General features: G+C 68.7%; 106 protein-coding genes (2 of these 106 only partly in view). 56 read left to right on the forward strand and 50 right to left on the reverse strand.

The window, feature by feature from the left end:
• Positions 1 to 543, reverse strand: partial view of an AEC family transporter gene (locus PFX98_RS09465; protein WP_285234949.1) — the 5' portion only. 414 nt of this gene lie to the left of the window's left edge; the window shows 543 of its 957 coding nt (coding positions 1-543); it begins with the start codon at positions 541 to 543; its stop codon lies off the left edge, out of view.
• Between the two features lie 88 nt (positions 544 to 631).
• Between PFX98_RS09465 and PFX98_RS09470 the strand changes: the two genes are divergently transcribed.
• Complete coding sequence (locus PFX98_RS09470; protein WP_285234950.1) at positions 632 to 1,795, forward strand: serine/threonine-protein kinase; 1,164 nt, start codon at positions 632 to 634, stop codon at positions 1,793 to 1,795.
• A gap of 4 nt (positions 1,796 to 1,799) precedes the next feature.
• Here PFX98_RS09470 and PFX98_RS09475 read toward each other — a convergent pair whose 3' ends face one another.
• Positions 1,800 to 3,323 (reverse strand): alkaline phosphatase D family protein, encoded by a 1,524-nt coding sequence (locus tag PFX98_RS09475; RefSeq protein WP_285234951.1) that lies wholly within the window; start codon positions 3,321 to 3,323, stop codon positions 1,800 to 1,802.
• A 118-nt stretch (positions 3,324 to 3,441) separates the two neighbouring features.
• On the opposite strand from PFX98_RS09475, the gene PFX98_RS09480 reads away from it, so the two are divergent.
• The 4 genes from PFX98_RS09480 (at position 3,442) to PFX98_RS09495 (ending at position 9,998) form a co-directional block, all read left to right on the forward strand.
• Complete coding sequence (locus PFX98_RS09480; protein WP_285234952.1) at positions 3,442 to 5,502, forward strand: ATP-dependent helicase; 2,061 nt, start codon at positions 3,442 to 3,444, stop codon at positions 5,500 to 5,502.
• Between the two features lie 84 nt (positions 5,503 to 5,586).
• Entirely contained in the window at positions 5,587 to 7,548 is a 1,962-nt protein-coding gene (locus PFX98_RS09485) for a TonB-dependent receptor plug domain-containing protein (protein WP_285234953.1), read from the forward strand.
• Positions 7,549 to 7,551: 3 nt separating this feature from the next.
• On the forward strand, positions 7,552 to 8,097 hold the full coding sequence (locus PFX98_RS09490; protein WP_285234954.1) for a YfiR family protein: 546 nt from the start codon (positions 7,552 to 7,554) through the stop codon (positions 8,095 to 8,097).
• Positions 8,098 to 8,105: 8 nt separating this feature from the next.
• Positions 8,106 to 9,998, forward strand: a complete 1,893-nt coding sequence (locus PFX98_RS09495; protein WP_285234955.1) for a putative bifunctional diguanylate cyclase/phosphodiesterase — start codon at positions 8,106 to 8,108, stop codon at positions 9,996 to 9,998.
• Positions 9,999 to 10,003: 5 nt separating this feature from the next.
• Here PFX98_RS09495 and PFX98_RS09500 read toward each other — a convergent pair whose 3' ends face one another.
• The 6 genes from PFX98_RS09500 to PFX98_RS09525 all read right to left on the reverse strand — a co-directional run bounded on the left by PFX98_RS09500 (position 10,004) and on the right by PFX98_RS09525 (position 19,642).
• Positions 10,004 to 10,216: a type II toxin-antitoxin system antitoxin gene (locus PFX98_RS09500; protein WP_285234956.1), complete on the reverse strand. Its 213-nt coding sequence runs from the start codon at positions 10,214 to 10,216 to the stop codon at positions 10,004 to 10,006.
• Between the two features lie 24 nt (positions 10,217 to 10,240).
• Positions 10,241 to 11,137: an SPFH domain-containing protein gene (locus PFX98_RS09505; RefSeq protein ID WP_285234957.1), complete on the reverse strand. Its 897-nt coding sequence runs from the start codon at positions 11,135 to 11,137 to the stop codon at positions 10,241 to 10,243.
• Positions 11,138 to 11,195: 58 nt separating this feature from the next.
• Complete coding sequence (locus PFX98_RS09510) at positions 11,196 to 14,783, reverse strand: ABC transporter permease/M1 family aminopeptidase (protein ID WP_285234958.1); 3,588 nt, start codon at positions 14,781 to 14,783, stop codon at positions 11,196 to 11,198.
• 10 nt (positions 14,784 to 14,793) lie between these two features.
• Positions 14,794 to 15,684 (reverse strand): ABC transporter ATP-binding protein, encoded by an 891-nt coding sequence (locus PFX98_RS09515; protein WP_285234959.1) that lies wholly within the window; start codon positions 15,682 to 15,684, stop codon positions 14,794 to 14,796.
• A 135-nt stretch (positions 15,685 to 15,819) separates the two neighbouring features.
• Positions 15,820 to 18,126: an alkaline phosphatase D family protein gene (locus PFX98_RS09520; RefSeq protein ID WP_285234960.1), complete on the reverse strand. Its 2,307-nt coding sequence runs from the start codon at positions 18,124 to 18,126 to the stop codon at positions 15,820 to 15,822.
• A gap of 46 nt (positions 18,127 to 18,172) precedes the next feature.
• Positions 18,173 to 19,642 (reverse strand): OmpP1/FadL family transporter, encoded by a 1,470-nt coding sequence (locus tag PFX98_RS09525; RefSeq protein WP_285234961.1) that lies wholly within the window; start codon positions 19,640 to 19,642, stop codon positions 18,173 to 18,175.
• A 213-nt stretch (positions 19,643 to 19,855) separates the two neighbouring features.
• On the opposite strand from PFX98_RS09525, the gene PFX98_RS09530 reads away from it, so the two are divergent.
• The 4 genes from PFX98_RS09530 to PFX98_RS09545 all read left to right on the forward strand — a co-directional run bounded on the left by PFX98_RS09530 (position 19,856) and on the right by PFX98_RS09545 (position 22,896).
• Positions 19,856 to 20,524, forward strand: a complete 669-nt coding sequence (locus PFX98_RS09530) for a lysoplasmalogenase (protein WP_285234962.1) — start codon at positions 19,856 to 19,858, stop codon at positions 20,522 to 20,524.
• 546 nt (positions 20,525 to 21,070) lie between these two features.
• On the forward strand, positions 21,071 to 21,850 hold the full coding sequence (locus PFX98_RS09535) for a TIGR04255 family protein (protein WP_285234963.1): 780 nt from the start codon (positions 21,071 to 21,073) through the stop codon (positions 21,848 to 21,850).
• A 17-nt stretch (positions 21,851 to 21,867) separates the two neighbouring features.
• Positions 21,868 to 22,410: a hypothetical protein gene (locus tag PFX98_RS09540; protein WP_285234964.1), complete on the forward strand. Its 543-nt coding sequence runs from the start codon at positions 21,868 to 21,870 to the stop codon at positions 22,408 to 22,410.
• Entirely contained in the window at positions 22,411 to 22,896 is a 486-nt protein-coding gene (locus tag PFX98_RS09545) for a hypothetical protein (RefSeq protein ID WP_285234965.1), read from the forward strand.
• Between the two features lie 125 nt (positions 22,897 to 23,021).
• On the opposite strand, the gene PFX98_RS09550 is transcribed toward PFX98_RS09545, so the two are convergent.
• Together PFX98_RS09550 and PFX98_RS09555 are read right to left on the reverse strand one after the other, a co-directional pair.
• Positions 23,022 to 23,765 carry an endonuclease/exonuclease/phosphatase family protein gene (locus PFX98_RS09550; protein WP_285234966.1) on the reverse strand — a complete coding sequence of 248 codons (744 nt, stop codon included), beginning with the start codon at positions 23,763 to 23,765 and terminating at the stop codon, positions 23,022 to 23,024.
• An 81-nt stretch (positions 23,766 to 23,846) separates the two neighbouring features.
• Positions 23,847 to 24,956, reverse strand: a complete 1,110-nt coding sequence (locus PFX98_RS09555; protein WP_285234967.1) for a DUF697 domain-containing protein — start codon at positions 24,954 to 24,956, stop codon at positions 23,847 to 23,849.
• Between PFX98_RS09555 and PFX98_RS09560 the strand changes: the two genes are divergently transcribed.
• The gene (locus PFX98_RS09560) at positions 24,955 to 25,194 is read left to right on the forward strand and encodes a hypothetical protein (protein ID WP_285234968.1); all 240 of its coding nucleotides are present in this window, start codon (positions 24,955 to 24,957) and stop codon (positions 25,192 to 25,194) included. The two genes, PFX98_RS09555 and PFX98_RS09560, sit on opposite strands and share 2 nt — an antisense overlap.
• Before the next feature lie 42 nt (positions 25,195 to 25,236).
• On the opposite strand, the gene PFX98_RS09565 is transcribed toward PFX98_RS09560, so the two are convergent.
• From PFX98_RS09565 to PFX98_RS09590, 6 genes are all read right to left on the reverse strand, one after another.
• Positions 25,237 to 26,088, reverse strand: a complete 852-nt coding sequence (locus PFX98_RS09565) for a LytR/AlgR family response regulator transcription factor (RefSeq protein ID WP_285234969.1) — start codon at positions 26,086 to 26,088, stop codon at positions 25,237 to 25,239.
• Positions 26,089 to 26,102: 14 nt separating this feature from the next.
• Positions 26,103 to 26,495 carry a hypothetical protein gene (locus tag PFX98_RS09570; RefSeq protein WP_285234970.1) on the reverse strand — a complete coding sequence of 131 codons (393 nt, stop codon included), beginning with the start codon at positions 26,493 to 26,495 and terminating at the stop codon, positions 26,103 to 26,105.
• Between the two features lie 2 nt (positions 26,496 to 26,497).
• Positions 26,498 to 27,826: a sensor histidine kinase gene (locus PFX98_RS09575; RefSeq protein WP_285234971.1), complete on the reverse strand. Its 1,329-nt coding sequence runs from the start codon at positions 27,824 to 27,826 to the stop codon at positions 26,498 to 26,500.
• 367 nt (positions 27,827 to 28,193) lie between these two features.
• Positions 28,194 to 28,763, reverse strand: coding sequence for a YceI family protein (locus PFX98_RS09580; RefSeq protein ID WP_285234972.1), 570 nt, complete (start codon positions 28,761 to 28,763; stop codon positions 28,194 to 28,196).
• 41 nt (positions 28,764 to 28,804) lie between these two features.
• Positions 28,805 to 29,413 carry a YceI family protein gene (locus PFX98_RS09585; protein ID WP_285234973.1) on the reverse strand — a complete coding sequence of 203 codons (609 nt, stop codon included), beginning with the start codon at positions 29,411 to 29,413 and terminating at the stop codon, positions 28,805 to 28,807.
• A gap of 21 nt (positions 29,414 to 29,434) precedes the next feature.
• A complete protein-coding gene (locus PFX98_RS09590; protein WP_285234974.1) occupies positions 29,435 to 29,986 on the reverse strand; it encodes a cytochrome b in 552 nt (183 codons plus the stop codon).
• Between the two features lie 168 nt (positions 29,987 to 30,154).
• Between PFX98_RS09590 and PFX98_RS09595 the strand changes: the two genes are divergently transcribed.
• From PFX98_RS09595 to PFX98_RS09690, 20 genes are all read left to right on the forward strand, one after another.
• The gene (locus PFX98_RS09595; RefSeq protein WP_285234975.1) at positions 30,155 to 30,730 is read left to right on the forward strand and encodes an HD domain-containing protein; all 576 of its coding nucleotides are present in this window, start codon (positions 30,155 to 30,157) and stop codon (positions 30,728 to 30,730) included.
• A 255-nt stretch (positions 30,731 to 30,985) separates the two neighbouring features.
• The gene (locus PFX98_RS09600) at positions 30,986 to 32,803 is read left to right on the forward strand and encodes a PAS domain-containing protein (RefSeq protein ID WP_285234976.1); all 1,818 of its coding nucleotides are present in this window, start codon (positions 30,986 to 30,988) and stop codon (positions 32,801 to 32,803) included.
• A complete protein-coding gene (locus tag PFX98_RS09605) occupies positions 32,800 to 35,172 on the forward strand; it encodes a two-component system response regulator (protein ID WP_285234977.1) in 2,373 nt (790 codons plus the stop codon). Before PFX98_RS09600 ends, PFX98_RS09605 begins: the two co-directional genes overlap by 4 nt.
• A 64-nt stretch (positions 35,173 to 35,236) precedes the next feature.
• On the forward strand, positions 35,237 to 37,000 hold the full coding sequence (locus PFX98_RS09610) for an ATP-binding response regulator (RefSeq protein WP_285234978.1): 1,764 nt from the start codon (positions 35,237 to 35,239) through the stop codon (positions 36,998 to 37,000).
• Positions 36,981 to 41,066, forward strand: a complete 4,086-nt coding sequence (locus tag PFX98_RS09615) for an alpha/beta fold hydrolase (protein ID WP_285234979.1) — start codon at positions 36,981 to 36,983, stop codon at positions 41,064 to 41,066. Before PFX98_RS09610 ends, PFX98_RS09615 begins: the two co-directional genes overlap by 20 nt.
• Complete coding sequence (locus PFX98_RS09620; RefSeq protein WP_285234980.1) at positions 41,059 to 42,723, forward strand: alkaline phosphatase D family protein; 1,665 nt, start codon at positions 41,059 to 41,061, stop codon at positions 42,721 to 42,723. Before PFX98_RS09615 ends, PFX98_RS09620 begins: the two co-directional genes overlap by 8 nt.
• Before the next feature lie 328 nt (positions 42,724 to 43,051).
• Complete coding sequence (locus PFX98_RS09625) at positions 43,052 to 43,552, forward strand: hypothetical protein (RefSeq protein ID WP_285234981.1); 501 nt, start codon at positions 43,052 to 43,054, stop codon at positions 43,550 to 43,552.
• 30 nt (positions 43,553 to 43,582) lie between these two features.
• Positions 43,583 to 44,143: a DNA topoisomerase subunit B gene (locus tag PFX98_RS09630; RefSeq protein ID WP_285234982.1), complete on the forward strand. Its 561-nt coding sequence runs from the start codon at positions 43,583 to 43,585 to the stop codon at positions 44,141 to 44,143.
• Between the two features lie 75 nt (positions 44,144 to 44,218).
• Positions 44,219 to 44,575 (forward strand): efflux RND transporter permease subunit, encoded by a 357-nt coding sequence (locus PFX98_RS09635; RefSeq protein WP_285234983.1) that lies wholly within the window; start codon positions 44,219 to 44,221, stop codon positions 44,573 to 44,575.
• Positions 44,576 to 44,609: 34 nt separating this feature from the next.
• Positions 44,610 to 44,987, forward strand: a complete 378-nt coding sequence (locus PFX98_RS09640; protein WP_285234984.1) for a hypothetical protein — start codon at positions 44,610 to 44,612, stop codon at positions 44,985 to 44,987.
• A 79-nt stretch (positions 44,988 to 45,066) separates the two neighbouring features.
• Positions 45,067 to 45,495, forward strand: a complete 429-nt coding sequence (locus PFX98_RS09645) for an excalibur calcium-binding domain-containing protein (RefSeq protein ID WP_285234985.1) — start codon at positions 45,067 to 45,069, stop codon at positions 45,493 to 45,495.
• Positions 45,496 to 45,598: 103 nt separating this feature from the next.
• The gene (locus PFX98_RS09650) at positions 45,599 to 46,135 is read left to right on the forward strand and encodes a hypothetical protein (RefSeq protein ID WP_285234986.1); all 537 of its coding nucleotides are present in this window, start codon (positions 45,599 to 45,601) and stop codon (positions 46,133 to 46,135) included.
• A gap of 40 nt (positions 46,136 to 46,175) precedes the next feature.
• A complete protein-coding gene (locus PFX98_RS09655) occupies positions 46,176 to 46,826 on the forward strand; it encodes a class I SAM-dependent methyltransferase (protein ID WP_285234987.1) in 651 nt (216 codons plus the stop codon).
• A gap of 75 nt (positions 46,827 to 46,901) precedes the next feature.
• Positions 46,902 to 47,063 carry a hypothetical protein gene (locus tag PFX98_RS09660; protein WP_285234988.1) on the forward strand — a complete coding sequence of 54 codons (162 nt, stop codon included), beginning with the start codon at positions 46,902 to 46,904 and terminating at the stop codon, positions 47,061 to 47,063.
• Positions 47,064 to 47,077: 14 nt separating this feature from the next.
• Positions 47,078 to 47,383: a hypothetical protein gene (locus tag PFX98_RS09665; RefSeq protein WP_285234989.1), complete on the forward strand. Its 306-nt coding sequence runs from the start codon at positions 47,078 to 47,080 to the stop codon at positions 47,381 to 47,383.
• Between the two features lie 54 nt (positions 47,384 to 47,437).
• Complete coding sequence (locus PFX98_RS09670; RefSeq protein ID WP_285234990.1) at positions 47,438 to 47,710, forward strand: hypothetical protein; 273 nt, start codon at positions 47,438 to 47,440, stop codon at positions 47,708 to 47,710.
• Positions 47,707 to 48,102 carry a DUF1801 domain-containing protein gene (locus PFX98_RS09675; RefSeq protein WP_285234991.1) on the forward strand — a complete coding sequence of 132 codons (396 nt, stop codon included), beginning with the start codon at positions 47,707 to 47,709 and terminating at the stop codon, positions 48,100 to 48,102. The genes PFX98_RS09670 and PFX98_RS09675 overlap by 4 nt, the downstream gene beginning before the upstream one ends.
• 22 nt (positions 48,103 to 48,124) lie before the next feature.
• Positions 48,125 to 48,523: a PPC domain-containing DNA-binding protein gene (locus PFX98_RS09680; protein ID WP_285234992.1), complete on the forward strand. Its 399-nt coding sequence runs from the start codon at positions 48,125 to 48,127 to the stop codon at positions 48,521 to 48,523.
• A gap of 40 nt (positions 48,524 to 48,563) precedes the next feature.
• Entirely contained in the window at positions 48,564 to 48,983 is a 420-nt protein-coding gene (locus PFX98_RS09685) for a DUF1801 domain-containing protein (RefSeq protein ID WP_285234993.1), read from the forward strand.
• Positions 48,984 to 49,002: 19 nt separating this feature from the next.
• A complete protein-coding gene (locus PFX98_RS09690) occupies positions 49,003 to 49,377 on the forward strand; it encodes a VOC family protein (RefSeq protein WP_285234994.1) in 375 nt (124 codons plus the stop codon).
• A 40-nt stretch (positions 49,378 to 49,417) separates the two neighbouring features.
• On the opposite strand, the gene PFX98_RS09695 is transcribed toward PFX98_RS09690, so the two are convergent.
• The 4 genes from PFX98_RS09695 to PFX98_RS09710 all read right to left on the reverse strand — a co-directional run bounded on the left by PFX98_RS09695 (position 49,418) and on the right by PFX98_RS09710 (position 52,469).
• Complete coding sequence (locus PFX98_RS09695) at positions 49,418 to 49,642, reverse strand: hypothetical protein (protein ID WP_285234995.1); 225 nt, start codon at positions 49,640 to 49,642, stop codon at positions 49,418 to 49,420.
• A 245-nt stretch (positions 49,643 to 49,887) separates the two neighbouring features.
• Positions 49,888 to 51,072, reverse strand: coding sequence for an alkane 1-monooxygenase (locus PFX98_RS09700; RefSeq protein ID WP_285234996.1), 1,185 nt, complete (start codon positions 51,070 to 51,072; stop codon positions 49,888 to 49,890).
• A gap of 46 nt (positions 51,073 to 51,118) precedes the next feature.
• Positions 51,119 to 51,544, reverse strand: a complete 426-nt coding sequence (locus tag PFX98_RS09705) for a DUF3224 domain-containing protein (RefSeq protein WP_285234997.1) — start codon at positions 51,542 to 51,544, stop codon at positions 51,119 to 51,121.
• A 28-nt stretch (positions 51,545 to 51,572) separates the two neighbouring features.
• The gene (locus PFX98_RS09710) at positions 51,573 to 52,469 is read right to left on the reverse strand and encodes an MBL fold metallo-hydrolase (RefSeq protein WP_285234999.1); all 897 of its coding nucleotides are present in this window, start codon (positions 52,467 to 52,469) and stop codon (positions 51,573 to 51,575) included.
• A 114-nt stretch (positions 52,470 to 52,583) separates the two neighbouring features.
• Between PFX98_RS09710 and PFX98_RS09715 the strand changes: the two genes are divergently transcribed.
• On the forward strand, positions 52,584 to 53,495 hold the full coding sequence (locus PFX98_RS09715) for a LysR family transcriptional regulator (protein WP_285235000.1): 912 nt from the start codon (positions 52,584 to 52,586) through the stop codon (positions 53,493 to 53,495).
• Here the strand turns inward: PFX98_RS09715 and PFX98_RS09720 are convergent.
• A complete protein-coding gene (locus PFX98_RS09720) occupies positions 53,492 to 54,271 on the reverse strand; it encodes a substrate-binding periplasmic protein (protein ID WP_285235001.1) in 780 nt (259 codons plus the stop codon). The two genes, PFX98_RS09715 and PFX98_RS09720, sit on opposite strands and share 4 nt — an antisense overlap.
• A gap of 147 nt (positions 54,272 to 54,418) precedes the next feature.
• Here PFX98_RS09720 and PFX98_RS09725 point away from each other — a divergent pair, with 147 nt between their 5' ends.
• Positions 54,419 to 56,110, forward strand: a complete 1,692-nt coding sequence (locus tag PFX98_RS09725; RefSeq protein WP_285235002.1) for an AMP-binding protein — start codon at positions 54,419 to 54,421, stop codon at positions 56,108 to 56,110.
• Between the two features lie 67 nt (positions 56,111 to 56,177).
• Here the strand turns inward: PFX98_RS09725 and PFX98_RS09730 are convergent, their stop codons facing one another.
• From PFX98_RS09730 to PFX98_RS09755, 6 genes are all read right to left on the reverse strand, one after another.
• Entirely contained in the window at positions 56,178 to 56,750 is a 573-nt protein-coding gene (locus tag PFX98_RS09730; protein ID WP_285235003.1) for an OmpA family protein, read from the reverse strand.
• Positions 56,751 to 57,169: 419 nt separating this feature from the next.
• Positions 57,170 to 58,003 (reverse strand): PEP-CTERM sorting domain-containing protein, encoded by an 834-nt coding sequence (locus tag PFX98_RS09735; RefSeq protein ID WP_285235004.1) that lies wholly within the window; start codon positions 58,001 to 58,003, stop codon positions 57,170 to 57,172.
• 343 nt (positions 58,004 to 58,346) lie between these two features.
• Entirely contained in the window at positions 58,347 to 61,055 is a 2,709-nt protein-coding gene (locus PFX98_RS09740; RefSeq protein ID WP_285235005.1) for a M16 family metallopeptidase, read from the reverse strand.
• Positions 61,056 to 61,144: 89 nt separating this feature from the next.
• Complete coding sequence (locus PFX98_RS09745) at positions 61,145 to 61,867, reverse strand: site-2 protease family protein (protein ID WP_285235006.1); 723 nt, start codon at positions 61,865 to 61,867, stop codon at positions 61,145 to 61,147.
• A gap of 179 nt (positions 61,868 to 62,046) precedes the next feature.
• Positions 62,047 to 62,943 carry a DUF2167 domain-containing protein gene (locus tag PFX98_RS09750; protein WP_285235007.1) on the reverse strand — a complete coding sequence of 299 codons (897 nt, stop codon included), beginning with the start codon at positions 62,941 to 62,943 and terminating at the stop codon, positions 62,047 to 62,049.
• A gap of 170 nt (positions 62,944 to 63,113) precedes the next feature.
• Positions 63,114 to 66,671, reverse strand: coding sequence for an indolepyruvate ferredoxin oxidoreductase family protein (locus tag PFX98_RS09755; protein ID WP_285235008.1), 3,558 nt, complete (start codon positions 66,669 to 66,671; stop codon positions 63,114 to 63,116).
• 219 nt (positions 66,672 to 66,890) lie between these two features.
• On the opposite strand from PFX98_RS09755, the gene PFX98_RS09760 reads away from it, so the two are divergent.
• From PFX98_RS09760 to PFX98_RS09790, 7 genes are all read left to right on the forward strand, one after another.
• Positions 66,891 to 67,415: an Lrp/AsnC family transcriptional regulator gene (locus PFX98_RS09760; protein WP_285235009.1), complete on the forward strand. Its 525-nt coding sequence runs from the start codon at positions 66,891 to 66,893 to the stop codon at positions 67,413 to 67,415.
• Between the two features lie 20 nt (positions 67,416 to 67,435).
• Positions 67,436 to 67,888 (forward strand): SRPBCC family protein, encoded by a 453-nt coding sequence (locus PFX98_RS09765; protein WP_285235010.1) that lies wholly within the window; start codon positions 67,436 to 67,438, stop codon positions 67,886 to 67,888.
• Between the two features lie 42 nt (positions 67,889 to 67,930).
• Positions 67,931 to 69,667: a helix-turn-helix domain-containing protein gene (locus tag PFX98_RS09770; protein WP_285235011.1), complete on the forward strand. Its 1,737-nt coding sequence runs from the start codon at positions 67,931 to 67,933 to the stop codon at positions 69,665 to 69,667.
• A 172-nt stretch (positions 69,668 to 69,839) separates the two neighbouring features.
• Positions 69,840 to 70,511, forward strand: coding sequence for a hypothetical protein (locus tag PFX98_RS09775; protein WP_285235012.1), 672 nt, complete (start codon positions 69,840 to 69,842; stop codon positions 70,509 to 70,511).
• Positions 70,511 to 73,036 (forward strand): hypothetical protein, encoded by a 2,526-nt coding sequence (locus PFX98_RS09780; RefSeq protein WP_285235013.1) that lies wholly within the window; start codon positions 70,511 to 70,513, stop codon positions 73,034 to 73,036. The genes PFX98_RS09775 and PFX98_RS09780 overlap by 1 nt, the downstream gene beginning before the upstream one ends.
• A gap of 67 nt (positions 73,037 to 73,103) precedes the next feature.
• Positions 73,104 to 73,985, forward strand: a complete 882-nt coding sequence (locus tag PFX98_RS09785) for an EamA family transporter (protein ID WP_285235564.1) — start codon at positions 73,104 to 73,106, stop codon at positions 73,983 to 73,985.
• A gap of 18 nt (positions 73,986 to 74,003) precedes the next feature.
• Positions 74,004 to 74,702 carry a hypothetical protein gene (locus PFX98_RS09790; RefSeq protein WP_285235014.1) on the forward strand — a complete coding sequence of 233 codons (699 nt, stop codon included), beginning with the start codon at positions 74,004 to 74,006 and terminating at the stop codon, positions 74,700 to 74,702.
• 5 nt (positions 74,703 to 74,707) lie between these two features.
• Here PFX98_RS09790 and PFX98_RS09795 read toward each other — a convergent pair whose 3' ends face one another.
• Both PFX98_RS09795 and PFX98_RS09800 read right to left on the reverse strand, forming a co-directional pair.
• Complete coding sequence (locus tag PFX98_RS09795; RefSeq protein WP_425334695.1) at positions 74,708 to 75,616, reverse strand: c-type cytochrome; 909 nt, start codon at positions 75,614 to 75,616, stop codon at positions 74,708 to 74,710.
• Between the two features lie 92 nt (positions 75,617 to 75,708).
• Positions 75,709 to 76,050, reverse strand: a complete 342-nt coding sequence (locus PFX98_RS09800) for a cupin domain-containing protein (RefSeq protein ID WP_285235016.1) — start codon at positions 76,048 to 76,050, stop codon at positions 75,709 to 75,711.
• A gap of 118 nt (positions 76,051 to 76,168) precedes the next feature.
• Here PFX98_RS09800 and PFX98_RS09805 point away from each other — a divergent pair, with 118 nt between their 5' ends.
• Positions 76,169 to 78,886, forward strand: coding sequence for a winged helix-turn-helix domain-containing protein (locus PFX98_RS09805; protein ID WP_285235017.1), 2,718 nt, complete (start codon positions 76,169 to 76,171; stop codon positions 78,884 to 78,886).
• Between the two features lie 4 nt (positions 78,887 to 78,890).
• On the forward strand, positions 78,891 to 79,586 hold the full coding sequence (locus PFX98_RS09810) for a hypothetical protein (RefSeq protein WP_285235018.1): 696 nt from the start codon (positions 78,891 to 78,893) through the stop codon (positions 79,584 to 79,586).
• A 12-nt stretch (positions 79,587 to 79,598) separates the two neighbouring features.
• Here PFX98_RS09810 and PFX98_RS09815 read toward each other — a convergent pair whose 3' ends face one another.
• Positions 79,599 to 80,522: a LysR family transcriptional regulator gene (locus tag PFX98_RS09815; protein ID WP_285235019.1), complete on the reverse strand. Its 924-nt coding sequence runs from the start codon at positions 80,520 to 80,522 to the stop codon at positions 79,599 to 79,601.
• A 135-nt stretch (positions 80,523 to 80,657) separates the two neighbouring features.
• Here PFX98_RS09815 and PFX98_RS09820 point away from each other — a divergent pair, with 135 nt between their 5' ends.
• From PFX98_RS09820 to PFX98_RS09835, 4 genes are all read left to right on the forward strand, one after another.
• Positions 80,658 to 81,569 carry a 3-hydroxyacyl-CoA dehydrogenase family protein gene (locus PFX98_RS09820; protein WP_285235565.1) on the forward strand — a complete coding sequence of 304 codons (912 nt, stop codon included), beginning with the start codon at positions 80,658 to 80,660 and terminating at the stop codon, positions 81,567 to 81,569.
• Complete coding sequence (locus PFX98_RS09825; protein WP_285235020.1) at positions 81,566 to 82,381, forward strand: beta-keto acid cleavage family enzyme; 816 nt, start codon at positions 81,566 to 81,568, stop codon at positions 82,379 to 82,381. Before PFX98_RS09820 ends, PFX98_RS09825 begins: the two co-directional genes overlap by 4 nt.
• 29 nt (positions 82,382 to 82,410) lie before the next feature.
• Positions 82,411 to 83,388, forward strand: a complete 978-nt coding sequence (locus PFX98_RS09830) for a Bug family tripartite tricarboxylate transporter substrate binding protein (RefSeq protein WP_285235021.1) — start codon at positions 82,411 to 82,413, stop codon at positions 83,386 to 83,388.
• Between the two features lie 63 nt (positions 83,389 to 83,451).
• A complete protein-coding gene (locus tag PFX98_RS09835; RefSeq protein WP_285235022.1) occupies positions 83,452 to 84,702 on the forward strand; it encodes a glycoside hydrolase family 18 protein in 1,251 nt (416 codons plus the stop codon).
• 22 nt (positions 84,703 to 84,724) lie between these two features.
• On the opposite strand, the gene PFX98_RS09840 is transcribed toward PFX98_RS09835, so the two are convergent.
• Positions 84,725 to 85,459 carry a substrate-binding periplasmic protein gene (locus PFX98_RS09840; RefSeq protein ID WP_285235023.1) on the reverse strand — a complete coding sequence of 245 codons (735 nt, stop codon included), beginning with the start codon at positions 85,457 to 85,459 and terminating at the stop codon, positions 84,725 to 84,727.
• A 145-nt stretch (positions 85,460 to 85,604) separates the two neighbouring features.
• Here PFX98_RS09840 and PFX98_RS09845 point away from each other — a divergent pair, with 145 nt between their 5' ends.
• Together PFX98_RS09845 and PFX98_RS09850 are read left to right on the forward strand one after the other, a co-directional pair.
• Positions 85,605 to 86,570 (forward strand): dipeptidase, encoded by a 966-nt coding sequence (locus PFX98_RS09845; RefSeq protein ID WP_285235024.1) that lies wholly within the window; start codon positions 85,605 to 85,607, stop codon positions 86,568 to 86,570.
• A 95-nt stretch (positions 86,571 to 86,665) separates the two neighbouring features.
• Positions 86,666 to 86,803, forward strand: coding sequence for a hypothetical protein (locus tag PFX98_RS09850; RefSeq protein ID WP_285235025.1), 138 nt, complete (start codon positions 86,666 to 86,668; stop codon positions 86,801 to 86,803).
• 16 nt (positions 86,804 to 86,819) lie between these two features.
• On the opposite strand, the gene PFX98_RS09855 is transcribed toward PFX98_RS09850, so the two are convergent.
• Both PFX98_RS09855 and PFX98_RS09860 read right to left on the reverse strand, forming a co-directional pair.
• Entirely contained in the window at positions 86,820 to 87,413 is a 594-nt protein-coding gene (locus PFX98_RS09855) for a hypothetical protein (protein WP_285235026.1), read from the reverse strand.
• Positions 87,414 to 87,449: 36 nt separating this feature from the next.
• Positions 87,450 to 87,896: an energy transducer TonB gene (locus PFX98_RS09860; RefSeq protein ID WP_285235027.1), complete on the reverse strand. Its 447-nt coding sequence runs from the start codon at positions 87,894 to 87,896 to the stop codon at positions 87,450 to 87,452.
• Positions 87,897 to 87,990: 94 nt separating this feature from the next.
• Between PFX98_RS09860 and PFX98_RS09865 the strand changes: the two genes are divergently transcribed.
• Positions 87,991 to 88,377 (forward strand): methylglyoxal synthase, encoded by a 387-nt coding sequence (locus PFX98_RS09865; RefSeq protein ID WP_285235028.1) that lies wholly within the window; start codon positions 87,991 to 87,993, stop codon positions 88,375 to 88,377.
• Here the strand turns inward: PFX98_RS09865 and PFX98_RS09870 are convergent.
• The 9 genes from PFX98_RS09870 to PFX98_RS09910 form a co-directional block, all read right to left on the reverse strand.
• Positions 88,367 to 89,803: a M28 family metallopeptidase gene (locus tag PFX98_RS09870; RefSeq protein WP_285235029.1), complete on the reverse strand. Its 1,437-nt coding sequence runs from the start codon at positions 89,801 to 89,803 to the stop codon at positions 88,367 to 88,369. The two genes, PFX98_RS09865 and PFX98_RS09870, sit on opposite strands and share 11 nt — an antisense overlap.
• A gap of 70 nt (positions 89,804 to 89,873) precedes the next feature.
• Positions 89,874 to 90,254, reverse strand: coding sequence for a DUF6916 family protein (locus tag PFX98_RS09875; protein WP_285235030.1), 381 nt, complete (start codon positions 90,252 to 90,254; stop codon positions 89,874 to 89,876).
• Positions 90,248 to 90,757: a GNAT family N-acetyltransferase gene (locus PFX98_RS09880; protein WP_285235031.1), complete on the reverse strand. Its 510-nt coding sequence runs from the start codon at positions 90,755 to 90,757 to the stop codon at positions 90,248 to 90,250. Before PFX98_RS09880 ends, PFX98_RS09875 begins: the two co-directional genes overlap by 7 nt.
• Positions 90,758 to 90,763: 6 nt before the next feature.
• Positions 90,764 to 91,282, reverse strand: a complete 519-nt coding sequence (locus PFX98_RS09885; RefSeq protein WP_285235032.1) for a phage tail protein — start codon at positions 91,280 to 91,282, stop codon at positions 90,764 to 90,766.
• Positions 91,283 to 91,291: 9 nt separating this feature from the next.
• A complete protein-coding gene (locus PFX98_RS09890) occupies positions 91,292 to 91,810 on the reverse strand; it encodes a phage tail protein (RefSeq protein WP_285235033.1) in 519 nt (172 codons plus the stop codon).
• A gap of 9 nt (positions 91,811 to 91,819) precedes the next feature.
• The gene (locus PFX98_RS09895) at positions 91,820 to 92,332 is read right to left on the reverse strand and encodes a phage tail protein (RefSeq protein ID WP_285235034.1); all 513 of its coding nucleotides are present in this window, start codon (positions 92,330 to 92,332) and stop codon (positions 91,820 to 91,822) included.
• 11 nt (positions 92,333 to 92,343) lie between these two features.
• Positions 92,344 to 92,646: a DUF6916 family protein gene (locus PFX98_RS09900; protein ID WP_285235035.1), complete on the reverse strand. Its 303-nt coding sequence runs from the start codon at positions 92,644 to 92,646 to the stop codon at positions 92,344 to 92,346.
• Positions 92,647 to 92,666: 20 nt separating this feature from the next.
• Positions 92,667 to 93,359, reverse strand: a complete 693-nt coding sequence (locus PFX98_RS09905; RefSeq protein ID WP_285235036.1) for a PEP-CTERM sorting domain-containing protein — start codon at positions 93,357 to 93,359, stop codon at positions 92,667 to 92,669.
• Positions 93,360 to 93,468: 109 nt separating this feature from the next.
• Positions 93,469 to 94,137, reverse strand: coding sequence for a dienelactone hydrolase family protein (locus PFX98_RS09910; RefSeq protein WP_285235037.1), 669 nt, complete (start codon positions 94,135 to 94,137; stop codon positions 93,469 to 93,471).
• 99 nt (positions 94,138 to 94,236) lie between these two features.
• Here PFX98_RS09910 and PFX98_RS09915 point away from each other — a divergent pair, with 99 nt between their 5' ends.
• Positions 94,237 to 94,722 (forward strand): hypothetical protein, encoded by a 486-nt coding sequence (locus PFX98_RS09915; protein WP_285235038.1) that lies wholly within the window; start codon positions 94,237 to 94,239, stop codon positions 94,720 to 94,722.
• Positions 94,723 to 94,729: 7 nt separating this feature from the next.
• Positions 94,730 to 96,070 (forward strand): GAF domain-containing protein, encoded by a 1,341-nt coding sequence (locus tag PFX98_RS09920; protein WP_285235039.1) that lies wholly within the window; start codon positions 94,730 to 94,732, stop codon positions 96,068 to 96,070.
• 73 nt (positions 96,071 to 96,143) lie between these two features.
• Here PFX98_RS09920 and PFX98_RS09925 read toward each other — a convergent pair whose 3' ends face one another.
• Positions 96,144 to 96,389: a hypothetical protein gene (locus tag PFX98_RS09925; RefSeq protein ID WP_285235040.1), complete on the reverse strand. Its 246-nt coding sequence runs from the start codon at positions 96,387 to 96,389 to the stop codon at positions 96,144 to 96,146.
• A 25-nt stretch (positions 96,390 to 96,414) separates the two neighbouring features.
• Between PFX98_RS09925 and PFX98_RS09930 the strand changes: the two genes are divergently transcribed.
• Positions 96,415 to 96,696: a DUF427 domain-containing protein gene (locus PFX98_RS09930; RefSeq protein WP_285235041.1), complete on the forward strand. Its 282-nt coding sequence runs from the start codon at positions 96,415 to 96,417 to the stop codon at positions 96,694 to 96,696.
• A gap of 17 nt (positions 96,697 to 96,713) precedes the next feature.
• Here PFX98_RS09930 and mltA read toward each other — a convergent pair whose 3' ends face one another.
• Positions 96,714 to 97,898, reverse strand: a complete 1,185-nt coding sequence (gene mltA, locus PFX98_RS09935; protein ID WP_425334680.1) for a murein transglycosylase A — start codon at positions 97,896 to 97,898, stop codon at positions 96,714 to 96,716.
• On the opposite strand from mltA, the gene PFX98_RS09940 reads away from it, so the two are divergent.
• Positions 97,897 to 98,034, forward strand: coding sequence for a hypothetical protein (locus PFX98_RS09940; RefSeq protein WP_285235043.1), 138 nt, complete (start codon positions 97,897 to 97,899; stop codon positions 98,032 to 98,034). The genes mltA and PFX98_RS09940 overlap by 2 nt on opposite strands.
• Before the next feature lie 7 nt (positions 98,035 to 98,041).
• On the opposite strand, the gene PFX98_RS09945 is transcribed toward PFX98_RS09940, so the two are convergent.
• Both PFX98_RS09945 and apaG read right to left on the reverse strand, forming a co-directional pair.
• On the reverse strand, positions 98,042 to 100,042 hold the full coding sequence (locus PFX98_RS09945; protein ID WP_285235044.1) for a site-specific recombinase: 2,001 nt from the start codon (positions 100,040 to 100,042) through the stop codon (positions 98,042 to 98,044).
• Complete coding sequence (gene apaG / locus PFX98_RS09950) at positions 100,042 to 100,416, reverse strand: Co2+/Mg2+ efflux protein ApaG (protein WP_285235045.1); 375 nt, start codon at positions 100,414 to 100,416, stop codon at positions 100,042 to 100,044. The genes PFX98_RS09945 and apaG overlap by 1 nt, the downstream gene beginning before the upstream one ends.
• 38 nt (positions 100,417 to 100,454) lie before the next feature.
• Here apaG and PFX98_RS09955 point away from each other — a divergent pair, with 38 nt between their 5' ends.
• Genes PFX98_RS09955 through PFX98_RS09970 form a run of 4 tightly spaced genes read left to right on the forward strand, consistent with a single transcriptional unit; the run spans position 100,455 to position 103,701 of the window.
• A complete protein-coding gene (locus PFX98_RS09955; protein WP_285235046.1) occupies positions 100,455 to 101,069 on the forward strand; it encodes a DNA-3-methyladenine glycosylase I in 615 nt (204 codons plus the stop codon).
• Between the two features lie 35 nt (positions 101,070 to 101,104).
• The gene (gene rpe, locus PFX98_RS09960) at positions 101,105 to 101,788 is read left to right on the forward strand and encodes a ribulose-phosphate 3-epimerase (RefSeq protein WP_285235047.1); all 684 of its coding nucleotides are present in this window, start codon (positions 101,105 to 101,107) and stop codon (positions 101,786 to 101,788) included.
• A gap of 18 nt (positions 101,789 to 101,806) precedes the next feature.
• A complete protein-coding gene (locus tag PFX98_RS09965) occupies positions 101,807 to 102,250 on the forward strand; it encodes a low molecular weight protein-tyrosine-phosphatase (RefSeq protein WP_285235048.1) in 444 nt (147 codons plus the stop codon).
• Between the two features lie 5 nt (positions 102,251 to 102,255).
• Positions 102,256 to 103,701, forward strand: a complete 1,446-nt coding sequence (locus tag PFX98_RS09970) for a GGDEF domain-containing protein (protein ID WP_285235049.1) — start codon at positions 102,256 to 102,258, stop codon at positions 103,699 to 103,701.
• A 9-nt stretch (positions 103,702 to 103,710) separates the two neighbouring features.
• On the opposite strand, the gene PFX98_RS09975 is transcribed toward PFX98_RS09970, so the two are convergent.
• The 4 genes from PFX98_RS09975 to PFX98_RS09990 form a co-directional block, all read right to left on the reverse strand.
• Positions 103,711 to 106,824, reverse strand: a complete 3,114-nt coding sequence (locus PFX98_RS09975; protein WP_285235050.1) for an efflux RND transporter permease subunit — start codon at positions 106,822 to 106,824, stop codon at positions 103,711 to 103,713.
• Positions 106,821 to 108,071, reverse strand: coding sequence for an efflux RND transporter periplasmic adaptor subunit (locus PFX98_RS09980; protein WP_285235051.1), 1,251 nt, complete (start codon positions 108,069 to 108,071; stop codon positions 106,821 to 106,823). Before PFX98_RS09980 ends, PFX98_RS09975 begins: the two co-directional genes overlap by 4 nt.
• A gap of 97 nt (positions 108,072 to 108,168) precedes the next feature.
• A complete protein-coding gene (locus PFX98_RS09985) occupies positions 108,169 to 109,077 on the reverse strand; it encodes a pseudouridine-5'-phosphate glycosidase (protein WP_285235052.1) in 909 nt (302 codons plus the stop codon).
• Positions 109,070 to 109,729 carry the 3' portion of a carbohydrate kinase family protein gene (locus tag PFX98_RS09990; RefSeq protein WP_285235053.1) on the reverse strand. 426 nt of this gene lie beyond the right edge of the window, so only the last 660 of its 1,086 coding nucleotides appear in the window; its start codon lies off the right edge, out of view; its stop codon occupies positions 109,070 to 109,072. Before PFX98_RS09990 ends, PFX98_RS09985 begins: the two co-directional genes overlap by 8 nt.

Here is a 109,729-nt window from a genome sequence, read left to right on the forward strand (position 1 = left end):
CAGCAGGGTGCAGCCGGCGCCCAGCGCGATCGACCAGGGCAGCGGGTTGGAGAGCGCGCCGCGCAGCGCCATGCGCAGGGCATCGGCGCCATTGGCATCGTGTGCGCGCGCCAGCGCAATGCACAGCGAGCTGGTGACGAACAGGTCCGCCAGGATGGTGCAGATCACCGGCCCCGCGGCGGCCTGCCCGAGCAGGGCCACCAGCAGGGGCACGCCCATGAAGCCGGTGTTGGGAAAGGCCGCCACCAGGGCGCCGAAGGCGGCGTCCTTCAGATGCACCGCCTCCGAGAGGCTCACCGCGATGGTGATGCCCACCACGGCCAGCGCCACGAGCAGGTAGATGCCCAGCACCACCGGGTTCAGCAGCTCCAGCAGCGGCGTACTCTGGCCGAAGCGGAACAGCATGCAGGGCAGGGCGAAGAACAGCACGAAGCCATTCAGGCCGGGGATGGCCGATTCCGCCAGCACGCCGCGCTGCGCCGCCAGATAGCCGCACAGCACCAGGGCGAAGAAGGGCAGGGTGACGGCGAGGATGGCTTGCATGGCTGGCGAGTATCGTAAGCGCGCCTTGAGGGAAGCTGAAAGCGGGGACCGGCCAGCCAGCCCGGGCGGCTAATATGCGGGGTTCACCATGAGCGACGACTACCTCAGCGACCCCGACCCCGTCAGCCCATCGGCACCGGCCGCCGTGCCCTTGCTGCCGGAGGGCGAGCGCCTGGGCGTCTGGCGCATCGTCCAGCCCCTGCAGGCCTGCGCCTCGGGCCATTGGTACAAGGCCGAGCATGCGCTGGCGATCGATGATCATGCGGCGGTGCTGGTGTTCCACCATGCCGACGATGCCAAGGCCGTGCTGCTGCGCTTCGCCGATGGCCAGGCCGACGGCGGCGAGTTCGGCCGGCCCGGCCTGATCGCCACGCTGGACAGCGGCCTCACCCCGGCCGGCCTGCCCTATCTGGTGCTCGCCTGGGTCGAGGGCCAGCCCCTGCTGCCCGCGGCCATGGACCTGCCGCTCAACAAGCGCCTGCAACTGGTGCTGGAGCTGTGCGAGCTGCTCGAGAGCGCGCATCAGCAGGGCATGGTGCTGCGCGAGCTCGATCCCAGCATGTTGTGGCTCACGCCGGCCCAGCATCTCTATCTGATGGGCCAGGGCCTGGTGTCGCAGTTCGATGCCGCCGACAACCTGGACGCGCCTTTCTGCAGCGCGGCCCGGCCCTTCGTGGCGCCCGAGCTGGCCGCTGGCCTGCCGCCCAGCGATGCCAGCGAGGCCTTTGCGGTGGGCATGCTGCTGTGCCTGCTGGTGAACGGCCGCCTGCCCAAGCAGGAAACGCAGAACGCCCCGGTGCGCTCGCTCGCCACCTGGCTGTCGCTCACCGGTGCGCAGCGCTACAGCCTGGATGCGCTCCTGCACAAGGCGGTGGCCGAGTCGCTGGCGCAGCGCCACGCATCGCCGCAGGCACTGGCCCGCGACATCCAGGCCTGGATGGCCGGCGAGAGCCATTCCGCGCTGGCCCACACGCCCGTGCCCACCCTGCTGCCCGAGGCCGAGCCCATGCCCAGCGCGCCGAGCCGGCGGCGCAGGCCGCGGCCCTGGACCCGGTGGCTGGTGGTGCTGGCGGCGATCAGCCTGTGCGCCTCGCTGGCCTGGCTGGCCTATCAGCATCGGCGTGCCAAGCCCGAGCTGCCGCCGCCCGCCTCCAGCGCCAGCGCCGAGGTCTGGCGCGATCTGCAGGAGCGCGCGCAGCCCCGCCTGCTGAGCGCCTTGCCGGCCTCGGCGGCACAGCCGTCGCACGACTGAGCGCTCAGGCCTCCTGCGCGCCGGGCCTGCCGGCCTCCACCGCAAAGCGCGCCTGCACGCGCATCTCGCTGGCCGCGTCCCAGGGCTGCAGCACGCTGCGCAGCTCGGCCTCGAGGCGCCCGGGCGTGAGCTGGAACAGCATGTAGCCGCGCTCGTCGCTGCGACCGAGCCGGATATGCGGGTTCTGCGCCAGCGCCCGCTGCACGCGCTCGTTGAGCAGGCCCTGGCTGCTGATCGAGGTGCCGCAGAACTCGCTGGCCAGCACCGGCGCCTTGGGATTGTCGAAATCCAGCTTCAGATCGGCCACGTAGTTGGCGTGCACGTCGCCGCCCAGCACCACCGGGTTGCGCGCCCCGGCCGCCAGCATGCCCTGCAGCAGGCGCTGGCGCGCGGCGGGATAGCCGTCCCAGCCATCGGTCCAGTAGCTCGGCTTGGCCGCCGTGCCCCAGTTCATGCGCGTCATCAGGGTTTGCTGGCCCAGCAGGTTCCAGGGGCGCTCGGCGTCCCAGCTGCGCGCCAGCCATTGCTCCTGGGCGGCGCCCAGCAGCGTGCGGCCGGGGGCCAGCAAGCTCGGGCAATCCGCCAGCGCCACTGTGTTGGAGCCGCCACGGCCGGGCTTGGGGCAGGCCTGCGGGTCGCGCCACTGCCGATCGTCCAGGGTGATGAGGCGCGCCAGCCGGCCCCAGTCGAGCTGGTCGACGATGCGCAGCTCGGTGTCCTGCGGCCGCAGCGCCTTGGGGAAGGGCTGGTGTTCCCAGTAGGCCTTGGTGGCGTCGGCACGGCGCCGCGTGAAGCCGGGGTCCAGGGTCTGCGACTGGCCGGCGGCATAGTCGTTCTCGATCTCGTGGTCGTCCCAGGTCAGCATCCAGGGCGCGCGCGCATGCATGGCCTGCAGCGCCGGGTCGGACTTGTACTGGGCGTAGCGGGCGCGGTAATCGGCCAGCGTGCGGCAGGGCCCGCCGGCATGGCGGCGCGGCGCATTGCTGGTGAGCGGGCTGGCGTATTCGTAGATGTAGTCGCCCAGGAACAGCACCAGGTCCAGCTCCTGCCCGGCCATGTCGCGCCAGGCGGCGTATGCGCCATGGTCCCAGCGCTGGCAGGAGGCGATCGCGAAACGCAGCGAGGCCACCGCCGCATCGGCCGCCGGCGCGGTGCGCGTGCGCCCCACCGGGCTGCGCGTGCCCAGCGCGCTGAAGCGATACCAATACCAGCGGTCGGGCTTGAGCCCCTGCGGTTCGGCATGCACGCTGTGCGCATCCTCCGCCAGGGCGGTCTCGCTGCCGCGCGCGGCGATGCGGGCGAAGGCCTCGTCCTCGGCCAGCTCCCATTGCACCGGCACGCTGGCCGGCAGATCCTCGCCCATCAGCCGCGTCCACAGCACCAGCCGCTCCGGGCGCGGGCAGCCGGAGGCGATGCCGAGCGCAAAGCGCTGCCCGGCCTCGGCCGCGCCGGCATGGCGGATGACCAGCGGTGCGCTGCCGGCGGCAAGAGCGGCGGCAAGATAGCGGCGGCGGCTGGGATCGTGCATGAGCTTCTCGCTGGCGGGCAGAGTCGGCGCATCATAGGGGCCGCGGGCAGGCTGCAAGCCCCGCCCGATATGATGCGCGGCCCGCGCACCGCCTAGATTTCCCTTTCCCGTTCCCGCCATGGCCGAAACCCTCAATCCCGCCCAGCTCGAGGCGGTGCACCATCTGCACGGCCCCTGCCTGGTGGTGGCCGGCGCCGGTTCGGGCAAGACGCGCGTCATCACCACCAAGATCGCGCGCCTGCTGCAGGCCGGCTACCAGGCCAAGAACATCGCCGCCATCACCTTCACCAACAAGGCGGCGCAGGAAATGCGCGAGCGCGCCAAGCAGCTGGTGGGCGCACGCGCCGCCAAGGACCTGGCGATCTCCACCTTCCACAGCCTGGGCGTGCGGCTGTTGCGCGCCGAGGGCACGCGGGTGGGCCTGAAGGAGCAGTTCTCCATCCTCGACAGCGACGATGTGCTGGGCGTGCTGCGCGATGCCGGCGGCACCACCGACGCCAACAAGGCGCGTTCCTGGCAATGGACCATCTCGCTGTGGAAGAACATGGGCCTGAACGCGGAGCAGGCGATGAAGGCCGCCAAGGACGAGAACGAGCGCGTCGCCGCGGTGGTGATGGGCCGCTACCAGGAGCGCCTGGCGGCCTACCAGGCGGTGGACTTCGACGACCTCATCAGCCTGCCGCTCAAGCTGCTCAGCGAGGACGCCGAGGCGCGCGGCAAGTGGCAGGATCAGCTGCGCTATGTGCTGGTGGACGAGTACCAGGACACCAACGCGGTGCAGTACGACCTGCTCAAGCAGCTGGTGGGCGAGCGTGCCATGTTTACCGCGGTGGGCGACGACGACCAGAGCATCTACGGCTGGCGCGGCGCCACCATCGAGAACCTGAAGCGCCTGCCGCTGGACTTCCCGCAGCTCAAGGTGATCCCGCTGGAGCAGAACTACCGCTCCACCGGCAACATCCTGCGCGCCGCCAACAACGTCATCGCCGTCAACCCCAAGCTGTTCGAGAAGAAGCTCTGGAGCGAGTTCGGCGACGGCGAGCCGGTGGCGCTGCTGGAGGCCGATGGCGAGGAGCATGAGGCCGAGCGCGCGGTGGCGCGCATCCAGGCGATCCGCGCCAATCTGGGCGCGGCGGTCAAGTTCGCCGACTTCGCCATCCTCTACCGCGCCAACCACCAGGCGCGCATCTTCGAGCAGGCGCTGCGCCGCGCCGAGATCCCCTACAAGGTCAGCGGCGGCCAGAGCTTCTTCGACAAGAGCGAGATCAAGGACCTGTGCGCCTGGCTGCGCCTGCTCGTGAACCAGGACGACGACCCCGCCTTCCTGCGCGCCATCACCACGCCCAAGCGCGGCATCGGCCACCAGACGCTGGGCTCGCTGAGCCAGTTCGCCGGCAAGTGGAAGGTCAGCATGTACGAGGCGCTGTTCTCCGACTCGCTCATCACCGTGCTGAGCAAGAAGGCGATCGGCTCGCTGCACGAGTTCGGCCGCTACATCAACGACCTCGAGTACAAGGCGCGCCACACCGAGGGCGGCGAGGACGCCAAGGCGCTCTTCATGGAGTGGCTCAAGGACATCGGCTACGAGCAGCATCTCTACGACAACGAAGAGAACGAGAAGGCCGCGGCGGCGCGCTGGAACAATGTGCTGGACTTCGTCGACTGGGTGGCCAAGCGCTGCGGCGGCCACATCACCCAGGACGGCGGCAGCAGCTTCGAAGAGCCCAAGCAGACCGTGCTGCAGGTGGCGCAGACCATCAGCGTGATCCTCTCGCTGGCCGAGCGCGGCGACGAGCAGGACCAGGTCGTGCTCACCACCCTGCATGCGTCCAAGGGCCTGGAATGGCCGCATGTGTTCCTGGCCGGCGTCAACGAGGGGCTCTTGCCCTTCAAGGCCGACGAGGAGGAGATGACCGCGCAGCGCCTCGAGGAAGAACGCCGCCTGATGTATGTGGGCATCACCCGCGCGCGCACCACGCTGGCGGTGAGCACGCTGCGCCGGCGCAAGAAGGCGCGCGAGCTGGTGATGGGCATCCCCAGCCGTTTCATCGCCGAGATGAAGCTGCACGAAAGCGGCATCAAGGAAGACCCGCGCGAGAAACTAAAACGCTTACGTGAATCTTTTGCCGCCAAGGGCGCCGCCAGCAATGCGGCGCAGCAGGAACAAAATCGCGGCTGAGCACGCTTCGCGTGTGACATTCCGTAGCGCAGGCCGTAGAGTAGTTGCTCAGCTGCCAAGGGTCCGCTGAGGCCCAAAAAATCAATGAGACATGCTCTCCTGGGGCTGCTGCGTTTGGGATCGCTGGCCTTGCTGGCGAACACTGCCCAGGCCGCGGCGGACGACGAAGCCGCACTCGAAAGCCTGTTACGCCAAGAGGTGCTCGGACCCTCGCGATTTGCCCAGAGCCTGCTCGATGCGCCGGCCGCGGTGAGCGTGTTCGGGCGCCAGGAGGCGGCGCAGCTGGGCCATGTCACGGTGGCCGACATGCTGGAGCGCCTGCCCGGCATCTATCTGAGCAGCACGCGGCAGTACTCCAGCGTGGGCGTGCGCGGCTTCAACCGGCCGGGCGATTACAACGCGCGCCTGCTGGTGGCGATCGACGGCTTTCGCGTCAACGATGCGCTCTACGACCAGGCCCTGCCCGAGTTCGAGTTCCCCCTGGTGGCCGACTGGGTCAAGCGCGTGGAGCTGGTGCATGGCCCGGGCTCCTCGGTGTACGGCGGCAATGCGCTGTTCGGCGTGGTCAACCTCGTCACCCTGGATGGCGCCGATGCGCCGGGCTGGACGCTGAAGGGCTCGCTGGGCAGCTTTGGCGAGCGCCGCGCCATGCTGCAGTACGGCAGTGCCGAGCTGGGCGGGGGCGACCTTTTCGTGGGCCTGAACCTGCAGCATGCGCGTGGCGAGACCCTGGAGCTGCCCGAGCTGGGCCTGCCCGCCGGCAGCTTGGGCGGCCTGGACGGCCTGTCCTACAGCAGCGCCTTCCTGAAATACCGGCTGGGCGCCTGGCGCGTCTCGGCCGCTAGCATGGTGCGCAGCAAGTCCATCGCGGTGGCGCCCTATGGCACCCTGCCGGGCGCGCCGGGCACCGACTACCGCGACCAGTACCTGTATGGCGAGATCGCCTACGACGGTGCCTGGGTGAGCGATTGGCGCCGCAGCCTGCGCCTCTCGCTGGCGCGCAGCGGTTTCCATGGCCGCTATGTCTATGCCGGCGAGACCGACGACGCGCCGCTGCTCATCAACCGCGACGAGGCGGTGGCGCGCTGGCTGGGCCTGGAGGCGCGCACGCAATGGCGCGGCTGGCTCAACCATGAGCTGGCACTGGGCGTCGATGCGCGCCTGCTGCGCCATGGCGTGCAGCGCAATTTCGACGAGCAGCCCTACCGCCTGCTGCTGGACAGCGACGAGCCGCTGCGCAGCCTGGGCCTGTTCGCGCAGGATTCCTGGCATCTCTCCGAGCAGTGGCAGCTCACCACCGGGCTGCGCTTGGACCGCGTGCAGGACCGCACGGCGCAATGGTCGCCGCGCCTGGCCCTGGTCTACCGGCCGCGCCAGGACGAGTCCATCAAGCTGATGGCCGGGCGCGCCTTCCGGCCCGCCAACCTGGCCGAGCGCTTCTATGCCGACGATGTGTCCCAGCTGGCCCACCCCGGCCTGGCGCCGGAAAAGCTCGGCACGCTGGAGCTGGCCTGGGAGCGTGCGCTGGGCGCCGACCTGGCCTTCAGCCTGAATGCCTATGTCACGCGCATGCGCGACATGATCGAGTTCGTGCCGCTGCAGGGCGACGAGGGCCTGTCGCGCTACGAGAACCTCTCGCGCGTGCGCACCCAGGGCCTGGACCTGGGCCTGGAGCAGCGGCGTGCCTCGGGCTGGCAGTGGCGCGCCAATCTCTCGCTGGCGGACGCGCGCAACCGCGGCGAGCGCCTCAGCAACTCGCCGCGCTGGCTCTTCAAGGGGCATCTGATCGCCCCGCTGCGGCCCGACTGGACGCTCGCGACCGAGTGGCTGGCGATGGACAAGCGCCTCGGCCGCAGCGAGGTGCCGGCGCTGTACAGCCTCAACGCGGTGCTGCGCTACACCGGCTGGCGGGGGCAAGACCTGGCCCTGCGGGTGCTCAACGCCACCGATCGCGCCAACTACGACCCCGCGCCGCCCGACACGCTGTCCACGCGCCTGCCGCGGCCGCGGCGCTCCCTGCATCTGGACTGGCAGATCCGCTTCTGAACCATGGGCTTGTCCGCACCGCGCCTCACCCCCCGCCGGCCGCCGCGCGGATGGGCGCTGCTGTGCGCGCAGCTGCTGGCGATGGCGGCGGCCAGCGCCCAGCCCCTGCCGCCCGAGGAGCTGAAGGCGCAGATCGTGTTCCGCAGCCTGCTGTTCGTGGAATGGCCCGGCACTGCCCTGCCGCAGGGCCAGGCCTTGCAGCTGTGCCTGGCGGATGAGGGGCCGCTGGCCACCGCGCTGGAGGGCCTGGCCGGCCGCCGCGTCAACGGCCATGCGCTGGAGCTGCGGCGCGTGCGCGGCGAGCAGCTGGGCGGCTGCCATGTCGCGCTGGTGGGTGCGGGCTTCGATGCGCCGCGCGCCGCGGTGGCCGACAAACCGGTGCTGCTGGTCACCGAGGCGCCGGCCATGCTGAGCCTGGGCGCGATGCTGAGCCTGCAGATCGAGGACGGCCGCGTGGTCTTCGACATCGGCCTGGAGTCGGCGCGCCGCGCCGGCCTGGAGATCAGCACCAAGCTGCTGCGGCTGGCCCGCTATGTGCGCAAGGCCTGAACCTGACGATGATCAAAAACCTCGACCTGCAGCAGTTCTTCTACCGCCAGCGCGATGCCATGCTGGCGATCGGCGCGCTGCTGACCTTTGCCCTGCTGCTCACGCTGGCGCAATACCTGGCCCTGGCCGAACGCTTCCAGGAGGATCTGCAGACCCAGGTCAATCTGGTGGCGCGCACCGCCTCGGCCGCCATGGTGTTCGACAACCGCGACGACGCGGCCGAGATCCTGAGCGCCTTCGACGATGCGCCCGAGGTCGTCACCGCGGTGCTGTTCCGCCCCGATGGCAGCACGCTGAGCGGCTATCAGCGCGTGCGGCTGGAGCGCGGCTGGCTGGAACGCATGGCGGGTCAGCAGGAGGTCGTGGCGGCGGTGCAGGCCAACCAGACCAGCGTCGGGCGGCTGGTGGTGCAGGCGCGCCGCGACGGCATCTGGATCGACCTGCTGCGCTTCGTCGGCGTGGCCTCGGGCATGCTGGTGGCGGCGCTGGGCCTGGCCTGGCTGGCCGCGCACCGCCTGCGCGCCGATGTGCGCGAGGCGCAGCGCCGCACCCGCTACCTGGCGCTCAACGACGCCCTCACCGACCTGCCCAACCGCGAGGCCTTCCGGCTTGCGCTGGAGCGCGCGGTGCAGCGCGGCCCGCGCCATGGGCAGGGCCTGGCCCTGCTGGTGATCGACCTCGACAACTTCAAGCAGATCAACGACAACGACGGCCATGCCTGCGGCGATCTGGTGCTTCAGACGGTGGCGCAGCGCCTGCGCAGCCTGGCACGCTCGGGCGATACCGTGGCGCGCCTGGCGAGCGACGAGTTCGCGATGCTGATGGAGGCGCCGGTGGACGAGGAGCAGGCGCGCCGCATGGCCGGCCAGGTGCTCGCCCTGCTGCCGCAGCCGGTGGGCGACCGCGACAACTGGCTGCGCGTCAGCGCCTCGGTGGGGCTGGCCCTGGTGCCGCGCGATGCCGGCAATGCCACCGAGGCGATGCAATGCGCCGATGCCGCGATGGTGCATGCCAAGCGCCAGGGCAAGGATGGCTATCAGCTCTACTCGCCCGAGTTCGGCGAGGGCGAGCGCGCGCGCCTGCGCCTGGAGCAGGACCTGCGCGAGGCCTTGCAGGCGGGCACGCTGGAGCTGGCCTATCAGCCACTGTTCGATGCCCAGGGCCGGCTGCTCAGCTTCGAGGGCCTGTCGCGCTGGCAGCATGCGCAGCGCGGCTGGGTCTCGCCGGCCGAGTTCATCCCGGTGGCCGAGGCCTCGGGCCTGATCGTCGAGCTGGGCCTGCATGCGTTGCGCGTGCTGCGCCGCGATCTCGACGCCATGCACGCCGCCGGCCTGAACTGCCCGCCGGTGGCGATCAATCTGTCCTCGCGCCAATGCCGGCGCGCCCAGCAGCGCGAGCGCTTTCTGGGCCTGCTCGGCGAGCTGGGCCTGGGGCCGGCCAGCCTCGAGTTCGAGCTCACCGAGTCCTCGGTGTTCGAGGATCTGGACAAGCCCGACTCCATCGTGCTGGCCCTGCAGAGTCAGGGTTATGTGCTGGCGATCGACGACTTCGGCACCGGCTACAGCTCGCTGGCCTATCTGCGCCGCATGCGCTGCCGCAAGCTCAAGATCGACCGGCTGTTCGTCAACGGCCTGGCGGGCAGCCCGGACGGCCGCATGCTGGTGGAGTCCATCATCCGCGTCGCCCATTCGATGCACATGCTGGTGGTGGCCGAGGGCGTGGAGATGGAGGCCGACCGCGACTGCCTGGTGCAGATGGGTTGCGACCAGTTCCAGGGCTTCGGCCTCTCGCGCCCGCTCAATCCGGCGCAGCTGCACGAGCTGCTGCGGCGCCATGCGCAGGGCGAGCTGGTGCGGGTGCAGCCCTGGCAGGCCTGGTACGGCGAGCGGCCGCAGGGCTGAACAGACTAATCCGTTCCGGGTTCGCGCCTTGCGGGCGGGCGCCCGCGCGGGATGCTCTGCGATGCCGGCTTGATGCCGCGCCTGGCCAGCGCGTCGCGCAGCAGGTACTCGATCTGCGCGTTCGCCGAACGCAGCTCCTGGGCGGCCAGGCGCTCGATCTCGGCCCATAGCGCCGGATCGAGGCGCAGCGCAAAGCTCTTCTTGTCGGGGCTGGCCATGCGGGATGGGTGGCGAGGCGCCTATCAGTTGTAAAGCGTGCCGGTGTTGACGATGGGCTGAGTCTCCTTGTCGGAGCACAGCACCACCAGCAGATTGGACACCATGGCCGCCTTGCGCTCGTCGTCCAGCACCACGATATCGCGCTCGCTCAGACCCTTGAGCGCTTCCTCCACCATGCTCACCGCGCCCAGCACGATCTTCTTGCGCGCGCTGATGATGGCGTCGGCCTGCTGGCGGCGCAGCATCACCTGGGCGATCTCGGGTGCATAGGCGAGGTGGGTGATCTTGGCGTCCAGCACGCGCACGCCGGCCTGCTCGAAGCGCTCCTGCAGCTGCGCCACCAGGGCCGCGGCCACCTCGTCCTGGCCGGCGCGCAAGGTGGTTTCGCCGGTATCCAGGTCATCCCCTTCGTCATAGGCGAACTGGGCCGCCAGATGGCGGATCGCGGCCTCGGCCTGGATGCGCACATAGGCCTCGAAATCGTCCACCTCGAAGATGGCGCGCGCGGTGTCCTGCACGCGCCAGACCACCGCGGCGCTGATCTCCACCGGGTTGCCGCGCTTGTCGTTGACCTTCAGCGTGGGCGCGTTCAGGTTGCGCGCGCGCAGCGAGAGCTTGCGCTTGAGCTTCAGCGGGTTCGCCCAGCGCAGGCCGTCCTGGCGGTCGGTGCCGCTGTAATGCCCGAACAGGGTGAGGATGCGCGCCTCGTTGGGCTGCTGCATATAGAGCCCGGCGAGGGCGATCGCCGCGGCGATCAGCAGCGCCAGCCCGCCCAGTATCCGGGTCAGCGTGCCGGCCTCGGCGCCGCTGGCCAGCAGCGCCAGGCCGCCGGCGATACCCAGCAGACCCAGCAGCACGGCCGCATACCCATTGGCCGTGCTGGCCGCCTTCTCGGAACGAATCTCCTGCCGTACTTGCATGTGATATCTCCCTTAATGGTGATATCACTTTAATGTCATTCGACAGGGCAGGCAAGCGCTATTGCAAGGCCACCTTGCTGAGGTTGTCGTCCGAGTTGCGGTCGATGCGCATGTTGTAGGGATCCACGCCCACCCATTTGGGCTCCTGGTCCACCACCAGGCTGAACAGCTGCTTGCCGGACTTCAGCGCGCGCCGCTCCAGCAGCAGCACCGCGCTCTTCTTGAAGCCGGGCTTGCCGGGCTCGGCGCTGAACACGCCAATCTCGAAGGCCTCGTCCAGCGGCGCCTCGGTCTCCTTGCCCTTGCCATCGGCGTAGAGCTTCTTGGCCTCGACGCTGAACGTCACCTCGTAGCGGCCATCGGCGCGCTTGCGCGCCTTGGCGTCATTGGCCTTCAGGTCGTAGAGCGTGATGTGCTCGAACAGATCGGCGATCAGCTGTTCATGCTGCGGGCCGGCCTCGGCGCGCAGCAGGCGCAGGAAGTCGCTGGAGGCGGGGTAGGGCGCGGCCTTGAAGGCGTACTGCGCCAGCAGCTTCTGCAGCGCGCGGTTCAGCACCTCCTCGCCCAGCACCTCCTTGAGCCAGTACATCACCAGCGCACCCTTGCGGTAATGCACATAACCCTGGTTTTCCACGCGCGCCAGCGGCAGCTCTTCCACCGTCTCGCCGCCGCGCTCGCGCAGATAGCGGTCCAGCTCGAGCTTGAGGAAGCGGCGCAGCTGCTCGCGGCCGTAGAGCTTCTCCATCACCAGCAGGGCCGAGTATTGGGCGAAGGATTCCGACAGCAGGGTCATGCCCTGCTTGTCGGCGCCCACCACCTGGTGCGCCCACCACTGGTGGCCGAACTCGTGCGCGGTCACATAGCTGACCAGATCGATGTTTTCGTCGGCCTTGTCTTCCTTGAAGTCCTGGATGAAGCCGATCGCCTCCGAGTAGGGCATGGTGTTGGCAAAGGCCTGGGCAAAGCGCTGGTAGGCCGGGAACTCCAGGATGCGGGCCTGGCGGAACTGGTAGTTGGAGAAGGACTGGCTGAACAGCTCCAGGGAGGTGCGCATCGCCGTCAGCATGCGCGGCGCATTGCTGGCATGCGCGGGATGGTGGTAGACGGCCAGCTCCACCGGCTCACGGCCCACCCATTGGTCCTTCAGGATCGCGTAGCGCGCCGATTGCAGCGAGAAGAAATTGTGGATCGGCGCCTCGGCCTTGGTGACCAGGGTGCGGCGGCCGTTGGTGATGGTGTCGCTGACCGTGTAGCCCGGCGCCAGCGGGGTCTGGTCGGCATCGGTGCTGAGGGTGATGTCGGCCGTCACCCAGTCGCTGTCGTGGCGCAGGTAGTGGTGGGCGTTGGCCTCCTGGTCTTCCAGCTTGGCCACGCGCAGCTCGGCCGGCAGGCCGTATTTGCGGCGCTTGCTGCGGTCCTGCAGAAAGATGCGCCGGCTCACGCCCAGCACCGGGGTGAGCTCGAAGTTGTCGAGGAAGCTGCCGTTGGCGACGATGCGGGTGAAGGGCTGGCTGTTGACGAAGCCCGCCTCCTCGCGCAGGAACTCGAAGCGCAGCGCGCGCCGCTCGCCCGGCTGCATCGGCGTGGCCAGGCGGTAGATGCGGTAGCCGAAGCGCGGGTATTCCTTGTCCAGCGTGGCGCCGTCCAGTTCCAGTTGCCGTACCTTCAGATTCGGATCGAAGCGCACATGCACGGCGCTCAGGGCCTGGCCGCTGCGGTTCTCCAGCTGGTAGCTGCCCGTGGCGATGGCGCGGATCTGCTGCGGGTAGAGATCGACCTTCAGCGTCACATGGGTGATGGAGGGCTGGGGCAGGTTCTCGAAGGGCAGCAGGGCGCGCTCGGCATCGGCCTGGCGCTGCTCCTCGGCCGGCTGGGTGCGGTACTCGTTGAGGATGTTGGTGTTGAAGTAGATCCAGCCGCCCAGGCCCAGCCAGCTGAGCGTGCTGAGCGCGAGCAGGACGCCCGGCGTGCCCTTGAGCCGCGCCGGCAGGCGCGCCAGGCGCGGGCGCAGGCTGGTCTCGGCGCCGCGGCGCCACAGCAGGTGGGTGAGCACCAGCAGCATCGCCGCGAAGGCCAGCCAGTAGCCCTGGTGCCAGGCCCGGCCGATCCAGAAATGGCCCATGCCATTCATGTCGGAGAGCGGCACGCTGGCGGTGTCGGCGTAGTTGTAGAGCTTGTGCTCGAAGCCCATATTGGCCATGGTGGTGCCCAGCACCGTGTAGACCAGCATCAGCGCCCAGCCGACGAATTTGTGCGGCACCAGGGCCTGCACGAACACCGCCAGCACGCCCAGCAGGAAGGCGGTGATCAGGCTGGGCAGCAGGAACCAGAGCAGATAGGCGCCCGGCTCAAAGCGGGTGTAGCCGTGATAGAGCTGGAACAGCATGCCGGTGGCCACGCCCACCACCAGGGTGGCCAGCAGCACCAGCGTGATGGCCAGCACCTTGGGCGCCAGAAAGGCCCAGCTCGGCGCCGCGGTGGCATCGACGATCTCGTGGATGCGGCGCTCGCGGTCGCGCCACACCAGCTCGCCGGCGTAATAGACGGCGATGATGATGGGGATCAGGGTGAAGCCGCCCAGCAGGCCCTCCACCACCGCGCGCGTCACCGGCAGATAGGCCACGCCGCGCGTCTCACCGGTGAGCGAGATCGCGCCGATGGCGTTGAACACCCCCAGCGCCAGCAGCACGAAGAAGGCCGGGCTGCGGAACACGAAGGCCATGTCGAAGCGCGTCAGCGCCTTGAACTGCAGCCAGCTCGCGCGGCCGCCCTGGCTGGGGCTGGCGAGCGGTTTGGGCGCGGGCGCCGGGTCGCTGGCCGCCTTGCCGGCGGCGCTGGCCAATTTGGCGCCCTTGGCCTCGAAGCGGAACAGGCCGTAGGCGAGCGCAAACAGCGCCGCGCCCACGCCCAGCCAGAGCAGGCGGTTCCACAGCAGCACGCCCTGCAGCGCGGGCAGCATGCTGTTGCGATCGGCGCTGGTCCAGTACTTGGTGACGCGGCTCAGCGCGCCCACGCCGAAGGGGTCGGCCAGCGAGGAGAGCGTGTCCAGCGCCGGGTCGGCCAGCATCACGCGGCTGGTGATGAAGAGCACCATGAAGGCGACCACGCCGACATAGGTCCACATCATCGAGCGCGTGGCGGTGGCCAGGGCAAAGAAGCCGGCGCTCATCACCAGCAGGGTGGGCAGGGTGTAGACCAGCAGCGCCCAGGCATAGTGCGAGAGCACCAGGGGTCCGACCTTCTCGGCGTCCAGCCACGGCATGGCCGAGCCGACCAGCATCGCCAGCGGCACCGCGCAGCAGACCAGGAAGGCGACGCCGAACGCGCCCAGGAAGCGCCCCAGCAGGTAGTCGAACTTGCTGACGCGGGTGGCGCGCAGGATCGGCGCGAAGCCGGTCTCGTCGTCGCGTATCACCACGTTCGCGACGAAGGCGGTGACGACGAAGATCGCCAGCAGATTCATGGTGCCCAGGGTCTGCAGGATGGCGTAGGGCGAGTTGACGTTGACATTGCCCTTGGCGCCGATCTGGATCTCGTCGATCGTCACTGCGCCGAAGGTCAGCAGGAAGAACAGCACAAAGGCCACCGCGAACAGCGGCGAGCGCAGCTGGTAGCGCGCCTCGAAGGCGGCAATCTTGGCAAGCATCGCGCGCTCCTCAGGCTTGCGGCGCGGTGGCGCGGCGCGATTGCGCCAGCGTGGCGAAGTAGAAATCCTCCAGCCCGCCCTCCACCGGCTCGAAGCCGGCGGCCGGCAGCTGGTCGGCCAGCACATGGATGACGGTCTGGCCGCCGCGCAGGCGGTTCGAGATCACCGTCAGGTCCTGCTGGTAGCCGGCCAGCTGGCTCGACTCGATGGTGCGGCGCCAGACCCGGCCCTTGAGCGTGAGGGTCAGGTCTTGCGGGGCACCGGTCTGCACGATGCGGCCGGCGCTGATCACCGCCATGCGCGGGCAGAGGTCGGCCACGTCGTCGACGATATGGGTGGAGAGGATCACCACCACGCTCTCGCCGATCTCGGCCAGCAGGTTGTTGAAGCGGTTGCGCTCCTCGGGGTCGAGGCCGGCGGTGGGCTCGTCGACGATGATGAGCTGGGGCTTGCCGATCAGCGCCTGGGCCACGCCGAAGCGCTGGCGCATGCCGCCCGAATAGCCGGCCACCGCCTTCTTGCGCACATCCCAGAGGTTGACCTGAGCCAGCAAGGGCTCCACCGTGTCGCGGCGCTCGCCGGCGTGGGCGATGCCCTTCAGCACCGCCAGATGGTCCAGCAGCTCATAGGCCGAGACGCGCGGGTAGACGCCGAAGTCCTGTGGCAGATAGCCCAGCGTGGCGCGCAGGCGCTCCGGGGCTTTCAGCACGTCGATGTCGCCGAACTGGATGCTGCCGGCGCTGGGCGTCTGCAGGGTGGCGATGCAGCGCATCAGCGTCGACTTGCCGGCACCGTTGGGGCCCAGCAGGCCGAACATGCCCTTGGGGATGTCGAGCGTGGCGTTGTCCAGCGCCTTGGTGCCGTTGGCGTAGACATGGGTCAGGCCGGTGAGCTTGAGCATGGGTAAAGAGTCCTCGGTTTGATTTGATGGCGCCTGAAAGCGCAACGCCGCGCAGTGTCTCCACGGCGCGGCGTTGCGGCGAGCCGCTTGCGAGCAAGCGGCGCTTTGGGCGGCTGGGCTGCAGCCTGGGCGGAATCAGCCGGGCAGCACCTCAGCCTTGCCCGCCAGCACCTTCAGGCGCTTGACGCTGGCCACCGGGGTCAGCGGCGCGCTGCCGGCGGCGAGGCGATTCACCTTGCGGAACTCGCACAGCAGCTCGGTCTTGCTGAGGCTCACCACCGCAAAACCCTGGGCCTCGGTGTCGGCGTGGTTGATCCAGGGGTTGTTGGCCGCGGGGGCGGCGCCGGTGGTGCTGTTGGCGAAGGGGTTGAGGCGCTTGACGACCTCGCTGGCGGGCACGAAGCTCACCGGCACGCCCAGCGCGGCGGCAATCTTCTGGGCGATCAGGCCGTACAGCGTCATCGCCGCGGCCGAGCGTGAGCTCGCCGCCAGGCCGGCGATGGTGCCGGCGATCATGCCGCCCATCTGGCCGGCCAGGGTCTCGTCCAGGGTGTTGATCACCGCCGTGCTCAGGCCCGGGGTGGGCTGCACCGCGGCCAGCGGGATCAGGCCCGCACCCACCGCGGCCATCACCGCGGCCTGGATGGCGGCGGTGTTGCTGAGGTCGGTGACACCGGCGCCCAGCGCGATCGCGGCCGACAGCATCTGGATCGCGATGCCCTCGGCCACCGCCTCGTTGATCTCCACCAGCGGCTGCACCGGCGCAAAGGCGGGCGTGGCGGCGGCGCCGCGCAGATAGCTGAAGAAGCTGTTGCTGGAGATGCCGGCCGTCACCAGGTCCACCATCGCGGGCTTGGGGTTGGCGGCGTTGTAGTCGTCCCAGACCACGCCGGCGAAGAAGGCGTGGATGTCGCCCGTCACCGCCACCACATTGCTGACCTTGTTGGCCACCAGGTGGTTCATCAGCAGCTTGCGCTCGGCGTTGAAGCCGTCCCACTGGTCGGCGTTGACGATGAAGCGCGTCTTGAAGACGGCCGGCGCACTGGGGATCTTGGCGCCGTCCACGCTCATCTTCAGGAGCGAGGTTTCGTTGCCCCAGATCTTCCAGGTGGCGGTGGAGTTCTTCATGGTGTCCATCCACCATTGGCGCTGCGCCGTGCCCAGCACGCTCACCAGGCTGTAGGGATCGGGCAGGGCCGCGCCGGCGGCGATCTTCTGCGCCTCCACGCCGTACAGCGAGGTCTCGGGCACCATGTAGCGGGCGCCGATCTGGCCCAGCGGCTGGCCGGTCAGCGGGTTGAGCGCGGCCTCGGGGATCATGTGGTCGGCGCGGTAGAGGCGCTGGTCGGTCATGACCAGATGCATCAGCTTGCCGAACTTCAGGTCGCGGTAGATGCGGATATTGCCGATGCCATAGCCGGGGTCCAGCGTGAAGCTGATCTCGGCCGGCATGTACTCGAACCAGGCCTGGCTGGCGGCGCGGCGGCGCGAGGGCTGGGCGGTGTTGTCGCCGCCGGTGGTGGCCGAGTAGCTGCCGTTGTCGTAGGTCTCGCGGTCCTGCCAGCAATCGTCGGAGAACTCGTGGTCGTCCCAGATCGCCACGAAGGCAAAGCGCTCGTGCAGGGCCTGCAGGCGCGCATCGCTGCGGTAGCGCTTGTAGAGGTAGCGGTAGTCATCGATCACGGTGGCATAGCGGCCGCCCGAGGGCAGCGGCGTGCCCTGCGGCAGGATCAGCGCGCCGTGCGCCGGCTCCACGCCGCCCTGCTGGTAATCGGCGCCCACGGCCTCGTAGATGTAGTCGCCCAGGTGGACGATGAAGTCCAGGTTCTCCTGCGCCAGCGCGCTCATGCCGGCCCAGTGGTTGACGCTCCAGTCCTGGCAGGTCATGTAGGCGAACTTGAGGCTGTCGATGTCGGCGTCATTGGCGGGCGCGGTCTTGAAGCGGCCCACCTTGGAGCGCGTGTCGCCGGCGCTGAACTGGTAGTAGTAGACCGTGGCCGGCTTGAGGCCGCTGATGCGGTGGCGCAGCGTGTGGTCATACAGGGCGTAGACCGGCACGTCGGCCTCGGCGTCCATGCTGCCGGCCAATGCGGTGTTGCTGCCCAGCAGCGCGCTCTGGTTGGCGCTGCTGATGCGCAGCTTGACCTGGAAGTTGCCGGCCGCGGGGCTGACGGCGATGTCGTCGGCACTGGCGGGCAGCACGCGCGCCCATAGCAGGGCGCCATCGGGCTTGGGGTCGCCCGAGGCCACGCTTTGCGGGAACTTGTAGGCGCCGCTGGCCGCCGGGGTGGCGGGGATGGGGGTGTCGGTGCCGGGGAAGGTGGGCGGCAGCGGCATCACTGCCGCGCCGTTATTGCCACCGCCCATGCAACCGGCCAGGCCGCCCAGGGCCGACGAGGCGGTGATGAGGGCGCCCGCGCGCAGGAAATTTCTTCTGTCCATGACCATGATGGTGTGACCTTGTTCGATGGTTGAGCCGCGGGCTTACTCAGAAGCCGTGGTTGAGCTGCACGCCGACGGTGGCGGCGGAGCTGCGGTAGGTGCCGCGCACGGTGGAATAGGCGCAGCTGCAAGGGGTCTGGCCGCCACCATCGTCGGTGGCTTGCATCGGTGCCTCGCGCAGCTTCACGAAGCCCAGCGCCAGGTCCACGGTGGTGGCCTGGGCCAGCTTCAGATTGGCGCCCAGGGCCAGCCAGGTGCGGTCGGAGTCGGGCAGGGCCGGGCTGCGCAGCGCGCCTTCCACCGGCGAGCGGTCGTAGGAGACACCGGCGCGCAGCAGCAGCTCGGGGTTGAGGCGGTAGCTGCCACCCAGCGAGACGCGCCAGGCGTTCTTCCACTTCTCGGGCGTGATCGAGGGCGCGGCGGTGCTGTCGAACTCGATGCGCAGCTCCTGCAGGCGCGACTGCTTGTACCAGGTGGCGTCGGCCATCACGGCCAGGCGTTCGTCCAGCTGGTGGAAGGCCTGGAAGGACAGCGAGTCGGGCGTCTTCACCTTCAGGCTGGCGCCGGAATCGTTGTGGTCCAGCTTGCTGTGGCCATCCGCGGGCTTGCCGGTGATGGCGGCCAGCACCTGGGCCGGCAGCGTGGCGGGCTGGCTCCAGTCGGCATCGCCCTTGAGCTTGTGCGAGACGCTGGAGCGGTAGGCCAGGCCGAAGCGGGTCTTGGCATCCAGCTCCCACAGCAGGGCGAGGTTGAAGCCCAGCGCCCAGCCCTTGCCGTGCACATGGATGTTGCCGTCGAAGGCCGGGTTGCCGAACACCTGGTTGGCCTGCTGCTGCAGTTGCAGGGCCAGGCCGGGGGCGCCGCCGGCGGCGGCCTGCTGAGCCGCGGCCAGCAGGCCGGCCGCGTAGGCTGAGCCATAGGGCGTGGCGCGCTCCAGGTCACCCTGCATGTACTCGATGTTCAGGCCGCCGGCCAGCGAGAGCTGCGGGTTCAGCTTCCAGGCCACATTGGGGTTGAAGGCGAGCGACTTCAGCTCGACCTTGTTGAGGTTGTAGCGTCCGCCCCAGCTCGGGTCGTACGTGAGCTTGGCGCCCGAGGGCACGAACACGCCCAGGCCATAGACCAGCGTGTCGGAGGCGCGGTAGGCCGCATACATATGCGGCACGAACACGCCGCTGGCGGCGTTCTGCGTGGCGCCGGCCTGCGAGGTGGGGCGGGCCTGCAGGCCCGAGCCGGGCAGCGAGATGAAGGAGCCGGCGTCGGTGAACTGCACGTCGGGCGCCACATAGTCGAGCACGCCGGAGACATGCAAGCCGCTGCCCAGGCGCGTCAGCGCGGCCGGGTTGGCGAAGATGGTGCTGGCGTCGGCGCCCTCGGCACCATTGGCGTTGGCCGTGCCTTCGGCGGCCGCGCTCTGCGTGCCGAAGCGGTAGCCAGCGGCCTGGGCCAGGCCCGCGCTGAGGCTGAGGGTCAGCATCGTCAGCGCCAGGCGCCGCGATCTTGAGGTCATTGCCATCGGAGTCTCCTTGCTTCTTGTTGGAAGCGTCTGATTCTGCAAAGTCCGGATGTCAGCGCCGTGAGGGTATGCCTGGGCTGTGTCGCACGAAACCCACGTCTGCGCGATTTTTAGAGCCTTGGCTCCAAAGCGCTGCAGCTTAGTCCCGGAGGGGCTTGTTGAACAGGGCTTTCCCGCTGTTAGGGGGCAGGTCTTGCGCCGCAGAATCCGCCGATGCCTTTTCCCTTCCCGCTCCTCCTGCCGGTGCTGACCCTGGTGTCGGCCCTGTTGAGCATCGTGGCGCTCAGCGACATGGGCCTGCCGCGCGAGATGGCCTTTCTGGCCAAGCCGCTCACCACCGTGCTGATCATTCTGTATGCCTGGCCGCGCGGCGCCGCGCAGCCGCGCATGCAGCGCCTGCTGCGCGCCGGCCTGCTGTTCTCGCTGGGCGGCGACATCGCCCTGCTGTGGCCCGAGCAGGGTTTCCTGCCGGGGCTGGTGAGCTTTCTGATCGCCCACCTCTGCTACATCCTGGGTTTCGCCAGCCAGGGGCGGTTCGCGCGGCCCTGGTGGCCCTTCGCGATGTTCGCGCTCATTGCCGGCGCGGTGCTGCTGCGCCTGTGGCCCGGCATCGGCGCGGAGCTGCGCCTGCCGGTGCTGGTCTATGTGGCCTGCCTGGCCAGCATGGCAGCGCAGGCCTGGAGCTGGTGGCGCAGCAGCCTGGGGCAGGCGAGCGAGGCGCTGGCGCGCAATGCCGCCTGGGGCGGCACGCTGTTCCTGCTCTCCGACAGCCTGATCGCCATCAACAAGTTTGCCGGCGCCGTGCCGCTGGCCGCGCTGTGGATACTGACCAGCTACTGGGTCGCGCAATGGCTGCTGGCCAGCAGCCTGGGCAAGGACTGACCCCGCGGGCAATGCCCAGCGCTCCGAAGGCAGGGGTTGTTGGTTCGATCCCAACCGGGCGCACCAGATTTCTCGAATGGACTCAAGCACTTGCCGGAAACGGCAGGTGCTTTTTTCCTTCAGCTGGAAAAATTGTGGGAACTTCTGCCTCTAGATCAGCCCATGACTTGGTAGCACGCGTTGATTGGCTGCGCCCCGTTCGACCACGAGCATTGCGAGGCGCGGTGACAGGGCCACGACGCAGAACATGACCAAGCTGATGCCATGTGCCGAGGCTCGGGCGGATACCGAGCAGACTCACAACGCCCCCTGCACGGATTGCTAGCGGGCGTGCAGGAGCGCACACCCGCCGTTAGCCGCTCAGAGCTGGTTCGCATGGCCCCGGCAACCTCCGACAGGGTCCTAGGCTGAAATTCGGGGCCCGCCGCGCTGGGCAAAGTGAGGCTCTAAGGGTGGAGTCGACTTCCCCGAAAGGCCTAGCAAGCGCTCAAGGCATGCGCTCATTCCAGGGTGTTACAGTCGCCCGAAACACATAGTGAACCCTAGATGGCCATCACTTTTGCTAAGCCGCCGATTAACGAAGTCGTTCTCGGTCAGATCTTCTCGACGCGCTCCGACCTCCTCGTGCCTCACTTTGGCCGATTCTGGGAAGAGTTGGCTGACGCGTATCCCAAGGTTTCGCACGCACCACCCATCGTTGATGACCAGCAGTCTGAGCCTCCCATCGACCCGTCTACTGGGGCGTACTTGCCTCGGGTATGGTTCCGGTCGGCGGATGAGACTCGCCTGGTGCAACTGCAACAGGACCGACTTCACTTCAACTGGCGTCAAACCAACACAGGTCCTGCGGAGTACCCGCGCTTCCCAGCTATCAAAGCTGAGTTTGATCGGGTAGCGGGCCTATTCAGCCGATATGTTGAGAAGGCCCTCGGCCAGCCGCTGTCAAATTCGCGGCTAGAGCTCAGCTACATCAACATCATTCCACTCAAAGAAGCCAAGATCGCCGGGGTTGGGGAGTTTGACAATGTGCTGAAGTGCTTCAAATGGGGCGTTGGGACGACTGCCTTGCCAGCGCCGAAGCGGTTCAGCTCCAACTACTTCTTTGAAATCGACCCAGGGACTTCGTTGACCGTCCGCATAAACACGGCCAAGCGTATTTCGGACGACTCGGACGTCCTTAAGATGGAACTGGTTGCAAGGGAGATCCCGAATGTCAAGCCTCGGGACCAGTGGATTGAGGACGCTCATCAGTTGATAGTGAAGTCCTTTAAGGAACTGACGACTGAGAAAATGCACCAAGAGCAATGGCACTTGGTGTCTGAATAATTTAGCCAGGGGTAAGCATGGGCGACGTTGCTGGCACTGCAACAAATGCATACGTCAAGTCGGATTTCGATGCGCAGCCGCGTTGGAAAGCGGGTAGCGCCGACCGACATGGGCGCAGCTTGGTTGACCGCGTTCAGTCAGAAGATGATTGCTTTAGCTCCGCCGAGAAGACTACCGGCACCATTGACGAAGCGTCGCAACTGAGAGCCACGAGGCGCGCTGACGCTGCGCATTGGCTGATGCAACTGGAAGAGCTCTTTCAGGACGACTACGGTGCCAGCCTGGCCCAAGCGTCCCGGAATGACGCCAGCAACTTCTTGGCGATGAATTTCACACTCCCTCCGCCGGTGCTAAGTGCGGAGGAAGATGGGATCGTCCTCGCCACCTGGAAGCGGGGAGCCCAATCCCTGGTGATGCGGTTCAAGGGGAGCAGCACGATTGACTTTGCTGTCGCGTACTTGAAGGGCCATGACCTGACCAGAGCCTGGGGCCAAGCCAGCATCATTGGCTTCTTTAGCGACCATCCCGAGGCAAAAAAGGTTGCACTAATCACCGACTAAGTGATTCCGAACGGCAACAACATTGCCCGGTTGTGCGGGGGCTCTACCGCGCCGAATGGCGTGCCGCAAGCTGGCGCCTTTAGACCCAACCTAGGGTCTGATGACCGCCCACCAGACGACGGTCTGTCTGTCTATTGGCTTGAATTGCTTAAGCAAGAGGGCTCGCTGCAAGAGAAGTTGCAAGCCCTGCGAGAGTTCTGCGCCAACTCGCCAGTCGGCGAGCGTAAGGCCGGGAAGACGGCTGTCTGGGCCGTCATTCCAACTGAGAAGCTGAATGGCGCCGTCCACGAGCTGAGCGGCACGGCATTCCAATGTCTCCACATGCCGCGCAACCACCCTGACCTTGCGAACGCCCAGGACCCGCACAGCGAGATCCATACGAATCCGCCGATACCAGACTGGAACAAAGACAGCGCGTGGCGATTGGCAGTACAGCAGTTCATCTGCGACCAGGTCGTCCACCACGAATCCGCAACGATCGCGTGACAGGCTGCGCTTGGCTGTTGCGCAGCTAAAACTGACGGCATCGATTACCCGCGCAGGCACTCGATGAACATCAGTCCCACGGGCAACGACGCACATCGTTGTCATTGACTTTGCGCTCAAGGCTCCTAGCTATGGGAAGCCAACTGAATCGCGACGCCGTTGTGATCAGACAGCCTTCCCGGCTCCTTGCGGTCACACCAAATTTGCAGGGAGTCGACGGGAAGCAGGTTTGCGGTGGACCACACGTGGTCGACGATCGCCCTATCGGATCCTCGGGTAGCACGGATGTCCTCGAGGGTGTGGCACCGAAGGCCTGTACGCACGAGGCCATCAATCAGACTAGCCCGCGCTTCTGGCTCGCCGTACCACGTGCTGCCATCTAGGTTGGTATTGAAGTCGCCGGCCAGCACCACGGATGCATCGCGATACGCAGGGTTGGCTCTCAATTGATTCATGTCGTCAAGGACATCAGTGACCGCCTTGCGATGCCGCTCCCACTTCGTCGCCAACCGATGCCGAACACCGTCCATGGCGTACGGAATGACGGTGCCATAGACGATGACAACCCCTAACGGCGCAGGCGCCTCGAGGGCAACGCATACGGAAAGGCGGCTGTCCTTGACCTTCAAGCTATGTCCGCGCCAACGCGATGCAATGCTGACCGCACGATCTCGTGGCGCGTAGGGGGGTTGTCCTTGATCTGACCACCAGAAGCTCATGCCAGGCAGTCGAGTCGTGTCTCGGACTTCGGTCAAAACCAGTACATCAGCACGTAAGGATTCAAGAACCTCAAGCTGTCTCGGAAGGCGCGAAGTGGCGCCAGAACCGTAGCCGTCAAGATTCCAAGTCGCTGCACGAAAAGCGCTCATCGGACATGACCGTCGTTAATCATTGCCTTGAGGTCCGATTGACTCGATTCACACGCAATTGCAGTAAGGAAAGATTGCGCACTAGGAGTCTTGCGTGGGCGAGGCAGGCGGTTCTGAATCTACTTCAGCCGACTTGCGGCCGAGGCGCGCCATCTTGCCGCCCAGGTGGCGGGCGCCTTCTGTTGAGGCATTGACAACGCGGCCGACAGTTTGGCCAACTTTCCTGACCTGATCTCCCGCGGCATTGGCCCCACTAGCCATGGTCTTTGCTAACCCCTGAGCAGTGACGCTTGCCGCATTGGAGAGCATCCCGCCAGCACCTTTGAGCATGGCTTTGACTACTCGAGCGCCACTATCACGGCTGACAATTGCGAGCAGAGCAAAGGCGTCCAAGGTGGCACTCTTTCGCACGGAATTTGGCTCTGGTCGAACTAGGGCTTGGCAATATTGCTTCGTGAGCATCGCCACGCGCAGGGTCAAAAAGGCATTGGCGGCGCCGTTCGCCAAGCTGTTGCCTAGCATGCGGGAAAGCCCGCCAAGCCCCGGCACGCTGGTTGCCAACGAGGGCGCAACGGCGCTAAGCAAGGGTGAGGTGATTTCGGCGAAATCCACATCTTCGATGCTGGTTGCCACGAGCAACGCTCCTCCAACGTTCGCATAGACATACAACGCTTGGCGCGGTGCCGGCCTCAGGTGGTAAATGGACATGATCCGCCACACCAGGCGCAACTGCGAAGCCAAGACCAGCAGGCCATCAAGCCTTCCGTTCTGCATCAGTGCTGTGCTAACAAAGGTCTCGGATGCAGCCTTCAATGCAGTCTCGTCCGCAAGCGAACCAAGGACTTCCAATGCCACCGGAATATCGCTTGTGCCCTTCAAATTCTGACTGTCTAGTCGTGGATTCCGACGCAGCGATTGCAGCACGAGCTGCAAATAGTCGCCATAGGCCGGCTCGTCCTGATTGACTGGGGGTGTCAGTGGCTTGGGCAGCCTAAAGTAGAGAACTGCTGGCGTTGCCGCCAGAGTGGCGAACAGACTGAGCAGGCACCAGAAGACATACTGGCCAGCGCCAAAGTGAACTCGATCAGCCGCACCCGCTAGCTGAGTAATCGTGACGAGCACTGATGCCCCGGTGTAGGCCAACACCAGGACGGCCAACGCAGCCAAAATTTGCTTGAGGGATTTGCTCATGAATCGGCTCACGCTTTCAAATCAAGGGCAAGCATCCATCGGACGCGATGCGAAAAGTGAGCTTCGAGCTGCCCTGCATCGGCTGAGCGTTGGGAAGCTGCCCATGCCTGAAGTTGCGAACCTGAAAGGGCGGCTGGCATTCACCTATGCAGTGGGTCCCGCATTCGTCATGTCACTTCTAGCCAGATATGGATATTCATCCATCAAGGAATTAGAAGGGCCGCTGTCAACGATCTGACCAATTTGGAAGTTGCCACCCATCGGTGCCAGATCTTGCCTGCTACATGCCCTTGAACAGCTGCGTATAGCTGCGGCTGACCTCGAGCTTTTCGCTGAGGCCCTTCACGCCCACCAGCTGGCGGCCGCGGAAGTCGCGCGTGATGCCGTTGATGGCCTTCACATTCACCAGGGTGGAGCGGTGGATCTGCCAGAACAGGGCGGGGTCCAGCTCGTCCACCAGTTCCTTGATGGGCTTGCGGATCAGCGCCTCGACGCCGGCGGTCTGCACGCGCGTGTACTTCTCGTCGCTGATGAAGAACAGCACGTCCTCCACCGGGATCATCTGGATCGCCTGGCCCACGGTGGCCTGGATCCACTGCAGGTATTTGGGCGCGCCGCCCGGATTGAGCTTGGCCGAGAGCTGGTGCAGCAGCTGCTGCAGCGGCTGGGCCTGGCCGGTCTCCGCGGGCGCGGCCTCGGCACTCTCGCCGCCGCCCCCGTTGTGGCGCTGCGCCAGCCGCTTCTTGATGCGCGCGACGGTCAGCACCAGGCGCTCGCGCTCGGCGGGCTTGAGCACATAGTCGGCCACGCCCTGCTCGAAGGCCTCCACCGCGTACTGGTCGTAGGCGGTGATGAAGACGATCTCGGGCACCAGCCAGCTGTCGTCCTCGGGCAGTTGCGCGATCTGGCGCGCCGCATCCACGCCGGTGAGGCCGGGCATGCGGATGTCCAGGAACACCAGGTCGGGGTGGTGCTCGCGCACCAGCTCCACCGCTTCAAGGCCGTTCTTGGCCTCGGCCACGATCTCGAGCTCGGGCCAGACCTCGGTCAGCCGGCTGCGCAATTGCTCGCGCATCAGTCGTTCGTCATCGGCCAGGACGGCGCGCACGGGGGAGAGTGTGGTTTCGCTCATGGCGCGATGCTAAATCACGCCTTGGCGATTTTTCTCGGTTTACGCAGTATCAGCCACAGCAGCAGGCCGAACAGGAACAGCGGCGAGAACAGCACCGCGCCGATGCCCGAGAACAGCAGGCACAGCAGAGCCAGCACGCCGCCCACGATCAGCAAGGGCAGGCCGATGCTGAACAGCAGCACCACCGGCACCACCAGCAACACCACCACGCCGGCAATCCCCAGCCCCAGCACCAGGCCGAGGAAGTCGCCCAGGCCGAAGCCGGCCGCGCTCAGCTCCTCGTCGTTGATGGTGATGTGCAGACCCGGGGAACTGGCCAGCTCATGCCAGATGGCCACGCCGGCCAGGCTGGCCAGCAACATCATCACCAGGCCGAAGGCCAGCATCACCTTGAAAGCGGTCCTCATGCTCAAGCTCCTTGTTCACGGCTGCGATAGGGCACGGTGATGGTCACGACGGTGCCCGAGGGTTGGTTCTCGGTGACGGTGATGCCGCCCTTGCTGCCGTACAGCAGCATCAGGCGTTCGCGGATATTGGCCAGGCCCACGCCGGTGCCGGCGGTGGCGGCGCGGCCGAAGCCTAGGCCGGTGTCGGCCACGGTGACGGCCAGCTTGCCGTGCACGATCTCGGCCTTGACCTTGAGGCTGCCGCCCTCGGCCTTGGGTTCCAGGCCATGCTTGATGGCGTTCTCCACCAGGCTCTGGATCATCATGGGCGGGAATTCGGCCGACATCAGGCCCTCGGGCACGTCGATCTCGGTCTGCAGGCGCTCTTCCATGCGCACCTTGAGGATTTCCAGATAGGGCTTGATCACGCTCATCTCGCGGCCCAGGTCGCGCACGCCGCCGGCATTGGCCTCGCGCATGGTGGGCATGGAGGCGCGCAGCAGGGCGATCAGGTTGCGCTGCATCTGCGAGGCGCGCGGCGGGTCGGTCTCGATCAGGTGGTCGATCGAGGCCAGGGTGTTGAAGAGGAAATGCGGCTCGACCTGGGCCTGCATCGCGGCCATGCGCGCCTCGATCACCTGGCGCTTGAGCGATTCGGCCTCGGCGGTCTCCTCGGCCTGCGCGGCCTTCACCTCGGCCTGGATGCGGCCCTTGTAGGTGACCTTGATGACGCCCGAGCCGAGGATGATGAAGACGGCCAGGTTGACCAGGAAGTCGCCCAGATGCACCACCCGGGTGCGGGTGTGGCTGCCCACGGCGCCGGCCTCCTCGAGCGCCTGGCGGGCCTCGTCGCGCACCTCTTCGGCGGCTTCCTGGGCGGCGCGGGCCTGCTGGGCCAGCTCCTCCAGCGCGTCCTTGGCCTGCTCGATGGCGGCCTTGGCATCCTCGCTGCTGATGCTCTCGGGCAGCTTGATCTCGACGCCGGGCTGGGGCTCGACGCCGGAGGCGCCCGGCGTGGCCGGGCTGGCCACCGGCACGATGCGCACCCCATGCTTGTCGATCTTGACCTCGTAATGCATGCCCGCCGGCAGCTTGGCGGTGCTGGCGGGCTTGGGCAGCTTGGGGAGCTTGGGCATCGAGGGCCCGTCCACATGCTCGGTGACGCGCCAGGTGAAGGGCGGCAGGTCCTGCAGGATGTTGGTGCCGATCAGCAGCAGCACGGACAGCACGATGAAGCGCTTCCAGCTGATGCTCACCAGCCAGCTGGCATAGACATGGAAGCCGCGCACGCAGGCCTTGGAAAAGCTCTGCCAGCGTTGCATCAGGGTCGGATTGAGGGGGACGGCGTTCATCGGGGACCTTGTTCGATGGTTCCCACTGTACGCAAGGCCGCGTGGCGGCCCTAAGCCCGGGCGATACGCCGGCCGGGCGGCGGCATGAAGTGCAGATCGCGCCGACGGGCGGTGCGGCGCCCGCGGCGAGGCTTCAGAAGAAGGCCTGGATCACCAGCACCAGCAGCAGCGCCAGGGCAAAGGCAAGTTGGACGGCACGCTGTGACTGCACTGAGGGTCTCTCCCGGAATTGAGGCGCATGCTAGGGCGCTTCGGCGCGCCCGGCACTCCCCATGAGTGGGGAATGCCGGGCATCATCGCCGCGCCCCGGGCTTCCGGAACGCAAGTCTTGTGTCGGGATGTGACCGTGCCGTGCCGGTCGAGCCGTTTACTGGCGCACCGCCTCGACCTGGATCAGCAGGCGCACGTTCTTGGGGAAGCCCCAGGCCAGGCCGTAGTCCACGCCCCATTGGGTGCGGTCGATGGTGGCCTCGAAGTCGCCGCCGCAGACCTCGCGCTTGAGCATGGGGTTCTGGTAGCAGTTGAAGTGGCTGGTCTTCAGCGTCACCGGGTTGGTCTTGCCGCGCAGGGTCAGCTGGCCCGCCACCTCGGCCACCTTGTCGCCGTTGAAGACGAACTTGTCGCCCACGAACTTGGCGGTGGGGAACTTGTCGGCGGCGAAGAAGTCATCGCTCAGCAGGTGCTTGTCCATCGGCACCACGCCGGTGTTGATGCCGGCCAGCTCGAAGCTGATCTCGACCTTGCCGGTCTTGGCCGCGCGGTCCAGCTGCACCGAGCCTTCCTTCTTGTCGAAACGGCCGCGGTTGGTGGAGGTGCCGAAATGCTGGATCTCGTAGGTCACGAAGGTGTGGGTGGGATCGACCGCGTAGCTGGCGGTTTCGGCTTGGGCCAGGCCCGAGAGGGCGGCGAGGGCGGCGATCAGGAAAGCTTTTTTCATATCTGAGGTGGTTGGAGCAGGGTTGAACGAACGGAAGAAAATCACAGCGGTGCAACGCCGCTGAAGGCGAGCTTGAACTTCACTTGCACATCGTTGGCGACCATCGAGGTATCGGCCCATTCGCCGTCGCCGATCTTGAATTCCAGGCGTTTCAGCACGAAGCCGCCGCTGGCGGTGGTGGTGGCGCCGGCCTGGGCCAGGCTCAGCGGCACCACGACGTCGCGCGCCTGGCCCTTGATGTTCAGCTTGCCGGCCACCTCGAAGCGGCCGCCGCCCAGCGCCTTGATGGCGCTGCTCTGGAAGCTCGCCTGCGGCAGCTTCTTGCTGTCGAACCAGGCGGGCTTGGCGAGTTCGCCGTCGAAGGCGGGGTCGCCCAGGCTGACGCTGGCCAGCTCGATGTTGAAGCTCACCTTGCCGGCCTCGGGCTTCTTGGGGTCGAAGCTCAGCTGGGCATCGAAGTGCTTGAAGCGGCCGTCCACCGGCACGCCCATCTGCTTGCTGGTGAAGCCCAGCTCGCTTTGCGCCGCCAGCAATTGCGGTGCTGCCGCGGTGGTGGCGGCGGGCTTGGCGGTGGCGGCACAGGCCGGGCCCTGCACCAGCAGGGCGGCCGATGCGAGCGCGATCAGGGTGGTGGAAAAAATGGTTTTCATGATGGCTTCGTTCGTGAGGGTTTAGCGGCGGCCGGGCAGCATGCGCTGCAGCAGGCCGTCGCGATCGATCCAGTGATGCTTGAGGGCACCGGCCACATGGGCCAGCACCAGCAGGGCCAGCAGCCAGGCCAGCTGTTCGTGCCGCTCCTTCAGGGTCTCGGCCAGCAGCTTGTCCACCGGCACGAAGTCGGGCAGGGGCAGCACGCCAAACCAGACGATGGGGAAGCCGGCGGCCGAGCTGTAGGCCCAGCCCGACAGCGGCACGGCGAAGAAACACAGATAGAGCAGGAAATGCACCGCGTGGGCGGCGCGCGCCTGCCAGGCGGGCATGGCCAGATCGGCCGGCGCACGCTTGGCCAGACGCCACAGCAGGCGCAGCGCCGACAGCGCCAGAATCGTCATGCCTGCCCATTTGTGCCAGTTGAAGAGCTTCAGGCGGGTGGGCGAGAGCGGCAGGTCGCTCATATAGAGCCCCATGCCGAAGGCACCCACGATGGCCAGTGCCAGCAGCCAGTGCAGGAAGATGGTGAGGCCGTGGTGGCGGGCGCTTGGATGGCCTGGTTGGCTTGGCATGCTGTGGGGTCCGGCGTTTCTGCGATGTCGTCAGTGTGCTTGCCGAGGGCCGGGTGGTGGTTCAGCTTGCTTGAGGTCAAGGTTCATTGCTTTTGAACGCTGAGACCCTTGGCGTCACAGCCGCGTCATTGCCGCGGCCCAGACTGCCGCCAGCCAAGGAGGTGAGTCATGGACCTGATCTGCAAGATCGAAGCGCTGTTCCTGCGCCGCGGAGGGCTTTGCTACAGCGGCGAGCGCCAGGAGCCCGTCAGCGCCCTGGCCCATGGCCTGCAATGCGCGCAGCTGGCCGAGTGGGCCGATGCCGACCACCATCTGGTGGTGGCCGCGCTGCTGCACGACCTTGGCCAGCTGATGGACGCAGCCCCCGGCGAGGCGCTGCGGGACGATCAGCATGAGCTGCGCGCCCTACCCCTGCTGGCCACCGGCTTCGGCCCGGCCGTGCTGGAGCCGATACGCCTGCATGTGCAAGCCAAGCGTTATCTGGTGAGCGTGGATGCGCACTATGCGCAAGACCTGACCCCGGCCTCGCGCCACAGCCTCGGGCTGCAGGGCGGGCCAATGAGCGGCGAGGAGAAGCTGCTCTTCATGGCCCAGCCGTTTGCGCGCGAGGCCCTGCAGCTGCGGCGCTGGGACGATCTCGCCAAGCATCCCGGCAAGCGCACCCCGCCGCTGGCCTATTACCTGGGCATGATGCAGGAGCTGCTGCGCGCACAGCGCACAAGTCCGCGCCTTGCGATTGCCTGAGCGCCTGCATCCCTCCAGAGAGGGATAGGCGCCGGCGGGCCGCGTCGAGATACTGCAACCCAGATCACGCGCTGCCTGGACCTCAGCGTGATGATCGAGGGGAGGAGTGCTATGCCGACCACCAAGTCCCGCAAGGGCGGCGGTGGTCGGCATAGTTATTTCTGCAGTGCCGGCCCTGGGCACCATGCTCCGTTCTTGATATAAATCAGCCGAACCCTGCCACTGCGGCGCAGCGGGGGGCTGCTGGGAGGCGCCATGGCTGTTGAGTCGCGCGAAGGCGAGTTGCATCTCGCCTCGCTGCATGCCTTGTTCGCAAGCGAGCTGCCGGTCGGGCTGGCGGTGCTTGATGAGGAGCTGCGCTATCGCCACATCAACACCATGCTGGCCGAGGCCAATGGCGTGAGCGTGCAGCAGCATCTGGGCCGCACGGTGCGCGAGGTGCTGCCCGCGGCGGCGGCCTCGCTGGAGCCGCTGCTGCAGGAGGTGCTGAACACCGGCCAGGCCTTGCGCGACTTCGAGGTCGCGGCCGAGGTGCCCAGCCTGCCGGGCGAACTCTCAGAGTGGTTGGCCAGCTATCTGCCGATCGCGGATGGCGCGGGCCGCGTCGTCGGCGTGCTGGTGCAGGCCCTGAACCGCTCGCTGGAGCGGCGCGCCGAGCGCATCAAGCTGGAAAGCGACCAGCAGCTGCGCCGCGTGCTGGACAGCCTCTTCATGTTCGTGGGCGTGCTGACGCCCGATGGCGTGCTGCTGGAGGCGAACCGCGCGCCGCTGGAGGCCGGCGGGGTGACGCTGGAGCAGGTGCGGGGCCTGTATGTGTGGGACACGCCCTGGTGGAGCGCCGACGCGGCCAACCAGGAATGGCTGCGCGGGGCGGTGGCGCGCGCGGCCCAGGGCGAGACCCTGCGCCGCGACGTGGTGGTGCGCATGGCCGGCGACACGCGCATGGAGATCGATTTCATGATCGCGCCGCTGCGCGACGACAGCGGCCGCATCACGCATCTGATTCCCTCGGGCATCGACATCTCGGCGCGGCGCGCCAGCGAGGCCGCGCTGCAGACCAGCGAAGACCGCTTCCGGCGCGTCTTCGAGGGCGCCACCGTGGGCATGGGCCTGGTGGACCAGCGCGGCGTGATCCAGCTCGCCAACGAGAGCATGGCCCAGCTGTTCGGCTACGCGCGCGCCGAGCTGGTGGGCATGGAGGTGCACCAGCTGGTGCCGCAGCGCCAGCGCGAGCAGCATGTCTCCCACCTCAAGCAATACATGCGCGAGCCGGCGCTGCGCTACATGGCCAAGCGCCAGGAGCTCTATGCGCTGCGCCGCGATGGCAGCGAGTTCGCGGTGGAGATCGGCCTCAACCCGCTGCCCGAGAGCGCCGGCCAGCAGGTGCTGGCCACCATCAGCGATGTCACCGAGCGCCGCGCCGCCCAGGCCCAGATCGAGCGCGCGCTGGTCGAGAAGACGGTGCTGCTCAACGAGGTGCATCACCGCGTCAAGAACAATCTCCAGGTCATCACCAGCCTGCTCAATCTGCAGGGCCGCAATGCCGAGCCGGCGGTGCAGCAGGCGCTGCGCGACAGCCAGAGCCGCGTGCGCTCGATGGCGCTGATGCACCAGATGCTGTTCGAGCGTGGCGACCTCAGCGCGCTCGAGCTGGGCCCCTATCTGCAGCGCCTGTGCGGGCTGCTGCGCTCCACCTATCTGGGCGAGAGCAACAGCATCGCGCTGCTGGTGGACGTGCCCGAACAGGGCCTGCGCATCGACCCGCAGCGCGCCATTCCCTGCGGCCTGCTGGTCACCGAGCTGGTCACCAATGCCTTCAAGCATGCCTTCCCGGGCGGGCGGACCGGACGGGTGCACGTCAGCCTGCAGCGCCTGGCCGGCGAACGCGCCCTGCTGGAGGTGCATGATGACGGCATCGGCCTGCCGCCCGAGCAGACGCCCGGCCAGGGTCGCAGCCTGGGCCTGCAGCTGCTGCCCCTGCTGGCCGAGCAATGCCGTGCCACGCTGGAAATCGAACGGGCCGCCGGCACGCGGGCCCGGCTGTTCGTCGACATGGAAGGAACCGCGCCATGATGGCCTCGCTGGATCGACCCTTGCGCGTGCAGATCGTCGAGGACGAGCGCATCGTCGCCTTCGACCTGCGCAGCGGCCTGGAGCAACTCGGGCACGAGGTGGTGGGCATTGCCTCCAGCGAGCAGGAGGCGCTGCGCCTGGCGCTGCGCGAGACCCCCGACCTGGTGCTGATGGACATCCACCTCGACCAGGGCAGCGACGGTGTGGCCGCCGCCTGCGAGCTGCGCGAGCAGCTCGCCATCCCGGTGATCTTTCTCACCGCCTATGGCGAGACCGAGACGCTGCGGCGCGCGGCGCAGGCCGCGCCCTACGGCTATCTGCTCAAGCCCTTCGAGCTGCGCGAGCTCAACGCCACCCTGCACATGGCGATGGCGCGGCGCAGCGAGGAGCGCAAGACCGAGGCGGCCGAACGCCGCCTGCTGCTGGCGCTCGAGTCCGCCCAGCTGGCGGTGCTGGAGTCGCAGGGCGGCCAGCTGCGCTGGGGCGGCCACCAGCTGGGCCAGGAATTCCGTGCGCTCACCCAGGCCGCCAGCATGGTGGAGCTGCAGCAGCATCTGGAGCCGCCGGCGCAGCGCGCGCTGCAGGCCCTGCTGGAGCATGGCATCCCGCTCGACCTGACCTGCCGCTGGCTGGCCCCCGGCGGCGCGGCGCGCTGGCTGGAGATCCATGCGCGGCGCTTCGAGCATGAGCAGCTGGTGATGGGCATGGTGCGCGACGTCACCGCGCGCGTCGAGGGCGAGACGCGCCTGCGCCAGGCGGTGGCGGCCTTCGACGCCACCGACGAGGCCATCATGTTCCTCGACGCCCAGCACCGCGTGCTGAGCTGCAACCCCGCCTTCACCGCGCTGACCGGCTGGCCCGAGAGCCAGGTGCTGGGGCTGCGGCCGGCCGAGTTCCTCTACGCGCGCCGCCATGGCGACCATCCCGATCGCAAGGAAGAGGCGCCGCGCCATGGCGAGGTCAGCTGCATGCGCCGCGATGGCAGCACCTTCCCGGCGCTCGAGCATCTCAGCGCCGTGCTCGACGAGCAGGGGCTGCCGGGCCACCATGTGCTGAGCTTCTCGGACATCTCCGAGATCCGCAACGCCCAGCACAAGCTGCAGCACCTGGCCCTGCACGACACGCTCACCGGCCTGGGCAACCGCGTCGCCATGCAGGACGTGCTGGATGCCCCGGGCCTGCGCAGCCTGGGCCTGCTGTTCATCGATCTGGACGGCTTCAAGTTCATCAACGACAGCCTCGGCCACGACTGTGGCGACGAGCTGCTCAAGGTGCTGGCGGTGCGCTTGATCTCGATCCTGCGCAGCGACGATGTGGCGGTGCGCCTGGGCGGCGATGAATTCGTGGTGCTGATGCGCCACCCACGCAGCGCCCACGATGCGCTGCAGCTGGCCGAGAAGCTGCTGCAGGCGCTGGCGCAGCCGGTGCCGCTGGCGGCGCAGCCGGTGGCGGTGACCGCCAGCATCGGCGTGGCGCTCTTCCCCGAGCAGGTGGACAGCCCGCAAAGCCTGCTGCGCGCCGCCGACGCCGCCATGTACGAGGCCAAGGCGCGCGGCCGCAACCGCGTGGCCCTGTATGCCCAGGCCCATGCCGATGGCGCGAGCGAACAGCTGCGCATCGAGCAGGGCCTGCGCCTGGCCATGCAGGCCGGCCAGCTGAGCCTGCATTGGCAGCCCATGCTGGAGATGGGCAGCGGCCGCATCCTCGGTGCCGAGGCCTTGCTGCGCTGGCAGCATCCGCAGCTGGGCCAGGTGGCGCCGCAGCGCTTCATCCCGGTGGCCGAGGCCAACGGCATGATCTGCGCCATCGGTGCCTGGGTGATGGAGCAGGCCTGCGCCCAGGCCGCGGCCTGGCGTGCCCAGGGCCTGGGCCTGGTGCGCGTGGCGGTGAACGTCTCGGTGCGCCAGTTCGAGCAGGACGATGTGCTGGGCCTGGTGCGCCATTGCCTGCAGCGCCATGCGCTGCCGGCGCAATGCCTGGAGCTGGAGCTGACCGAATCGCTGTTTGCCCAGTCCGCCACCCTGCGCGGCAGCCTGCAGGCGCTGCGCGATCTGGGCGTGCGGCTGGCGCTGGACGATTTCGGCACCGGCTTCTCCTCGCTGGGCCAGATCGTCAGCCTGCCGATCGACCGCATCAAGATCGACCGCAGCTTCGTCATCGAGCTGGTGGACTCGCACCACAGCCGCGCCGTCGTCAAGTCCATCATCATGCTGGCCCAGACGCTGGGGATGGAGATCACGGTGGAGGGGGTGGAGACGTTGGAGCAGCACGACGTGCTGCTCGCGCTGGGCGCCGTCGAGGCCCAGGGCTGGCTCTACCACCGCGCCATGCCGGCCGAGGAACTGCTGCGTTTGTTGCGCGCGCATTGAGATTGAAGCGGGCTTTATTGGGCTCTGCCGGGCTATATTGCCCCCTGCCTCGACCACTCACTCTATGGCGCGCGAACTGACCCCCGAAGACCACAGCGTCAAGCTCGAACTCCTGCAATTGCTGGCCCGGCAGGGGCGGCGCATGCCCTACCCGGTGGGCCTCAGCGCGGTGGTGATCGCGGCCATGGCCGCGCCGCGCCTGCCGCTGTGGGTGACGGTGGGCTGGGTGGCCCTGGTGTTTGCGGTGCTGGCACTGCGCTGGGCGCTGCTGGGGCGCCTGCCCGCCATGCAGCAGGTGGCGGTGGACAAGCGCCTGCAATGGGCGGTGGGGCTGAGCCTGCTGAACGGCCTGGTGTTCACGCTCTCGCTCGCCTTCGCGCCCTATATGAGCGATTACCAGCGCATGGTGCAGACCCTGCTGCTGCTGGGCCTGTGCGCCGGCGCGGTGGCCTCCACCGCGGGCAATGCGCCGGTGTTCCGTGCCTTCCTGGTGCCGCTCACCCTGGCCAACAGCCTGGCCTGGCTGGTGGGCGGCGCGCATGGCCTGGGCTGGGAGGACTGGGCGCTGAGCCTGCTGATCCTGGGCTTCGGCCTGATCCTGGCGGGGCTGGCGCGCGACACCTACCGCGTCTTCGTCGAATCGGTGCTGATACGCCAGCAGCAGGTCAAGAGCAACCAGCAGCTGCGCCTGGCGCTCTCGCAGGCGGAGCAGGCCATGCTGGCGAAGACGCGCTTCCTGGCCTCGGCCAGCCACGATCTGCGCCAGCCCATGCACACGCTCTCGCTGTTCGGCGCGGCGCTGGAGATGCGCCAGCTCGACAAGCCCACCGCCGAGATCGCCGTCAACATGAATCTGGCGCTGCGCTCGCTTTCCAGCCAGATGGATGCGCTGCTGGACATCTCCAAGCTCGACGCCCAGGTGGTGCCGGTGCACAACCAGGCGATTGCGCTCAGCCCCTGGCTGACCCGGCTCTACCAGGAGTTCCTGCCGATGGCGCAGCGCAAGCATCTGCGCCTGACCCTGCTGTGCCAGCCCGCTGCCTGGGTGGAGAGCGACCCGGTGCTGCTCGAGCGCGTGGTGCGCAACCTGCTCGACAACGCCATCAAGTACACCCAGGCCGGCGAGGTCGTGATCGAGGTCACCGAGGGCGACGAGGTCTGGATCATCGAGGTGCGCGACACCGGCGCCGGCATTGCCGAGCATGAGCAGGCGCGCGTGTTCGAGGAGTTCTACCAGATCGGCAACCCCGAGCGCGACCGCAACAAGGGCCTGGGCCTGGGCCTGTCCATCGTCAGCCGCCTGGTCGATCTGCTGGACCTGCACCTGGAACTGCGCTCGGTGCAGGGCCTGGGCAGCTCCTTCAAGCTCAGCATCGCCGCCACCGAGGCCGGCAGCGCCGTCAGCGCGCCCAGCAGCGGCATGCCCGAGCTGAGCCTGCCGCCGCTGCGCGTGCTGGTGATTGACGATGAGGAGCCGGTGCGCCTGGCCATGCAGGCGCTGCTGAGCGCGCATGGCTGCGAGGTGGTGGGTGCCAGCGGCACGCGCGAGGGCCTGCTCAAGAGCATGGCGGCGCGCCCCGACATCGCCCTGGTGGACTACCGCCTGCGCGCCGGCGAGGATGGCATCGCCGCGGTGCGCTCGCTGCGCAGCGCCGTGCCCGAGCTGCCGGCGGTGCTGATCAGCGGCGACACCGCGCCCGAGCGCCTGCGCGAGGCCCATGCGGCCGGCCTGATCCTGCTGCACAAGCCGGTCTCGCAGGAGCAGCTGGTTGCGGCCATGCATGCGGCGCTGACGGCCGCCTACCCGCATGACGGCCCCGGCATCTGAGGCCCACCAAGCGCAACGCTGGCTCTCGCAGGGCCTGGAGCGCCTGTGGTGGGAGCTCGTGCAGGCCGAGCGCGCGGGGGTGCGGCCGGCGTTCGACTTCGACCTGCTGATCGTCGGCAGCGGCTATGGCGCGGCGGTCGCCGCGGCCGAGCTGGCCGGCAGCGTGGACGCCGAGGGCCGGCCGCAGCGCATCGCCCTGCTGGAGCGCGGGCGCGAATACCTGCCCGGCGCCTTCCCGGCGCGCCTGGCCGATCTGCCCGGCGCGGTGCGCTTCGCCAGCGCCGAGGCCCAGGCACCCAAGGGCCGGCGCGAGGGGCTGTTCGACATCCGCCTCGGCCCCGACATGACGGTGGTGCTGGCCAACGGCCTGGGCGGCGGCTCGCTCATCAATGCCGGCGTGATGGAGCCGGCCGCGCCGGCGGTGTTCGCGCAAGCGCCCTGGCCCGCCGCGCTGCGCGAGGAGCCGGCGCCGCTGCAGGTCTGGTACGAGCGCGCGCATGCACGCCTGGGCAGCCAGGCCAACACCATTGCGCGCTTGCAGGGCCACCAGCCGCGCCGCCTGCAGTGGTTGCAGGGCCTGGCGTGCGCGGATGTGCCGAACGCCCAGGCGCGCGCGGCGCGCATCACCGTGGCCCTGGCCGAGCACCCCAAGAGCGCCGCCGGCCTGGCGCTGGAACGCTGCATCGCCTGCGGCGACTGCGCCACCGGTTGCAACACCGGCGCCAAGGAATCGCTCGACACCAATCTGCTGGTTCAGGCCGCGCAAGCGGGCCTGCAGATCTATACCGGCGCCACCGTGGAACTGCTGCTGCCCGCGGCGGGTGGCGGCTGGGAGCTGCAGCTGCAGCACACCGACGAGCTGCTGCGCGCGCGCGAGCCGGCGCCGCTGCGCCTGCGCGCGCACCGCGTCATCCTCGCCGCCGGCAGCCTCGGTTCCACCGAGATCCTCATGCGCTCGCGCGCCGCCGGCCTGGCGCTGTCGGCCTGCCTGGGTCAGCGCTTCTCGGGCAATGGCGATGTGCTGGCGGCGGCGGTGGATGCGGCGCAGGAGCTGCATGGCATCGCCGACGAAGACCTGGCGCCAGCCGAACGCGGCGTCGGCCCCACCATCACCGGCCTGCTCGACAGCGGCGAGGGCTTCGTGGTCGAGGACCTGGCCATCCCCGGCGCCCTGCGCTGGGTCTGGGAGGAAAGCTTTGCGCTCGCGCGCACGCTCGACGACCTGGCGCGCGGCGACGAGGGCCGGCATGCCGGCGGGCGCGAGCCCTTCGACGACCCCTTCGCCATCCGCCCCGCGCGCAGCCTGCGCAGCGTGGCGCTGGCCATCATGGGCCTGGACGCGGCCGCCGGCGAGCTGCGCCTGCCGCCATCCAAGGTCGGCGCGGCCCAGGAGAGTGGCGTGCTGAGCGTGCACTGGCCGACGCTCAAGGACGACGGCCAGGTGGATGCGCGCCACCGCTGGCTGGCCGAGCGCCTGGCCACGCAGGGCGCGCGCCTGCTCGCCAACCCGGCCTGGCGGCTGCTGCCGGCGGAGCTGGAGTTCATGCTCGGCAGCACGCGCGGGCCCATGCTCACGGTGCATCCGCTGGGCGGCTGCGGCATGGCCGACGCGGCGGATGGCGGCGTGGTCAACCAATGGGGTCAGGTCTTTACCGGCAAGAACGGTCACGCCAGCAGCGAGGTCTACGCCGACCTGGCGGTGCTGGACGGCGCCATCATGCCCACCGCCCTGGGCATCAACCCGGCGCTCACCATCACCGCGCTGGCGCTGCGCGCCGTGGCCGCGCCGACCGGGCTCAGGCATCAATGGGGGCTGCAGGCGCCGGCCGTGCCCTTACAGGTGCAGGGACCACGGCCGCGTTACCGTGCGCCCGCGCACCAGCCCGGCCTGCCCACGCTGGCCGAGTTCCGCGAGCGCATGGCCGGCTTTGTGCGCCTGCCCGGCGCGCCCGGCGGCGAGGTCAAGTACCTGGAGCTGAGCTTTGTGTACGGCGAGCTGCCGCTGCGCCAGTTGCTGCAGCCGGGCCCCGAGCGCGCCTTGCGCATCGACGCCGAGCAGGGCCGCGGCATGCTGCGCCTGTTCGATACCGAGCCCGACCCCGATGCGCCCGGCCGCTACATGGTGGTGGCGCGCGAGCGTCGCCCCGGCGAGGGCAAGCTCTGGATGCATGCCGAGCGCCGCGACGAGGACGCGCGCTGGTGCGCGCCGCTCGCCAGCGCCGAGCTGGCGGTGTTCCATCGCGCACCCAGCGGGCCGCTGCGGCGGCGCCTGCGCGGCCTGGCCGCGTGGTTCATGAACCGTGGCTGGCGCGACATGGTGTTCGCGCTGCAGGACCAACTCGCCGGCCGCGTTCCAGCCCAGCCGGGCCAGGGCCGAAGCCATGGATTTTTGGCTAGGCTGCTGGCGCAGGCCCGCAACGCCTGGCACCTGGCCAGCCACGCGGGCGAGCGCCGCCTGATGGACTACCGCCTCACCGTGGGCCACCCCGCGCCCGAGGCCGGCCGCCTGCCGATCTGGGCCATCGGCCTGGTGGGGCTGGAGCTGCGCGGCAGCAAGCGCATCGGCTACAGCCGGCGCGGCAACCCCTGGATGCAGCTGAGCCGGCTCTATCTGGAACCGGGGTCGCCCTTCGAGCCGCTGGCCGGGCAGCGCGAGGCCATGCTGGAGCTGGACCTCTACTACCTGGCGCGCCAGCGCGTGCCGCTGTTGCGCCTGACCCAGGCGCAGGACCTGCCCAGCGCGATCCGCGACGTGGGTGCGCTGATGGCCTATGCCGCGCGCATGCTGATCGGCCTGCATGTCTGGAGCATGCGCAAGCCCGACCCCGCGCCCGAGCGCGAGATCCGCCGCCTGCCGCACGCGGTGCCGGACCTGCCCGCGCCCGAGATCGTCGAGCTGCCCACCGGGCGCTGGGGCGAGGCCGGGGCGCAGCGCCGCCCGGTGGGCCGCGCGCCCAGTGCCGACGATCAGCGCACCGTCTATTGCCGGCTGACGCGCTACCGCGCCAAGCGAGCGGGCGCCACGCCGCTCCTGATGATCCATGGCTACAGCGCCAGCGGCACCACCTTCGCCCATCACTCGGTGCAGCCCGGCCCGGCCAAGCTGCTGTGGGACGAGGGCTACGACATCTGGATCGTCGACATGCGCACCAGCGCTGGCATGCCCACCGCGCGCCTGCCCTGGACCTTCGAGGAGGCCGCCTTCAACGACATCCCGGTGGCGATCGACCACATCCTGCAGGCCACCGGCCAGGCACAGCTGCAGGTGCTGGCGCATTGCATGGGTTCGGTGATGCTGCACATGGCGCTGCTGGAGCCGCGCGAGCAGCCGGACATCGAGCATTTCTATCCGCTGCGGCGCGCGCTGATGGCGCAGCGGCAGATCAGCAAGCTGGTGATCTCGCAGGTCACGCCGATGCTGATCTTTTCGCCCACCAACACCTTGCGCGCGCACCTGATGCAATACCTGCGGCCCTATCTGCCGCTGCAGGACTATGCCTTCCGGCCGGCGGGCGACAAGCTGCTGGACCAGCTGATCGACCGCCTGCTCGCCACCTTGCCCTACCCGGACAACGAGTACGACATCGAGAACCCGCCGCCGCCCAGCATTGCGCGCACGCCCTGGGTGCGCACGCGCCACCGCATGGACATGCTGTACGGCCGCGACTTCGCGATCGGCAATGTCGACCAGCCGGTGTTCGACCACATCGACGACCATTTCGGTCCGCTGAGCCTGGACACGGTGGCGCAGGCGATCAACTTCGCGCGTGCCAACGAGATCACCGACTGGCAGGGCGCCAGCGTCTACCTCGACGATCTCTCCAAGAGCCTGGCGCTGCTGCAGGCCTTTCCGGTGCTCTCGGTGCACGGGCAGGACAACGGCCTGTGCCAGGCCGAAAGCGCCGAGCTCACCGCCGACCACTATGCCCATGTGGCCCCGGGCCGCTATCGCTACCACGTGGTGAGCGAGCATGGCCACCAGGACTGCCTGATCGGCCGGCATGCCGCCACCAAGGTCTTCCCCGTCATCATCGATTTCCTGCGGGAGGGCGCGGCGGATGCGTGAAAGCAAATCGGTGCTGTGCGCCCATGCACCCTGGCACCGGGTGGAGCGCGCGCCCGACCCCGATGGCATCCACATGCAGCTGCTCACCGCGCTCAAGCCCGAGCAGGGCTGGCCGCGCCTGTGGGCCTGGGTGCCGGTGCGCTGGCGTGGCGGCGAGCGCTTCGAGCGCCTGACGAGCGCGCCGCCGCATACCGAGAGCTTCCATGCCGAGCCCGGCAGCAGCCCCGGCGAGCCGCTGCGCCATGCGCTCGCGCTGCGCCACTTTCCGGCTGGGCCCGATACCGGCCTGCTGTGCCTGTTCATCTACCTGGACCCGCGCGCCGATGCCGAGGAGGGCGGCAACGGCGCCGCGCTGGCCGATCTGCGGGTGGAGGACCTGAACCTCGCGATCGACGAACTGCTGCTGCGCCAGCCGGCCCTGCCCGACTGGGCCCATGCCTTTGTGCCCAGCCCGTCGTCCGAGACCGAGGGCGGCGCGCTGAGCTTGCTGCTCGCCGCCTGCCAGTACCCGCCCGGCATGCTGGACGTGAGCCGCGGCGCCGAGCGCGACCCCGCGCTGGCCAGCCCCGCCGACGCGGCGATGGCGCGGCTGGTGGCCTTCTGCCGCCAGCATCCGGACGGCCGCAAGGTCTCGCTGTTATTGATCGCCGGCGACGAGATCTATGCCGATGCCAGCGGCGGCCTGGCCGACCCCAGCACCAGCGCCGAGCGCTATGCGCGGCCCTACCAGCATTTCAAGGCCGGCCTGGCCCGCTACCTGCCGCCCACGCTGGCGCGCATCGTGCACGCGCCCGACGACCACGAGGTGCAGGACAACTGCGAGCCCTGCCTGCTGCCCGATGGCAGCCACGACCCCGGCGAGTACACCGCCAGCGCGCGCGCCGCGGCCTGGCAATACCGCTGGGAGCCCGATGGCCAGCGCGAGCGACAGGGCTCGGCGGAGCGCTTCTGGCACAGCTTCGACTGGCGCGGTGCCGCTTTTTTCATCGCCGACAGCCGACTCGAGCGCGAGCCCCGCACGGTGGCGCGCGTGGCCGAGGCGCAGATGATCGGCCTGGCCCAGCGCCAGGCCTTCAGCGCCTGGCTGACAGCCAGCGCCGGCCGCCCGCGCTTCGTGCTCAGCGGTGCCCTGCTGCTGCCGCGCCGGCGCAGCAGCGCTGCCCATGTCTCTGGCTCGTTGCGCTCCGATGCCTGGTGCGGCTTTCCGGCCAGCCAGCAATGGCTGCTGGCCGAACTCTGGCGCCAGCGCGCCAGCGGCGTCGTCTTCCTCTCCGGCGACGAGCACCGCTCCGGCCATGTCAGCGCCGAGATCCGGCGCGCCGATGGCCAGGGCCCCAGCTTGCGCCTGCATTCCATCCACAGCTCGGCGCTCTATGCGCCCTGGCCCTTTGCCATCACCGACCCCGAGGAATTCGCCGCGCCGGAGGTGTTCGGCATCGACGCCGCGACCGGCGCCGTGCCTCAGCAGCTGCCGTCCGCCGAGCTGCTGTGCTGCGAGGTGGGCGAGTGGCAGGACCATCCCGGCGATGGCTTCGCCTGGCTGCGCGTGAGCGAAGGCGGCACGCGGCTGGAGCTGCGCTATGACAAGGCGGGGGCGGGGGCGCTGCATGCCGTGACGCCGATGCGGGGGGCGGATGCAGTGCTGGAGTTGGGGTGAGATGGTGGGCAGCTAGACTGTTGGCATAACGTTTCGATGGAATGCGTGATGAGGTAACGAAATGAAGGGTATGGGTGGTCATGTGCAGCGATGCCAGTCTGCGAGAACAAGTTGGCATGACTGGCAGCATGCGCAAAGCGCGCGAGCTGGCCATTTCAAGATTGACTGCACAGTCATGATCCTGCGTGCACTTGTCTTGATGCTGGGTGCTTGGCTTTCTCTCGCGGTTGGCGCTGCAACGGCGCCAGACGAGTGCCCCAACACGCCATATTCCATTCAAGACAACCTGACTCCAAGTCCGTGGGCTACGCCGAGCAGGATCCTTGAGTTGCGCAACGAGAATCAAGACGTACCGCCAGAAGTTGCGCGCATTAGATCTGGCGCAGTAGTGGCATTCATGGGCATGTCAGTGAATGCGGGCATCTACACCTGGGCGGGCTACGACGCGGATCGCGCAGTGTTTGTCTCTATTACCGGCAGTTCCGGCGCGCGAGCCCCCGCTATTCCGGTCGCTCGCGGCAAGTTACTGCCGAACCAATTCATCCGAGCAATCTCTATTGGCCAAATTAGGCGCACCGAAGTTGTTACGGTTGCTGCGGCGTCATCTTGGCAGGCACAAGAATTCGCCTGCTTGGCCAATCTGCTCATGGCGGCACCCATTGAGAACATACCGCGCGTGGTTGATCTTGACGGCCTTGAGCAATTTGAGCTCCGCCTGAGCGGTTCCAGAGTAGATGTTGGCGCTGGCATAGCGCGATTTAGGCTAGAGCGTGCGATTGGCAGCCTTATCAGAGATGCTGTCCGTGAAAGTGAAGCAGATGGTCGCTAGACGGCACGAACACCCGCTATGCCTACTCCTATGCCGGATGCCGACGCCCAAGCCGCCCCAAGCTTCGATGCGACAGGCTTTGTCGTGAGGGCGCTTGTGCTCTATGCCTTGGCGGAACATCAGGCTGGCCATGCAAATGAGATTCGCGTCATCGCCCAGGGGTATGACTTCTCAGTGTCCGATGACGGTCGTGGGCACTCAATCAACAAGGAAGTCGACGGTTCGCCTTACCTGAACTTCATCTACGGACAGCTTGACTATCCATTTGCGACCAATCGAGGAGGTGCAATTCAGTTGCAAGGCATTGGTATGTCGCTTCTCAATTCGCTCTGCAGCGATCTCGCGGTCGAGGTTCGCAAGTCGGAGCAGGTGCTCCGCCTCCTATTCAGAACTGGTCAACTCGCAGAGAAGCAAGTGCAGACGGTGCACTCGGCGCAAACTGGCAACACGGTTTCTGGCATCGTTGCGCCTCAACTGGCGCGGTTACCAATCAATGAAGCGTTGCTTGAAAGCTGGTTGTGCCGTGTTGCCGCCACTAGCCCGTCGCTGCGGCTTTCGTTCAACGGAAGAGCTTTGCACAGTGGTTCATAGGGCGCCGTCTTGGCGGTGCTCTAGCCGTCACCTTTCGGCGCGGCTCAATTCATACGCCAATCGTCACTCCACGACATGCGCATCACCCACCTCTTGTGTGCCCTCTCTCTCTTCGCCTCGGCCGGCTCCGTGATGGCTGACGGAATCCCGCGGGTCATTCGCGTCGAAGTCTCCGCCGTAGGTGCCAGCGCTGAACGGGTTGAGCGCGACCTCACCATGCCCATGGAGCGGGCGCTGCAGGCTGTGCCGGGTCTGGCGTCGCTGGCGGCCGTTTCGCAAGAAGGGCTTAGCGTCGTCGAGCTCAAGTTCAACAGCGGGCCCGGTCCACAGGATGAACTCGCGGTTACGCAGGTGTTGTCCAAAGCCCTCGTGCCGATGCGGGGCTGGGCGTCGCTGCAGCGCATTTCAAGCGCCGAGCCGACGCTGCGCTGATGCCGGCTGACCGTTCATCGAGGCCAAACCGCTGATGGAGTTCATTGTCGAACTGCTGCTCGAGTTCCTGATCCAGGTCGTCGGCGAAGCGCTGTTTGAGTTGGGCCTGCACTCGATGGCCGAGCCGTTTCGGCGGCCGCCCAATCCCTGGCTGGCCGCGCTCGGCTACGCGATCTTTGGGCTTGTCGGCGGCGGCCTCTCGCTATGGCCGTTTCCTCACCACATGGTTGCAAGTCCAGTGTGGCGCTGGGTCAATCTACTCGCCACACCACTGGCTGTTGGCCTGTGCATGTCGTGGCTGGGGGCCTGGCGTACTCGGCGGGGGCAAACGGTTTTCCGTATCGACCGCTTCTCGTACGGCTACCTTTTCGCTCTATGCTTTGCTGCCGTCCGCTTCGCGTGGGCTGCGTGATGGCGACCCTAACTCTTGACCGTGCAGGCTTGGCGGCGCAGCCGTCGGCGCGAGTATCTAAACCCAACTGCCCGCCCGCATGACATCCATGCTTCGAGTCACATCCCGCTTTTTCGCGTACTTCACCGCGGCGGCAAGCCTGTTGCTCGCCGCTTCTGGCGCCAGCGCCATGCCAGCGAACAAGTGCGTGGTGGATGGCACGGTCACCTATCAGCAGGGCCCCTGTCCGTCCTCCAATCAGGTTCGCAAAGTTCCGACCCTGGAGGAACTGAATGCCGTGGAGAGAAAGCGCCGTGCGGCAGCTGCGCCAAGCGCTCCCACCAAGGTCGCCCCTGCTGCCCCTGCCGATCCTGCCCCAGCCAATGCTTTCAGCTGCGACGGCCGCAGGTACTGCTCGCAAATGAGGTCCTGCGCCGAAGCAAAATACTTCCTGGCCAACTGCCCCGGCGTGAAGATGGATGGCGACAGGGACGGGATCCCCTGCGAGGAGCAGTGGTGTCCCGGTTGAAGTACGCGTACGCAGATCGCCGACGATGGGCGGCCCAGCCCGCGCCCGTCCTGCGACGCGAGCGCGGCCCTGCGCCCTGTTCAGAGATGAGGCGGTGCCACTGATGCGATGGCTGCTAGCTCTCCTGCTCGGTCTGGTGCTGGCCGCCGCCCACGCATCCGAGCCCGTCACCAACTTCAACGTCGTGCTGCTGCAGCCGAGCGCGGTTCTGGAAGCCCGTGTGCCAAGCGTCGACGCGCTCGCGGAGTACATCAAGGCGGTGCAGGCGGCCTTGCGCGAGGCGGTGGCGGGCAGCGAGGCTCAGGAAAAGACGAGGCAGTCGGTGGGCGGCTTCATCGTGCTGGCGGTTCGGCCCGGCCTGCAATCCAGGGTCTGGATCGATTTCGATCAGTTGCTGGACCTGGAAGTCAGGAAGCAGATCGCCCTCAAGGTCGGCGCCGTGAAACCCTTCGAGGCCCGTGAGGGGCCTGTCGTGTTCGCGCTCAAGGTGGCCTTGTGGGATGGCAAGGAATCGAAACGAATCGCGCCCTTGCCGGCCGAGTGGAAGCGCAGTGCGGCGGCTGCGTCAGCGTCAGCGGCAGCGCCGGGCGTGGCGCCACCGGAGGTCGGGGCCCTGGTCGAAAGCATCTGGAACGATTGAGGCCGCAAGCAGCCACACCATGTCATCCTCAGCCCAGCAAATGCACAGCTACTACGCCGCCCGCGCCGCCGAGTACGACGCCGTCTATCGCAAGCCGGAGCGCCAGGCCGATCTGCGCGCCATCGAGGCCTGGCTGCCCGCGCGCTTCGATGAGGGCAGGGCCGTGCTGGAGGTGGCTTGCGGCACCGGCTACTGGACCCAGTTCATCGCCGCCAGGGCGTCGCGAATGCTCGCGCTCGATGCGGCGCCCGAGACCCTGGCGATCGCAAAGACCCGGGTACCCGACGACGGGCGCGTCGAGTTCGTGGTCGGCGACGCCTATGCCCTGCCCAAGGGGCACGGCATCGCTTGCCATGCGGCCTTCGCGGGCTTCTGGTTCTCGCATGTGCCGCTGAGCCGCCGCAGGGAGTTTCTGGCCGGGCTGGCCGAGGCCCTCGAACCCGGCGCGCGCATCGTCCTGATCGACAACCGATTCGTCGCGGGCAGCAGCACGCCCCTGAGCGAACGCGACGCCGAGGGCAATACCTATCAGCTCAGGACGCTCAATGACGGGTCCAGGCATCGGGTGCTGAAGAACTTTCCCAGCCAGGCGGAACTTGAGGCCGCCATCGAGGGCTTGGGGACAAGCCCTGTTTTCACTGAGTGGCAGTACTTCTGGGCCTTTGAATATGTGGCGGCGCCTGGGCGCTAGCGTCAGCGGGCGAACTTGCGCGTCAGCGCGGGCGCGCAGCTCACTGTTCGTTCAAGCATTGAATAAAGACGACACATGACATCGAGATCTCGCAAGCTGGCGGCCAAGGTTAAGCGCGCGCTCGGTGAGCACCGCGCGAGCACGGGTGAAGCGGCAGGCTTTGCCTACGCGGCCAACCTGTGGTTCTATCTGGTCGCGATCGTCGCCGGCTTGCTCTATGGGCTGTACTTCTCGTAGGCGGAGCATCCCCCATGCTTCTCAAGACTTTCAAGACCAGACCCTGCCCGAATTGCAGCGCGCCGCATGGTCACTCGGCCTGGTCGGAGTCAAACTCTTCGGTGGTCCGGCCGCTGCGCTGCAAGCAGTGCGCACAGTTCTTTCACCAAACCGGTCTGCGCAAGTGGCTTTGGTTCAGCGCGCTCGCTTATCTGCCCGTCATGCTCGTCTGGGCCTTCCATTGGGCGCTGGGCCTGCTTGCGCTGGTGCTTGGCGTGTTGTTGATGATTGCCACGCTCAATCGCGGCAACCCGCTGGCGGCCGGACCGAAGCATGGCTAAGCTGTCGAGTCAGCGCACCGTGCAACACTGCGCCGAGCTGGAGGTCATTTCTTGATGTCGACTCTTCAAAAAGCAGCGCCCACGAAAAATTACTGGTTCCCCGCCAAGCGCTATGGCTGGGGCTGGGGCGCGCCCTGCGCCTGGCAGGGCTGGCTTGTGATTGCGGTCTTTCTGGCGCTGCTGGCCGCGGGCACGCTGCTGCCGAGAGCGGAGCAAGCGCCGCTGCTCTTCATGGCCTATACGGCGGCCCTGGGCGTCGCGCTGCTGGCCATCTGCTGGCTCAAGGGTGAGCCACCGCGCTGGCGCTGGGGGGCGACGAACCGATGAAGATGATCCTGACCCCGGCCACCACGCCCGAGGAATACGTCGCGTACCTCTCCGGCTGGCAGCGCCGCTATGTCGAGGCCTTGCGCGATACCGTTCGCGCCAGCGCGCCCGAGCTGGAGGAGCGGCTGAAGTGGGGGCATCTGGTGTTCTTCTCCGCCGTCGGTCAAGGCCCGGTGCTGATCATCCGTGCCGAGCCCACGCGCGTGCTGTTCGCCTTCTTTCGCGGCCAGCGCCTGCGCCATATCGAGCCGCGCCTCAAGCCGGGCGGCAAGTACGAGCTGGCCACGCTGGAGCTGCGCCAGGACACGCCCCTGAGCCGGGAGACGGTGGTGCAGCTCTGCGTCGAGGCCGCGCGCCTGAGCGGCGGCGTCAGCGGGGCCAGCGCTGGCTGAGCGGGCGAGCCATCGTTCCGATATGCAGCTGCTGCCCCTCCGCCTCACGCCCGGCGCCGACCTCAGGCCCGCCTTGGCAGATGCCCTGCGTGCGCAGGGCTGGGACTCGGCCTTTGTCGTCGCCGGCATCGGCAGCCTGTCCGAGGCCAGGCTGCGTTACGCGGGCGAGCCGGCGGAGGCGGTGCTGGCCGGCCCGCTGGAGATCCTGAGCCTGGCGGGCAGCCTCGGCGCCGACGGCGCGCATCTGCACATGGCCGTTGCCGATGCCAGCGGCCGCGTCGTCGGTGGCCATGTGGGCCTGCTTGGCAACCTGATCCGGACCACGGCCGAGATCCTGCTGGCCCCGCTGCCGGACTGGCAACTCACGCGTGCCTACGATGGCCGCACCGGCTTCAAGGAGCTGGTGGTCCGCCCGCGGTAGCCATCTACTTCACCCAATCTCAAGCTCACGGGAGTCCGCGATGCCCAATGCCAAAACCTCCAAGCCCGGCGCGAAGCCGGCCGCAGCGCCCGCTGCCGCCGAGTCTCCGGCCGCATTGATTGACGCCAAGATCCAGGCGCTGGGTGATTGGCGGGGCGCCTTGCTGACGCGGCTGCGCGCGCTGATGCGCGAGGCCGACCCCGAGGTGGTGGAGGAGTGGAAGTGGAGCACACCGGTGTGGTCGCGTGGCGGCATCATCTGCACCGGCGAGAGCTACAAGGCGGTGGTGAAGATGACCTTCCCGAAGGGCGCATCGCTGCCCGACCCCGCGCGCCTCTTCAACTCAAGCCTGGAGGGCAATGTGCGCCGCGCCATCGACATCCGCGAGGGCGAGGCGCTGAACGAGGCGGCGCTGAAGGCGCTGATCCGCGCCGCGGTGGCGCTCAATCTGCGGGCGTGAATCAAAGAGGAAGGCAGCCATGAATCTCGGTACCGTGGAGCTCAAGGCCTTCGTGCCGGCGCGCGACTTCGAGCTCAGCAAGCGCTTCTACCAGGCCGTCGGTTTCACCATGCCCTGGTGCGACGAGGGCCTGGCCTATCTGCATGCGGGCGCCTGCAGCTTTCTGCTGCAGAACTTCTACGTGGCCGAGCTGGCCAGCAACTTCATGCTGCACCTCTCGGTGGAAAAGGTGGACGACTGGCATCGCAAGCTGCTGGAGGAGGACATCCCCGCCCGCTTCGGCGTGCGCCTCGGCGCGCTGGAGAACCAGCCCTGGGCCATGCGCGACTTTGTGCTGCACGACCCCAGCGGCGTACTCTGGCGCATCTCCGAGAACCTGCCCAAGCCCGTCTGAGAAGCGAGGCCGAGGTGCGCGAGTTCGCGCTGCCGCTCATTCAATGCAGATGCTGAACACAGGGCAGCGAGTATTCCCTGCCTATCATGGTCCGCGCGAAGAAGTAGGCCGTGCGCAGGCCTTGTGTGAGCGAGTCGATGTCAACCAGGCCGGCTTCATCGCAGGGCACGGCAATGCCCCGTCCGGGGTTGTAAAGCGAGGTGAAGCGCAACAGGTATGAATCCGTTGCCGGCAATTCGGGCAGCGCAGTGGCACGAGCGTCCATGATGATTTCCTTCCCCCGCATCTGTCTGATGAATCAGCATGCCGGGCATGCACTTGGATGCGTAGGTCCGGTGCTTGGGAGCAAGGCGCTTGGCGCACCCGCGGCAAGCCAGTCAGCGGCCGCTGCGAGAGTGTGCGTGCCGTCAATCGGTATGGCCAGTAAGCGCCTAATCGTCATGCTTGACGGTACGCTTGCGTACATAGCGCGCGGGGCTGCCGGCGCGAAAGCAAGCGCGTGGTGCTGCGTTACGCCTGACCCCAGCGCCGCAGCAGCGCCTCGCGCTTGGCCGGTTGCAGATTGGCGCGCCGCGGGTCGCCGCCGTAATGCCTCAGCACGCGTGCATCCATCACGCGGAACCACAGCGGCGGCAGATAGGCCAGCATCAGCATGGCGGCATAGCCTGAGGGCAGTTGCGGGCTCTGCTCGAAATGGCGCAGCGCCTGGTAGCGCCGGCCCGGGTGGGCATGGTGGTCGCTGTGGCGCTGCAGCTGGTAGAGGAAGAGATTCGAGACGCGGTGGCTGGAGTTCCAGGAATGCTCGGGGGCGCAGCGCACCGGGCGGCCGGTGTTGGCGTCCAGCGGGCGCAGCAGGCCGTAATGCTCGATGTAGTTCACCACCTCCAGCAGGCTGGCGCCGTAGAAGGCCTGCACCAGCAGGAAGGGCAAGGTGGCGCCCAGGCCCAGCCAGATGCACAGAGCGCCATACAGGAGCACGGTCATGGCCCAGGCCTGCAGGCATTCGTTGCGCCAGTGCCAGGGGCCCAGGCCCAGCCTGGCCAGACGCGTGCGCTCGATCTCCCAGGCCGAAACCAGGCTGCCCCACATGGTGCGCGGCAGAAAGGCCCAGAAGCTCTCGCCCAGGCGGGCGCTGGCCGGGTCGGCCGGCGTGGCCACGCGCAGGTGGTGGCCGCGGTTGTGCTCCACATAAAAATGCCCGTAGGCCACCGGTGCCAGCGTGATGCGCGCGAGCCAGCGCTCCCAGCGCGGCAGCTTGTGGCCCAGCTCGTGGGCGGTGTTGATGGCCACGCCGTTGATGCCGCCGACGCTGAGGATCAGGCCGGCCCAGCCAAACAGGCTCAGCTCCTGCGTGGCGGCGATCCAGGCGCCGTGCAGGGTGAGGCCGAACTGGAAGGGCACGAAGGCCACCACGATGGCGCGGTACCAGCGGTCCTGCTCCAGCGCCGGCACGGCGGCATCGGGCGGGTTGCGCGGGTCGGCGCCCAGCAGCCAGTCCAGCAGCGGGATCAGCCCATACATCACCGCACTGCTGACCCACAGCCACGCTTCGTGTCCGCTGAGCTGGTACTGCACCAGGTTCAGCCACACCAGGCCCGGGAAGGCGGGCGAGAGCAGCCACCACCAGCGGTAGCGGTCGCGCCAGGCGCCGCCGGCCGGGGCGGTGGGGAGGGTGTTGCTGCTGCTACTGCTCATGCGCCGCATGCTGCGCGCGGCGGCGGCGCGGGTCAAGCTGCGGCCGTTACGGAGCCAGGCGGTACTTCAGCTCGTAATGGTGCACGCCGGCCTCGATGCGCAGCAGCAGCGCGCCGCTGATGCCGGCCAGCTCGCCCTGGCCCGAGCCCGGCACGATGGCGATGCGCAGATCCTGCTGGCCCTCGCTCATCAGGCCCAGATGCGCCAGCGCGAAGCTGCCGCTGCGGCCCTGCAGCTGGCCCACAAAGGACTCCAGCGCGGTGTAGGCGGCCGCGCCGGCCTGCGGCTGGCCCGCCGCCAGCATCTCGCCCAGGGCCTGGCCCTGCAGCTCGCCCTCGTAGCGCTTGTCGAGGCTGCGCCTGAACATGGGCGTGCCACCGGCGGGGGCGGGCATGGCCTCGGGCGCGCCGATCTTGACGCTGAACTGGCCGCGGGCGGTGTGCGGGCCGGTGGGAGTGGTGGCGCTGCTCATATGGATGCCACCATAGCAGAAGCCTAACTCACCACTTCATCTCGCCCTTGTTGACCTTGGCGCCAATCTCCAGCGCGATGCCCAGCCCGGCCTGCGGGTAGGCGGCCTTCATGGTGGCGATCAGCGCGGCGGCGTCGGCGGCCTTGGGCAGCTCGGCCTCGAAGCGTTGCAGATAGGCACGCGTGTGGTTCACGGCCGTGAGGTCCTGCGGCGTGCCGGGCAGCATATGGCCGGGCACCACCACGGCGGGCTGCAGGGCGGCGATGCCGTCCAGCTTGCTCAGCCAGGCGGCGCGCTCGGCCGGGGTCTGGGTGTCGGCGGTCCAGGCATGCAGATTGCCGAACACATTCACGCCACCCACCACCGCCTTGATGGACGGGATCCACACATAGCTGCGATGCGCCAGGCTGTCGTCCAGGCCGCGGATCTCCAGGGTCTGGCCCTCCAGGCTCAGGCTATTGCCCGCCAGCGCCTCGGGCAGCACCGGTTGGCGCGGCGCATTGGCGCCCAGGCGCGGGCCCCAGACCTGGAGCTTGGTGGGCAGGGCGGCGGCCAGCTTCTTCAGCGTGGGCGCGGCGGCCACGATGCGGGCCTCGGGGAATTCGGCGTGCAGCACTTCCAGACCGAAGTAGTAGTCGGGGTCGGCGGCGCTCACATAGATGGTGCTGAGCTTCTTGCCGCTGTCCAGCACGGCGGCGGCCACGCGCAGGGCGTCGGCGCGGGTGAAGCCGGCGTCCAGCAGGATGGCCTCCCTGGCGCCGCTCACCAGCACCGAGTTCACATGGAAGCTGGCCGGGCCGTGGTTGATGATCTGCAGGCTCAGCGGTGCGGGCGTGCCGCTGCCCTGGGCCTCGGCGGCCAGGCCGCTGCTCACCAGGGCGGCGGCGAGCAGGGGGCGGATGAAACGGGGCAGGTGCGTGTTCATGGTGGGTTGCTTCCTTCGGTTGCGGGGTGAAGTGAACTTTATTTGCCCATGATCCGTAGATAAACATCTAAGGCGTAGACTGTTTGTTGCATCAATCGAGCAAATGGACGGGCGATGGACAGACTCAAGGCGGCCCAGGTCTTCGTGGCTGTGGTGGAGCGCGGCAGCCTCACCGCGGCGGCCGAGGCCCTGGGCCTTTCGCGCGCCATGGCCAGCCGCCATCTGGAGGCGGTGGAGCAATGGCTGGGCGCGCGCCTGCTGCAGCGCAGCACCCGGCGCCTGAGCCTCACCGACGCGGGCGCCGAGGCCCTGCCGCGCTGCCGCCAGCTGGTGGAGCTGGCCGAGGAGGCCGAGCAGGCCGCCAGCGCGCGCCAGCTGAGCGTGCATGGGCGGCTGCGCGTGGCGGCCTCGATGTCGTTTGCCCAGCAACACCTGGCCCCGGCGGCGGCGGCCTTCCTGGCCCTGCATCCGCGCACGCAGATCGAGGTGCTGGTGTCGGAGCAGGCGGTGAACCTGGTGGAGGACCGCATCGACCTGGCGCTGCGCATCAGCAACCAGCTCGACCCGGCCCTGATCGCCCGCCGGCTGACACTGTGTCGCTCGGTGCTGTGCGCCGCGCCCGCCTATCTGCGCGAGCATCCCGCACCGGCGCAGCCCGGCGAGCTGCTGGCCCATGCCTGCGTGGCGCATGCGCGCTTTGGCAGCGAGGCCTGGTCGCTGCAGAACGCCCAGGGTGAGCGGCTGCTGCAGCCGCTGCCGCCACCGCGCCTGCTGGCCAACGAGGCCTTGCTGCTGCAGCAGGCGGTGCTGGCAGGTGCCGGCATCGGCCTGCTGCCCACCTATCTGGTGGGCCCGGCGCTGGCGGCCGGCACGCTGCTGCGCGTGCTGCCCGGCTGGGAGCCCGAGCAGCTGGGCGTGCACGCGGTCTACACCAGCCGCCGCCACCAGCCGCTGCTGCTGCGCAGCTTCGTGGACTTTCTGGCCGAGCGCTTCGACCCGAGCCTGCCCTACTGGGACCGACTCTAGTTGCCCGCGCAGGCGGCGCGCGGCAGCCCCGACTGTTCGAGCAGGCGCTCCATCGTGCCGTCCTTCTGCAGCGCACGCAGCGCCTGCTGCAGCTCCTCCACCCTGGCCCTGGGCATGCCCGGCGACGCGGCCAGCCAGAGCAGATCGGATTCGACCGGCGCTGACAGGGCCAGCGCCGCGCGCTCGATGCCGCGCGCCTGCAGGGCCAGCAGGGCGGTCTCCTGGTTCGCGTAGATCGCGTCCACCATGTCCAGGCTCAGCATCTTGGCCATGTCCTCGAAGGAGGTGGCCTCGGTGATGCTGGCGGCCTTCAGGTTCGCACCATAGGGCGTGGCGCGCAGCACCACCAGCCGTGCGCTGGCCAGGGTCTGCTCGTCGAAGCGGTGCAGGCGCTCGCGCAGCGCCACAAAGCCCATGCTGCGGCAATAGAGCTTGCCGATCCACTGGTACTTCGCCTCGCGTTCGCTCGAGCGCACCAGCGGGATGATGAGGGCGTTGGCTTCGCGTGCGGTGATGGCCTGGGCGCGCGGCCAGGGCACGAACTCGACCTGGCCGGCATGGCCGCTGCGGGCGATCAGTTCCAGCGTCAGGTTGACGAGCGGCCCGGGGGCGTCGTGGCCGCTCTCGATCGTATAGGGCGGGAAATTGGCGGTCAGCAGGCGCAGCGGCGTGGCGGGCGGTTCGGCGGCGGCCGCGGCGCAGAGCGCCAGCAGCGCAAGCGCGGCGGCGGCGGCGCGCCGGGCCAGCCCTTCGACCTTGCCACTGATGGATGCCATTGCCATACCGCCCCGAGCGTTGTGGAGCGCATCTTACGGCGCCATAAGGCAAGCGGGGCGACTTGGCATCGGTGTATGCGCCTAGGCACGGGCCGGCCCGGGGCTCTCCATAATCGGCCCACCACAGCTGGATGATGAGCCCCGACCATGCCGAATCAGCGCCTGATGCTCGACTACGTCTACGAACATGAGGCCGCCCAGCCCGACAAGGTCTATCTCACCCAGCCGGTTGCCGACGCAGGCGGCAGCCGCACCATCGACTACAGCTGGGCCCGCACCCTGGACGAGGCGCGCCGCATGGCCGCCCATCTGCGCAGCCTGCAGCTGCCCGCCGGCGCGCGCATCGCCATCCTCTCCAAGAACTGCGCCCACTTCATCATGGCCGAGCTGGCGATCTGGATGGCCGGCGGCACCACGGTGTCCATCTTCCCGACCGAGACCGCCGAGACGGTGCGCTTTGTGCTGCAGCACAGCGAGGCCAGCCTGCTGTTCGTCGGCAAGCTCGATACCTGGGCCCAGCAGGCGGCGGGCGTGCCCGCGGGCCTGCCCTGCATCGCCTTGCCGCTGGCGCCGGCCGGCACCGGTTTCGACACCTGGGACGACATCATCGCCCGCACCGCGCCGCTCACCGGCCGTCCGCAGCGCGCCGGCAGCGAGCTGGCGATGCTGATCTACACCTCGGGCTCCACCGGCGAGCCCAAGGGGGCGATGCACAGCTTTGAGCGCATCACCCGCGCCACCGAGCTGAGCGTGGACTTCGTCAAGACCCTGGTGCCCGACCTGCCCGAGCAGCGCGTGCTGTCCTACCTGCCGCTGGCCCATGTCTACGAGCGCGCGGTGGTGGAATGCTCATCGCTGGTCTATGGCCACACCCATGTGTTCTTCGCCGAATCGCTGGACACCTTTGTGCAGGACCTGCAGCGCGCCCGCCCCACCGTGTTCTGCTCGGTGCCGCGGCTGTGGCTGAAGTTCCAGCAGGGCGTGTTCAGCAAGATGCCGGCCAGGAAGCTGGATCGGCTGCTGAGCATCCCGATCCTGGGCAACGTCGTGCGGCGCAAGGTGCTCAAGGGCCTGGGCCTGGACCAGGTGCGGGTGGCGATGAGCGCCTCGGCACCGATCCCGGCCGAGCTGATCCGCTGGTACCGCCGCCTCGGCCTCAATTTGCTGGAGGGCTATGGCATGACCGAGGACTTCGCCTACTCGCATGCCTCCACGCTGGCACTGAATGCCCCGGGTTATGTGGGCGTGCCCATGCCGGGCGTGGACGTGAAGCTCAGCGAGGAGGGCGAGATCCTGGTGAAGTCGCCCGGCCAGCTGCTGGGCTATTACAAGCGCCCCGATCTGGACGCGCAATGCTTCACCGCCGACGGCTACTTCCGCACCGGCGACAAGGGCGAGCGCCGGCCCGACGGCCTGCTCAAGCTCACCGGCCGGGTGAAGGAGCTGTTCAAGACCGCCAAGGGCAAGTATGTGGCGCCGGCGCCGATCGAGAACCGCATCAACGCCCACCCGATGGTGGAGATCACCCTGGTCTCGGGCGTGGGCCAGTCGGCCGCTTTCGCCCTGGTGGTGCTGGCCGAAGACCTGCGCCCCAGGCTGACGGAGGCCGCCCTGCGCGCCGAGGTCGAGCAGCAGATGGCGGCGCTGCTGCAAAGCGTCAACGCGCAATCGGCCGACTACGAGCAGCTGCAGATGCTGGTGCTCAGCACCAGGCCCTGGACGATCGAGAACGGCTGCCTCACCCCCACCATGAAGATCAAGCGCAGCCGCATCGAGGCCGAGGTGGCCGCGCGCGTGGAGGGCTGGTACGCGGCGGGCGCGCGGGTGGTGTGGGCGTAGGCGAGCGCTTGGGGCAACTCGCCGACGTTGGAAAGCGGCTTGGGCCCAACGACCTTTCCTCTCCCGTTCAGCGCATCACGATCAGTTGAACACGCCTGTTCGTGCTGCGGCCTTCGCGGGTGCTGTTGTCGGCCAGGGGCGCAGATTCGCCATAGCTGATTGTTGCCATGCGCGCCAGGGGCAGGCCGGCGCGGGCTAGGTGCAGGCGCACCGCTTCGGCCCGCTTGAGGCCCAGTTGCTGGTTAATTGCTTCGCTGCCAGTAGCGTCGGTGTGGCCCTGGATTTCGACGAACACAGGCTGGTTGTCGGCCTTGAGCTTGGCGACGAGTTGATCGAGTTCCTGACCGGCCTGCTCGGTGAGCTGGGCGCGGCCCGAGCTGAACTTGATCTTGTCATCGGTCAGCAGGGCGCTCATCAGCAGGCCGGGCGGCGCGGGCAGATTGTTAGCGGCCTGGGCTCGCGCCGCAGCTTCCTGCTGCAAGGCCAGGAGGCGCGTCTCGCTGCCTTGCAGTCGGTCATCCAGAGCCTTGAGGCCGTCGTCATGCGCCTGAACGCGGGTGCCGAGACCTTCCACGCTGGTCTGCACCGGAGCGACGGTCTCTCTGACGAAATCCTTGGTGGCGCAAGCGCTCAGCAACATGACGCTGCTGGCGACGATTAGGGGTGAAAGTCTCGACATCGGTGGATTCTTGAGGAAGAAAGAAGTGTGCGACTCTAGGCATTCCTCCAGGGGAGGTGGTAAGCGGCTGTACGCAATCCTTGCGCCATTAACCGGGCCGAACAAAGTTTTACCGTTCTGCACTACCGGGCCACGGCGATCCGGCGCGATGGGCCAGTTCGGCTAGGCTGTTCAGAAGCTGCCGCTCACCAGTGCCCGCTCCTGGCCATTCGCCGACGGAGGAACAAGTGGTCACTGCAACTGTCAGTGAACGTTCGTCAGAACGTCATGCGACTATGTATGCAGTTATGTCGTCGGACTGCCCGCAGGATCTTCGCTGGGGCGAAGGAGGCTGCTGCCACCGTCGCCAGGGCACTGGCAACTTCCCGGTTTACAGCGCCTCAGTTCGAATGGCGCCGGCGCGCCACCATGCACATCAGGCTGAACAGGCCAAGGATGCTTAGTGTCAGCGTGCCCGGTTCGGGCACCGGGGGAGGCGACACAGTCGCAAAATCCATCGAGAAATCAATCGATTCCGCCTGTCCCGGACTGCCGGACATGGGATTGAAATTGAAGATCGCCTGCATCGCAGTGATGCTCGAGAAATCGGCACCTGTACCTGACTTGGTTCCGAGCAAATTGATAAGGGCGAAGTTGAAATAGAAGTCGGTGGGGCCGGCGACTGCTCCTGCCTGCGACATGCAACTGCTGTCCGCCGCGCTGCACACGGGTATTGCGCTGAAGGTGAAACTTGTCCAGTCGGTCGCGCCCGAGAAGAACTGCAGCGTGAACGGGAAAGAGGCATCTGAGCGCAGCATTGTGAGCTTCAGGCTGTCTGCAACGGCTGAAAAGTTGACGGGTGCGAACCCGGTCCGATTGATGCCAAGGTCAGCATTCGTCAGGTCGAAGCCGGTGACGCTGCCGCCATCCCAGCGTAAAGCGCCAAAACCAACGACGCCGGCGTCGTTAGCGAAAGAAAACCTTGAACCCGAGACGCCGGCGCGCGTACCGTTGAATTCGTCAGCCCCACTGAACGCGTTGACGTAGACCTCGCGTTCCCCGCCGATGATGGTGCTGGGATCGAGCGGAGACCTTGTCGCAGACGAACTAGCGATGCCGTTCGAATTGTCTTGCGCAACGGTTTGCGAGCGATCGAAGTTGTCGATCAAAGGGAGTGCCGACGCGCCACGGGCGAACGCCAGGAACATAGCAGCAAAAAATGCGACCTTGACCATGACGGGACTCCCTTCGGACTATGGAGAGTGGTTGAGTCTGACGATAATGCCGCGCACACTCAACCGGGGGATGTCCCACGAATTGTGTTCTCGGATATCGAGCTGAGCAATCGCGAAGCTGTAGGTCGTCGACGACCGCTCGTGGCCGCTTGCGTGAGCTGATCGCGCCAAGGTGAATGCTGTAATCGGCACTGAGCCCCCAGTCGGCCTGATCACCGCCGGACCATGAGGCAGGAATGCGCCGGCTCCAATCCGTCACGCCGCGCCATCAGCGCTGGACCCAAAGAAAAGGCCGGGCGCTTTTGCGAGCGCCCGGCCGTGCTGGTGATGCGTCGCCGGTGTCTTACTTGAAGTCGCCCACGAACACGAGCTGGAAGTCTTCCAGCTTGAAGTACTTGCGCAGCGCGCCGTTCACCTGCTCCAGCGTCAGCTTGGCAATGGCGTCGTCGACCTGCTGCGATTTGGCCATGGTGCGGCCGAGGAACTGGTTGCCGGCGAGTGCGCGCACCAGGCCGGCGTCCTGCGCGCGGCCGAGGCGGCGTGCGTTCAGCATGGCCTGCTTGCCGGCATCGAGCTCGGCCTGGCTGTAGCCGTCCTTGAGGGCGCGGGCCACTTCCTCGCGCAGCGCCTGCTCGACCTTGGCGCGGTTCTGCGGCGCGAAGATGGCGCCGACGTTCCAGGGCGAGTTGAGGTCCTTCTGGCCCCACATCAGGTAGGACCAGACGCCGTAGCTCAGGCCGTCCTTCTCGCGGATGCGCTTCCACAGGCGCGAATCGCCGCCGCTGCCCAGCAGGTAGTTGGCCAGGGCCACGGCCGGGTAGTCGGCCTGTTCGTCGTTGAGCGCCAGCGGCATGCGGCCGGCCAGCACCGCGTTCTGCTTGTCGGGCGCCGGCACCAGGCTCAGCTTGCCGGGCTTGGCCACGCTCGGGAAGGGCACACGCTGGTAGTCGGCCTGCGAGCGCCAGTCGCCCAGCGCCTCGCTCACCGCCTGCTTGAGGGCTGCGGCATCGAAGTCGCCCACGGCCGCGAACTCGGCGTGGTTGGCGCCGTAGAAGCGCTGGTGGAAGGCGCGCAGCTGCTCGATGCTGACGCCCTGGGCGTCGGCCGTCATCTGCTCGAAAGTGCGGGCCAGGCGCACGTCGCCGGGCGGGTAGTCGCCGTTGAGGGCCAGCGCCACGCTGGTCTCGGCCATCGCCTCGGGTTCGTCGCGCTGTGCCTTGATGCTGGAGAGCATCTGGGCGCGCACCTCTTCGAGGGTCTCGGGCGCGAGGCGCGGCTGGCGCAGGATCTGCGCGATCAGCCTGGCGGCCTCGGCGGCATGCTGGCGCTTGGTGACCCAGGCCACCGTCACCTGGTCGGGGCCGGGCTGGATCTGCAGCTCGACCTTGAGGCTGTCGAGCTTGTCGCGCAGCTGCTGGCGGTCCAGTGTGGCGGTGCCCTTGTCCAGCACATAGGCCAGCGCCTCGGCGGCGGCACGCTGGCCGCGCAGGCTGTCGGCATCGCCGTAGCGCAGGGTCAGGAAGCCCTGCACCGCTTCGCCGCGCGTGGGCTTGGGCAGCAGCGCCAGCTTGAGACCATTGGCGAGGGTGCTGGTCTGGGTGAGCTTGTCGATATTGGCCGGCGTGGCCTCGAAGGCCGCCACCGCAGCCTGCGCCGCCGCGGGCACGAAGCTCTTCATCTGCTCGTCCACCTTCACCAGCGCGGGCGCGGGCGCTCGCAGCGCCTTGTCGGTGGGGATGTACTGGGCCAGCGTGCGGTTGGCCTGGATCAGGCGTTCGTTGGCGACGCGCTGCACGTCCTCCAGCTTGAGCGCCTTGATGCGGTCGCGCAGCAGGAAGAACATGCGCCAGTCGCCCTGGCTGACGGTCTCGGAGAGCGCGGTGCCGACCTGCTCGGGATCGGAGAACTGCTGCTCCCAGCGGTTCAGCCAGCGCTGCTGGGCGCGCTTGAGTTCCTCGGCCGTGATGGGGTTCTGCGCCAGGCCCTCGATGACCTTGAGCATCTCGCGGTTCATCTCGTCCAGCGAGGCATCGGGGGCGATGTCGGCGCCCACCATCATGAAGCCGGGCTCGGCCAGCGCCATGCTGAAGGCGCTCACCGAGGAGGCCAGCTTGGTGTTCTCCACCAGCTGCTTGTGCAGGCGGCCGGCGGGCGGCTCGGTGAGGATCAGGTTGAGCACCTCCACCGCCGCATAGTCCGGGTGCGGGCCGGCCGGCACATGGTAGGCCGCGGTGGCGCTGGCCACGCCGCCCAGGCGGCGCACGGTGACGCTGCGCTCGCCGTCCTGCACCGGGTCCACGGTGTAGAAATGCGGCAGCTTGCGCTTCGGTGCGGGCAGGGCGCCAAAGCTCTGCTGCACCCAGCCGAGCACCTTGGCGGTATCGAACTTGCCGGAGACGATCAGGGTGGCGTTGTCGGGCTGGTAATAGCTGCGGTAGAAGCCCTGCAGGCGTGGGATGTCGACGTTCTCGACGTCGGCGCGCGCGCCGATGGTGCTCTTGCCGTAGTTGTGCCACTGGTACATGGTGGCCAAGAGGCGCTCGAACACGATGTTGCCGGGGTTGTTCTCGCCCATCTCCATCTCGTTGCGTACCACCGTCATTTCGGTGTCGAGATCCTTGCGGGCGATATTGCTGTGCACCATCGCGTCGGCCTGCCATTCGAGATACCACTTCAGGTTCTCTTCGTTGGCGGCAAAGCTGGCGAAGTAGTTGGTGCGGTCCAGCCAGGTGGAGCCGTTGGCGCGCAGGCCGCGCTTGCTGAACTCGGCCCAGGGATTCTTGTACTTGGGCGAGCCCTTGAAGATCAGGTGCTCCAGCAAGTGGGCCATGCCCGTCTCGCCATAGTTCTCATGCTTGGAGCCGACCCGGTAGGTCACGTTCACCGTGGTGCTGGGCTTGGAGGCATCGGGCGCCAGCAGCACCTGCAGGCCGTTGGGCAGGCGGTACTCGGTGATGCCTTCGACGGCGGTGACGGGCTTGAGCCCCTGGGCGCTGAGCGCGCCGCCGACCAGGCCAAGGCTCAGGGCCAGGGTGATGCGTAGCAGTTTCATGGGAACAGGCTCCAGATAAGCGATGCGAGCGGGAGGGTAACAGCGGGCGCTTGGCCGGCCAGAAGTGAGGGTCGTGAGGGTCGTGCGGGTCAGTGCGGCAGGGCGTTCGTCAGCATCTCGTGCACGTCGTGCGTCATCACCGCCAGGAAGCCGGCCAGCGCCAGGTAGTAGCTGCCGTATTCCCATTTCACCGCGGCAGGCACGGCGTAATAGCTTTGCGCCTCGGGGCTGTCGCTGCGGTACTTCCAGGCCTTCCAGAGCTGCGGCCAGGCCATGATGGCGATCAGGATCAGCATCGGGCTGGGCCGCCAGAGGAACAGCGCCACCAGCATCGGCACGCCGAGGAACCAGATGCGCGGCGAGAGCACCGCGGTGATGCGGCCGCCGTCGAAGGGCGAGAGCGGGATCAGGTTGAAGAGGTTCAGGAAGAAGCCGCTGTAGGCCACCGCCAGCAGCCAGTCGACATGCCAGTTACGCGCCGCGAAATAGACCAGCACCGCGCCCACCGTGCCCAGCAGCGGCCCGCCCAGGCCCACATAGGCCTCGGTCTGGGCATCGTGGGGCAGGTCCTTCAACTCGATCCAGGCGCCCACAAAGGGGATGAAGGTGGGGGCGCCGACATTCAGGCCTTTGTGCCGCGCAGCGAGGTAATGCCCCATCTCGTGCACGAACAGCAGGGTCACGAAACCCACCGCATAGCGCCAGCCATAGATCCAGGCATAGACGGCCACCGAGATCAGCATGCTGCCGCCGGAGGCGAGCAGCTTGCCGAACTTCAGGCCCGAGAACAGCAGCAGCAGGAGCTTGATCATGGGGCGATTGGATTAGGGCCTGTTACCGCTACGTTTGCCCGTTCCCTTCGGGTTGCCACCAGAAAAGCCGTGCACGTCGTTGCAAAGCCTCGCCGGGGGAGTCACCCCGGCTTCGGTTTGCGCCTAGTTCACGGCTTTTCTGGTGGCAACGCATCGGGCAAACGTAGTGGCAACAGGCCCTAGGCCTTGGACTTCCTGCCGAAGAACCTGGCGATCGCGCCGCCGAAGGCCAGCACCGCGATGAAGATGATCTTGGCGAACTTGGCCACGAAGGCGAAGACCACCGCCAGCAGGCCCAGCTTCTTGGCGCCCACGCCCAGCACCAGGGCGGCGAGGCCGTATTCCGCCACCTTGTCGGTGGAGGCGTTGAAGTCCGTGTAGCGCTTGCCGTCGAGGAACTCCAGCGCGCCCAGCAGATCCTGCGCATCGCCCTTGTGCTGCGGCAACTCCTTCAGCCCGGTCACCAGATTGAGGCTCAGATAGCCCTCGCGGCCCAGCGCATAGGTGTTGTAGTTGACGCCCTGGGCCTCGCCCTCCGCCGCGCCCTTGTGGCGTGAGCTCATCGCCCAGACCAGGCGGTGGGTGTCGGCCGCATAGGCGGGCTTCTCGGCCCAGCCGACGATTTCCAGCGCCGCCATGCCCAGCTTCTGGCGTTCCTCGTTGGAGGCCTCGGTGCCCTCGCGGTAGCTCTTCAGCAGCTCGTCGGCATTCCAGTCCCTGGCCTCGTCGTCCTTGATATAGCCGGCCGGCTCGAAGCGCAGCGTGGCAAACCAGGGCGCATCCCCGCTCGGGAACACCAGGCCCAGCAACTCGCTGTAATCGCCCGGGTTGCCCATCGCGCGCATCAGCCTGGCCGCCTGCGGCTGGCCGATGAAGACCCGGCCGGCGGGCAGCTTCAGCACCGCCTGGCCGCCCAGGGCAATGTCCTTGGGGCCGGGCTGGCCGGCCTGCATCGATTCGGCGAAGACCTGCTTGGGATCTTCGGCCGCGGGCGCCTGCGCGCGGGCCAGCAGGCCGACGCAGCCGAGCATGATGGCGGCCAGCAGCGCAGGCCAGCGCTTGTTGTTGCTGTTCATGGACGGATCCTCCCTGGGCGGGCAGTCTAGATGCGCGGGCCCGGTGCTCGGGGTCCCCACAAACCCGTGGCACCCAAGAGAGGGTGGGGCGCGCCCTGGCGGCGCCCACAACGAAAAAACCCGCCGGCCTTGCGGCACAGCGGGTCCCGATCAGGTCAGTGATGCTCGGCTTACGCCGCGCGCCACTGCCCCATCAGCGTTTGCCACTTGGCCTTGGCGGCATGCAGATGGCGCTCCTTCACATGGCCATAGCCGCGGATCTCCTCGGGGATGCGGGCGATCTCGGTGGCCAGGGCGAGGCGCTCGGCCGTCAGGCCCTTGGCCAGGATGGCCTCGATGCTCTCGCGGTACTCGCCGATGAGCGCGCGCTCCATCTTGCGCTCCTCGGTGCGGCCGAAGATGTCCAGCGCCGTGCCGCGCAGACCCTTGAGCTTGGCGAGGATGCCAAATGCGGGGCGCACCCAGGCACCCATCTGCTGCTTGACCAGCTCGCCCTTCTCGTTCTTCTTGGCCAGCAGCGGCGGGGCCAGGTGGTGCACCAGCTTGTAGTCGCCTTCGAACTGGGCCGCGATCTTGTTGAGGAACTTGGCGTCGGTGTGCAGGCGTGCCACCTCGTACTCGTCCTTGTAGGCCATCAGCTTGAAGAGGTAGCGGGCCACCGCCTCGGTCAGCTTGGTGCTGTTCAGCTTGCCCTCGACCGCGCGCACCTTCTCGACGAAGGCCTTGTACTGCTCGGCATAGGCGGCGTTCTGGTAGTCGGTGAGGAACTCGACGCGCTTGGCCACCAGCTCATCCACGCCGGGGCGCTTGATGATGTTGATGACCTGGGTGGCGGCGTACAGGCCCTGCACCGCGGCCAGATCGACGGCGCAACGGCGGCCCCATTCGAAAGCGGCCTTGTTGTTGTCGATCTGCACGTTGTTGAGCTCGATGGCGCGCATCAGCGCCTGGTAGCTCAGCGGCACGCGGCCCTTCTGCCAGGCGTAGCCCAGCATCAGCGGGTTGGTGTAGAGCGAGTCGCCCAGCAGCTTGACGGCCACTTCCTCGGCGTCGAACATGCCCAACCCTTGCTGGCCCACGGCCTTGCCGACGGCGGCCTCGCAGGCGGCGCCGGGGAAGCTCCAGTCGGCGTTGTTCACCAGCGTGGCGGTGGGCGAGCCATGCGTGTTCAGGGCCACAAAGGTGCGGCCCTCGCGCATCACGGCCAGCGAGGCCTTGTTGGCGGCGACGATGGAATCGCAGGCGATCACCAGATCCGCCTCGGCGGTGCCGACCTTGGTGCAGTGGATGTCGTCCGCATGGTTGGCGATCTGGATATGGCTCCAGGTGGCGCCACCCTTTTGCGCCAGACCGGCCGCGTCCTGGGTGATCACGCCCTTGCCTTCCAGGTGCGCGGCCATGCCCAGCAGCTGGCCGATGGTGATCACGCCGGTGCCGCCCACGCCCGCCACCACGATGCCCCACGCCTTGTCGGCGTTAGGCACATTGGGCAGGGGGATGGCCGGCAGCGCGGTATCGAAGGGGCTGCGACGGCTTTCCTTCTTGGGCTTCTTCAGCTCGCCGCCCTCGACGGTGACGAAGCTGGGGCAGAAGCCCTTCACGCAGGAGTAGTCCTTGTTGCAGGTGTTCTGGTTGATCTGGCGCTTGCGGCCGAAGTCGGTCTCCAGCGGCTCGACCGACAGGCAGTTGGATTGCACCGAGCAATCGCCGCAGCCCTCGCACACCAGCTCGTTGATGACGACACGCTTGGCCGGATCCACCAGCTTGCCGCGCTTGCGGCGGCGGCGCTTCTCGGTGGCGCAGGTCTGGTCGTAGATGATGGCCGTGGTGCCGGGGATCTCGCGGAACTGGCGCTGGATCGCGTCCAGCTCGTCGCGGTGGTGCACGGTCACGCCGGCGAGCAGCGAGACGCCGTTGTACTTGCTCGGCTCGTCGGTCACGATCACCAGCTTGGCCACGCCCTCGGAGGTGAGGCTCTGCATGATCTGAAGCACCGTGTGGCCCTCGGCGCGCTCACCCACCTGCTGGCCGCCGGTCATCGCCACGGCGTCGTTGTAGAGCACCTTGTAGGTGATGTTCACACCGGCGGCAATGCTCTGGCGGATCGCCAGCAGGCCGCTGTGGAAGTAGGTGCCATCGCCGAGGTTGGCGAAGATGTGCTTCTCGTTGGTGAAGGCCGACTGGCCCACCCAGGGCACGCCCTCGCCACCCATCTGGGTGAAGGTGGCGGTGTTGCGCCCGGGCATCCAGCTCACCATGTAGTGGCAGCCGATGCCGGCCACGGCGCGCGAGCCCTCGGGCACGCGGGTGCTGGTGTTGTGTGGGCAGCCGCTGCAGAACCAGGGCGTGCGATCCGCGCCGCCGGCGGTCTGGGCCTCGGCCTTGAGCGCGTTTTCCTTGGCATCGATGATGGCCACGCGTGCATCCAGGCGCGCCGCCACCTCGGCGTCCACGCCCAGCTTCTTCAGGCGCTTGGCAATGGCGCGCGCGATGATGGCCGGCGTCAGGTCGGCCTGCGGGCGCAGCAGCCAGTTCTTGCTCGGGTTGGGCAGGCCCCATTCGCCACCCATGCCGCCCTCGGCGTCGTCGTCGAACTTGCCCAGCACATGCGGGCGCACGTCGGGGCGCCAGTTGTAGAGCTGTTCCTTCACCTGGTACTCGATGACCTGGCGCTTCTCTTCCACCACCAGGATTTCCTGCAGGCCGTCGGCGAAGTCGCGCGTGATCGAGGCCTCCAGCGGCCACACCACATTGACCTTGTGCAGGCGGATGCCGAGGCGGCGGCAGGTGTCGTCGTCGAGGCCCAGGTCGTGCAGCGCCTGGCGCGTGTCGTTGTAGGCCTTGCCCGAGGCGATCAGGCCGAAGCGGTCCTGCTTGCTCTCGATGACGTTGTAGTTGAGCTTATTGGCGCGCACATAGGCCAGGGCGGCGTACCACTTGTGGTCCATCATGCGCGCTTCCTGGTCCAGCGGCGGGTCGGGCCAGCGGATGTGCAGGCCGCCCTCGGGCATGGGGAAGTCGGTGGGGATGATGATCTTGACGCGGTCCGGGTCCACGCTCACCGAGGCCGAGGATTCGACGATCTCCTGGATCGTCTTCATGCCCGACCACAGGCCCGAGAAGCGGCTCATCGCGATCGCGTGCAGGCCCATGTCCAGGATGTCCTGCACGCTGGAGGGGAAGAACACCGGGAAGCCGGCGGCCTTGAAGACGTGGTCGCTCTGGTGCGCGGCGGTGGAGCTCTTGGCGATGTGGTCGTCGCCCGCCACCGCGATCACGCCGCCATGCTTGGCGGTGCCGGCCATATTGGCGTGCTTGAAGACGTCGATGCTGCGGTCCACGCCCGGGCCCTTGCCGTACCAGATGCCGAACACGCCGTCGAACTTGTTCTTCTCGGGGAACAGGTCGAGCTGCTGCGTGCCCCAGACGGCCGTCGCGCCAAGCTCCTCGTTGACGCCCGGCTGGAACACGATGTTCTGCTTGGCCAGATGCTTCTTGGCCGCCTGCAGGGCCTGGTCGTAGCCACCCAGCGGCGAGCCGCGGTAGCCCGACACAAAGCCCGCGGTGTTGAGCCCCGCCATCGCATCGCGCGTGCGCTGCAGCATCGGCAGGCGCACCAGGGCCTGCACGCCGCTCATGAAGGCACGGCCGTGCTCGAGCGCGTACTTGTCGTCCAGCGTGACCTTTTCCAGCGCGCGCAGGATATGTTCGGGTAGCGGTGCATTCATCGGGGGAACTCCAGAGGGTGGGCGGGGCAGGCGGGGCGACTTGTGATCGCGCGCATGGCCGTGATGCCGGCAGTATGTGCCGGCAGGGGAGTGTAGGGAAAGCTTGGCGATCGGTGCTTTCTATCTGCTGCTGAAAAGCGTAGGCTTCAGCAATAATCTTTCTCAGACATCCGTTTGGAGTGGCGATTGGCTTCCAAGAACACCAAATCAGGGCAAACCATGAGGAAGGCGGCCGCGGCCCCCGAGGCCGAGGAGGCGGGCGCCCAGGGCGAGAGCCTGGACCGCTGGCACATCGCCATCCTGGCCGAGCTGCAGCGCGATGCGCGGCTCTCCAATGCCGAGCTGGCGGCGCGCATCGGGCTCTCGGCCGCGCCCACCTGGCGGCGCGTGCGCTGGCTGGAGGAGCAGGGCTTCATCACCGGCTACCGCGCCGAGATCGACCGCCGCAAGGTGGGCCTGGGCGTGCTGGCCTTCGTGCGCCTGGACGCCGACCGCAACAACGGCGCCTCCACCAAGCCGCTGGAGGATGCGATCCGCGAGCTGCCCGAGGTGATCTCCTGCCACTACATCTCGGGCGCCGGCACCTTCGAGCTGCAGGTGCTGGCCACCGACCTCGACGCCTTCTCGCGCTTTTCCATCGACACCCTGCTGAACCTGCCCAATGTGAAGGACATGCACACCAGCTTCTCGCTGGGCGAGGTCAAGGCCGGCGGCATGACGCCGCTGGCGCAGCTGAAGGGATGAATTCACCGGAGCGAACCGCCATGAGCGAACCCACCCAAACCGTGCGCCTGCAGCGCGTGCTGCGCAGCCCGCCGGAGCGCGTCTACCGCGCCTTTCTGGACGCCAGCGCGATGAGCAAATGGCTGCCGCCGCATGGCTTCACCGGCCAGGTGCATGAGATGGATGCGCGCGTGGGCGGCAGCTATCGCATGTCCTTCACCCACTTCGGCAGCGGCCACACGCATGCCTTCGGCGGCCGCTACCTGGAGCTGCGGCCGCATGAGCTGATCCGCTACACGGCGGTGTTCGACGACCCGAACCTGGCCGGCGAGATGCAGACCACGGTGACGCTGCGCCAGGTCTTCTGCGGCACGGTGATGGAGGTGGTGCAGGAGGGCATACCGGCGCAGATCCCGGCCGAGGCCTGCTATCTCGGCTGGCAGGAATCGCTCACCCTGCTGACGCAGCTGGTGGAGGCGGAGATCCCGGGATGAGCGCCGCCCTGGCCCCGGTGAAGGACGTCGGCGCCATGCCCCATGGCTGAGCCCGGCCTGCCGCTGTATCCCTCGGGCGCGGACCTTGCTGCGCTGGAGCGGCAGCTGGCGGCGGCGGAACCGGCGCAGCGCGCCGCGGCGGGCAGTGCCCTGGCCTGGGCGCTGCGGCAGCGCGACAGTGCGCGCGCCCAGCGCCTGGTAGAGGAGGCGCTGGCGCAACTGAGCGCCGCGGCCGGCACGGCCAGCATCGCGGATTGGCGCTTGCAGATCCGGCTGGCGCTCACGGGCAGCGAGATCGCGGCCCTGTTCGGGCGCCTGGAGTCGGCCGAGGAGCAGCTGGCGCACGCCCGCGCCTGGCTGGCCGAGCACCCCGATCCGCTGGCCAGCGGCGATGCGCTGCTGGCCGAGGCCGGCGTGGCCAAGGCGCGCGGCCAGCGCGAGCGCGAGCTCGACGCTTACCGGCGTGCCGCGGCCGTCTATGCCGAGGCGCGCCTGCTTGAGCGCCAGGCGCTGGCCGAGGCCTGGTCCGCCTACGAGGGCGCGTTCGGCGATCCCGGCGGCGCCCAGCCCGCCGGCGTGGGCATCGATGCGGCCGGCGATGCGCTGTGGAGCGCGGCACGCGCGCTGCGCCTGTCGCGGCGCGAGCCGGCCGAGGCGGCGGCGCTGTTCCTGCATGCCAGCGAGCAGGCCCAGCGGGTGGGCCTGCTGCGCCTGGCGCTGATCTGCGTCATCAACGCCGGCACGGCGCTGCAGGGCCTGGGCGAGACCGACGATGCGGTGGCCTGTTTCGACCTGGCCGAACGCGTCGCCCAACAGACCGGCTGGCCGACCCTGCTGGGCGCCATCCAGACGCGCTTGGCGGCGCTCTTCAACGAACTCGGCCGGCTGGAGGAGGCGCATGAACTGGCCAGCGCCTCGTTGCGCTCGCTGGCCGCCACGCCGGGCGGCATCAACCGCGCCAATGCCTGCGCCGAGCTGTCGCGCAACCTGCTGCTGCAGGGGCGCGGCGTCGAGGCGGTGGCGCCGATGGACGAGGCCATCCGCATGTACCGCGAGGCGCAGTCGACCGACAACCTCGCCCTGTGCCTGATCCATCAATCGCGCGCGCTGGCGGCGGCGGGCCGGCCCGACGCGGCGCTGGCGGCGATTGCCGAGGCCCGGGAGCTGATCGCCGCGCATGGCTTCACGGCCCTGACCCTGGGCGTGTACGAGGCGCTGGCGGAGATCCATCGCCGCCACCGCCTGCCGCCTCCGGCCGAGATGCGGGCAGCCACGCCGGCGCTGCACTATTCGCTGGCCGCGCTGCACGAGGGGCAGCAGATCCCCGGCTGGAAGCCGCTCGCCCCGCTCTACATCGAGCTGGCCGACGATTGCGCGGCCGCGCAAGACTGGCCCGCCGCCTTCGGCCATGCGCGCAAGGCCATCGAGCTGCTGCAGCAGCAGCGCCAGCCGGCCAGCGGCCAGGCGCCGGGTGCGCGCCGCGTGGCCGAGGCGCCGCTGGCACTGCTGTCGGATGAGGGCGGCCTGTGGCGCCCGGCCTTTGCCACCCCGCTGGGCGACGCGGACGCCGCGGCCGCGGCGCTGCAGATGACGCCGCGCGAGCGCGCCATCCTGGCCTTGCTGGCGCGCAGCTATTCGAACAAGGAGATCGCCCAGGCCTTGGCGATCGGCGACGAAACGGTCAAGTGGCACCTGAAGAAGGTCTACGCCAAGCTGCAGGCCGGCACGCGCAAGCATGCGGTGAGCCGCGCCCGGGCGCTGGGCCTGATCGGCTCCTGAGACCTCGCCTCCCGGGCCGGCAGCGGCCTCATGGCTTTCCCGCCCCCATGCCTCAGGGCCCCCCGCGCCGGGGGGCCCGGGCCACCCCCCTGGCTCCCTATGCTGGGCCTTCCCGGTGCACGCATGTCTGCATGCGAACGTGCCGCCGCCCCAGCCAATAGGAGAGACCCCCATGATTGCTCGCCCCGAGGCGCCCGAGCCCCGAGCCCCTTCCGCCACCGGTGCCTGGCGCCAGACCGGCCTGGCGGCCTTGCTGCTGGCCGGCGCCCTGACGGCCATGCCGGCGGCGGCCACCCAGCTGCTGCCGCACAACCTCACCAAGCTGATCGCGACCTCCGACCTGATCGTCTCCGGCACGGTCAAGAACGTCAGCGACGGCATGGACAACGGTGTGCCCTACACCGAGGTGACCCTGTCGGTGGCCGCCTCGGCCAAGAAGAAGCTGGCACCGCGCTCGGAGTTCAAGTTCCGCCAGTTCGGCATGCTCAAGCCCCGCAAGATGGCCAATGGCAAGTTCTTCCTGGGCCAGGCGCCCGAGGGTTTTGCCAAGTGGCGCAAGGACGAACAGGTCATCGCCTTCATGTACCGGCCCGCGGCCAAGACCGGGCTGCGCACGACGGTCGGCCTGGAGCAGGGCAAGTTCACCACGGTGGGCGGGCGCACCGCGAATGCCGACTTCAACCGCAATCTGTTCAAGGACGTGACGGTCAGCGCCGGCCTGCTGAACGCCACCGAGACCGCGATGTTGAAGAAGCCTGCCGGCGATGTGGATGCCGTCGCGCTGATGTCGCTGGTGAACCGCGCGGTTGCCGGCCAGTGGATTGAAAAGGGAGTGATGCGCTGATGAACAAGACCTACCGAATCGTCGCCGCACTCGCGGTCAGCCTGCTGGGCAGCGCTGCCGTGCAGGCCGCCGGCCCGCTGATGCTCAACGACAAGCCGCGCGACCCCCAGCCGCTGCGCTGGAACACGGCCACGCCGATCCCGGTCTACACCGACCTGGGCGTCTTCACCTATGACTTCGACGGCACCACCCCCTTCATCACCAATGCGCGCGCCAACGAGATGGTCAAGTTCGCGATTGGGCAGTGGAGCGCCGTGCCGACCTCGACGCTGAAGGCCTACTGGGCCGGCGACTTCAGCAAGGTGCCGTCCATCAACGCCGACGTGACGGTGAACAACGCCAGACAGGTCTACGCGCAGGAGAACGGGCGCGGACTGCATGTCGTCTACGACACCACCGGCGAGATCCTGGCCGACTTCTTCGGCGTCTCGCCCGACTCGGTGCTGGGCATTGCCTTCCCCAAGATCGCCATCGACAGCGACGGCGACGGCTACGAGGACACCATCGTCGAGGCGATGGCCCTGATGAACGGCTATGCGGTGCAGGCCAACGACACCGACGGCCGCTTCTTCAACGGCATCATGACGCATGAGTTCGGCCATGCCTTCAACCTGTCGCATTCGCAGGTGAACGGCTCGATGGCCTACTTCAGCATGCCGGGCTGGTACGACCTCTACCCCGGCGTGCCCGGCTGCGTGCCGGCCCGCCACATCCCGGGCTGGGGCGGCAACGACATGCCGGTCCAGTATGTCGAGACCATGTTCCCCTACATCAATCCGCGCGCTCAGATCGGCGCGGAGATGAGCACGGTGGACATGCCCGACGACATCGCGGCGATTTCCAACCTCTATCCCACGCCGGGTTACCGGAGCAGCACCGGCTCGATCAGCGGCGTGCTGCGCCTGAAGGACGGCCGCACCCCCTACAGCGGCGTCAACATCATCGCCCGCAACGTCAACAACCCGCTTGGCGACGCCGTGTCGGCGATGACCGGCGACCAGACCCAGGGCAAGCTCGGCCCGGACGGCCGTTTCCGCATCACCAACCTGAAGCCGGGCCAAAGCTATTGGCTGTACATGGAGGAGATCGTCGCCGGCGGCTATCCGACGACGCCGCGCGCGCTGGTGTCCGAAGCCGAATACTGGAACGTGGCCGAGAGCGCCAACCCGGCCAACGACAAGGCCTGCGACATGACGGCCATCACCGCGGTGGCCGGCAGCACCCAGACCGCCAACCTGACCTTCAATGGCTATGACCAGGGCGTGCAGTTCTATCCGGTGGTCGACGCCGCGCTGGCGAAGCTCTCCAAGAACGGTGGCATGGCGTCCGGTCTGTTCTATGCGACCCAGTTCACCTGGGACATCAACAAGGGCATCCAGGTCATGCCGCCGAATGTGATCGGCACCAATGGCGCGATCAGCCGCAACGGGCAGAAGATCCTGGTCAACGCCGATCTCAATGGCAATGGCATCAACACGATGGCCTTGTGGGCCGGCCCGGGCAAGCTCAGCAGCATCGGCGACCTGAACGGCGATACCTGCGGCGGCGAGGGTCAGCAAGGCGTGTCCTCCAGCTACGGCTTTGCCTTGGACGACGACGGCCGCACGGCGGTGGGCCTGGCCTATCTGGACGTCAAGAAGAACGGCCAATGCCAGGACAGCTTCGGCGGCTCCATCGTGCCGGTGGCCTGGACCGAAGGCGGCGGCATGCGCAAGCTCGACGACAGCGGCTTCGACTACGCGACCGAAGGCTGGCTGCGTGCCCAGGCGGTGTCGGGCGACGGCAGCGTCGTGCTGGGCGAGACCAACTACTCGAAGGCAATGGCCTGGGTCAACCAGGGCAAGCGCATCGACCTGTTCAAGCTGCACGGCGCGGTGAATGCCTATGCGGTGAATCGCGACGGCACCCGGGTCATGCTGGACACCACCAAGGCGGTCATGCGCAGCTACGACGGGGTCAGCTACGAGGACCGCATCTCCAACGGCCCGCTGTTGTGGAACCCCAAGAAGGGCCCGGCCGCGGTCACCAAGATCGCCGGGTTGCGCTGGTGCACCGATGTGGCCCTGCCGGCCCAGATCGATTGGGCGACCTGGCAGTATGTCGATCGCTGCGCCACCGAGGGCCCGGCGGCCGTCGAGGCCGACCTCGGTCTGGTGCCGCTGCAGATCAACGACATGAGCGACGATGGCAAGGTCATCATCGGTCGTGCCGGCTCCTACTGGCTGGGCAACTTCGAGGGCGTGATGTGGGTCGAGGGCGTCGGCTGGATCAAGCTCGCGGACTTCTTCCGCAAGCAGGGCGTGGCCGAGGCCTACCGTTTCGGCATGCAGAACCCGGGCTCGATCAACGGCGCCGGCACCGAGATGGTGGGCGGCCTGCTGGGGGCGATGGGCACCTGGTATGTGGACATGAAGCAGGTCTATGTGTGCCAGAACGGCAGCTCGGTGCAGACCGGCTTCCCGCTGGGCTTCATCTCCAAGATCCAGTCGGGCGCCAAGATGGGTCGCTGCGAGCATCAGGGCTGAGCCCCCGAACTCCCTCGGTTAAGCTGCGGCTCTCACCGAGGGAGCTCCGATGCAGTTGGGCGATCGCCTGCCGTTCAGGCATTTCCTGTTGGCCCTGGCCGTGGTCGCCATCTGGGGCAGCAATTTCGTTGTTATCCGGCTGGGGCTGAATGCCTTCCCGCCGCTGCTGTTCGCGGCGCTGCGCTTTGCCATGGCGGTGCTGCCGGCGATCTTGTTCGTGCCGCGCCCCACCGCGCCCTGGCGCAATCTGGCCGCCTACGGCCTGCTGATCGGCGTGGGCCAGTTCGGCCTGCTGTTCCTGGCCATGCGCAGCCAGATCTCGCCGGGCCTGGCCTCGCTGGTGATACAGACCCAGGTGTTCTTCACCCTGATGCTGGCGATGCGTGTGAACAAGGAGCGCGTGCAGGGCTACCAATGGTTATCCCTGCTGCTGGCCGGCGCGGGCATAGTCGTGATCGCCAGCCACACGGATGGCAGCACCACCGTGCTGGGCCTGGCGATGATTCTGCTGGCGGCCTTCAGCTGGGCCTGCGGCAATATGGTGGGCAAGCGCGCCGGCCAGGTGAACATGCTGGCCTATATGGTGTGGAGCAGCGCCTTCGCGGTGCCGCCGCTGCTGGCACTGTCGCTGCTCGTCGAGGGGCCAGGTCTTGCCTGGCAGAGCGTGCAGGCGGCGGATGCCGGTGCTTGGGGCTCGGTGCTGTGGCAGGCGCTCGGCAATACCTTGTTCGGCTACGGCGTCTGGGGCTGGCTGCTGGCACGCCACGCGGCCGCCACCATCGTGCCGATGGCGCTGCTGGTGCCGGTGTTCGGCATGAGCACGGCGGCCTGGTATCTGGGCGAGTCGCTGCCGGCCTGGAAGCTGGCCGCCGCCGCCCTGGTGCTGAGCGGGCTGGCGCTGAACCTGCTGTGGCCGCTGCGGCCCTGGAAGCGGGTGGCAGGTATTTGAGCGGCTATGCTGGGCGCCATGCAGATTGAAACCCACATCGCCGCTGCGTCCGAAGCCCAGGCCAAGGCCGCGCTAGGCGCTCTGCTGACGGCCTACACGGCACCGTCCTTCGGCGTGCTGCCCAAGGCCGAACTGGACCTGGCGATGCTGCTGGCCCTGCAGGCGCTGGGCGCGATCGGCGCCGACCCGTCCATCTATGACCTGGTGGCGACGCTGCGCGTCACCCGCCCGAAGGCGCGCAACCTGCTCTATGCGCTGGAGCTGCGCCGCTCCACGCCGGCCCTGCTGGACGCCAAGCTCAAGACCCTGCTGCGCACGCCCATCCTGCACAAGCAGGGCGAGCTGTTCGCGCTGGAAGTGGAGAACCCGCTGCTGGCCGACCATCTGAAGGCACGCCTGCAGCAACTCGGCCATGCCAGCGACGGCTCCTTCTCGGCCAGCCTGATCACGCTCAAGCTCGAGGCCATGGTGGCCCTGGTGGCTTCCTGCCTGAGCGCCGAGGAGCAGGAGAAGCTGCGCCTGGCGCTGGTGAAGGCCGGTGCGCCCGACACCTCGCTGCGCGGCCTGCTGGCCGCCGCCTTCAAGAAGCTGGGCGCCAAGCTGGCGTCCAAGGCCGGCGAGGCCGCGGCCGAGCAGGTGTCCGACTACCTGGGCCCCCTGCTCGATGCCGCCACCAAGACGGCGGCGGCCAAGCTCGGCGCCCTGCTCAAGGCCTAGGGTCCTTAGCGGTTGCCGGCCGCCACCGGCGCCAGCCCCCTCAGATAGCCATACAGCGCGGTGGCGTCGGCATCGCTGAGCGCGGCCAGCGAGGCGAAGGGCATCACGGGGCTGACGCTGCTGCCATCCGGCCGCTTGCCGCTGCGCAGCATGGCGATGAACTGCGGCGCGCTGGCATAGCGTGCGAGGGCGCTGCCGCTGCCGCTGGTGAGGTTGGCGGCGGCCGGCCAGTCCGGCGGCGCGCCGGGGATCTTGCCGCCCGAGAGCTGGGCGCCATGGCAGCCGATGCAGCCGTTTGCCACATAAGCGCCATGCGCAGCCGAGCCGTCCTCTACCAGCGGCGGGGTGGGCGGCAGGCGGTGGTCGATCTTCTCGGCCGCATCCTTCACCACGCCGGCGGCGTAAAGCGTCTTCACCAGCGCCGGCACGCGCCATTGCGCGGCCTCGCCCGCCGCCGGCGGCAGCTGCTTCACATAGGCCACCAGGGCGCCCAGGTCGGCATCGGTGAGGCGGTTGTAGTCCTCGCTGGGCATGATGAAGAGCGGCCGGCCGTCGGGCTTGACGCCGTGGCGCACCGTGCGCACCCAGTCCTCGTTGCGGTAGCCCGCCACCACCGAGCCGGGGCCGGGGCTGATATTGGGCGCCTTGGCGTAGAGGCCGCCGTCGGCGCCGTCGATGAAGGCCTTGCCCACGCCGCTGGCGCCATGGCAGTCGGCACAGCCGCGGCTGGCGAACAGGTAGCGGCCGCGCTCCAGCGCCGCCGCGTCGCCGGGGATGGCCACCGCCGCCACCGGCAGCTCGATGCGGCGCGCGGCCTTGCGATCGCCCAGATAGGCGCCGAGCGCCAGGCCGGCGGCACCCAGGGCCGCCAGGCCCACCACGCTCAACAGGCTGCGTTTGATCCAGGGGTTCATGTCTTGCTGCTCCATGCTTGGGAAGGCGCTCATTGTGGGCAGCCACCGGCGGCCGCGCATCGCCCGATGGAGCCATGACTTTCGGGCCCGCCTCAGCTGGCGCAGGGCTGCGGCGCGCGCGTGTGCACCCACACCAGCTGCAGCGGCTGGGTGCCGTGGTTGACGATCTGGAAGGGCGCCTGCGGTGGGATCAGCAGGGTGCAGGGCCCCTGGAAGCGCTGCGGGCCGCCGGCGATCAGCAGCTTGCCGCTGCCGCTCTGGGCCAGCACCACCAGCTCGCCGGCGTGCTGCAGGATCTGGGTGTGGGCGCCGGGGGCCAGGCTGCGCAGCCAGACCTCGAAGCCTTGCAGGCCCAGGCGCTGGTCGGCCGCGGCCAGGCATTGCTCGCCCTCCAGGCGCAGGGTGGGCAGATGGGCGTGCTGGAAGATGTGCATGACGGCCCAGTGTGCGCAGCGGTGGCGCCGGCCACATCGCCCGAAAGAGCCATGTCGCCCGGGCGCCGCAGCGACCGTAGCCCGCTTGGGTGACGTCAACCCTGAGTGCGCCGCGGGCATGCTGTTGCAGAATCCGCGCATGTCGCCGGCACCGTCATTTCCGTCGTTCGCGCTTGCCAAGATCCAGGCACCGCGTCCGCGTGCCAGCCTGGTGGCGCGCCCCGGCTTGGAGCGGGCGCTGGACCGGGCACTGGGCTCGCATCGCCTGACCCTGCTGGTGGCCCCGGCCGGCTATGGCAAGACCGCCGCGCTGACGCGCCAGCTCCAGGCCCTGCCCGCGGCCTGCGCGCTGGCCTGGATCTCGGCCGACGAGGACGACCAGGTGCAGCGCTTCCTGGCCTGCCTGAGCACCGCGCTGGACCCCTACGACCTGCCCTGGCGGGTGGCGCCCGAGGCGCTGCCGACCCTGGCCGAGGCCGATGGCGGCCTGCGCAGCGTGGCCGACGAGATCGTCAACGCGCTCGCCTCGGCCGGCGTGGCCCAGGGCCTGATCGCGCTGGACGATGCGCACCGCATCACCGACCCGCGCGTGTTCGAGCTGTTGCAGATGATGCTGGACCGCCTGCCCGCGCAATGGAGCGTCGTGATGGCCAGCCGGGTCGAGCCGCCGCTTTCGCTGGCGCGCTGGCGCGGCCTCGGCGAGCTGGCCGAGTTCCGCCAGTACGAGCTGCGCTTCAACGAGAGCGAGGTGGCCGAGCTGCTGGCCAGCAGCGGCCAGGCGCTCGCCGACGGCCAGGCCCGCCAGCTGCTGGAGCGCACCGATGGCTGGGCCGCCGGTCTGCGCCTGAGCCTGTCGGCGCGGTCGCGCGAGGCCGGGCCGGGCCTGGGCTCGCCCACCCAGCGCCATCTGTTCGACTACCTCGCCAGCGAGGTGCTGGACGACATGCCCGAGGCGCTGCGCTGGTTCCTGCTGCGCTGCGCGGTGCTGCCCGAGCTGACGGCGGCGCGCTGCGCCCATGTGAGCCGGCTGCCGCAGACCGCGCGCCTGCTGGAGGAGGTGGAGCGGCGCGGCCTCTTCGTCACCGCCCTCGATGCGCCCGAGCTGACGCTGCGCCTGCACGACCTGTTCCGCGATTTTCTGGAAGACCGGCTGCAGCGCGACTATCCCGACGAGCTGCCCTATCTGCTGCGCCGCGCCGCCGACGACGAGCCCGACCTGAGCCGCGCGATCGGCTACCTGACCCGCGCCGGCGCCTGGGACGAGGCGGCGCGCGTGCTGGCCCAGCGCGGGCCGGCCCTGGTGCCGGTGGGCGCCGGCCCGGTGCTGGAGCAGCTGCTGGCGCTGTTCCCGCCGGCCGCCTTCCAGCGCCATGCCGATCTGCACTTCCTGCGCGGCCTCAGCACCTTTCCGCGTTTCGACTTCCAGGGCATGGTGGAGGCGATGCAGCAGGCCGCCACCGGCTATTACCGCGAGGGCCGTGCCGAAGCCTCGGCCCTGGCGCTGGCCCATGCCTATATCGGCATGCAGAACACCGCGCGCCTGGACGAGGCCGCCCGGGGTCTGGCCGAGCTGTGCCAGCAGCCGCTGCCCGACGAGGTGCTGACCTTCGTCTGCTTTGCGCGCGCCTGGGCCGCCTATGCCCAGGGGCGTTCCGAGGCGGTGGCGCCGCTGGTGGGCGAGATGCTGGAGGCGCTGGAGCGCGCCAACGATCCGCAGATCTGGGACCGCTGCTTCTTCCTCAGCATCCTCACCGGTCTGCCGGGCATGAAGCCGATGCTGGAGCGCTTTGCCAACGGCGCCAGCCGCCTGGCCTCGGAGCAGCCGACCCAGCTGCGCGCCGGCGTCGCCCATATCCGCGCCTGGCTGGCGTTCTCCGACGGGCAGCTGGCCGAGGCCGCGCAATGGCTGGCCCAGGCCGATGCCGATGTGCGCTGGCTGGGGCGGCCGCGCAGCCTGATGACCGAGAGCTGGATGGCGCACACCCTGATCGACGCGGTGCGCGGCGATGCCGCCGCCAGCCGCCAGGCCGGCGAGGAGAACAAGCGCGATCTGGAGCAGCATTCGCTGCTGTGCAACCGCCTCGCGCATGAGTACGAGGAACTCTTCACCTATGTGCGCGGCTGCTGGCTGCTGGGCGATGGCCAGCGCCTGCGCGAGCTGGATGCCGCGCTGGCGCGCACCGGCAACGCCTATGAATGGGCCGCCGGCGCCGACGACCGGCGCTTCAGCCAGGCCCTGGTGGCGCTGCTGGATGAACGCCTGAGCGAGGCCCGCGAGCTGCTGCGGCCGCTGGCCTTCGATCAGGAACGCTCCTGCTTCTTCCCGGCCGCGCAGGCGCGCGTGCTGCTGGCCGATACCGAGCTGCGCCTGGGCCTGCGCGACGCCGCCGCGGCCACCCTGCAGCCCTGGCTGGCCGGCGTGCTGCAGGGCGGCGATCGCGGTGGCGCCCTGCTGGCCGGCCTGCCCAGCCTGCAGCGCCTGGCGGGTGCCGACTGGGGCGCACGCCTGCCGCCCGCGCAGGCCGCGCTGTTGCGCGAGCTGCTCGCCCAGATGCCTGCGGCGGCCCAGCCCGGCGTGGCGATGCAAGTGGCTGCGCCGCGGGCGGCCCCAGCAGCCGGCGGCGCCCGCGCCGAGGCCTTGCAAAGCCTGCTGACCGAGCGCGAGCTGGAGGTGCTGGAGCGCCTGGCCGCGGGCGACAGCAACAAGCTGATCGCGCGCGTGCTGGACCTCAGCCCGCACACCGTCAAGCGTCATGTCGCCAACATCCTCGGCAAGCTGGGTGCCGACACGCGCGGCCAGGCGGCGGCGCATTGGCACCGGGACGGCGTATCCTAGGGCGATGCGCCGCAGCCGTTTCCTGAGCATCGTCCTGTTGAGCCTGGGCACCCTGCCGGCCTGGGCCGCCGAGGGGCCGCGCCAGAACCTCTGGGTCGAGCTGCGCTGGGTCGAGTCCAGCGTCAGCGGTGCCGCGGTGGCCGGCGTGCGCGAGGGCGCGGTGGTGGTGGGCACGGCCGGCTCGGTCTCGCCGCGCGGCTCGGTCGAGCTCAGCACCCGGCGGCGCGACGAAGGCGCCGAGCAGCTGCAACGGCTGCTGGTGCTGAACGGCCACAGCGCCTCGGTGCAGCTGAGCGAGCTGGCGCCGGTGGAATGGCTGGACTACGGCGTGCAGGCCGACCTGAATGCCAATGGCAATGCCGGGCCGGCCCAGCCGGGCAAGGTCTACGCCCTGCCGCGCAAGAGCATGGTGGAGCAGACGCGTGGATTCAGCGTCAGCCCGCATTGGCCCGGCGGCAGCCAGCCGGTGCGGGTGGAACTGAAGGCGCAAGACCTGACCCCCGGTGCCATGAACGGTGCGGGCGGCACGCCGGTGCGCAGCCAGGTGCTCAGCACCGTGCAGGTGCCGCTGGGCGACTGGGTCACGGTGGCGCACAGCGGCCAGGGCCTGCAGCGCCAGGAGCGCGGCGTGATCAGCAGCCGCGATGCCGAAGCACGCAGCCTGCGCGAGCTGCAGCTGCGCGTGCAGCTGGCGCCCTGAGCATCGTCAGCCTCAACCCTTGGCCGCGGCCGCGATCAGCGCCTGGGTCTCGCGCTGCAGCAGTTCCACCAGGGCCTGCGCGGCGGCGCTGAGCCGCCGGCCGCGCGGCGTCACCAGGCCCAGCGGGCGCGGCATCACCGGTTCCACCAGGCGCCGTCGCAGCACGCTGGGGCCCTGCGCCACCAGGGCCGCCAGTTCGGGCAGGGCGGCCACGCCCAGGCCGGCGGCCACCATGGCATTGATGGTAGCGAGGTGCTCCACCTCGTAACGCGGCGCGAAGCGCAGGCCGTTCTGCAGGAAGGCCTCCTCGGCGTACTGGCGCACGCTGGTGGGCCGCGGCATCGAGATATGCGGCAGCTCCAGGGTCTCGGCCCAGCGCAGCGGCTTCTTGCGCCGCGCCAGCGCATGCTCGGCCGGCAGTAGCAGCACGAAGCGGTCCTCGCCCAGCGGCGTGTATTCGAGGTCGGCATAGGCCGGGTTGGCGGCGGTGAGGGCGAAGTCGGCCTGGCCGGCGCGCACCAGATCGAAGGCCGGGCCCGAGAGGCTGTCCAGCATCTCCAGGCGCACGCCCGGGTATTGCGCGGCGAAGCGCGCAAACGCGGTGGGCACGGCGGTGGCGGCCAGCGAGGGCAGGGCGGCCACGCGCACGCGGCCGCTGCGCAGCTCGCTGACATCGCGCACCGCCAGCACCGCGGCATCGGCCTGCTGCTGCACCAGGCGCATGCGCTCGACGAACACCGCCCCCGCCTCGGTGAGCCGCACCGCGCGCGTGCTGCGCTCGAACAGCGCCGTGCCCAGCGCCGCCTCCAGGCGCGCGATCACGCCCGAGACCGCCGGCTGCGAGAGATGCAGGCGCTCGGCGGCGCGGCGGTAGTTGAGTGTCTCGGCCAGGGTCAGGAAGACCTCCAGCTCGCGCAGTGAGCAATTGATCAGCATGGCTGATCAATTTATCCGAAATGACGAATGGACGTATTAATTCCTTGTTCCTAGACTGGCCCGCAGACAGAGCAGGAGTGACGCGTGGCGACGACCAAGGAATTGCGAACGGCGGTGGTGGTGGGTGGCGGCACCATGGGCGCCGATGTGGCGGTGGTGCTGCTGCGCGGCGGCTTCGCGGTCAGCGTGGTGGAGCAGCAGGCGGCACGCCGCGCGCTGCTGCCCGCCTATGTGGCCGAGCGGCTGGCACCGCTGGGCCTGCAAGCGCGTGTGAGCGAGCTGCAGCTGGCGGCCGGGCTGGACGAGCTGGACTGGGGCGGCATCGAGCTTGTGATCGAATGCATCCCCGAGCAGCTGCCCCTCAAGCAGGCCTTGTTCGCCGCGCTGCAGCGGCGCGCGCGACCCGATTGCCTGCTCACCAGCAACAGCTCGAGCTTCCCCATCAGCGCGATCGCCGCGGGCCTGCCCACGCAGCAGCGCATGCTGGGCCTGCACTACTTCATGCCGGCGCATCTGGTGCCCCTGGTGGAGGTGGTGCTGGGCCCGCTGAGCGATTCCGCACTGGCCGAGCAGCTGGCCGAGGCCATGCGTGGCTGCGGCCTGGTGCCGGTGCTGGTGCGCAAGGACAAGCCCGGCTTCCTGGCCAACCGCCTGCAGCATGCGCTGGCGCGCGAGGCCTTTGCCCTCATCGACGAGGGCGTCGCCAGCGCCGAGGACGTGGATGCCGCGGTGCGCTTCGGTTTCGGCTTCCGCTTTCTCGCCGCCGGCCCGGTGCTGCAGCGCGACCATGCGGGCCTGGACGTGCATTGCGCCGCCGCCGCCACCATGTACCCGACGCTCAGCAATGCCAGCGAACCTTCCGCCGCGCTGCGCGAGCGCGTGGCCCAGGGCCGCCTGGGCATGAAGACGGGCGGCGGCTTCTACGACTGGCCGCCCGAGCGCCGTGCCGCCGAACGGGCGCGTTATGACGCGCTGCTGACGCAAGGCCTGGCCCTGCTGGCCGCCGAGCTGCCGCCGCTGCGCGGCGCACCCGGGGAGGCCGCGTGAACGAGCCGCTCATCATCACGGTGGCGCCCAACGGCGCCTACAAGCAGCCCGGCGACCATGCCCAGCTGCCGATCACGCCGGCGACGCTGGCCGCCACCGCCAAGCGCTGCTGCGATGCCGGCGCGGCCATGCTGCACCTGCATATCCGCGATGCCGCCGGGCGCCACAGCCTGGATGTGGAGGGCTATCGCGAGGCCTTGCGCGTGGTGCGCGCGGCGGTGGGCGATGCGATGGTGCTGCAGGTCACCAGCGAGGCGGCCAAGGTCTACCGCGCGCCGCAGCAGATCGCGATGGTGCGCGAGCTGCGGCCCGAGGCGGTGTCGGTGGGCCTGCGCGAGCTGGACCAGCCCGAGATCGGCGAGGCCGGCCTGGCGGCCTTCTTCGGCTGGCTGGCGGCCGAGCGCATCATGACCCAGGTGATCGTCTACGACGTCGCCGACCTGCAGCGCTGGCAGGTGCTGCGCGCCACCGGCCTGATCCCCGACGCGCCCTGGTTGCTGCTCTTCGTGCTGGGCCGTTACAGCGCCGGCCAGGTCTCGTCGCCGCAGGATCTGCTGCCCTTTGTGCAGGCGCACCAGGGGCCTGAGCCCTGGGCGGTGTGCGCCTTCGGCGCCGCCGAGCATGCCTGCATGACGGCCGCCGCGGCGCTGGGCGGCCATGTGCGCGTGGGTTTCGAGAACAACCTCTATCTCAAGGACGGCAGCCTGGCGCCCGACAACGCCGCCCTGGTGCAGCAGGTGGCGCAGAGCGCCGCCGTGCTGGGCCGGCCGCTGGCCAGCGCGGCCTGGCTGCGCGCGCGCTTGCTGCCCTGAATCCCTACAAAACCACCGGAGACAAGCCCATGCACCGTCGACACCTGCTCAGCGCCGCGGCGCTCGCCCTGCTCGCCGCCAGCGGCGCGGCCCAGGCCCAGGAGGCCTATCCCTCCAAGCCGATCCGCTTCATCGTGCCCTACCCGCCGGGCGGACCTACCGATTTGATGGCGCGGCTGCTGCAACCCGAGCTGCAGCAGCGCCTGGGCGTCACCATCGTGATCGAGAACCGGGGCGGCGCGGGCGGCAATGTGGGCACGGCCGAAGTGGCGCGCCAGGCCCCCGCCGACGGCTACACCCTGCTGCTGGCGGCCAGCGGCCCGATGGCGGTGAACCAGAGCCTGTTCAAGAGCCTGAGCTACAGCCCGCTCACCGATCTGGTGCCGGTGATCCAGCTCTCCTCCTTCCCGCTGGTGCTGGAGGTGCACCCCTCGCTGGGCATCAAGACGGTGAAGGAGTTCCTGGCGCTGACCGGCAAACCCGGCGAGGGCCTGAGCTTCGCCTCGGCCGGCAGCGGCACGCCCCAGCACCTGGCCGGCGAGATCTACAACAAGGCGGTGGGCGCGAAGCTCAGTCACATCCCCTACCGCGGCGCCGGCCCGGCGCTGAACGATCTGCTGGGCGGCCAGGTGAAGGTGATGTTCGACGTGCTGGGCAGCTCGTTGCCGCACATCAACAGCGGCAAGCTGGTGCCGCTGGCGGTGACCTCGGCGCAGCGCAGCCCAGCGCTGCCGAACGTGCCGACGCTGGCGGAGTCGGGCCTGGCGAACTTCGAGGTCACCGCCTGGCATGGCATCGCGATGCGTGCCGGCACGCCGGCGGCCCATGTGCAAAAGCTCAACAGCACCCTGCTGGCGATCTTCAAGGAGCCCGCCTTCCGCAAGAAATGGGAGCAGCTGGGCACGCCGGTGGTGGCCGGCAGCGCCGAGAGCTTCGGCCAGCTGATACGCACCGAGTCGGTCCGACTGGGTCGGGTGGTGCGCGAATCTGGCGCCACGGCGGACTGATATTGGTATTTGATTGGCATTCAATTTCGGGTAGGCTTGCGGCCTCTGCCCGGAATCCATGCCATGCGCCGACTGTTTCTTGTTGCACTCGCCGCCAGCCTCAGCCTGCTGGCACCCCGCACCCAGGCTCAGCCTGCGGCCGAGGCGCTGTTTGCCGCCAAGGCGCTCGACTTCGAGCGCACCAGCGCCAAGGTGGTGGGCGCCTATGTGGCGAACTGGCAGCCGCTGGCCCAGGTGGAGGCGATTCCCACGGGCAGCCTGAGCCACATCCTCTACGCCTTCCTGCGCCTGTGTGGCCCGGGCCAATTGCCGGCCGATGCGGTGCGCTGCGAGGGACGGCAGGATTTCCAGCTCGCCAGCAGCGAGGTCGATCGTCGCTTTGACGCGGCCTTTGCCCGTCTGAAGACGCGCGCACCGCAGCTCAAGGTGCTGGCCTCGGTGGGCGGCTGGGGCGGCTCGGACCCCTTCTTTCATCTGGCCAACGACGCCGCGCGGCGCGCCGTGTTCGCGGCCTCGGTGCAGCAGTTTCTGCGCGAGCACCCGGCCTTCGACGGTGTCGATATCGATTGGGAACACCCGGGCGGCAATGGCGCGGCGAACGGCGTGCCGCTCGGCAGCCCGGCCGATGGCCAGGGCTATGCGGACCTGATGCTGGACCTGCGCCGCGCGCTCGACCGGCTGACGGCCGAGACCGGCCGCCTCTACCTGCTCAGCACGGCCGTCAACAGCACGCAGGCGATCGTGCGGCGCGTCAACTTCCGCCAGGCGGCGCCGGCGCTGGACCTGGTGTTCATGATGACCTACGACTTCTACGGCGGCTGGAGCAGCGGCGCAGGCCATCACAGTGGCCTGCGCAGCTCGGCGCCCGGTGCCGACGACAGCCTCGAGCGCTCGGTGCAGAACCTGGTGGAGGCCGGCGTGCCCAAGAGCAAGCTGGTGGCCGGTGTGGCGATGTACGGGCGCGGCTTCAGCGGCGTGGCCAGGCCCGTCAGCGGCGCGGCCAAGGCTGCGGTCTATCCCGGGGCCGACGGCTCGGCCGGTTACCGCGAGATCGCGCAGCGCTATCTGGGCCCGCGGGGTCAGGGCTTGCGCGGCTACCGCGCCTTGTTCGACGCGCAGACCCAGGCCTGGAGCCTCTACCACCCGGGGCTGAAGCTCTGGATGAGCTATGACGATCCGCGCGCGGTGCTGGCCAAGGGCCGCTTCGTCACCGAGCAGGGCCTGGCCGGCCTGTTCGCCTGGGAATTGAGCCAGGACAACGGCGCCATCCTGAATGCGATGAACCGCGGCCTCGGGCACCTCGCCCTGCCCTGAGCCTGCGCCGCTGCGGCCGGGCTCAGCGCAGGCCGTAGCGGCCGCGGATCTCCTTGAGCACGCCGCGCTCTTCCAGCTGCTGCAAGGCATTGCCGATGGCGCGCGCATCGGCCTCGCTGACCGACTTCTTGCTGAGCATCAGGTGCACCGGCTCGCGGGCCGGCACAAAGGGCAGCTCCACCAGCTCCAGGCCGCGCTGGGCGGCCTCGTACAGGGTGGCGCCGCGGTCGGCCATGAGAATCTCGCCGCGCGCGGCCAGCAGCATGCTGAGGCCCTGGCGCGTGTTCTCGTACTGGGAAATCAGCTTGGCCTGCTGCAACTGCGGCAGCAGGGTGGCGTACTCGACGCCGAACCAGCCCAGGTTCTGCGTCACCAGCGGCACGCGGCGCTGCAGCACGGCGCCGAAGCCGTCCAGTTCGCGCAAGGCCGCGGCCCTGGCCGGCAGCGCGAACCAGGCGGTGGTCTCCATGCGGTAGGGCGGCGTGAACCAGGCCACCTCGCGGCGCTCCACGGTTTCGCTGGCGGCCAGCAGGATGTCCAGCTCGCCGGCCAGGAACATCGCATAGCGGCGCTTGCGCGGCAGGTCGGGCACGATTTCCAGCTGGCAGCCGGCCTGCTGCAGGATGGCGCGCAGCAGCTCGGGCTCGGCGCCGCTGGCCGCGCCGCGCGCATCGCGCAGGATGTAGGGCGGGAACTGACCCATCGCCACACGCAGCGGGCGATCACAGGCCGAGGCGGCCGGGGCGCAGAGCGCCATGAGCAAGGCCAGCAGTTCCAGCCATCGCCGGCCTGCTTGCCAGCACCGCGCTTGCATCTCTAGATCCGGAAAATGACAACAGCTGCAGTGTATCGAGCCATCGGCTGCCCGATACTGGCCGGATATCACGAACCCGCCCGCCGCCATGACCGTCTGGGACGCCCACGCCTGCCTGCCACTGCATCCCGATGCCAGCCTGGCGCCGCTGCAGGCCTATGCCGCCGAGGGGGTGGACTACGTGTCCATCAACGTCGGCATGGACATGAATCCGCTGGAGCAGGTGATGGCGGTGATCGCCGCATTCCGGACCCGCATCGCCGCCGAACCCGCTCGCTATGCCCTGGTGCACCGGCTGGCCGAGCTGGACGCCGCCCGCGCCGCCGGCCGGCTGGCGCTGGGCTTCGACCTCGAGGGCAGCCTGCCGCTGCTGGGCCGGCCCGAGATGGTGGCCCTGTACAGCAGCCTGGGGGTGAACCAGATCCACTTCGCCTACAACCGCAACAACGCGGTGGCGGGCGGCTGCCACGACGAGGAGCAGGGCCTGACCCCGCTGGGCCGGCGCATGGTGGAGGCCGTCAATGCCGCGGGCATGCTGATGGACTGCTCGCACACCGGCCGGCGCTGCAGCCTGGACATCATGGCGGCCTCGGCGGCGCCGGTGATCTTCAGCCATGCCAACCCGCTGGCGCTGGTGGCGCATGGCCGCAATGTCAGCGATGCGCAGATCCGCGCCTGTGCGGCCACCGGTGGGGTGGTGTGCATCTCGGGCGTATCGGCCTTTCTGGGCAGCGCGGCGCCGAATGCGGCCGATGTGGCCCGCCACGCCGCCTATGTGGCCGGGTTGGTGGGTGTGGCCCATGTGGGCCTGGGGCTGGACATCGGTTTCTCCGAGCCGGGCCTGGACGATCGTCCACCCGGCCGCTTCGATCCCGGCTACTGGTGGCCCGCCGCGGCCGGCTATGGCGCGGCGCTGGGCGGCATTCGCTACACGCCGGTGCAGGCCTGGGGTCAGATCTTGCCGGCGCTGCAGGCCGAGGGCTTCAGCGCGGCCGACGCGGCGCTGGTGATGGGCGGCAATATGCGGCGCGTGGCCGCGCAGGTATGGGGCTGAGCCGCAGCCATGAGGCCGGCTGAGGCCGTGCGGCAGCGTACAGACGCGACCGGCGCAGGGCTGCAGCATCGGGCCTTTGATGGCAGGAGTTCGATATGTCCAAGGGTCAACGCGGCAACAAGGAAATGAAGAAACCCAAGAAGGTGGTGCCGCTGGTGCTGCCGGCGGCGGTGGTCGCCGCGGTGGCGGCCTTGCCGGCAGCCACGCACGAGCGCATCAAGAAGAAGTCCTGAGCCAGCGCCGGCAGGTTCACCTCAGCCAGCGCAGCCACTGGCTGCGCAGCACCCGGCGCCAGTCGAGCTTGGCAAAGGCATAGACCAGGGCCAGCAGCAGCAGCTGGGTGAGCAGGAAATAGGCGCCCGTCCAGCCGCTCAATTCATGCGGTAGCTGACTCGCCGCGTAGGCGCCGCCGGCCAGCGCCAGGCTGTAGCTGACGAAGCGGCCGCAGAAGAACGGCAGGGCCAGCCAGGCCAGCGGCGCGCGCGTCATGCCATAGGCCAGGAACAGCAGGTTGGAGGGCAGCGGGCTGAGCGCGAACATCAGGAAGGCCAGCGCGCTGGCGGCGCGGCGCCGCTCCAGCGCCTCGGCCACCGCATCCAGGTTGTCGCGCATCGCGGCATTGACCCAGCGGCTGTGCGTGACGCGCTGGGCGAAGCGCGCCAGCAGCCAGCGGCCCGCGGTGGCCGCCAGCGCCGCCACCAGGCCGATCTGCCAGGCCTGCCAGAGCTGTGCCGGCGGGAAGTTGAAGCCGTAGAAGGCCAGCACCATCCAGGTGGGCGGCGCAAAGGCCGGCAGGACGTTGATGACGAGAACGGCGAGGAACAACAGGGCCAGGGCGAGCATGGCCCGATGCTAGCCCGTCGCAAGCGCCTATTGGCCTTACAGCTTCGGCAGCTCGACGCGCCAGGGGAAGGCCATGGCGCAGGGTTTGCCGGCACAGCGTGCGGGCTTGAAGGCGGTCTGCACCGCGATGCTGGCGGCGGCCTTGCTCAGCTCGGCATCGGGCGATTTGTACACCGCCACGCGACGCACCTCGCCCTCGGCATTGATCTCCAGATGCAGGGTCAGCGAGCCTTCGACGCGCAGCTGGTTGGCGGCGAAGCGGACCGGGTCCGTGAGCGCCTGCATGCCTTCGCGCGGATAGGGCGGCTCGTCGCCATCGGGCAGGCCGGTGTAGGCATTGCGGAACTGGGCCTGCTGGGCCGGGCTGAGCTCGGCCCAGGCCTTGTTGGCGGGCAGCTTGGTCGCGTCGGACTGGGCGCTGCAGCAAAGGCTGGCGCCGCCCAGACAGAGGGCGACGAGGGTCTTGAGGGTCATGGCAGTCATGATGCGGGTACTCCGACGGAGAGTGGCATTGAGACGCGCGTACGGCCGGCGCAGATGAATCAGCAATGTAACTGCCACGCCCTAAGATGCACAGATGCGAATTGCCCTGATCGCCCATGACGGCAAGAAAGACGCGATGGTGGCGCTGGCGGCCGGTTTCGTGCCGTTCTTGCAGCGCTGCCGGCTGATGGCCACGGGCACCACCGGCGGCCGCCTGCGCCGTGAGCTCGGGCTGGAGGTCGAATGCCTGCTCTCGGGGCCGCTTGGCGGCGACCTGCAGATCGGCGCGCGCCTGGCGGTGGGCGAGGTGGACGGCGTGATCTTTCTGCGCGACCCGATGACGCCGCAACCGCACGAGCCTGATATCAACGCCCTGGTGCGCGCCTGCGACGTGCACGACGTGCCCTGCGCCACCAATGTGGCGGGGGCGCGGCTGCTGCTCGCCGCCTGGGCCTCGGCCAGCGCGGGCGCTAGCGCCTGAGCGGCAGCGGGTAGCTCGCCAGGCTGGCCTGGCCGGTCTTGGAAAGCGCCTGCACGCCGAAGATGACGTTGTCCTTGGAGACGCCAGGCAGGCGATGGCTGGTGACCAGGCCGACATCCTTGGACTGCTGCCAGGTGGCCGAGTCGGTGCTGCGCCAGACGATGCGGTAGCCGGCCAGCTCGGGCTCGCTGCCGGCGGCCCAGCTGAGCGTGCTGTCGTTGGTCAGCTCGGTGGCTTCGAGGCGCACGTTCTGCGGGGCCGCCGGCGCCAGCGCCAGCGTGGCCAGGCCCACGGCATTGATGCGCGCCACGTTGGCCACATACTCGAAATCGACGAACTCGGGCAGATCGCCATAGACCACGCCGCCCTCGGTGCGCGGGTTCTGGTGCTGGTGACGGAAGTCCTCGAAGGGTTCGGAGAAGCGCACCGCGGCATAGCCGCGTTCCAGGAAGGGCAGGTGATCGCCGCCGCGCAGATAGCGGTCGCGGCGCTGGATCAGGTTGACCTTGAAGCCGGGCAGATAACGCTCGCCCGCGGCCTTCAGATGCCGGCCCAGCTGCTGGGTGGGCAGGTCCTCGGCGCCGCCGGCCAGGGCCAGCTGGGTGAGCGGTTCGCGCCAGGCCTCATTGGCACGCACCTCGGCCTCGCTGGCGGGGCTGTTGCTGCGCGCCTGCACCAGCAGGCGCAGCAGCGGGTCGAAGCCATCGGCAAACAGCCGCACCTGCCGCTGGTCGCGCTGGCCGGCGTCGCCGGTGGAGCTGCCGATGATGTCGTTGGTGATCATGGCCTCGACGCGCAAGCCCTTGGCGCGCGCCCGCTTGGCCCAATGGGTGGCGCCCAGCAGACCCTGCTCCTCGCCCGGCACGGCCATGAAGACCAGGGTGGCATCGAAGCTGTGCCTGGCCATCGCGCAGGCCATCTCCATCACCGCGGCCACGCCCGAGGCGTCGTCGTTGGCGCCCGGCGCCGCGCCCTCGGCGTCCATCACATCGCTGTTGCGCGAGTCGTAGTGGCCGCTCACCACCAGCAGGCGATCGCGCGCGGCGGGCGAGCTGCCGGGCAGGGTGGCCACCACGTTCACCAGCTCGGTGGGGCGAGCGACGCGCGCGCCCACGGGCTCGATGAAGCTGTCCATCTCGACCTGCAGGCGGCCGCCGGTGGCTTGGCTGCAGGCCTGCAGCTCGCGCTGTATCCAGCGCCGCGCTGCACCGATGCCGCGCGTGTCGGAGGCGGTTTCGGAGAGCGTGTGGCGGGTCTGGAAGTCCACCAGGCTGCGGATGCGGGCCTCGATGCGCGGGGCCGAGATGTCCTGCAGGATGCGGCTCAGCTTGGTGTCGGTGGCGCTGTCGGCATGAGCGTGGGCATGCGCCAAGCCGAGGGCCAGAGGGAGCGCGGCCCATGCGGCCGCCCGCGCGATTTTCAGCATGCTGCACTCGCTGCTTCAACAGGGAGCGCCGATTGTGGCATCGCCCCCTGCCGCAGCGCGGGTGCGGCGCTCAGGCGCGTGCGCTGTGCAGCAAGTTGAAATCGGCGCGCAGCCCCTCGCTCATGTAAAGCGCGGTGGCATGGCCATCGGCATGCTCAAGCCGGTAGAGCCCGGTGGGTACCGCCCGCTCGCCCTGCGGCGTCTCGAACACCAGCGAGAACTGCTCGCAGCCGCGCCGGGCCGGGGCTGCGCTGATGCGGGCCAGGCGCACGCTGGCCCGGGCCCCCTGGCCATCGTCAAGTTCAAAGTGCTCGCCGAGATAGGCCTGCCAATCCAGACGGCCGGAACGCCCGTCGAGGGCGGGTCTGCAACTGGCCGCCATGGCTGCGGGCGCCGCCAGGGTGGCTGCAGTGCCGAGCATGAAGCTGCGCTTGTTCATGGTGATCAACATGGCTGACTTTCCTGCGGGTGGGAAGAAAGGGCGACCGGGCTGTGGCGGATCATGTGCTGATGCACGCCATGTGGCGCGCCATCGGCCCGGAAGCCCAGGCGTTCGTAGAGCCGACGCGCCGGGTTCTGCAATTCCACATAAATGCTGACCTGCAGGCCCTGTGCCTCGGCTTCGGCGATCAGCGCACGCAGGCAATGGCCGCCCACGCCGCGGCCGCGCGCGGCCTCCAGCAGGCTGATGTCCAGCACATGCAGGGTATGCGGGCGGCGATCGACCCAGAGCCGGCCGACGGGCTGGTGGTCGAGCTCGATGATCTGGCAGAGCGCGCGCGGATACTGCTCGGCGTAGTAGCGCTGCTGCGCCTCGAACTGCATGCCGGTGAACTCGCGGCACTGCGCTTCGTCCCAGTTGGTCAGCGCCAGCTCGGCCAGGCGGGTGCTGGCATAGATGCGCTGCAGCAGGGCTTGGTCCTGCTCGGTGGCGGGGCGCAGCTGAATCGACATGGGGCCTCAGCTGCGCGGCGGGTAGATTCCCTGCATGGCGATGCAGAAGTTCACGGCCAGGTAGGGCGACCTGTTCTCGTGCGGTTGGCTGCCGCCCGCCGCGCCGTTGCTGTCGCCCGCCATCGCGACCTGGTTGCCCGGAATACGGTAAGCCAAGGCCGCGGCGGCCGGTGGCGCCAGGGCGGCGCCGGCAGGGCTGTCGGTCTGCGCCGAAGCCCCTGCCATCAAGGCATGGCTGTGCGCAGGCATCTCCGAGCTGAGCAGCGAGACGGTGCCGGAGCCTCCGCGCTCGCCAATGTCATACAAACTCAGCCCGGGCCCCTGGCCGACGCCCAGGGCAAAGCTGTCTTGGAGGTTGGGCAGGCCAAAGGTCACCTTGCCATCGCCGCCGTAATAGGTGCCCAGCAGCGAAAACAAGGCGGTGTTCTGGCTGATCGGCAGCAACTGGCCGTTGCAGGCCGCCCAACCCTTGGGCGCGAAGTTGAAACCGAACATGCGGATTTCTGCGACGAAGGGATCAGACATGGCGGGCCTCTAGCTCTGCGAAGGGAAGATGCCGAACAGCGAGATGATGTAGTTCACCGCGCAGTAGGGCGCCATATTGCTGTGTGGCTGCGATCCGCCGGCCGCCGGGATGGCACCGGCCGCCATCGGCACCGTCGGCACCGCCGTGTCATAGCTGTTGGCGCCGGTCTTGGCCAGCACCGTGCCGGCCGGGCTGCCGAGGCTGGCCAGACTCGTGGCCGCCCGCAGGGCATGCGTATGCATGGGCATTTGCGCGCTCGTCAGCGTGACGGTCTCGCTGCCGCCCAACTCGCCCAACTGGCGCGTGCTGCCTAGGCCCGGTCCGGTTCCCTGGTGCATCGGCACGCGCCCGCGCATGTCGGGCAGCGCAAAGGTCTGCTGGCCATCACCGCCATAGGTGGTACCGATCAGCTGGAAGAGCACCTCGTTCTCGCTGATCGGCAGCAGGCTGCCGTTGCAGAACGCCCAGCCGTTGGGCGCGAAATTGCCCGCGAACATGCGGATCTCTCCGACATAGGGTTGGCCCATGACGCGCTCCTAGTTTTGCGAGGGGAAGATGCCTTGCAGCGCAATGCTGAAGGCCAGCACCGCATAGGGCTGCAGGTTGTTGTGCGGCTGGCTGCCGCCGCTGCGGCCGATCGAATCGGTATGCATCAGCGCGTCGCTGCTGCCGGCCGCGGCATAGCGGTTGCTGCCGCCGCGGCCCTTGGCGGCGGGCAGGGCCAGGCCGGGTGCGTTGGCGTTGGCCAGATCGCCGCTGCCGTTCAGCCCATGCTGATGGGCGGGCAGCTGGTTCATCGTGAGCGTCACCGCCTCGGCGCCGGCGCGCTGCCCCTGCGTGCTCTGCGGCCCGACATGCATGGGGCTGCGTCCGCGCAGGTCAGGCAGCGCAAAACTTGTCTGGCCGTTGCCGCCATACATGGTGCCCAGCAAGGCAAACAGCGCCTGGTTCTGGTTGATCGGCAGTAGCTGGCCGTTGCACAGGGCCCAGCCCTTGGGTGCGAAGCCAAAGCCCAACATGCGGATTTCGCCGAGGAAGGGTTCGGACATGGCGGGTACTCCTAGTTGAAGATGGCCTCGTACTGCGTGGCGCTCTGGCTGCGGCCCACGGGTACCAGGAAGATGTGCATCGCGTCGAGTTGCGGATGGCTGATGCGATAGATGCGCTGCGGCAGCAGCGGCTGCGGCGGCCCCTCGAACAGCAGGCTGAAGGGCTGGCGGCCCTGGAACACCGGCGCCGGCAAGGCCTTGGCCTCGACCAACGCGGCACTGCAGGCGGAGCCGTCGTCCAACTGCAGTTCGAAGCGATCATCGCCCACCAGGGGGCTGAAGCGCTCCAGGGTGTCGATGGCTGCCGCTGACATGGCTGCTCCCGCTGCGGGGCTCAAGGCCTGGCCGTGCTGCGGCCGCGCCACAGCAGGCCCATGGCCAGCAGGGTCAGGGCGAGGCTGCCGGGCTCGGGCACCGGGTTGCTGGTATCCGGGCGGGTCTGCAGGTCCAGCCGCACGTCCATATAGCGGTAGACGCCGTTGAAGGTATGGGTGCCGACGAACAGCAGTTCGTCGAGATCGAAGCTGACGCTATGGGCGTCGAGCAGGTGCACAAAGTCCTGTGCCGGGCCAGGGCCGGCCAGGCCGGTGCTGCCGCTGTCGGCGAAACCGTCAAAGGCGGAGGCGAGCACGCCCACGATGGTGAAGCCGGTAATGTTCAGGCCGCTGAACACATAACGCGCATGTTCACCGGCAGCACCCAGGTAGCCGGTGCTGAAGATGCCGTTGCTGTCGGCGCCGGCCTCCAGCCTCAACCTGATGGAATTGCCGTCGAACTGGATGAACTCGTCGCTCAGCATCCAGCCGCCAACGTCGCCGCTACCGACGGAGACACCGGTGGCCACCGCGGCACTCTCGGTGGCGCTGATGGGCGTGCTGTCGGTGTTGGTGCCGTCGGTATAGCCGCCGGGCGCCAGCAACTGCACCTGCACCGGGCTGAGCAGGGCGGCATGGGCTGCCAGGCTTAGCGCGAGGCTGCCAAGCAGGGCGAACCCGCGCGCTACAAGACGTGTCGAGGCAAAGCTCATGGTGACCCCTTTCAGGCGCGCATCTGGTCGGCGCTGGTTCATGAGACCAGCTTTGCCTGGCAACGTCAGCCCCCCAAGGGTAGGGGCAGGGATTGCCTCGCCCAGCAAGTCAGGGGTGCAAATGCCGGCGCAGAAAGTCCATGCAGCGCTCCCAGGCCAGCTGGGCGCAGGCGGCGTCGAACACCTCGGGCCGCGCGTTGTTGAAGAAGGCGTGATCGGCCTGGTAGTGGTAGAGCTCGGGCTGGGCGCCGGCCGCGCGCATGCGCTTCTCCAGCGCCGCGGCGGCGGCCGGGGTGCACCAGTCGTCGCGGCTGGCGAAATGGCCCTGGAAGGGAATCTTGATCTGTGCCGGGTCGGCCAGGCCGGCCGGTGGAATGCCGTAGAAACAGACCGCGGCGGCAAGACCTGGCACATGGACGGCGGCGGCCACCGTCAGCGCGCCGCCCATGCAGAAGCCCAGCACCCCGACCTTGCGGCCGCCGGCGGCCAGGCGCTGGCAGGCTCCGCGCAGGTCCTGGTGGGTGGCGTCGACGAAGTCCAGGCCGGTCATCAGGTGGCTGGCCTCGTCGGCACTGCTGGCCAGGCGGCCGCGGTAGAGATCGGGCGCCAGGGTGGTGAAGCCGGCGGCGGCAAAGCGCTCGGCCAGGCTGCGGATATGGTCGTTCAAGCCCCACCACTCCTGGATCAGGATCAGCGCGGGGGCGCCGGCGGCGGCCTCGGCCAGGTAGCCCTGGCTGGTGGCGCCGTCGGGGCGCTGGAATTCGATCATCTGAGCCATGGTGTGCCTCGTTGAGTTGGCGGCCGGCGGCCAGGATAGCCGGCCCGCGGCGCGCAAGGCAAGCGGGCGTCGATGCGCTTGCGCTTAACATCCGGCCCCATGAGCGAGCCTCCACTGATCAGCGCCGCCGTGGCCGAGTTCATCCAGTCCGGCCTGTCCATCACCGTGGCGGCGCGGGGCGCGCGCCTGGTGCCCTCCATCGCCAAGGCGGTGGCCTGCCGCGTCGATGCCGATCGGCGCAGCGTCACCGTGCTGCTGTTTGGCGCCGGCGCCGCGGCGGTGTGCCGAGACATCGAGCACAACCAGCAGGTGGCGGTGTGCTTCAGCCGGCCCAGCAACCACGAGACGGTGCAGCTCAAGGGCAGCGATGCCCGCACCCAGCCGGCCACGCCCCAGGATGTGGCCGCGGCGCGGCGCAGCCTGGACCTGTTTGCCGAGGATCTCGGCCCGATGGGCTGGGGGCCCGGCTATGTCGACACGCTGTTCTGGCGCAACCCCGACGAGCTGCTGGCGATCCGCTTCACGCCGCAGGGCGCGTTTGCGCAGACCCCCGGCCCGGCGGCCGGCACGCGGCTGAAGGCCTGAGGCGGCGATGACGCGCGTCTCGCTCGATGCCATCCGCAGCTGCCTGGAGGGCGTGATCCCGGCCACCGTCGCCACCTGCTCGGCCGATGGCGTGCCCAACGCCACCTATGTCTCGCAGATGCAGTACCTGGACGCGCGCCATGTGGCGCTGTCCTTCCAGTTCTTCAACAAGACGCGCGAGAACATCCTCGCCAACCCGCAGGTCACCGTGCTGGTGATCGATCCGGTCACCGCCGCCACCTACCGGCTCGAGCTGCTCTATCTGCGCACCGAGACCGAGGGGGCGCTGTTCCAGAGCCTGAAGGCCAAGCTGGCGGGCATCGCCTCGCACACCGGCATGAGCGGCGTGTTCAAGCTGCAGGGGGCGGACGTCTACCGCGTGCTGCTGGTGGAGCGCGTGCCCGGGCCCGAACTGGAGCGCCCGGCGCCGGCGCGCAATCTGCTCAACGCGCTGCGCAACAGCGGCGCGCGCCTGGCCGAGTGCGGCGAGCTGTGCACGCTGTTCGACCAGGCGCTGGCCGCGCTGGTGAGCGAGTTCGGCATCCAGCACGCGCTGCTGCTGATGGCCGACGAGGGCGCGCGCTGCCTGTACACGGTGGGCAGCCGCGGCTACCCGGCCACCGGCGTGGGCTCGGAGATCGCGTACGGCAATGGCGTGATCGGCGTGGCCGCGCAGTACCGCTGCGCCATCCGCATCAGCCACATGACGATGGAGTACTGTTATGGGCGCGCCGGCCGCGCCGCGGCGCTGGCGCAAGACCTGACCCTGCAGGCCGAGATTCCCTTCCCCGGCCTGCCCGAACCGCACAGCCAGCTGGCCGTGCCCATCCTCGCCGCCGGGCGGCTGCTGGGCGTGCTGTGCGTGGAAAGCCCGGAGGATCTGCGCTTCAGCTATGACGACGAGGACGCGCTGCTGACGCTGGCCGCGCTGCTGGGGCTGGCGATCCACCGGCTGCAGCAGGAGGAGGACCATGCGCCGGCGGCGCGGGCCGCGGCCTTGCCCGCGCCCGCGGCGGCCGGGCCGACGCTGGAGTTGCGGCATTACGCGCTGAATCACAGCATCTTCATCGACGGCGACTACCTGATCAAGGGCGTGCCGGGGGCGATCCTGTGGAAGCTGCTGCGCCAGCACCGCGAGAGCGGGCGCGACGAATTCAGCAACCGCGAGCTGCGCATGGCCGGGGATCTGGGCCTGCCCGAGGTGGCCGACAACCTCGAGGCGCGTTTGATTCTGTTGCAGCGCCGGCTCGACGAACGCTGCCCGTATATGGCGATCGAGAAGACCGGCCGTGGTCAGTTCAGGCTCAAGATGATGTGCTCCCTAAATTTGGTTGAGGCCGAGACATAGGCCTGGGCTCAACGATAGGAGCGTGGCGCCGCGCGCGCTCGTAAATCTTGCTTCGCGCGATCTTAAGAAATTGCTAAGTGCCGGCCTGCATCAGCGCGATCAGCTCCTGGGTGAACTCGAGCGCCTCCTCCGGGGTGGCGAAGTAATACTCGCCGCCCAGGTCGGCCACATCGCCCTCGGGCCCCACATGCACCACCGACCAGCCCTCGGCGCCGCCGCCGATCGCGCAGATGCCGAAGCTGCCGGGCGCCAGCTCGCGGGCGCTGCCGGAGGTGACGAAGATGTCGCGGCCGAGGTGGGTGTGGTAGCGTTTTAGCAAGCAAATACTTTTCGAGGGTGACGAGATGACCAAGGCGATCTGGAACGGCGTGGTGCTGGCGGAGAGCGAGGATACCGTGGTGCTGGAAGGCAACCACTACTTCCCCGCCGACAGCCTCAAGCGCGAATACACCAGCTTCAGCAACCACCGCAGCAGCAGCGACAAGGGCCAGGCCCAGTACCTGAGCCTGTTCGTGAACGGCGAGCTGAACCCCGATGCGGTCTGGTTCTACCCCGAGCCCAGCGAGTCCGCGGCCGCCATCAAGGGCCGCTACGCGTTCTGGAAGGGCGTGCAAATCATTGATTGAGCGTCGATTGAGTTCGATCAGCTGCGCGGCCACAGCACCCACATGCGCAGCGGCTGCTTCATGCGGCCGGCCTGTGCCTCGGCCTCGCTGCCCCAGCCCCAGAAATAGTCGGCCCGCACCGCGCCGGTGATGGCGCTGCCGGTGTCCTGCGCCATCACCAGGCGGCGCAGCGGCTGGTTGGAGAGCGGCTCGCTGGTGTCCAGCCAGACCGGTGTGCCATAGGGAATGCTGGCGCGGTCCACCGCGATCGAGCGGCCCGGCGTGAGCGGCACGCCCTGGGCGCCGCGCGGGCCCAGGGCCGGGTCGGGCAGGGCCTCCTCGCGGAAGAACACATAGCGCGGGTTGCTCCACAGCAGCTCGCCGAGGCGCTGCGGATTGCGGCGCGCCCAGTCCTTGATGGCCGGCCAGGAGGCCTCGCCGGCGCGCAGCTCGCCGCGCTCGATCAGGCTGCGGCCGATCGACTGGTAGGGCTGGTCGTTGTGGCCGGCAAAGGCCAGCCGCAGCCATCTGCCATCGGGCAGGCGCAAGCGGCCCGAGCCCTGGATCTGCAGCACCAGCGCGTCCAGCGGGTCTTCCACATAGGCCAGCTCATGCCGCTTCAGGCGCGCGCGCAGCTCGCCATCGCTCTCGATCTGTTGGCGCGTGTAGTAGGGGCGGCGCTGCGCGAGGTCCGGCGGCGGGCCGTGCAGTGGCGTGCGGAAGTTGCCCTGCGGCGCCCGCCGCGCCTCCAGCATGGGCTCGTAATAGCCGGTGATCAGGCCCAGCGCCTCGCCCTCCAGGCTCTCCACCCGGTAGGGCTGCAGGTGCTTCATCAGGAACAGCTGGGCCTCCATGTCATCGGCCGGCGCCTGCAGGGCGGCGCGCGCGCACAAGGTAGACCAGCCGGGGGCAGGTCTTGCGCAGGACTGCAGCAGGGCGGGCCAGAGCTCGGCGGCGCGGTCCTCGCCCCAGCCGGGCAGCTCGGACCAGTCATGTGCCACCCAGCGCGCGCGCTCACGCTGCAGCACCGCGCGTTCACGCGGCGCGCTCGCCGCCGGCACGCTGGCGGGCGCGGGCTCCTGGAGCGCGGGGGCGGGAGCGGGCTCGCGCACCAGCGGCGGGGCACCGCAGCCGCTCAAGGCCAGCAGCGCGCCTAGAATCAGCGCCGCCGCGCAGTTCGCGCGGGTGCTGGAAGAGCAGAACAAAAGGGTTCGAACCGACATGGGCGTGATCTTGCTGGAAGCCTTGGGCGCCTTGGCCCTGCTGGTGTTCATTGTCTGGTGGACCATGTTCTCGGGCCGCAAGGGTGGCGAGCGCCGTCTCCCGGAAGAAGGCAAGAGCGGCGACGACCAGGCCTGAGCGGCGCTCAAGGCCGGGGCGGCAGGAAGAAGCTGCGCGGGGCGCTGCGCAGGCGTTGCCAGATCGCCCCCAGCACGCGGCGCTGGTCGTCCAGCTTGATGCCGCGCGAGCGCAGCGCCACCTTGAAGGCGAGATAGAAGCTCACGCCCAAGTTCAGGGCGCCGGTGCCCAGCACGCCGATCACGCACAGCCAGAAGGGGCTGCTCGCCATCACGCCAAGGCCCAGATTGCCGACCGCGGCGGCCAGCTGGCCGGTGGAAAGGGTGATGTGGCGCACCTCGATGGGCAGGCCGAAGAAGGCCAGCAGGGCTGGCACCAGGCCCAGCATCATGCCCAGCGAGACATTCGCCGCCAGCCCCGAGATATTGGCGCGCCACCAGGCCGCCCAGCGCTGCGCACGCGCCTGGCCCAGGCGCGCGATGATGCGCGGATTCCAGGCGATGGCGCTGTCCAGCCGGTGGAACACGAACCAGTTCTCCACCCAGCCGGCCATCAGGCTGCTGGCGAACAGCAGCACGCCGGTGAAGGCGGCGAACAGCCAGGAGGGGCCCAGCACGTTGAGCGAGTGCAGCACGTAATGGGCATCGTGCTCGCCCACCGGCGTGCCGCCGAAGAGCGCCCGGCTGAGCAGTTGCACGCCCAGCACCAGCGGCGCCACCATCAGCAGATTGCCGAGGATGCCGGCCACCTGGGAGCGGAACAGATTCGCCACCTCGTCGACAAAGCTCTCCAGGCCCTCGGGCGTGGCGATGTGCTGCAGCTTGTGCGCCATCGCCGGCGCCGTCATGGCCGGCTGCTTGGTGGCCACGGTCCAGTGCAGCAGATGGATGATGACGAAGCTCAGCGCGTAATTGGCGCCGGCCCAGAAGCCGGCCCAGAAGGCGGTGAGGCCCAGCGCCATCACCGCGAACTTGGCGAAGGTGGTGCCCACGATTACCAGGCCGCCGCCGGCGGCGCGCCTCAGCATGTCGCGGTACTCGCTGCGGTCGCGGGTGATGTAGTGCTCGCCGGTCGCGGCGCTGCGCTCGGCCACCTTGCGCGCCAGCAGCGAGTAATGGCGCGAAAACAGGGTGTGGATGCTGCGGCGCTCGTGCACCACGCGCACCAGGCCCGCCACCAGGCGCAGCAGCTCGCGCTGCGGCCGTTCGCTCACCAGGCAGTCCAGCAGGTCCTCGATGCGCTGGCTGCGCGCCAGCAGCTGCTCCACCTCGAACATCAGGTCCACCGAGACGCCATGCTCCTCCAGGTGATCGGGCACGGTGGCCGCGGCCTGGTTGCAGCGCGCCAGCAGGGCGCGGAAGAACTGCAGCGCCGGCGCGAGCGCCGCGTGGTCTTGCGTGCGCAGCGCCGCCACCACCGCATCGCCGGCCGCGGCCAGCTGCTCGAAGGGCTGGTCGCTCAGCAGCGCCTGATCCATGCGGCGGCGCATCGGCCCGGCCAGACCGGCGGCGCGCACCGCGCTCACCATCACGGTGAGTGCGCTGACGAGGGCCTCGCGCCAGTCGCGGGCGGCCTGCTCGGGCTTGAACAGCCGCGCCACGCGCTCCAGCAGCTCGTCGTCGATGGCCAGCAGCCATTGCTCGTCGGACTCGGCCGGGAACAGCAGGGCGAACAGCTCGCCCAGGTCGCGCGTGTCGGCGGTATCGGGCAGCAGGCGCTCGCGCAGGCGCGTGAAGAACTCGCCCCACAGGTCCATGCGCGGGGCGAAGCCCACCTCGGCAAACAGGCCCAGCGCATCCGCCTCGGCCCAGACCCCGCTGATCACCGCGGCAAAGCTGCGCGCATGTTCGGGGTGGCGCTCCAGCACGTTCAGCAGATGCTTGAGGCGGCGCAGCGGCAGCGGCGTGCCGCGGTCCTCGCCGGCGGGCTCCTCGTTCCTGGCGGGGGCGTGGCGCAGCCATTCGAGCAGGCGCACCAACCAGAGATTGCGCTGCACCAGCGCGGCCTTGGGGTCGGCTGCGTTGAGCAGCGCGGTGAGGTCCCAGGCGGCAGATGCCTTGTGGGCCATCAGTGCAGGCTGGCGCTGTCGGCCAGCGCGAATTCGGGCACCTCGGCGTAGAACACCTCGGCCGCCTCGGTGACGCAGAGGTAGCGGCCCTTCATGCTGCCCTGCTTGGTGGCGATCTGGGCCCAGGAGCTGTACTGGAAGCGCTCGCCCGGCTGCAGCAGCGGCTGGTGGCCCACCACCGCCAGGCCATGCACCTCCTGCACCTCGCCGCGCGCATCGGTGATCTGCCAATGCCTGGCCACCAGCTGGGCGGCGATGTCGCCGCTGTTCTCTATCGTCACGGTGTAGCTGTAGGCATGGAGATCCTGGGCGGCATCGGTCTGCTCGGCCAGGGGCTGCACTTGCACGCTGCAACGGAATTCGGGATGTGCCATGCGGGTCATTCTAGGGACCCTAGGCAGAATGCACGGCCATGAGCACCGATGAAACCTCTCTTTACATCGCCCCCGACGGCGGCGCGCGCTGCCGCTGGTGCGAGGCGCCCGGCTTTCCCGCCTATCTGCATTACCACGACGGTGAGTGGGGCTTCCCGGTGGACAACGACGTGCGGCTGTACGAGAAGCTGTGCCTGGAGGGCTTCCAGTCGGGGCTGTCCTGGCGCACCATCCTGGCCAAGCGCGAGGCCTTTCGCGCCGCCTTTGCGGGCTTCGACTTCGAGCGCGTGGCGGCATTTGGCGCGGCCGATGTCGAGCGCCTGCTGCAGGACGCCGGCATCGTGCGCCATCGCGGCAAGATCGAGGCAGCCATCCACAACGCCGCGCGCGCCATCGAGCTGCGCGCCGAATGCGGCAGCCTGGCGGCCTTCTTCTGGCGCTACGAGGAGGCGGCGCAGCCGGGCTGGCGTGCCGAGTCCGAGCGCTCGCGTGCGCTCTCCAAGGACCTCAAGAAGCGTGGCTGGAAGTTCGTCGGGCCCACCACCATGTATGCGCTGATGCAGGCCATGGGCCTGGTGAACGACCATCATCCGGCCTGCGTGACGCATGGCCGCGTGCTTGAGGCGCGGCGTGCCTTCAGGGTGCCCACCTAAAATCGTTCCGCATCAACTCCGAGCGCCTCGCCATCATGAGCACCACCTACCGCATCGCCCCCAGCATCCTCTCCGCCGACTTTGCCCGCCTGGGCGAGGAGGTGCGCCAGGTGCTGGCCGACGGCGCCGACTGGATCCACTTCGACGTGATGGACAACCATTACGTGCCCAACCTCACCTTCGGGCCGATGGTGTGCGAGGCGCTGCGCAAGCATGCGGTGAAGCCCGACGGCACGCCGGCGCCCATCGACGTGCACCTGATGGTGCAGCCGGTGGACAGCCTGGCGGTGGCCTTTGCCAAGGCCGGCGCCGATCTGGTGAGCTTCCACCCCGATGCCTCCACCCATGTGGACCGCACCCTGCAGCTGATCAAGGCCGAGGGCGCGCAGGCCGGCCTGGTGTTCAACCCGGCCGAGCCGCTGGACGTGCTGGAATGGGTGATCGACAAGGTCGACCTGATCCTCATCATGAGCGTGAACCCGGGCTTCGGCGGCCAGAGCTTCATTCCCTCGGCGCTGAAGAAGCTCGAGCAGGCGCGCCGCATCATCGAGAAGAGCGGCCGCGACATCCGCCTGGAGATCGACGGCGGCGTCAAGGTGGACAACATCCGGAGCATCGCCGATGCCGGCGCCGATACCTTCGTGGCCGGCTCGGCCATCTTCGGCAAGCCCGACTACAAGGCCGTGATCGACGCGATGCGGGCCGAGCTGGCGCGCTGAGCCTTATCATCGGCGCCCATGAGTTCCATCCTCCTCGTCTGCGTGGCCAATATCTGCCGCTCACCCATGGCCGAGGTGGTGTTCAGGGCGCGCGCCCCGCTGCTGGGCCTGGGGCGCATCGAATCGGCCGGCGTGCGGGCCTCGCCGCGCGGCAATCCGATGGACCCGCGCGCGCTCGCCGCGCTGGCGCAGCGCCAGTACAAGGCCGAGAAGAAATGGCGCTCGCGCCGTGTCGCGCCGGCGGACTTCGAGCGCTTCGACCAGATCCTGGCGATGGACCTGGAGGTGCTGGAGGCCTTGCGCGAGCAATGCCCGCCGCCGCTGCTGGCGCGCCTGGGCCTGTTTCTCGAGGACGGCGCCGAGGTGCCCGATCCCTATTACGGCAGCGCCAAGGGTTTTGAGCATGTGCTCAACCTGATCGAAGCGCGGGCCGAGCAGCTGGCCCGCAGCGTGCTGGCTTAGGGCCCATGCTGATACGCACCAAGCTCGCCCTGCATCTCTCGCTCCAGGTGGTCTTGGTCGGCGCCATGATGGCGGCGCTGCTGCATCTGGCGATGTCCTACAAACACCTGGGCGAGGTGCAGGCGCGCCGCCTGGAGGCGCGCGAGCTGGCCGGCGAGATGCAGAAGTCCTCCGACGATCTGACGCTGATGGCGCGCCTGTTCGTGGTGACGCGCGAGCCCCGCTATGCCGAGTACTTCCGCGAGATCTCGCGCATGCGCGACGGCCTGGTGGCGCGCCCGCCGCATGACGACGGCTTTTACTGGGACATGGTGCTGGCCGAGCCGGGCCTGCGTCAGGCGCGCGGCCAGGGGCGTGAGAGCTCGCTGAGCGAGCGCATCCGCCAGGCCGGGTTCGCCGCCGACGAGCTGGCGCTGCTGGACGCCGCCAAGCGGCGCTCCGACGCGCTGCTGGCGGTGGAGGAGCAGGCCATCGGTATGGTGGACACGCGCGGCTCGGCGCAAAGCCTCAGCGACGAGGAATGGCGCCAGGCGCTGGAGCTGGTGCATGGCGCGGCCTACCGCCAAGCCAAGGCCGAGATCATGCGGCCGTTGCGCGAATTCCATCAGCTGCTGGAGCAGCGCCTGAGCGCGCAGCGCGAGGCCACCGAACAGCAGATCAGCTGGGCCATCTGGCTGGCCGCGGGCGTGGCCATGGTGCTGTTCCTGCATGCGCTGCTGCTGTTCTACAACTTCGACCGCTCGGTGCGGCATCCGCTCGAGGTGCTGCGGCGCTGGGCGCAGGCGGTGCGGGTGGGCCGGCATGGCAGCCGCACCAAGCTGCAGGACAGTTCCGAGTTTGGCGAGCTCTCGGCGGTGATCGACGAGATGGCCGAGTCGGTGGAGCGCAGCCTGGCCGAGCTGAAGGACGAGGTGGCCAAGCGCACGCGCGCCGAGGAGGTGGTGCGGCATCTGGCCAACCACGACGCGCTCACCGGCCTGCCCTCGCTGCGGCTGCTGCACGACCGCCTGGATCGCGCCCTCGCCCATGCCCAGCGGCACCAGCAGGGCCTGGCGCTGATGTTCGTGGACCTGAACGGCTTCAAGCCGGTGAACGACCGCTACGGCCATGAGAGCGGCGACGTGGTGCTGAAGGCGATGGCGCAGCGCCTCGCCGCCGGCCTGCGCGATGCCGACACGGTGGGCCGCGTGGGCGGCGACGAATTCCTCATCATCCTGCCCGAGGTGGCCAGCCATGAGGCCGCGGCCCTGGTGCGCGAGAAGCTGGTGGCGGCGCTGGCCGCGCCGGTGTTCCTGGCTCAGCACCATGTGGCGGTGCATGTCAGCGCCGCCATGGGCATCGCCATCTTCCCCGACGACGCGCGCGACATGCAGGACCTGCTGCGCGCCGCCGATCAGGACATGTACAAGGTCAAGGCCGAGATGCAGAAGGCCCCGGCGAGTCCGGGCTAGTCAACTCGCCTAACCCGCTGCATGCTCGGTCATGCGCGTGGCCTTGACCTCGCGCATGTCCGGCCCCTTGCCGCTGTAGCGGTCCAGCGCCAGATAGATCACCGGCGTGATGTAGAGCGTCACCGCCTGCGAGACGATCAGGCCGCCCACCACCGCCAGGCCGAGGGGCTGGCGCAGCTCGGCGCCGGCGCCCAGGCCCAGCGCGATCGGCAGGGCGCCCATCAGCGCCGCCAGCGTGGTCATCATGATGGGGCGGAAGCGCAGGATGCAGGCCTCGCGGATGGCGGCCTGCGGGCTCATGCCGCCATTGCGCTGCGCGTCCAGCGCGAAGTCGATCATCATGATGGCGTTCTTCTTCACGATGCCGATCAGCATCACGATGCCGATGGTGGCAATCACCGTCAGCTCGACGCTGAAGAGCTGCAGCGTCAGCAGCGCGCCCACCGCCGCCGAGGGCAGGCCGGCCAGGATGGTGATGGGGTGGATATAGCTCTCGTAGAGCACGCCCAGCAGCACATAGATGACCGCCAGTGCCAGTGCGATCAGCAGCAGCTGGCCACCCTGCGAGTCCTGGAACACCGCCGCATCGCCGCCATAGCTGGTGATCACGCTGGCCGGGAAGCGCAGCTCCTTCACATAACCATCCAGCCTGGCGGTGGCGTCGCCCAGCGGCACATCGGGCGCCAGGTTGAAGGACAGCGTGATCGCCTGCAACTGGCCCTGGTGGTTGATGGCGGTGGGCCCGAGGCCGCGCCGCACCGTGGCAAAGGCGGTGAGCGGCACCTGGGCGTTGTTCTTGCCGCGCAGATAGATCTTGTTGAAGGCGTCCTCGCTGAGGCGGTCGCCCTCGCTGGCCTCCATGATCACCTGGTAGGTGTTGCTCTCGGCGTAGATGCTGGAGATCTGGCGCTCGCCGAAGGCGTCGTAGAGCGCGCTGCGCAGGTCCTGCATCTGCACGCCCAGCATGGCGGCGCGCTCGCGGTCGATGATGAGGTTGGCCTCCAGGCCGCGCAGCTGCGAGTCGCTGGTGACGTCGCGGAACAGCGCGTCGCCGCGCAGCTTTTCCTGCAGCTTGACCGCCCATTGGTTGAGCTCGCCCGCGGCCACCGACTGCAAGGTGTACTGGTAGCGGCTCTTGCTCTGGCGGCCGCCCAGCTGCAGGTTCTGCACCGGGCGCAGGTAGACGGCGATGCCGGGCAGGCCGCGCAGCTTCTTGCGCAGGCTCTCCAGCACCTGGGGCATGGGCGGGCGCTCGCCGCGCGGCTTCAGGTTGATGAACATGCGGCCGGTGTTGCTGGCGTTGCCGCCGCCACCGCCCTGGCCCACCGCGGCCGCCACACTGGCCACCGCGGGGTCGGACTTCACCAGCGCGGCCGCCTGCTCCTGCAGCACCGTCATGGCGTTGAAGCTGATGTCCTCGCTGGCCTCGGTGCTGGCCTGGATCTGGCCGATGTCTTCCTCGGGGAAGAAGCCCTTGGGGATGGCGTTGTAGAACCAGACGGTGGCGGCAAAGCTGGCCAGCGCTAGGCCCAGGATCCAGCTGCGGTGGCGCAGCGCCCAGTCGAGGCTGCGCGTGTAGGCGCCCAGCACCGCATGGAAGCCGGCCTCGAAGCTGCGCCCCAGCGCGTTCTCCTGCACATGGTGGTGCGGCTTGAGGAAGCGGCTGCACAGCATCGGCACCAGGCTCAGCGAGACGCCGGCCGAGACCAGGATGGAGAGCGACACCACCACCGCGAACTCATGGAACAGCAGGCCGATCACCCCCGGCATGAAGAAGATCGGGATCAGCACCGCCACCAGCGAGATCGAGATCGACATGATGGTGAAGGCCATTTCGCGCGCGCCGCGTATCGCCGCGGCGAAGGGCTCCATGCCGTCCTCCACATGGCGCACGATGTTCTCCAGCATCACGATGGCATCGTCCACCACCAGGCCCACCGCCAGCGTGATGCCCAGCAGCGAGATGTTGTCGAGGCTGTAGCCCAGCGCGAACAGCAGGGTGAGGGCGCCGATCAGCGAGATCGGCAGCGACAGCGTGGGGATCAGCGTGGCGACGGCGCGGCGCAGGAAGATGAAGATCACCAGCACCACCAGGGCCACCGTCAGCGCGAGCGTGAAATAGACGTCGTGCAGCGACTCGCGGATCGAACGCGAGCGGTCGTTCAGCGTGGTCATCTGCACCGACGCGGGCAGCTGGCTGGCAAAGCGCGGCAGCATCGCCTTCACCGCGTCCACCACCTGCACCGTGTTGGCGTCGGGCTGGCGCTGCACCGCCAGCACGATGGAGCGCTCGCCGTTGAAGTTGCTGAAGGACTTGACGGTCTCGTAGCTGTCCTGCACTTCGGCCACGTCGCGCAGGTAGATGGGCGCGCCATTGCGCGAGGCCACCACGATGGTGCCGAACTCGCGCGCGCTCTTGAGCTGCTTGTTGGCCTGGATGGTGAGGGTCTGGCGCGAGCCGTCCAGCACGCCTACCGGGGTGTTCGCATTCGCGCCCTTGATGGCGGCCTGCAGCTCCTCCAGCGTGATGTTGCGCTGGTTCAGGTCCTCGGTGCGCACGCGGATGCGCACCGCATAGCGCTTCTGGCCGAAGATCGAGACCTGGGCCACGCCGTTGATGGTGGAGAGGCTGGGGGTGATGAGGTTCTCGGCAAAGTCGTTCAGGTCCGAGAGATTCATCGAAGGCGAGGTCAGCGCCACCAGCAGCACCGGCGCATCGGCCGGATTCACCTTGCGGTAGGAGGGCGGCGAGGTCATCTCGGCCGGCAGCGCGCGCAGCGAGCGGAACAGCGCCGCCTGCACGTCCAGCGCCGCGGCATCGATATTGCGCGAGGGGTCGAACTCGATCGTCAGCGAGGTCGAGCCGAGGATGTTGGTGGACGAGATCGTCGTCACGCCGGCGATGGTGGAGAACTGCTTCTCCAGCGGCAGCGCCACCGAGGACGACATGGTCTCGGGGCTGGCGCCTGGCAGGCTGGCCTGCACATTGATGACCGGCGTGTTGTAGGAGGGCAGGGCGGCCACCGGGATCTTGCCCCAGGCGGCCAGGCCGGCGATCACCAGCGCGATGTTCAGCAGCACGGTCATCACCGGCCGCCGGATGAAGAGCTCGGTGAGATTCATGCCTTGGCTCCGGACGCGGCATCGGAGGCCTTCTTGGCCGGGGCCGCGGGATTCACCGCCGCCGCCTGCTCCTTCACCGGCGTGCCCGGGCGCAGGTTCTGCTTGCCGTCCAGCACCACGGTGGCGCCGGCGTCAATGCCTTCCACCACCGCCAGCTCGCCGAAGGGGTAGCGCAGCTGTACCGGCTTGAGTTGCGCGGTCTTGTCGGCATCCACCACATAGACCGAGCGCTCGTTGCCGCGCAGGATGATGGCGGCCTGCGGGATCACCACTGCGTCCTTGATGCTGCGCAGCGTCATGCGGATGCGCACATACTGGCCGGGCCAGAGCGTCTCGCCGGCGTTCTCGAAGTCGGCGCGCACCTTGATCGTGCCGGTGCTGGCGTCGACCAGGTTGTCCACAAAGCTGACGCGCCCCAGCACCTTGGCCTCGGGCGCGCCGCTGCGCGCCGCACCGGGCATCAGCACCTGGGCCTCCAGGGCCGCCGTCTCGCCCTTGCCCTGGCGGGTGGCGGCCAGCAGCGGCGCGAGCTGGGTCTCGGGCACGTTGAAGCTCACGCCGATGGGGTTGATCTGCGCGATGCTCACCAGCGGCACGGCGGCCGCGCTGGCCTGCACCAGGCTGCCCGCCACCACGCTGACGATGCCGGCGCGGCCGGACAGCGGCGCGCGCACCTCGTTGTAGCTGAGCGCCACCTGGGCCGACTGCAGCGCGGCCTCGTCGGCCTGCAGCTGGGCGCGCTGGCCTTCCAGATTGGCCAGCGCGGTATCGACCGCGTTCTGCGCCACGAAGTTCTGCGCCAGCAGCTCGCGGGCGCGCTGGTACTGGCGCTCCAGGTCGGCCATGCTGGCGCGGCTGCGCGCCGCCTGAGCACGCGCCTTCTCGAGGTTGGCGCGGTCGGCGCGGTCGTCGAAGCGGAACAGCAGCGCGCCCTTGCGCACCGTCTGGCCGTCCTTCACCAGCACCTCGCGCACGGTGCTGGTGGTCTGGGCGCGCAGGTCCACATTGCTGAGCGCGGTGACCGTGCCGCTGGCCTCCAGGGTCACGGGCACGTCCTGGCGCAGGGCCTTCACCACGCCCACGGCCTGCGGGGCGGCGCCCTTGCCGGCGCCGGACGCCGCGGAAGCCGCCGGCGCGGCCGTGCCGTCCTTCGCCCCCCCGCCCGCCTGCTGTTGTTTCCACCACCAGCCGCCGGCGGCGATGGCTAGGACAAGGGCGGTGAGGGCGATGGACTTGCTGCTGCGCATGCTGGTGTCGGGCTCGGCTGAAGGGGCCGCCCAGCTTAGCCGGTTCCACCGCCGGCGGTGTTTCGCTTCGGTGAACGGGCGCAGCGGCGTGCGCACTTCACACTTGCAGCGCACGCGCCAGCCGCGCCCCCGCCACCGCGTTGTGCTTCACCAGGGCGATATTGGTGGCCAGGCTGCGCCCCGCGGTGAGGGCCTTGATGCGTGCGAGCAGAAAGGGCGTGACGGCCTTGCCGGCGATGCCCTGGGCGGCCGCCTCCTGCAGGGCCTGCGCGGTGATGGCAGCGATCTCGGCGCGCGGCATGGCCTCGGCCGCCGGCACCGGATTGCTGATCACCACGCCACCGCTCAGGCCCAGCGCCCACTTGGTCTTCAGAAAGCGCGCCTGCTCGGCCGGGCTGTCGAGGCGGAAGTCCGCCTTGAAGCCGCTGTCGGGCGTGTAGAAGGCGGCGAAATTGTCCTGGCCGATGGACAGCACCGGCACGCCATGGGTTTCCAGGTACTCGAGCGTCAGGCCGATGTCCAGAATGCTCTTGGCACCGGCGCACACCACCGCCACCGAGCTGCGCGCCAGCTCCTGCAGATCGGCCGAGATGTCGAAGCTGGTCTCGGCGCCGCGGTGCACGCCGCCGATGCCGCCGGTCACGAACACCCGGATCTCGGCCAGCGCGGCGCAGATCATGGTGGCGGCCACGGTGGTGGCGCCGATCTTGCCGCTCGCGATCACATAGGGCAGGTCGCGCCGGCTCACCTTCATGGCCTCGGGCGACTGGCCCAGCAGCTCCAGCTCGGCGTCGGCGAGGCCGATGCGGATCTTGCCGCCCAGGATCGCGATGGTGGCCGGCACCGCGCCCTCGGCGCGTATCAGGGCCTCCACCTCGCGCGCGGTCTGCACGTTCTGCGGGTGGGGCATGCCATGCGAAATGATGGTGGACTCCAGCGCCACGATGGGCAGGCCGGCGCGGCGGGCGGCGGCCACTTCGGCCGAGAACTCGAGGTATTCATGCATGGGATAGAAACTCCGGCGTCAGGTCGGGGTGGACGGTATGTTCGGTCTGCAGGGTCAGGGCGGCGAGCCTGAGGCCCAGGCGGCAGGCCGCCGTCAGGTCTTCGGGAGCGTGGTGCAGGGCGGCGCAGACACCGGCGGCAAAGGCGTCGCCGGCACCGGTGACGTCGGCCACTGGCACGGCCGCGGCCGCCATGGTCTGCAGGTCGCCGCCCTGCTCGGCCAGGCGCAGGCCGGCGGCGCCATCGGTCACCACCAGGCGCTGCAGGCCGCGCGCGCGCAGCTGTTCGAGGGCGCGCTGCCAGGCGCGCTCGCTGCCCAGGCGCAGGCCGCTGAGGGTCTGCAATTCGTCGCGGTTCAGGATCAGCAGGTCCAGGCCTTGCAGATCCTCGGGCAGGCGCTCCATCTTGGGCTGGGAGACCGCCACCGCGCTGAGGCGCTGGCCGCTGGTGCGCGCCTCCTCGATCAGCAGCTGCACGCTGGCGGCTGGCAGGTTCAGGTCAAGCACCAGGCTGCCGGCCTGTGCGCGCTGGGCCGCGCACAGGCGCAGGAAGTCGGGCGTGATGCGCTCGACCAGCTCCATATGCGCGAGCGCCAGCACCAGCTCGCCGGACAGATCCAGCACCGCCGTGTAGCTGCCGGTGTGGGCGTCGGC

The organism is Paucibacter sediminis, assembly GCF_030254645.1.
GTDB lineage: Bacteria > Pseudomonadota > Gammaproteobacteria > Burkholderiales > Burkholderiaceae_C > Paucibacter_B > Paucibacter_B sediminis.

Bases quoted from the DNA above. Each gene is read 5' to 3' on its own strand.
- PFX98_RS09565 (WP_285234969.1), bottom strand. From the start codon at position 26,088: ATGAGCGAAACCACACTCTCCCCCGTGCGCGCCGTCCTGGCCGATGAC.
- PFX98_RS09490 (WP_285234954.1), top strand. From the start codon at position 7,552: ATGGGCTTGTCCGCACCGCGCCTCACCCCCCGCCGGCCGCCGCGCGGA.
- PFX98_RS09720 (WP_285235001.1), bottom strand. From the start codon at position 54,271: ATGGCATCCATCAGTGGCAAGGTCGAAGGGCTGGCCCGGCGCGCCGCC.
- PFX98_RS09670 (WP_285234990.1), top strand. From the start codon at position 47,438: ATGTCGACTCTTCAAAAAGCAGCGCCCACGAAAAATTACTGGTTCCCC.
- PFX98_RS09865 (WP_285235028.1), top strand. From the start codon at position 87,991: ATGCGAATTGCCCTGATCGCCCATGACGGCAAGAAAGACGCGATGGTG.
- PFX98_RS09855 (WP_285235026.1), bottom strand. From the start codon at position 87,413: ATGCTCGCCCTGGCCCTGTTGTTCCTCGCCGTTCTCGTCATCAACGTC.
- PFX98_RS09880 (WP_285235031.1), bottom strand. From the start codon at position 90,757: ATGTCGATTCAGCTGCGCCCCGCCACCGAGCAGGACCAAGCCCTGCTG.
- PFX98_RS09620 (WP_285234980.1), top strand. From the start codon at position 41,059: ATGCGTGAAAGCAAATCGGTGCTGTGCGCCCATGCACCCTGGCACCGG.
- rpe (WP_285235047.1), top strand. From the start codon at position 101,105: ATGAGCACCACCTACCGCATCGCCCCCAGCATCCTCTCCGCCGACTTT.
- PFX98_RS09915 (WP_285235038.1), top strand. From the start codon at position 94,237: ATGAGCGAGCCTCCACTGATCAGCGCCGCCGTGGCCGAGTTCATCCAG.
- PFX98_RS09660 (WP_285234988.1), top strand. From the start codon at position 46,902: ATGACATCGAGATCTCGCAAGCTGGCGGCCAAGGTTAAGCGCGCGCTC.
- apaG (WP_285235045.1), bottom strand. From the start codon at position 100,416: ATGGCACATCCCGAATTCCGTTGCAGCGTGCAAGTGCAGCCCCTGGCC.
- PFX98_RS09805 (WP_285235017.1), top strand. From the start codon at position 76,169: ATGCTGTTGCAGAATCCGCGCATGTCGCCGGCACCGTCATTTCCGTCG.
- PFX98_RS09900 (WP_285235035.1), bottom strand. From the start codon at position 92,646: ATGTCAGCGGCAGCCATCGACACCCTGGAGCGCTTCAGCCCCCTGGTG.
- PFX98_RS09735 (WP_285235004.1), bottom strand. From the start codon at position 58,003: ATGGTCAAGGTCGCATTTTTTGCTGCTATGTTCCTGGCGTTCGCCCGT.
- PFX98_RS09875 (WP_285235030.1), bottom strand. From the start codon at position 90,254: ATGTTGATCACCATGAACAAGCGCAGCTTCATGCTCGGCACTGCAGCC.
- PFX98_RS09485 (WP_285234953.1), top strand. From the start codon at position 5,587: ATGAGACATGCTCTCCTGGGGCTGCTGCGTTTGGGATCGCTGGCCTTG.
- PFX98_RS09700 (WP_285234996.1), bottom strand. From the start codon at position 51,072: ATGAGCAGTAGCAGCAGCAACACCCTCCCCACCGCCCCGGCCGGCGGC.
- PFX98_RS09715 (WP_285235000.1), top strand. From the start codon at position 52,584: ATGGACAGACTCAAGGCGGCCCAGGTCTTCGTGGCTGTGGTGGAGCGC.
- PFX98_RS09630 (WP_285234982.1), top strand. From the start codon at position 43,583: ATGCCGGATGCCGACGCCCAAGCCGCCCCAAGCTTCGATGCGACAGGC.
- PFX98_RS09640 (WP_285234984.1), top strand. From the start codon at position 44,610: ATGGAGTTCATTGTCGAACTGCTGCTCGAGTTCCTGATCCAGGTCGTC.
- PFX98_RS09540 (WP_285234964.1), top strand. From the start codon at position 21,868: ATGGGCGACGTTGCTGGCACTGCAACAAATGCATACGTCAAGTCGGAT.
- PFX98_RS09730 (WP_285235003.1), bottom strand. From the start codon at position 56,750: ATGTTGCTGAGCGCTTGCGCCACCAAGGATTTCGTCAGAGAGACCGTC.
- PFX98_RS09590 (WP_285234974.1), bottom strand. From the start codon at position 29,986: ATGCCAAGCCAACCAGGCCATCCAAGCGCCCGCCACCACGGCCTCACC.
- PFX98_RS09910 (WP_285235037.1), bottom strand. From the start codon at position 94,137: ATGGCTCAGATGATCGAATTCCAGCGCCCCGACGGCGCCACCAGCCAG.
- PFX98_RS09830 (WP_285235021.1), top strand. From the start codon at position 82,411: ATGCACCGTCGACACCTGCTCAGCGCCGCGGCGCTCGCCCTGCTCGCC.
- PFX98_RS09955 (WP_285235046.1), top strand. From the start codon at position 100,455: ATGAGCACCGATGAAACCTCTCTTTACATCGCCCCCGACGGCGGCGCG.
- PFX98_RS09680 (WP_285234992.1), top strand. From the start codon at position 48,125: ATGCAGCTGCTGCCCCTCCGCCTCACGCCCGGCGCCGACCTCAGGCCC.
- PFX98_RS09930 (WP_285235041.1), top strand. From the start codon at position 96,415: ATGACCAAGGCGATCTGGAACGGCGTGGTGCTGGCGGAGAGCGAGGAT.
- PFX98_RS09835 (WP_285235022.1), top strand. From the start codon at position 83,452: ATGCGCCGACTGTTTCTTGTTGCACTCGCCGCCAGCCTCAGCCTGCTG.
- PFX98_RS09775 (WP_285235012.1), top strand. From the start codon at position 69,840: ATGATTGCTCGCCCCGAGGCGCCCGAGCCCCGAGCCCCTTCCGCCACC.
- PFX98_RS09820 (WP_285235565.1), top strand. From the start codon at position 80,658: ATGGGCGCCGATGTGGCGGTGGTGCTGCTGCGCGGCGGCTTCGCGGTC.
- mltA (WP_425334680.1), bottom strand. From the start codon at position 97,898: ATGTCGGTTCGAACCCTTTTGTTCTGCTCTTCCAGCACCCGCGCGAAC.
- PFX98_RS09790 (WP_285235014.1), top strand. From the start codon at position 74,004: ATGCAGATTGAAACCCACATCGCCGCTGCGTCCGAAGCCCAGGCCAAG.
- PFX98_RS09570 (WP_285234970.1), bottom strand. From the start codon at position 26,495: ATGAGGACCGCTTTCAAGGTGATGCTGGCCTTCGGCCTGGTGATGATG.
- PFX98_RS09610 (WP_285234978.1), top strand. From the start codon at position 35,237: ATGGCGCGCGAACTGACCCCCGAAGACCACAGCGTCAAGCTCGAACTC.
- PFX98_RS09765 (WP_285235010.1), top strand. From the start codon at position 67,436: ATGAGCGAACCCACCCAAACCGTGCGCCTGCAGCGCGTGCTGCGCAGC.
- PFX98_RS09760 (WP_285235009.1), top strand. From the start codon at position 66,891: ATGAGGAAGGCGGCCGCGGCCCCCGAGGCCGAGGAGGCGGGCGCCCAG.
- PFX98_RS09885 (WP_285235032.1), bottom strand. From the start codon at position 91,282: ATGTCTGATCCCTTCGTCGCAGAAATCCGCATGTTCGGTTTCAACTTC.
- PFX98_RS09635 (WP_285234983.1), top strand. From the start codon at position 44,219: ATGCGCATCACCCACCTCTTGTGTGCCCTCTCTCTCTTCGCCTCGGCC.
- PFX98_RS09690 (WP_285234994.1), top strand. From the start codon at position 49,003: ATGAATCTCGGTACCGTGGAGCTCAAGGCCTTCGTGCCGGCGCGCGAC.
- PFX98_RS09870 (WP_285235029.1), bottom strand. From the start codon at position 89,803: ATGCTGAAAATCGCGCGGGCGGCCGCATGGGCCGCGCTCCCTCTGGCC.
- PFX98_RS09745 (WP_285235006.1), bottom strand. From the start codon at position 61,867: ATGATCAAGCTCCTGCTGCTGCTGTTCTCGGGCCTGAAGTTCGGCAAG.
- PFX98_RS09750 (WP_285235007.1), bottom strand. From the start codon at position 62,943: ATGAACAGCAACAACAAGCGCTGGCCTGCGCTGCTGGCCGCCATCATG.
- PFX98_RS09665 (WP_285234989.1), top strand. From the start codon at position 47,078: ATGCTTCTCAAGACTTTCAAGACCAGACCCTGCCCGAATTGCAGCGCG.
- PFX98_RS09560 (WP_285234968.1), top strand. From the start codon at position 24,955: ATGAATCGGCTCACGCTTTCAAATCAAGGGCAAGCATCCATCGGACGC.
- PFX98_RS09740 (WP_285235005.1), bottom strand. From the start codon at position 61,055: ATGAAACTGCTACGCATCACCCTGGCCCTGAGCCTTGGCCTGGTCGGC.
- PFX98_RS09655 (WP_285234987.1), top strand. From the start codon at position 46,176: ATGCACAGCTACTACGCCGCCCGCGCCGCCGAGTACGACGCCGTCTAT.
- PFX98_RS09510 (WP_285234958.1), bottom strand. From the start codon at position 14,783: ATGCTTGCCAAGATTGCCGCCTTCGAGGCGCGCTACCAGCTGCGCTCG.
- PFX98_RS09975 (WP_285235050.1), bottom strand. From the start codon at position 106,824: ATGAATCTCACCGAGCTCTTCATCCGGCGGCCGGTGATGACCGTGCTG.
- PFX98_RS09780 (WP_285235013.1), top strand. From the start codon at position 70,511: ATGAACAAGACCTACCGAATCGTCGCCGCACTCGCGGTCAGCCTGCTG.
- PFX98_RS09595 (WP_285234975.1), top strand. From the start codon at position 30,155: ATGGACCTGATCTGCAAGATCGAAGCGCTGTTCCTGCGCCGCGGAGGG.
- PFX98_RS09500 (WP_285234956.1), bottom strand. From the start codon at position 10,216: ATGGCCAGCCCCGACAAGAAGAGCTTTGCGCTGCGCCTCGATCCGGCG.
- PFX98_RS09985 (WP_285235052.1), bottom strand. From the start codon at position 109,077: ATGCATGAATACCTCGAGTTCTCGGCCGAAGTGGCCGCCGCCCGCCGC.
- PFX98_RS09535 (WP_285234963.1), top strand. From the start codon at position 21,071: ATGGCCATCACTTTTGCTAAGCCGCCGATTAACGAAGTCGTTCTCGGT.
- PFX98_RS09940 (WP_285235043.1), top strand. From the start codon at position 97,897: ATGGGCGTGATCTTGCTGGAAGCCTTGGGCGCCTTGGCCCTGCTGGTG.
- PFX98_RS09675 (WP_285234991.1), top strand. From the start codon at position 47,707: ATGAAGATGATCCTGACCCCGGCCACCACGCCCGAGGAATACGTCGCG.
- PFX98_RS09770 (WP_285235011.1), top strand. From the start codon at position 67,931: ATGGCTGAGCCCGGCCTGCCGCTGTATCCCTCGGGCGCGGACCTTGCT.
- PFX98_RS09755 (WP_285235008.1), bottom strand. From the start codon at position 66,671: ATGAATGCACCGCTACCCGAACATATCCTGCGCGCGCTGGAAAAGGTC.
- PFX98_RS09895 (WP_285235034.1), bottom strand. From the start codon at position 92,332: ATGTCCGAACCCTTCCTCGGCGAAATCCGCATGTTGGGCTTTGGCTTC.
- PFX98_RS09890 (WP_285235033.1), bottom strand. From the start codon at position 91,810: ATGGGCCAACCCTATGTCGGAGAGATCCGCATGTTCGCGGGCAATTTC.
- PFX98_RS09905 (WP_285235036.1), bottom strand. From the start codon at position 93,359: ATGAGCTTTGCCTCGACACGTCTTGTAGCGCGCGGGTTCGCCCTGCTT.
- PFX98_RS09470 (WP_285234950.1), top strand. From the start codon at position 632: ATGAGCGACGACTACCTCAGCGACCCCGACCCCGTCAGCCCATCGGCA.
- PFX98_RS09800 (WP_285235016.1), bottom strand. From the start codon at position 76,050: ATGCACATCTTCCAGCACGCCCATCTGCCCACCCTGCGCCTGGAGGGC.
- PFX98_RS09860 (WP_285235027.1), bottom strand. From the start codon at position 87,896: ATGACTGCCATGACCCTCAAGACCCTCGTCGCCCTCTGTCTGGGCGGC.
- PFX98_RS09605 (WP_285234977.1), top strand. From the start codon at position 32,800: ATGATGGCCTCGCTGGATCGACCCTTGCGCGTGCAGATCGTCGAGGAC.
- PFX98_RS09555 (WP_285234967.1), bottom strand. From the start codon at position 24,956: ATGAGCAAATCCCTCAAGCAAATTTTGGCTGCGTTGGCCGTCCTGGTG.
- PFX98_RS09495 (WP_285234955.1), top strand. From the start codon at position 8,106: ATGATCAAAAACCTCGACCTGCAGCAGTTCTTCTACCGCCAGCGCGAT.
- PFX98_RS09475 (WP_285234951.1), bottom strand. From the start codon at position 3,323: ATGCACGATCCCAGCCGCCGCCGCTATCTTGCCGCCGCTCTTGCCGCC.
- PFX98_RS09505 (WP_285234957.1), bottom strand. From the start codon at position 11,137: ATGCAAGTACGGCAGGAGATTCGTTCCGAGAAGGCGGCCAGCACGGCC.
- PFX98_RS09600 (WP_285234976.1), top strand. From the start codon at position 30,986: ATGGCTGTTGAGTCGCGCGAAGGCGAGTTGCATCTCGCCTCGCTGCAT.
- PFX98_RS09840 (WP_285235023.1), bottom strand. From the start codon at position 85,459: ATGGCGCTCTGCGCCCCGGCCGCCTCGGCCTGTGATCGCCCGCTGCGT.
- PFX98_RS09795 (WP_425334695.1), bottom strand. From the start codon at position 75,616: ATGAACCCCTGGATCAAACGCAGCCTGTTGAGCGTGGTGGGCCTGGCG.
- PFX98_RS09520 (WP_285234960.1), bottom strand. From the start codon at position 18,126: ATGGACAGAAGAAATTTCCTGCGCGCGGGCGCCCTCATCACCGCCTCG.
- PFX98_RS09965 (WP_285235048.1), top strand. From the start codon at position 101,807: ATGAGTTCCATCCTCCTCGTCTGCGTGGCCAATATCTGCCGCTCACCC.
- PFX98_RS09810 (WP_285235018.1), top strand. From the start codon at position 78,891: ATGCGCCGCAGCCGTTTCCTGAGCATCGTCCTGTTGAGCCTGGGCACC.
- PFX98_RS09550 (WP_285234966.1), bottom strand. From the start codon at position 23,765: ATGAGCGCTTTTCGTGCAGCGACTTGGAATCTTGACGGCTACGGTTCT.
- PFX98_RS09845 (WP_285235024.1), top strand. From the start codon at position 85,605: ATGACCGTCTGGGACGCCCACGCCTGCCTGCCACTGCATCCCGATGCC.
- PFX98_RS09850 (WP_285235025.1), top strand. From the start codon at position 86,666: ATGTCCAAGGGTCAACGCGGCAACAAGGAAATGAAGAAACCCAAGAAG.
- PFX98_RS09580 (WP_285234972.1), bottom strand. From the start codon at position 28,763: ATGAAAAAAGCTTTCCTGATCGCCGCCCTCGCCGCCCTCTCGGGCCTG.
- PFX98_RS09530 (WP_285234962.1), top strand. From the start codon at position 19,856: ATGCCTTTTCCCTTCCCGCTCCTCCTGCCGGTGCTGACCCTGGTGTCG.
- PFX98_RS09525 (WP_285234961.1), bottom strand. From the start codon at position 19,642: ATGGCAATGACCTCAAGATCGCGGCGCCTGGCGCTGACGATGCTGACC.
- PFX98_RS09480 (WP_285234952.1), top strand. From the start codon at position 3,442: ATGGCCGAAACCCTCAATCCCGCCCAGCTCGAGGCGGTGCACCATCTG.
- PFX98_RS09685 (WP_285234993.1), top strand. From the start codon at position 48,564: ATGCCCAATGCCAAAACCTCCAAGCCCGGCGCGAAGCCGGCCGCAGCG.
- PFX98_RS09725 (WP_285235002.1), top strand. From the start codon at position 54,419: ATGCCGAATCAGCGCCTGATGCTCGACTACGTCTACGAACATGAGGCC.
- PFX98_RS09705 (WP_285234997.1), bottom strand. From the start codon at position 51,544: ATGAGCAGCGCCACCACTCCCACCGGCCCGCACACCGCCCGCGGCCAG.
- PFX98_RS09815 (WP_285235019.1), bottom strand. From the start codon at position 80,522: ATGCTGATCAATTGCTCACTGCGCGAGCTGGAGGTCTTCCTGACCCTG.
- PFX98_RS09710 (WP_285234999.1), bottom strand. From the start codon at position 52,469: ATGAACACGCACCTGCCCCGTTTCATCCGCCCCCTGCTCGCCGCCGCC.
- PFX98_RS09515 (WP_285234959.1), bottom strand. From the start codon at position 15,684: ATGCTCAAGCTCACCGGCCTGACCCATGTCTACGCCAACGGCACCAAG.
- PFX98_RS09645 (WP_285234985.1), top strand. From the start codon at position 45,067: ATGACATCCATGCTTCGAGTCACATCCCGCTTTTTCGCGTACTTCACC.
- PFX98_RS09970 (WP_285235049.1), top strand. From the start codon at position 102,256: ATGCTGATACGCACCAAGCTCGCCCTGCATCTCTCGCTCCAGGTGGTC.
- PFX98_RS09945 (WP_285235044.1), bottom strand. From the start codon at position 100,042: ATGGCCCACAAGGCATCTGCCGCCTGGGACCTCACCGCGCTGCTCAAC.
- PFX98_RS09695 (WP_285234995.1), bottom strand. From the start codon at position 49,642: ATGGACGCTCGTGCCACTGCGCTGCCCGAATTGCCGGCAACGGATTCA.
- PFX98_RS09980 (WP_285235051.1), bottom strand. From the start codon at position 108,071: ATGCGCAGCAGCAAGTCCATCGCCCTCACCGCCCTTGTCCTAGCCATC.
- PFX98_RS09650 (WP_285234986.1), top strand. From the start codon at position 45,599: ATGCGATGGCTGCTAGCTCTCCTGCTCGGTCTGGTGCTGGCCGCCGCC.
- PFX98_RS09575 (WP_285234971.1), bottom strand. From the start codon at position 27,826: ATGAACGCCGTCCCCCTCAATCCGACCCTGATGCAACGCTGGCAGAGC.
- PFX98_RS09585 (WP_285234973.1), bottom strand. From the start codon at position 29,413: ATGAAAACCATTTTTTCCACCACCCTGATCGCGCTCGCATCGGCCGCC.
- PFX98_RS09615 (WP_285234979.1), top strand. From the start codon at position 36,981: ATGACGGCCCCGGCATCTGAGGCCCACCAAGCGCAACGCTGGCTCTCG.
- PFX98_RS09920 (WP_285235039.1), top strand. From the start codon at position 94,730: ATGACGCGCGTCTCGCTCGATGCCATCCGCAGCTGCCTGGAGGGCGTG.